The organism is Meridianimarinicoccus sp. MJW13, from assembly GCF_014901205.1.
In the GTDB taxonomy this organism is placed as follows: Bacteria; Pseudomonadota; Alphaproteobacteria; order Rhodobacterales; family Rhodobacteraceae; genus Meridianimarinicoccus.
In genome coordinates this window covers 54205-169547 of record NZ_JACNMU010000006.1, presented here as the reverse complement: position 1 = coordinate 169547, position 115343 = coordinate 54205, and the positions used below count along the sequence as shown (strand labels likewise).

At 63.8% G+C, this 115343-nt stretch carries 104 protein-coding genes, 4 tRNA genes and 1 pseudogene (1 of these 109 running past the window's edge); 58 read left to right on the top strand and 51 right to left on the bottom strand.

Annotated features, from left to right (window positions below; all coding sequences use genetic code 11):
- The 6 genes in view from H8B03_RS12410 to nqrF are tightly spaced (at most 12 nt apart) and all read left to right on the top strand, a layout consistent with a single transcriptional unit that may run on beyond the window.
- Positions 1-451, top strand: partial view of a Na(+)-translocating NADH-quinone reductase subunit A gene (locus H8B03_RS12410; protein WP_193142193.1) — the final stretch only. The gene continues 899 nt to the left of window position 1, outside the view; only the last 451 of its 1350 coding nucleotides appear in the window; its start codon lies off the left edge, out of view; the stop codon is at positions 449-451.
- 2 nt (positions 452-453) lie between these two features.
- Positions 454-1650 carry an NADH:ubiquinone reductase (Na(+)-transporting) subunit B gene (locus H8B03_RS12405; RefSeq protein WP_193142192.1) on the top strand — a complete coding sequence of 399 codons (1197 nt, stop codon included), beginning with the start codon at positions 454-456 and terminating at the stop codon, positions 1648-1650.
- A 1-nt stretch (position 1651) separates the two neighbouring features.
- Positions 1652-2455 carry a Na(+)-translocating NADH-quinone reductase subunit C gene (locus tag H8B03_RS12400; protein WP_226925907.1) on the top strand — a complete coding sequence of 268 codons (804 nt, stop codon included), beginning with the start codon at positions 1652-1654 and terminating at the stop codon, positions 2453-2455.
- Positions 2455-3108 (top strand): NADH:ubiquinone reductase (Na(+)-transporting) subunit D, encoded by a 654-nt coding sequence (locus tag H8B03_RS12395; RefSeq protein WP_193142190.1) that lies wholly within the window; start codon positions 2455-2457, stop codon positions 3106-3108. The genes H8B03_RS12400 and H8B03_RS12395 overlap by 1 nt, the downstream gene beginning before the upstream one ends.
- Complete coding sequence (nqrE, locus tag H8B03_RS12390) at positions 3108-3716, top strand: NADH:ubiquinone reductase (Na(+)-transporting) subunit E (RefSeq protein WP_193142189.1); 609 nt, start codon at positions 3108-3110, stop codon at positions 3714-3716. The genes H8B03_RS12395 and nqrE overlap by 1 nt, the downstream gene beginning before the upstream one ends.
- A gap of 12 nt (positions 3717-3728) precedes the next feature.
- Positions 3729-4949 (top strand): NADH:ubiquinone reductase (Na(+)-transporting) subunit F, encoded by a 1221-nt coding sequence (gene nqrF, locus H8B03_RS12385; RefSeq protein WP_193142188.1) that lies wholly within the window; start codon positions 3729-3731, stop codon positions 4947-4949.
- A gap of 54 nt (positions 4950-5003) precedes the next feature.
- Here the strand turns inward: nqrF and H8B03_RS12380 are convergent, their stop codons facing one another.
- On the bottom strand, positions 5004-5810 hold the full coding sequence (locus H8B03_RS12380; RefSeq protein ID WP_193142187.1) for a VPLPA-CTERM sorting domain-containing protein: 807 nt from the start codon (positions 5808-5810) through the stop codon (positions 5004-5006).
- Between the two features lie 182 nt (positions 5811-5992).
- On the opposite strand from H8B03_RS12380, the gene H8B03_RS12375 reads away from it, so the two are divergent.
- Positions 5993-7846 (top strand): Na/Pi cotransporter family protein, encoded by a 1854-nt coding sequence (locus tag H8B03_RS12375; RefSeq protein ID WP_193142186.1) that lies wholly within the window; start codon positions 5993-5995, stop codon positions 7844-7846.
- Positions 7847-7881: 35 nt separating this feature from the next.
- Positions 7882-8130, top strand: coding sequence for a hypothetical protein (locus H8B03_RS12370; protein WP_193142185.1), 249 nt, complete (start codon positions 7882-7884; stop codon positions 8128-8130).
- A 33-nt stretch (positions 8131-8163) separates the two neighbouring features.
- Here H8B03_RS12370 and H8B03_RS12365 read toward each other — a convergent pair.
- Positions 8164-8240, bottom strand: a tRNA-Ile gene (locus H8B03_RS12365).
- A 131-nt stretch (positions 8241-8371) separates the two neighbouring features.
- Between H8B03_RS12365 and purM the strand changes: the two genes are divergently transcribed.
- The 3 genes from purM (at position 8372) to rnd (ending at position 11276) form a co-directional block, all read left to right on the top strand.
- Entirely contained in the window at positions 8372-9421 is a 1050-nt protein-coding gene (gene purM, locus H8B03_RS12360) for a phosphoribosylformylglycinamidine cyclo-ligase (protein WP_193142184.1), read from the top strand.
- Positions 9418-10023, top strand: coding sequence for a phosphoribosylglycinamide formyltransferase (gene purN / locus H8B03_RS12355; protein ID WP_193142183.1), 606 nt, complete (start codon positions 9418-9420; stop codon positions 10021-10023). Before purM ends, purN begins: the two co-directional genes overlap by 4 nt.
- 95 nt (positions 10024-10118) lie before the next feature.
- Positions 10119-11276, top strand: a complete 1158-nt coding sequence (gene rnd / locus H8B03_RS12350) for a ribonuclease D (RefSeq protein ID WP_193142182.1) — start codon at positions 10119-10121, stop codon at positions 11274-11276.
- Positions 11277-11350: 74 nt separating this feature from the next.
- Here the strand turns inward: rnd and infC are convergent, their stop codons facing one another.
- The 6 genes from infC to H8B03_RS12320 all read right to left on the bottom strand — a co-directional run bounded on the left by infC (position 11351) and on the right by H8B03_RS12320 (position 16240).
- Positions 11351-11896, bottom strand: coding sequence for a translation initiation factor IF-3 (gene infC / locus H8B03_RS12345; RefSeq protein ID WP_193142329.1), 546 nt, complete (start codon positions 11894-11896; stop codon positions 11351-11353).
- Positions 11897-12163: 267 nt separating this feature from the next.
- On the bottom strand, positions 12164-13003 hold the full coding sequence (locus H8B03_RS12340; RefSeq protein ID WP_193142181.1) for a ferredoxin--NADP reductase: 840 nt from the start codon (positions 13001-13003) through the stop codon (positions 12164-12166).
- A gap of 67 nt (positions 13004-13070) precedes the next feature.
- Positions 13071-13490 carry a DUF934 domain-containing protein gene (locus H8B03_RS12335; RefSeq protein ID WP_193142180.1) on the bottom strand — a complete coding sequence of 140 codons (420 nt, stop codon included), beginning with the start codon at positions 13488-13490 and terminating at the stop codon, positions 13071-13073.
- Positions 13481-14242, bottom strand: coding sequence for a phosphoadenylyl-sulfate reductase (locus tag H8B03_RS12330; RefSeq protein WP_193142338.1), 762 nt, complete (start codon positions 14240-14242; stop codon positions 13481-13483). Before H8B03_RS12330 ends, H8B03_RS12335 begins: the two co-directional genes overlap by 10 nt.
- Positions 14232-15908 carry a nitrite/sulfite reductase gene (locus H8B03_RS12325; RefSeq protein ID WP_193142179.1) on the bottom strand — a complete coding sequence of 559 codons (1677 nt, stop codon included), beginning with the start codon at positions 15906-15908 and terminating at the stop codon, positions 14232-14234. Before H8B03_RS12325 ends, H8B03_RS12330 begins: the two co-directional genes overlap by 11 nt.
- Before the next feature lie 23 nt (positions 15909-15931).
- Positions 15932-16240 (bottom strand): DUF2849 domain-containing protein, encoded by a 309-nt coding sequence (locus tag H8B03_RS12320; protein WP_193142178.1) that lies wholly within the window; start codon positions 16238-16240, stop codon positions 15932-15934.
- A gap of 293 nt (positions 16241-16533) precedes the next feature.
- On the opposite strand from H8B03_RS12320, the gene H8B03_RS12315 reads away from it, so the two are divergent.
- A complete protein-coding gene (locus tag H8B03_RS12315; protein ID WP_193142177.1) occupies positions 16534-17028 on the top strand; it encodes an Lrp/AsnC family transcriptional regulator in 495 nt (164 codons plus the stop codon).
- Here H8B03_RS12315 and H8B03_RS12310 read toward each other — a convergent pair.
- The gene (locus tag H8B03_RS12310; protein WP_193142176.1) at positions 17001-18176 is read right to left on the bottom strand and encodes a cytochrome P450; all 1176 of its coding nucleotides are present in this window, start codon (positions 18174-18176) and stop codon (positions 17001-17003) included. The genes H8B03_RS12315 and H8B03_RS12310 overlap by 28 nt on opposite strands.
- A 92-nt stretch (positions 18177-18268) precedes the next feature.
- Here H8B03_RS12310 and H8B03_RS12305 point away from each other — a divergent pair, with 92 nt between their 5' ends.
- The 6 genes from H8B03_RS12305 (at position 18269) to H8B03_RS12280 (ending at position 25951) form a co-directional block, all read left to right on the top strand.
- Positions 18269-20089 carry a sensor histidine kinase gene (locus tag H8B03_RS12305; RefSeq protein WP_226925888.1) on the top strand — a complete coding sequence of 607 codons (1821 nt, stop codon included), beginning with the start codon at positions 18269-18271 and terminating at the stop codon, positions 20087-20089.
- Positions 20086-21309: a sigma-54 dependent transcriptional regulator gene (locus tag H8B03_RS12300; protein WP_193142175.1), complete on the top strand. Its 1224-nt coding sequence runs from the start codon at positions 20086-20088 to the stop codon at positions 21307-21309. The genes H8B03_RS12305 and H8B03_RS12300 overlap by 4 nt, the downstream gene beginning before the upstream one ends.
- Positions 21310-21360: 51 nt before the next feature.
- Complete coding sequence (rarD, locus tag H8B03_RS12295) at positions 21361-22278, top strand: EamA family transporter RarD (protein ID WP_226925887.1); 918 nt, start codon at positions 21361-21363, stop codon at positions 22276-22278.
- A gap of 97 nt (positions 22279-22375) precedes the next feature.
- Complete coding sequence (locus H8B03_RS12290; RefSeq protein WP_193142174.1) at positions 22376-23698, top strand: LysM peptidoglycan-binding domain-containing protein; 1323 nt, start codon at positions 22376-22378, stop codon at positions 23696-23698.
- 52 nt (positions 23699-23750) lie between these two features.
- The gene (locus H8B03_RS12285) at positions 23751-25610 is read left to right on the top strand and encodes an ABC transporter ATP-binding protein/permease (protein WP_193142173.1); all 1860 of its coding nucleotides are present in this window, start codon (positions 23751-23753) and stop codon (positions 25608-25610) included.
- Entirely contained in the window at positions 25607-25951 is a 345-nt protein-coding gene (locus H8B03_RS12280; RefSeq protein WP_193142172.1) for a hypothetical protein, read from the top strand. Before H8B03_RS12285 ends, H8B03_RS12280 begins: the two co-directional genes overlap by 4 nt.
- Positions 25952-26010: 59 nt before the next feature.
- On the opposite strand, the gene H8B03_RS12275 is transcribed toward H8B03_RS12280, so the two are convergent.
- Together H8B03_RS12275 and H8B03_RS12270 are read right to left on the bottom strand one after the other, a co-directional pair.
- Positions 26011-29619, bottom strand: a complete 3609-nt coding sequence (locus tag H8B03_RS12275) for an efflux RND transporter permease subunit (RefSeq protein WP_193142171.1) — start codon at positions 29617-29619, stop codon at positions 26011-26013.
- Complete coding sequence (locus H8B03_RS12270) at positions 29616-30743, bottom strand: efflux RND transporter periplasmic adaptor subunit (RefSeq protein WP_193142170.1); 1128 nt, start codon at positions 30741-30743, stop codon at positions 29616-29618. The genes H8B03_RS12275 and H8B03_RS12270 overlap by 4 nt, the downstream gene beginning before the upstream one ends.
- A 210-nt stretch (positions 30744-30953) precedes the next feature.
- On the opposite strand from H8B03_RS12270, the gene H8B03_RS12265 reads away from it, so the two are divergent.
- From H8B03_RS12265 to der, 3 genes are read left to right on the top strand one after another with little or no spacing between them, the layout of a single operon-like run.
- Positions 30954-31604 carry a hypothetical protein gene (locus H8B03_RS12265; RefSeq protein WP_193142169.1) on the top strand — a complete coding sequence of 217 codons (651 nt, stop codon included), beginning with the start codon at positions 30954-30956 and terminating at the stop codon, positions 31602-31604.
- 2 nt (positions 31605-31606) lie between these two features.
- Positions 31607-33034, top strand: a complete 1428-nt coding sequence (locus H8B03_RS12260; RefSeq protein ID WP_193142168.1) for a PQQ-like beta-propeller repeat protein — start codon at positions 31607-31609, stop codon at positions 33032-33034.
- A gap of 51 nt (positions 33035-33085) precedes the next feature.
- Entirely contained in the window at positions 33086-34528 is a 1443-nt protein-coding gene (gene der, locus H8B03_RS12255) for a ribosome biogenesis GTPase Der (RefSeq protein ID WP_193142167.1), read from the top strand.
- Positions 34529-34565: 37 nt separating this feature from the next.
- Here der and serS read toward each other — a convergent pair whose 3' ends face one another.
- Positions 34566-35858: a serine--tRNA ligase gene (gene serS / locus H8B03_RS12250; RefSeq protein WP_193142166.1), complete on the bottom strand. Its 1293-nt coding sequence runs from the start codon at positions 35856-35858 to the stop codon at positions 34566-34568.
- A gap of 454 nt (positions 35859-36312) precedes the next feature.
- On the opposite strand from serS, the gene yajC reads away from it, so the two are divergent.
- Genes yajC through H8B03_RS12200 form a run of 10 tightly spaced genes read left to right on the top strand, consistent with a single transcriptional unit; the run spans position 36313 to position 43161 of the window.
- Positions 36313-36594: a preprotein translocase subunit YajC gene (gene yajC / locus H8B03_RS12245; RefSeq protein WP_193142326.1), complete on the top strand. Its 282-nt coding sequence runs from the start codon at positions 36313-36315 to the stop codon at positions 36592-36594.
- A 33-nt stretch (positions 36595-36627) separates the two neighbouring features.
- Positions 36628-38295 carry a protein translocase subunit SecD gene (gene secD / locus H8B03_RS12240; RefSeq protein ID WP_193142165.1) on the top strand — a complete coding sequence of 556 codons (1668 nt, stop codon included), beginning with the start codon at positions 36628-36630 and terminating at the stop codon, positions 38293-38295.
- Between the two features lies 1 nt (position 38296).
- Positions 38297-39268 carry a protein translocase subunit SecF gene (gene secF / locus H8B03_RS12235; protein WP_193142164.1) on the top strand — a complete coding sequence of 324 codons (972 nt, stop codon included), beginning with the start codon at positions 38297-38299 and terminating at the stop codon, positions 39266-39268.
- Complete coding sequence (locus H8B03_RS12230) at positions 39261-40013, top strand: sulfite exporter TauE/SafE family protein (RefSeq protein ID WP_193142163.1); 753 nt, start codon at positions 39261-39263, stop codon at positions 40011-40013. Before secF ends, H8B03_RS12230 begins: the two co-directional genes overlap by 8 nt.
- 4 nt (positions 40014-40017) lie before the next feature.
- Positions 40018-40377 carry an Mth938-like domain-containing protein gene (locus H8B03_RS12225; RefSeq protein ID WP_193142162.1) on the top strand — a complete coding sequence of 120 codons (360 nt, stop codon included), beginning with the start codon at positions 40018-40020 and terminating at the stop codon, positions 40375-40377.
- A 49-nt stretch (positions 40378-40426) separates the two neighbouring features.
- Complete coding sequence (ccmA, locus tag H8B03_RS12220) at positions 40427-41041, top strand: heme ABC exporter ATP-binding protein CcmA (protein ID WP_394355471.1); 615 nt, start codon at positions 40427-40429, stop codon at positions 41039-41041.
- Complete coding sequence (gene ccmB, locus H8B03_RS12215; RefSeq protein WP_193142160.1) at positions 41038-41694, top strand: heme exporter protein CcmB; 657 nt, start codon at positions 41038-41040, stop codon at positions 41692-41694. The genes ccmA and ccmB overlap by 4 nt, the downstream gene beginning before the upstream one ends.
- Before the next feature lie 51 nt (positions 41695-41745).
- On the top strand, positions 41746-42474 hold the full coding sequence (locus tag H8B03_RS12210) for a heme ABC transporter permease (RefSeq protein WP_193142159.1): 729 nt from the start codon (positions 41746-41748) through the stop codon (positions 42472-42474).
- Entirely contained in the window at positions 42471-42632 is a 162-nt protein-coding gene (gene ccmD / locus H8B03_RS12205; RefSeq protein WP_193142158.1) for a heme exporter protein CcmD, read from the top strand. The genes H8B03_RS12210 and ccmD overlap by 4 nt, the downstream gene beginning before the upstream one ends.
- Positions 42625-43161, top strand: coding sequence for a DsbE family thiol:disulfide interchange protein (locus tag H8B03_RS12200; RefSeq protein WP_193142157.1), 537 nt, complete (start codon positions 42625-42627; stop codon positions 43159-43161). The genes ccmD and H8B03_RS12200 overlap by 8 nt, the downstream gene beginning before the upstream one ends.
- 319 nt (positions 43162-43480) lie before the next feature.
- Here the strand turns inward: H8B03_RS12200 and acnA are convergent, their stop codons facing one another.
- Positions 43481-46252, bottom strand: coding sequence for an aconitate hydratase AcnA (gene acnA, locus H8B03_RS12195; protein ID WP_193142156.1), 2772 nt, complete (start codon positions 46250-46252; stop codon positions 43481-43483).
- Between the two features lie 219 nt (positions 46253-46471).
- Between acnA and H8B03_RS12190 the strand changes: the two genes are divergently transcribed.
- Positions 46472-47176, top strand: a complete 705-nt coding sequence (locus H8B03_RS12190) for a thioredoxin family protein (RefSeq protein WP_193142155.1) — start codon at positions 46472-46474, stop codon at positions 47174-47176.
- On the opposite strand, the gene H8B03_RS12185 is transcribed toward H8B03_RS12190, so the two are convergent.
- From H8B03_RS12185 to purB, 4 genes are all read right to left on the bottom strand, one after another.
- On the bottom strand, positions 47128-48045 hold the full coding sequence (locus tag H8B03_RS12185) for a lysophospholipid acyltransferase family protein (protein ID WP_193142154.1): 918 nt from the start codon (positions 48043-48045) through the stop codon (positions 47128-47130). The two genes, H8B03_RS12190 and H8B03_RS12185, sit on opposite strands and share 49 nt — an antisense overlap.
- A gap of 73 nt (positions 48046-48118) precedes the next feature.
- Entirely contained in the window at positions 48119-49195 is a 1077-nt protein-coding gene (locus H8B03_RS12180) for a flagellar motor switch protein FliG (protein WP_193142153.1), read from the bottom strand.
- A 74-nt stretch (positions 49196-49269) separates the two neighbouring features.
- A complete protein-coding gene (locus H8B03_RS12175) occupies positions 49270-49434 on the bottom strand; it encodes a chitin-binding domain-containing protein (RefSeq protein WP_193142152.1) in 165 nt (54 codons plus the stop codon).
- Between the two features lie 65 nt (positions 49435-49499).
- Positions 49500-50801, bottom strand: coding sequence for an adenylosuccinate lyase (gene purB / locus H8B03_RS12170; RefSeq protein ID WP_193142151.1), 1302 nt, complete (start codon positions 50799-50801; stop codon positions 49500-49502).
- Between the two features lie 135 nt (positions 50802-50936).
- On the opposite strand from purB, the gene H8B03_RS12165 reads away from it, so the two are divergent.
- A complete protein-coding gene (locus H8B03_RS12165) occupies positions 50937-51494 on the top strand; it encodes a pyridoxamine 5'-phosphate oxidase family protein (protein ID WP_193142150.1) in 558 nt (185 codons plus the stop codon).
- A 63-nt stretch (positions 51495-51557) separates the two neighbouring features.
- On the opposite strand, the gene gltA is transcribed toward H8B03_RS12165, so the two are convergent.
- Both gltA and gltX read right to left on the bottom strand, forming a co-directional pair.
- Entirely contained in the window at positions 51558-52853 is a 1296-nt protein-coding gene (gene gltA, locus H8B03_RS12160; protein ID WP_193142149.1) for a citrate synthase, read from the bottom strand.
- Between the two features lie 79 nt (positions 52854-52932).
- On the bottom strand, positions 52933-54336 hold the full coding sequence (gltX, locus tag H8B03_RS12155) for a glutamate--tRNA ligase (RefSeq protein WP_193142148.1): 1404 nt from the start codon (positions 54334-54336) through the stop codon (positions 52933-52935).
- A 153-nt stretch (positions 54337-54489) separates the two neighbouring features.
- Here gltX and H8B03_RS12150 point away from each other — a divergent pair, with 153 nt between their 5' ends.
- Entirely contained in the window at positions 54490-56583 is a 2094-nt protein-coding gene (locus H8B03_RS12150; protein ID WP_319022478.1) for a ComEC/Rec2 family competence protein, read from the top strand.
- Here H8B03_RS12150 and lexA read toward each other — a convergent pair.
- The 6 genes from lexA to H8B03_RS12120 all read right to left on the bottom strand — a co-directional run bounded on the left by lexA (position 56577) and on the right by H8B03_RS12120 (position 61410).
- Positions 56577-57278 (bottom strand): transcriptional repressor LexA, encoded by a 702-nt coding sequence (gene lexA, locus H8B03_RS12145; RefSeq protein ID WP_193142146.1) that lies wholly within the window; start codon positions 57276-57278, stop codon positions 56577-56579. The two genes, H8B03_RS12150 and lexA, sit on opposite strands and share 7 nt — an antisense overlap.
- Before the next feature lie 77 nt (positions 57279-57355).
- A complete protein-coding gene (gene glp, locus H8B03_RS12140; RefSeq protein WP_193142145.1) occupies positions 57356-58534 on the bottom strand; it encodes a gephyrin-like molybdotransferase Glp in 1179 nt (392 codons plus the stop codon).
- A gap of 2 nt (positions 58535-58536) precedes the next feature.
- A complete protein-coding gene (moaC, locus tag H8B03_RS12135; RefSeq protein ID WP_193142144.1) occupies positions 58537-59013 on the bottom strand; it encodes a cyclic pyranopterin monophosphate synthase MoaC in 477 nt (158 codons plus the stop codon).
- A complete protein-coding gene (trpC, locus tag H8B03_RS12130) occupies positions 59010-59813 on the bottom strand; it encodes an indole-3-glycerol phosphate synthase TrpC (protein ID WP_193142143.1) in 804 nt (267 codons plus the stop codon). Before trpC ends, moaC begins: the two co-directional genes overlap by 4 nt.
- A complete protein-coding gene (gene trpD / locus H8B03_RS12125; RefSeq protein ID WP_193142142.1) occupies positions 59810-60832 on the bottom strand; it encodes an anthranilate phosphoribosyltransferase in 1023 nt (340 codons plus the stop codon). Before trpD ends, trpC begins: the two co-directional genes overlap by 4 nt.
- Positions 60829-61410, bottom strand: coding sequence for an aminodeoxychorismate/anthranilate synthase component II (locus H8B03_RS12120; protein WP_193142141.1), 582 nt, complete (start codon positions 61408-61410; stop codon positions 60829-60831). The genes trpD and H8B03_RS12120 overlap by 4 nt, the downstream gene beginning before the upstream one ends.
- A 110-nt stretch (positions 61411-61520) precedes the next feature.
- Between H8B03_RS12120 and H8B03_RS12115 the strand changes: the two genes are divergently transcribed.
- The gene (locus H8B03_RS12115; protein WP_193142140.1) at positions 61521-62573 is read left to right on the top strand and encodes a hypothetical protein; all 1053 of its coding nucleotides are present in this window, start codon (positions 61521-61523) and stop codon (positions 62571-62573) included.
- 1 nt (position 62574) lies between these two features.
- On the opposite strand, the gene trpE is transcribed toward H8B03_RS12115, so the two are convergent.
- From trpE to fabI, 5 genes are all read right to left on the bottom strand, one after another.
- Complete coding sequence (gene trpE, locus H8B03_RS12110; protein WP_193142139.1) at positions 62575-64083, bottom strand: anthranilate synthase component I; 1509 nt, start codon at positions 64081-64083, stop codon at positions 62575-62577.
- Positions 64080-65924 carry a peptidylprolyl isomerase gene (locus H8B03_RS12105; RefSeq protein WP_193142138.1) on the bottom strand — a complete coding sequence of 615 codons (1845 nt, stop codon included), beginning with the start codon at positions 65922-65924 and terminating at the stop codon, positions 64080-64082. Before H8B03_RS12105 ends, trpE begins: the two co-directional genes overlap by 4 nt.
- Before the next feature lie 102 nt (positions 65925-66026).
- Positions 66027-66530 carry a xanthine phosphoribosyltransferase gene (gene gpt, locus H8B03_RS12100; protein ID WP_193142137.1) on the bottom strand — a complete coding sequence of 168 codons (504 nt, stop codon included), beginning with the start codon at positions 66528-66530 and terminating at the stop codon, positions 66027-66029.
- Between the two features lie 25 nt (positions 66531-66555).
- Positions 66556-67170, bottom strand: a complete 615-nt coding sequence (locus H8B03_RS12095) for a LysE family translocator (protein WP_193142136.1) — start codon at positions 67168-67170, stop codon at positions 66556-66558.
- Positions 67167-67973: an enoyl-ACP reductase FabI gene (fabI, locus tag H8B03_RS12090; protein ID WP_193142135.1), complete on the bottom strand. Its 807-nt coding sequence runs from the start codon at positions 67971-67973 to the stop codon at positions 67167-67169. The genes H8B03_RS12095 and fabI overlap by 4 nt, the downstream gene beginning before the upstream one ends.
- A gap of 158 nt (positions 67974-68131) precedes the next feature.
- Here fabI and pdxH point away from each other — a divergent pair, with 158 nt between their 5' ends.
- The 5 genes from pdxH to H8B03_RS12065 all read left to right on the top strand — a co-directional run bounded on the left by pdxH (position 68132) and on the right by H8B03_RS12065 (position 70152).
- On the top strand, positions 68132-68737 hold the full coding sequence (gene pdxH, locus H8B03_RS12085) for a pyridoxamine 5'-phosphate oxidase (RefSeq protein ID WP_193142134.1): 606 nt from the start codon (positions 68132-68134) through the stop codon (positions 68735-68737).
- 99 nt (positions 68738-68836) lie between these two features.
- Positions 68837-69385, top strand: a complete 549-nt coding sequence (locus H8B03_RS12080; RefSeq protein WP_193142133.1) for a cold-shock protein — start codon at positions 68837-68839, stop codon at positions 69383-69385.
- A gap of 5 nt (positions 69386-69390) precedes the next feature.
- Positions 69391-69861, top strand: coding sequence for a DUF192 domain-containing protein (locus H8B03_RS12075; protein ID WP_193142132.1), 471 nt, complete (start codon positions 69391-69393; stop codon positions 69859-69861).
- A gap of 46 nt (positions 69862-69907) precedes the next feature.
- A tRNA-Pro gene (locus H8B03_RS12070) sits at positions 69908-69984 on the top strand.
- A gap of 84 nt (positions 69985-70068) precedes the next feature.
- A tRNA-Leu gene (locus H8B03_RS12065) sits at positions 70069-70152 on the top strand.
- A 255-nt stretch (positions 70153-70407) separates the two neighbouring features.
- Here H8B03_RS12065 and H8B03_RS12060 read toward each other — a convergent pair.
- From H8B03_RS12060 to tcuA, 3 genes are all read right to left on the bottom strand, one after another.
- Positions 70408-71415: an AbrB family transcriptional regulator gene (locus H8B03_RS12060; protein WP_319022477.1), complete on the bottom strand. Its 1008-nt coding sequence runs from the start codon at positions 71413-71415 to the stop codon at positions 70408-70410.
- Positions 71416-71506: 91 nt separating this feature from the next.
- A complete protein-coding gene (gene tcuB, locus H8B03_RS12055; RefSeq protein ID WP_193142130.1) occupies positions 71507-72619 on the bottom strand; it encodes a tricarballylate utilization 4Fe-4S protein TcuB in 1113 nt (370 codons plus the stop codon).
- A complete protein-coding gene (gene tcuA, locus H8B03_RS12050) occupies positions 72609-73994 on the bottom strand; it encodes an FAD-dependent tricarballylate dehydrogenase TcuA (RefSeq protein WP_193142123.1) in 1386 nt (461 codons plus the stop codon). Before tcuA ends, tcuB begins: the two co-directional genes overlap by 11 nt.
- A 79-nt stretch (positions 73995-74073) precedes the next feature.
- Between tcuA and H8B03_RS12045 the strand changes: the two genes are divergently transcribed.
- Positions 74074-74994 (top strand): LysR family transcriptional regulator, encoded by a 921-nt coding sequence (locus H8B03_RS12045; RefSeq protein WP_193142121.1) that lies wholly within the window; start codon positions 74074-74076, stop codon positions 74992-74994.
- Here the strand turns inward: H8B03_RS12045 and H8B03_RS12040 are convergent.
- From H8B03_RS12040 to H8B03_RS12020, 5 genes and pseudogenes are all read right to left on the bottom strand, one after another.
- Complete coding sequence (locus tag H8B03_RS12040) at positions 74982-75965, bottom strand: D-2-hydroxyacid dehydrogenase family protein (protein ID WP_193142119.1); 984 nt, start codon at positions 75963-75965, stop codon at positions 74982-74984. The two genes, H8B03_RS12045 and H8B03_RS12040, sit on opposite strands and share 13 nt — an antisense overlap.
- 14 nt (positions 75966-75979) lie before the next feature.
- Positions 75980-76288: a hypothetical protein gene (locus H8B03_RS12035; protein WP_193142118.1), complete on the bottom strand. Its 309-nt coding sequence runs from the start codon at positions 76286-76288 to the stop codon at positions 75980-75982.
- Positions 76285-77385 carry a 4-oxalomesaconate tautomerase gene (locus H8B03_RS12030; protein ID WP_193142116.1) on the bottom strand — a complete coding sequence of 367 codons (1101 nt, stop codon included), beginning with the start codon at positions 77383-77385 and terminating at the stop codon, positions 76285-76287. The genes H8B03_RS12035 and H8B03_RS12030 overlap by 4 nt, the downstream gene beginning before the upstream one ends.
- A 3-nt stretch (positions 77386-77388) precedes the next feature.
- Positions 77389-79425 (bottom strand): tripartite tricarboxylate transporter permease, encoded by a 2037-nt coding sequence (locus H8B03_RS12025; RefSeq protein WP_193142114.1) that lies wholly within the window; start codon positions 79423-79425, stop codon positions 77389-77391.
- A gap of 84 nt (positions 79426-79509) precedes the next feature.
- A pseudogene (locus tag H8B03_RS12020) lies at positions 79510-80598 on the bottom strand (tricarboxylate transporter).
- 138 nt (positions 80599-80736) lie between these two features.
- On the opposite strand from H8B03_RS12020, the gene H8B03_RS12015 reads away from it, so the two are divergent.
- From H8B03_RS12015 to H8B03_RS12000, 4 genes are all read left to right on the top strand, one after another.
- Positions 80737-81405, top strand: coding sequence for a response regulator transcription factor (locus H8B03_RS12015; RefSeq protein WP_193142112.1), 669 nt, complete (start codon positions 80737-80739; stop codon positions 81403-81405).
- Complete coding sequence (locus H8B03_RS12010; protein WP_193142109.1) at positions 81405-82784, top strand: sensor histidine kinase; 1380 nt, start codon at positions 81405-81407, stop codon at positions 82782-82784. The genes H8B03_RS12015 and H8B03_RS12010 overlap by 1 nt, the downstream gene beginning before the upstream one ends.
- Before the next feature lie 391 nt (positions 82785-83175).
- Positions 83176-83607, top strand: coding sequence for a hypothetical protein (locus H8B03_RS12005; protein ID WP_193142108.1), 432 nt, complete (start codon positions 83176-83178; stop codon positions 83605-83607).
- A 114-nt stretch (positions 83608-83721) separates the two neighbouring features.
- Positions 83722-84531, top strand: a complete 810-nt coding sequence (locus H8B03_RS12000) for a hypothetical protein (RefSeq protein WP_193142106.1) — start codon at positions 83722-83724, stop codon at positions 84529-84531.
- 66 nt (positions 84532-84597) lie between these two features.
- Here H8B03_RS12000 and H8B03_RS11995 read toward each other — a convergent pair whose 3' ends face one another.
- The 7 genes from H8B03_RS11995 to H8B03_RS11965 form a co-directional block, all read right to left on the bottom strand.
- Positions 84598-85902, bottom strand: a complete 1305-nt coding sequence (locus H8B03_RS11995; RefSeq protein WP_193142104.1) for a branched-chain amino acid ABC transporter permease — start codon at positions 85900-85902, stop codon at positions 84598-84600.
- Entirely contained in the window at positions 85899-86912 is a 1014-nt protein-coding gene (locus tag H8B03_RS11990; protein WP_193142103.1) for a branched-chain amino acid ABC transporter permease, read from the bottom strand. Before H8B03_RS11990 ends, H8B03_RS11995 begins: the two co-directional genes overlap by 4 nt.
- Complete coding sequence (locus H8B03_RS11985; protein ID WP_193142101.1) at positions 86909-87286, bottom strand: hypothetical protein; 378 nt, start codon at positions 87284-87286, stop codon at positions 86909-86911. Before H8B03_RS11985 ends, H8B03_RS11990 begins: the two co-directional genes overlap by 4 nt.
- Positions 87283-87693, bottom strand: coding sequence for a hypothetical protein (locus H8B03_RS11980; protein ID WP_193142099.1), 411 nt, complete (start codon positions 87691-87693; stop codon positions 87283-87285). Before H8B03_RS11980 ends, H8B03_RS11985 begins: the two co-directional genes overlap by 4 nt.
- A 5-nt stretch (positions 87694-87698) precedes the next feature.
- Complete coding sequence (locus H8B03_RS11975) at positions 87699-88409, bottom strand: ABC transporter ATP-binding protein (protein ID WP_193142097.1); 711 nt, start codon at positions 88407-88409, stop codon at positions 87699-87701.
- Entirely contained in the window at positions 88406-89194 is a 789-nt protein-coding gene (locus H8B03_RS11970) for an ABC transporter ATP-binding protein (RefSeq protein WP_193142094.1), read from the bottom strand. The genes H8B03_RS11975 and H8B03_RS11970 overlap by 4 nt, the downstream gene beginning before the upstream one ends.
- A gap of 78 nt (positions 89195-89272) precedes the next feature.
- Positions 89273-90463: an ABC transporter substrate-binding protein gene (locus H8B03_RS11965; protein ID WP_193142092.1), complete on the bottom strand. Its 1191-nt coding sequence runs from the start codon at positions 90461-90463 to the stop codon at positions 89273-89275.
- Positions 90464-90619: 156 nt separating this feature from the next.
- Here H8B03_RS11965 and H8B03_RS11960 point away from each other — a divergent pair, with 156 nt between their 5' ends.
- Positions 90620-91738, top strand: a complete 1119-nt coding sequence (locus H8B03_RS11960; RefSeq protein ID WP_193142091.1) for a PQQ-dependent sugar dehydrogenase — start codon at positions 90620-90622, stop codon at positions 91736-91738.
- A gap of 42 nt (positions 91739-91780) precedes the next feature.
- Here the strand turns inward: H8B03_RS11960 and H8B03_RS11955 are convergent, their stop codons facing one another.
- A complete protein-coding gene (locus H8B03_RS11955) occupies positions 91781-92761 on the bottom strand; it encodes a GlxA family transcriptional regulator (protein WP_193142090.1) in 981 nt (326 codons plus the stop codon).
- A gap of 196 nt (positions 92762-92957) precedes the next feature.
- Between H8B03_RS11955 and H8B03_RS11950 the strand changes: the two genes are divergently transcribed.
- Positions 92958-94328, top strand: a complete 1371-nt coding sequence (locus H8B03_RS11950; RefSeq protein ID WP_193142089.1) for a class II 3-deoxy-7-phosphoheptulonate synthase — start codon at positions 92958-92960, stop codon at positions 94326-94328.
- A 77-nt stretch (positions 94329-94405) separates the two neighbouring features.
- Here the strand turns inward: H8B03_RS11950 and H8B03_RS11945 are convergent, their stop codons facing one another.
- Positions 94406-95074 (bottom strand): PAS domain-containing protein, encoded by a 669-nt coding sequence (locus tag H8B03_RS11945; RefSeq protein WP_226925884.1) that lies wholly within the window; start codon positions 95072-95074, stop codon positions 94406-94408.
- Between the two features lie 343 nt (positions 95075-95417).
- On the opposite strand from H8B03_RS11945, the gene gmk reads away from it, so the two are divergent.
- The 9 genes from gmk to phoB all read left to right on the top strand — a co-directional run bounded on the left by gmk (position 95418) and on the right by phoB (position 103786).
- Positions 95418-96059 carry a guanylate kinase gene (gene gmk, locus H8B03_RS11940; RefSeq protein ID WP_193142088.1) on the top strand — a complete coding sequence of 214 codons (642 nt, stop codon included), beginning with the start codon at positions 95418-95420 and terminating at the stop codon, positions 96057-96059.
- On the top strand, positions 96056-96589 hold the full coding sequence (locus tag H8B03_RS11935; protein ID WP_193142087.1) for a gamma carbonic anhydrase family protein: 534 nt from the start codon (positions 96056-96058) through the stop codon (positions 96587-96589). Before gmk ends, H8B03_RS11935 begins: the two co-directional genes overlap by 4 nt.
- 40 nt (positions 96590-96629) lie before the next feature.
- Positions 96630-97730, top strand: a complete 1101-nt coding sequence (locus tag H8B03_RS11930; protein WP_193142086.1) for a cell wall metabolism sensor histidine kinase WalK — start codon at positions 96630-96632, stop codon at positions 97728-97730.
- A gap of 143 nt (positions 97731-97873) precedes the next feature.
- Positions 97874-98914, top strand: a complete 1041-nt coding sequence (locus H8B03_RS11925; RefSeq protein WP_193142084.1) for a substrate-binding domain-containing protein — start codon at positions 97874-97876, stop codon at positions 98912-98914.
- Positions 98915-98997: 83 nt separating this feature from the next.
- Positions 98998-100203, top strand: a complete 1206-nt coding sequence (pstC, locus tag H8B03_RS11920) for a phosphate ABC transporter permease subunit PstC (RefSeq protein ID WP_193142082.1) — start codon at positions 98998-99000, stop codon at positions 100201-100203.
- Entirely contained in the window at positions 100200-101552 is a 1353-nt protein-coding gene (pstA, locus tag H8B03_RS11915) for a phosphate ABC transporter permease PstA (protein ID WP_193142080.1), read from the top strand. Before pstC ends, pstA begins: the two co-directional genes overlap by 4 nt.
- Before the next feature lie 15 nt (positions 101553-101567).
- A complete protein-coding gene (pstB, locus tag H8B03_RS11910) occupies positions 101568-102365 on the top strand; it encodes a phosphate ABC transporter ATP-binding protein PstB (RefSeq protein ID WP_193142078.1) in 798 nt (265 codons plus the stop codon).
- A gap of 11 nt (positions 102366-102376) precedes the next feature.
- Positions 102377-103093, top strand: a complete 717-nt coding sequence (gene phoU, locus H8B03_RS11905) for a phosphate signaling complex protein PhoU (RefSeq protein WP_193142076.1) — start codon at positions 102377-102379, stop codon at positions 103091-103093.
- A gap of 21 nt (positions 103094-103114) precedes the next feature.
- Positions 103115-103786: a phosphate regulon transcriptional regulator PhoB gene (gene phoB, locus H8B03_RS11900; RefSeq protein WP_193142324.1), complete on the top strand. Its 672-nt coding sequence runs from the start codon at positions 103115-103117 to the stop codon at positions 103784-103786.
- An 87-nt stretch (positions 103787-103873) separates the two neighbouring features.
- Here the strand turns inward: phoB and H8B03_RS11895 are convergent, their stop codons facing one another.
- Entirely contained in the window at positions 103874-107938 is a 4065-nt protein-coding gene (locus H8B03_RS11895) for a translocation/assembly module TamB domain-containing protein (RefSeq protein ID WP_193142074.1), read from the bottom strand.
- Entirely contained in the window at positions 107938-109764 is a 1827-nt protein-coding gene (locus H8B03_RS11890; RefSeq protein ID WP_193142066.1) for an autotransporter assembly complex family protein, read from the bottom strand. Before H8B03_RS11890 ends, H8B03_RS11895 begins: the two co-directional genes overlap by 1 nt.
- Before the next feature lie 189 nt (positions 109765-109953).
- Between H8B03_RS11890 and H8B03_RS11885 the strand changes: the two genes are divergently transcribed.
- Positions 109954-110838 (top strand): NAD(P)-dependent oxidoreductase, encoded by an 885-nt coding sequence (locus tag H8B03_RS11885; protein ID WP_193142064.1) that lies wholly within the window; start codon positions 109954-109956, stop codon positions 110836-110838.
- 198 nt (positions 110839-111036) lie between these two features.
- The gene (locus H8B03_RS11880) at positions 111037-112860 is read left to right on the top strand and encodes a M3 family oligoendopeptidase (RefSeq protein ID WP_193142062.1); all 1824 of its coding nucleotides are present in this window, start codon (positions 111037-111039) and stop codon (positions 112858-112860) included.
- 55 nt (positions 112861-112915) lie between these two features.
- Here the strand turns inward: H8B03_RS11880 and H8B03_RS11875 are convergent, their stop codons facing one another.
- Both H8B03_RS11875 and H8B03_RS11870 read right to left on the bottom strand, forming a co-directional pair.
- Positions 112916-115066 (bottom strand): malate synthase G, encoded by a 2151-nt coding sequence (locus H8B03_RS11875; RefSeq protein WP_193142060.1) that lies wholly within the window; start codon positions 115064-115066, stop codon positions 112916-112918.
- 82 nt (positions 115067-115148) lie between these two features.
- A tRNA-His gene (locus tag H8B03_RS11870) sits at positions 115149-115225 on the bottom strand.
- Positions 115226-115343: the final 118 nt, after the last annotated feature.

Here is a 115343-nt window from a genome sequence, read left to right as displayed (position 1 = left end):
CATTTCCGGATCGATCCTGACCGGACGGCTGGGCGAGGGGGCGTTTGCCTTTCTTGGCCGCTATGCCCGCCAGGTGACGCTGATCACCGAGGACACCAGGAAGATGGTGCTGGGCTGGATCACGCCGCAACCCAGCAAATACGCGGTTCAGCCGGTGCTGGCGTCGGCGCTGGCAGGGGCGGGCAAGCTGTTCGACCTGACTTCGAACATGAACGGTGGCCGCCGCGCCATGGTGCCCACCGGCACCTTCGAGACGCTGATGCCGCAGGACTTCCTGCCGACGCAACTGTTGCGCGCGCTTCTGGTCATGGACACCGACACCGCCCAGCAGCTGGGCGCGCTGGAGCTGGACGAGGAAGACCTCGCGCTGTGCTCCTTTGCCTGCCCGGCCAAATATGAATACGGGCTCGCGCTGCGCGACAGCCTGGTCAAGATCGAGAAGGAGGGCTGAGCATGGGCGTCCGCGCATTCTTCGACCGGATCGAGCCGCTTTTCGAGAAGGGCGGCAAATACGAACGCTACTACCCGGTGTTCGAGGCGATCGAGAGCTTCGCCTTCACCCCCAAGACCGTTACCACCGCCGCGCCGCACGCGCGCAGCTTCGTGGATATGAAGCGGATCATGACCTATGTGGTCATCGCCACGATCCCCTGCATCCTGGTCGGCCTGTGGAACACCGGCTATCAGGCCAACGCGGCCATCGCATCGGGGCTGGAACCCAGCGGCTGGCGCGCTGCCATCGCCGGGATCTTCGGCTATAACCCGGCAAACCCGCTGGCGAATTTCGCTCACGGGCTGATGTATTTCCTGCCAATCTATATCGTCACACTGGCGGTGGGCGGCTTCTGGGAGATTCTGTTCGCCACCGTGCGCCGGCACGAAGTGAATGAAGGTTTCCTCGTCACCTCAATGCTTTACACGCTGATTCTGCCGGCCTCTGCGCCGCTGTGGCAGGTGGCACTTGGCATTTCCTTCGGGGTGGTGATCGGCAAGGAAGTCTTTGGCGGCACCGGCAAGAACTTCCTGAACCCCGCGCTGGTCGGACGCGCCTTCCTGTATTTCGCCTATCCGGCGCAAATGTCGGGCGACTCGGTCTGGACCCCGGTGGACGGCTTCTCGGGCGCCACGGCGCTGGCGGTCTCGGCCTCGGAAGGCTACCAGGCGCTGGTCGGCCACGGCATCACCTGGATGGACGCCTTCATCGGCACGATCCAGGGCAGCCTGGGCGAAACCTCGACCCTGGCGGCGATGCTGGGACTGGCCTTCCTGCTGGCCACGCGGATAGCCAACTGGCGGCTGATCGTCGGCTGTCTGGGCGGCATGATCGCCTTTTCGTTGTTGCTGAACCTGATCGGATCGGACAGCAACCCGATGTTCGCGATGCCGTGGTACTGGCATCTGGTGCTGGGCGGCTATGCCTTCGGTCTGGCCTTCATGGTGACCGAACCGGTCTCGGCCAGCCACACCAATGTGGGCCGCTACATCTATGGCGCGCTGATCGGCTTCATGGTCGTGATGATCCGTGTGGTCAATCCGGCCTTCCCGGAAGGCATGATGCTTGCCATCCTGTTCGCCAACATCTTCGCGCCGCTCATCGATCACTTCGTTGTTCGGGCGAATATCGCAAGAAGGGCCAAACGCCATGTCTGACATGTCCAATGACCCCAAGGGCGGCTTCATCGCCCGGTTCAAGGCTCTGCCGACGGATTCCATTCCCAAGACCATCTTCGTGGCGGTCGCGGTCTGTCTTGTTGCTTCAATGATCGTCTCGGTCGCCGCTGTGTCGCTGCGACCGGTGCAGGAAGCCAACAAGCTGCTCGACAAGCAGAAGAACATCCTGCAGGTCGCCGGGCTGTACGAGGACGGCATGAATGTGGCCGAAGCCTTCAGCCAGTTCGAACCGCGCGTCGTCGAGATCGAAACCGGCACCTACACCGATGTGGTGGATGCCACGACCTTCGACGACATTGGCGCGGCCTCGGACCCGACAATGTCGGTGGAACTGGATGACGATCCGGCGGGCATTGGACGGCAAAGCAAATACGCCACCGTCTATCTGCTGAAGGACGACGCCGGGAACCTCGACAAGGTGATCCTGCCGATTTACGGCTACGGCCTGTGGTCGACGCTGTACGGCTTCATCGCGCTGGAAGAGAACGGCAACGACATCTACGGCCTGCAGTTCTATGACCACGCCGAAACCCCCGGTCTGGGCGGCGAAGTGGACAACCCGCGCTGGAAAACCCAGTGGAGCGGCAAGAAGCTGCGCGACGACCAGGGCGATCTGAAAATCACCGTCTCCAAGACCACGGCCACGGGCCAGGAAGCGCATCATGTCGATGCACTGGCCGGTGCGACACTGACCTCGGTCGGCGTGGACAATCTGGTGCGCTTCTGGATGGGGCAGCAGGGCTTTGCGCCCTACCTTGAAAATCTGGCCGGGGGGAACGTGTAATGGCCCAGAAGACAAAGGAACTCCTTGTCGATCCGCTGGTCGACAACAACCCGATCACCCTGCAGGTTCTGGGCATCTGTTCCGCGCTGGCGGTGACATCCTCGCTGCAGGTGGCCTTCGTGATGACGCTGGCGGTGACGGCTGTGACCGGCTTGTCGAGCTTCTTCATCTCGACCCTGCGCAACCATATCCCCAGTTCGATCCGGATCATCGTGCAGATGGTGATCATCGCCTCGCTGGTGATCCTGGTGGACCAGATCCTGAAGGCCTATGCCTTCCAGATCTCGAAAACCCTGTCGGTCTTCGTGGGCCTGATCATCACCAACTGCATCGTGATGGGCCGGGCCGAGGCCTTTGCCATGAAGAACCCGCCGGTCGCCTCGCTGATCGACGGCATCGGCAACGGTCTGGGGTATGGCCTGATCCTGATGCTGGTCGGCGTGATCCGCGAGTTGTTCGGCTCGGGCAGCCTGTTCGGCGTGACCATCCTGCAGACCGTGAACAACGGCGGCTGGTACGTGCCCAACGGCCTGCTGCTGCTGCCGCCGTCGGCCTTCTTCGTCATCGGTCTTCTGATCTGGGCCTTCCGCAGTTGGAAGCCGGAACAGGTCGAGGCGCGTGAGTACAAGATCCAAAGCGTGGAGGCCCACTGATGGATGGCCTGTTGTCACTCGCCGTAAAGGCGATTTTCGTTGAAAACCTGGCGCTGTCCTTCTTCCTGGGCATGTGTACCTTCATCGCCGTGTCGAAGAAGATCACGACGGCATTGGGGCTTGGCATCTCGGTGATCGTCGTGCAGGCGATCACGGTGCCGGCCAACAACCTGATCCTGACCTATCTGCTGGCCCCCGGTGCCCTTGGCTGGGCCGGGTTTCCGGATGTTGACCTGACATTCCTTGGCCTGATTTCCTATATTGGCGTGATCGCGGCCATGGTGCAGATCCTTGAGATGGTGCTCGATCGTTTCTTCCCGCCGCTCTACAACGCGCTGGGGATCTTCCTGCCGCTGATCACGGTGAACTGCGCCATTCTGGGCGGCTCGCTGTTCATGGTGGAACGGGACTACAACTTCGCGGAATCGACGACCTATGGCATCGCGTCGGGCGTCGGCTGGGCGCTGGCGATCACCGCCATGGCCGGCGTGCGCGAAAAGCTGAAATACTCCGACATTCCGGACGGGCTTCAGGGCCTTGGCATCACCTTCATTACCGCAGGGTTGATGGCCATGGGCTTCATGTCCTTCTCGGGCGTCAAACTGTAAGGAGCGGCGCAGATGGCAACGTTTACTCTCGGCGTTTTCCTGTTCACGATCATCGTGCTGGCCCTGGTCACCGTGATCCTTCTGGCCCGGTCGCGCCTTGTGTCGACCGGGGATGTGAACATCACCATCAACGGCGAAAAGACGATCTCGGTTCCGGCGGGGGGCAAGCTGTTGCAGACCCTTGCGGCGGAAAAGCTGTTCGTCCCCTCGGCCTGCGGCGGCGGCGGCACCTGTGCCCAGTGCCGGGTGCGGGTGCATTCCGGGGGCGGGTCGATCCTGCCCACCGAGGAAGGCCATATCACCAAGCGCGAGGCCGCCTGCGGCGACCGTCTGTCGTGCCAGGTGGCGGTCAAGCAGGACATGGAGATCGAGGTTCCCGAAGAGGTCTTCGGCGTCAAGAAATGGCGCTGCAAGGTGCGGTCCAACGACAACGTCGCGACCTTCATCAAGGAACTGGTGCTGGAACTGCCCAGCGGCGAACATGTCAACTTCCGCGCCGGGGGCTATATCCAGATCGAATGCCCACCATACGAATTGTCGTACAAGGAATTCGACGTCGATGAAGAGTACCACCCTGACTGGGACCGCTTCAAAATCTGGGACGTGAATTCGAAAGTCGATGAAGCGGTCGAGCGCGCCTATTCGATGGCCAACTATCCGGAGGAAGAGGGCATCATCATGCTCAACGTCCGGATCGCTTCGCCGCCGCCGGGCTCCTCCGGCATTCCGGCGGGCAAGATGTCGTCCTACATCTTCAACCTGAAACCCGGCGACGAGGTCACCATTTCGGGTCCGTTCGGCGAATTCTTCGCCCGCGACACCGAAAAGGAAATGATCTTCGTGGGTGGCGGGGCCGGCATGGCGCCGATGCGCAGCCACATCTTCGACCAGCTCAAGCGCCTGAAGACCAAGCGCAAGATCAGCTTCTGGTACGGCGCCCGTTCCAAGCGCGAGATGTTCTATGTGGAGGATTTCGACGGTCTGGCCGCCGAGAACCCGAACTTCGAATGGCACGTTGCCCTGTCGGACGCGCTGCCCGAGGACGAATGGACCGGCTATACCGGCTTCATCCACAACGTTCTGTTCGACGAGTATCTGAAGAACCATCCCGCGCCGGAAGACTGCGAATACTACATGTGTGGTCCGCCCATCATGAACCAGTCGGTCATCAACATGCTGCTGGATCTTGGCGTGGACCGGGAAGACATCATGCTGGACGACTTCGGCGGATAACCGCAGCACAGCCCGAATTGAAAACGCCCCCGGTTTCGGGGGCGTTTTTTTTGCTCAGGCGCGGCGGCGCAAGCGCAGCGCCCCCAGCCCGACAAGGGCCCCCATCATCAATACGACGGGCGCGGGCAGCGGAACCTCCGCAATCCCTAGCTCAAGGCTTTCCCCATCCCCGGTGATCGACAGCGGCGTGTCGAAGGGATAGGCGGCAAGGGTCTGCACCACTCCATATCCCGATGACCCGGTGACCGGTGCCAACCCGATGGCCGCCAGTCCGCTGGCATTCGAGGCAAAATAGCTGTCGAACAAGGCGGTCGCCTGCGCCCCGGTCGTACCCGGTGACAGTTGGATCGAATGGGTCAAAGACCCGAGGAAGCTGGCAAAGCCGACGCTGGCCAGATAGCCGGTGACGACGGTGTCGGTAAAGCGGTAGCTGAGCTTCTTGCGACCGGTTTCAACGTTCATCAGATCATAGGTGATTTCGGTGATCGTGTCGGATTCCTTGAGCTTGATCGTCTTGAATTTCAGGATTTTCGCATGAGGCGCATGCATCTCGACCTTGGTGCCGTTGACCGTTGCAGTAACGCCCGTCGGTTTTTTCCCTGTGAATGTTTCTGCATTGTCGATGGCGTCCTTGACCGCCTTTGCCTTGTCCGCCTTCGTCATGCCCGAATGGATATCCGCCTTCCCGGTGTATCTTTTCTTGTTGTAGCGGAATTCGATCAGGACTTTGCCATTTGCACCTTTCCCGACTTCTGCCGGAATTTCGGCATCTATTTCAAAATTGTGGCTGCTGGCGTGTGCCGTGCCTGCGCCGACACAGGCCAGTGCCACCGCAAACAACATCGGTCCGTGTTTTCTCATCTGGTCCCCCATTTCGCGGAGTATGTGGATCCGCGTTGCGCCTCAGGGTAACACAATCAGGGGGTTATCTCACGAAGTCTGGGTTGCTGCGGCGACACGGCGGGAACAGGGGGATGGTTCGGGTGCGCATCCCGGTGCTAAGCTTGTCGCAAAGCCCCTGTTCAAAAGTCAAAGCATATGACGTGAAACGCCTGTTCCTGCCGGCCGCCCTTCTGATCCTGATCTTCGCCTTCTGGCAAAGCTCCGACGTTCAGACCATCGCCGCTGGTGTGGCGATCTTCCTGTTTGGCATGATGATGCTGGAGGACGGCTTCAAGGCGCTTGGCGGCGGCATGCTGGAACGGATGCTGGCCGGGGCGACCAGGTCCACACCACGGGCGCTGCTGTTCGGCATCGTCTCCACCACCATGCTGCAATCCAGTTCGCTGGTGTCGGTGCTGACGATTTCCTTCCTCAGTGCCGGGCTGATCTCGCTGATCGGCGGGGTGGGGATCATTCTGGGCGCCAATATCGGCACCACCACCGGCGCCTGGCTGGTGGCGGGGCTGGGGCTGAAGGTCAATATCTCGGCCTATGCCATGCCGATGCTGGCATTCAGCATCGTGCTGGTGTTCCAGAAGAACAAGCTGCTGCGCGGGGCGGGTTATGTGCTGGCGGGCATGGGGTTCCTGTTCCTCGGCATCCACTACATGAAGGAAGGCTTCGACGCGGTCAGCGCCCAGATCGACCTGTCGAAATTCGCGCTGGCCGGGGTGCTGGGGCTGGCGGTCTATACACTGGTGGGCACCGCCGCGACGGTGGTGATGCAGTCCAGCCATGCCACGATGGTTCTGATCCTGACGGCCCTGTCAGCGGGGCAGATCACTTATGAAAACGCGCTGGCTCTGGCCATCGGCTCCAACATCGGCACCACGGTGACGGCGGTGCTGGGGGCCCTTGGGGCCAATTACCAGGGGCAGCGACTGGCACTGGCGCATCTGATCTTCAACGTCACCACGGCGGTTGTGGCCTTGGCCCTGATCGTTCCCCTGCGTGAAGTGGTGGATGCCATCGCCGGGCTGGTCGGGATCGCAGAGGATGACTACGCGCTGAAACTCGCGGTGTTCCATACGATCTTCAATGTCATGGGCGTGGCGATGATGCTGCCGATGCTGAACCGCCTCGTGCGGTTCCTGGAGCATCGCATCTCGGACAAGATGCCCGGCGTCAGCCAGCCGCATTTCCTGAACGCCTCGGTGGCCGAGTTCCCGCAGACCCTGGAACCGGCCCTGCGCAACGAGGTCATCCATCTGTACGACAACGCCGTGGCGTTGATCCTGAAAGGGCTGAACCTGCCACGCGACGAAGTGTTCTCGAACAAGGATCTGGAGGCGGTGGTGCGCGACAACCGCACCCAGGTGGATCTGGACCTTGCGCTTGACTACGAACGGCGGATCAAGACCCTGCATTCGGCCATCGTCGACTATGTCTCGCGCGCGGGCGACGACAAGACCAGTTCCGCGATGACCGACAGGATCCAGATGCTGCGCGAGGTCGCCAACAGCATCGTCGCCGCGGTCAAATCGGTCAAACACCTGCACAAGAACATCGATCGCTACACGACGCACCCGCAGGGCACCGTCACCACGATCTACGACGAGTTGCGGGCCGAGATCGCCCGTATCCTGGTCGAGATCGACGCGCTGGCCAAATCTGAACCCGGCGACCGCAGTTCGCTCTGGCTGGATCAGGAGCGCGCCGAGATCGAGGAAGACGCCCGCTCGCGCACCCGCCGCATCGACGCGCTGATCCGCAGCCGCCAACTGGCACCGCTGGCGGCCACGTCCTTCCTGAACGATTCGACCTACGCCTATGATGCCATGCGCGAACTGATCGCCGTTGCGCAAGGACTGTACGCAGAACAGGATGCAGCCTTGGCCGAGGTCGAGGGGCTGCTGGTTCTGGAAGACGATGAACTGGACGAATCCGATACGGACGAAACCTTGTCGCAGGACGATTCCGGCGAGGCCAACAAAACTGTCACAGAACCCGGCTAGACTGTCAGTCGGGAGGTCTGGTCGGGAGGAAGATCATGGGGCTCAAGAAACTAGCCGGACGGGTCGAAGCCTATCGTGACCGCGTCAAACAGGGCAAGGCGGACAAGATCAAGCCGCAACACGTCGAACGCGTTCTGGACCGTTTGCGCCGCAAGGAAGCGGATCTGAAAGACAAGCTGGATCATGCGCATGGCAGCCGCGACAAGGACAGGTTGAAGCGCAAGCTGCGCGTTGCCCGCAAGCATATCGAGCGGGCCGAGTGGCTGTTGAAGGAAGTCGCCTGACATCGGGCACGGCCGCTGGCGGCACGGTGTCGATGGTAGGCCCGGCAGGACTTGAACCCGCAACCAAAGCGTTATGAGCGCTCTGCTCTAACCAATTGAGCTACAGGCCCCCAATGGCGTGGCTATCCCTACCAGATGGCGATGCCGCGTCAAGCGATGCGCAGGGGCGGTCTGTGGCTTTCCTTTTCGGTCCCATTGCGGTACGGGCAGGCGCAGAAAACGCCTTGAAAGGATCACGGATATGAGCGCTGGCAAAGATGCCCTGACCTATGCGCAGGCTGGTGTGGATATTGACGCCGGAAACGCGCTGGTAGAGCGGATCAAGCCCGCCGCCAAGGCCACCAACCGACCCGGCGTGATGGCCGGGCTGGGCGGTTTCGGCGCGCTGTTCGACCTCAAGGCTGCGGGCTATTCTGACCCGGTGCTGGTGGCTGCCACCGATGGCGTGGGCACCAAGCTGCGGATCGCCATCGACACCGGCATGGTCGACACCATCGGCATCGATCTTGTGGCGATGTGCGTCAACGACCTGGTGTGCCAGGGCGCCGAGCCACTGTTCTTCCTGGACTATTTCGCCTCAGGCAAGCTGGACACCGATGCGGCGGCCACGATCATCGAAGGCATCGCGGCGGGCTGCAAGGGCGCGGGCGCGGCACTGATCGGCGGCGAGACCGCCGAGATGCCGGGCATGTATGCGGCGGGCGATTTCGATCTTGCAGGGTTTGCCGTCGGCGCCATGGAGCGCGGCCAGAGCCTGCCCGAGGGTGTGGTCGAAGGCGACGTTCTGCTGGGGCTGGCCTCGGACGGGGTGCATTCCAACGGTTATTCTCTGGTACGTGCCATCGTGGAACGTGCGGGACTGGGCTGGGACGATCCCGCGCCGTTTGACCCGGAACAGTCGTTGGGCGAGGCGCTGCTGGCGCCCACACGCCTGTACGTGCAGCCGGCACTGGCCGCGATCCATTCGGGCGGTGTGCACGGGCTGGCCCATATCACCGGCGGCGGCCTGACCGAGAACCTGCCGCGGGTTCTGCCCGACGGACTGGGGGCCGAAGTCGATCTGTCGGCCTGGACCTTGCCGGACATCTTCGCATGGCTCGCGGCCGAAGGACGGATCGAGATCGCAGAGATCCTGAAGACCTTCAATGCCGGGATCGGCATGGTGCTGGTGGTGGACAAGGATCAGGCAGACACCCTGCAGGCGGTGCTGTCCGAGGCAGGCGAAACCGTTTACCGGCTGGGCCAGGTCGTGCCGGGTGCGGGCGTGCGGTATACCGGAACCCTGGCGTGACGCGAAAGGTTGCCATCCTGATTTCGGGCGGCGGCTCCAACATGGTGTCGTTGGTCCGGTCGATGACCGGCGATCACCCGGCGCGGCCCGTGCTGGTGCTGTCCAACCGCCCCGATGCGGGCGGCTTGCAGAAGGCGGCCGATCTGGGGATCACCACGGCGGTGGTGGATCATAAGCCCTATGGCACCGACCGCGAGGGCTTCGAGGCTGAAGTGACGGCCGCGATCGAGGCCGCCGGGGCCGATCTGGTCTGTCTGGCCGGCTTCATGCGCGTGCTGACGCCTTGTTTCGTCGGGCACTGGGCCGGGCGGATGCTGAATATCCACCCCTCGCTGCTGCCAAAATACAAGGGCCTGCACACCCACGCCCGCGCGCTGGATGCGGGCGATGCCGAACACGGCTGTTCCGTGCACGAGGTCACGGCAGAACTGGACGGTGGCCCGATCCTGGGGCAGGCGCGGCTGCCGGTGTTGCCCGGCGACACGCCCGACACGCTGGCCGCCCGCGTGCTGCCGCTGGAGCATCAACTCTACCCGGTGGTCTTGCGCCGCTATGCCACCGGCGACCGCACCCCGATCCTGCTGTCGGCCGCCAACGCCTGAACGGCCAAAGGTTACCGGCGCAAGCGTGACGCATTGCCATTGACCAATGTCACACTATGCTGGCGGGCCTGTAACCAGGGACCAGACTGCCAGTAATGAGAACACTTCTGACGACGCAAGAGTTGTCCGACTTCTGCAAGGAAGCCGCGCAACATCCATATGTCACGATCGACACCGAGTTCCTTCGCGAACGGACCTACTATTCCCAGCTGTGCCTTGTGCAACTGGCCTATCCGGGCGAGGGCGACGAGAACGCGGTTCTGGTGGATCCGTTGTCGAAGGAACTGTCGCTGGAGCCGCTGTACGATCTGTTCCGCGACACTTCGGTGGTCAAGGTGTTCCACGCCGCGCGGCAGGATCTGGAGATCTTCTGGTTCGATGGCAAGGTGTTTCCCGATCCTCTGTTTGACACCCAGGTCGCGGCCATGGTCTGCGGCTTTGGAGAGCAGGTGGGCTATGAGACGCTGGTCAAGAAGATCGCGCGCGAATCCGTGGACAAGTCCTCACGCTTCACGGATTGGAGCCGCCGGCCCCTGTCGGATGCGCAGAAGACCTATGCCCTGGCCGATGTGACCCATCTGCGGGTGATCTACGAGGAACTTGCGGCGCAACTGAAGAAGAAGGGACGCGAGGCCTGGGTGACCGAAGAGATCACCACGCTGACCCAGCCCGAAACCTATGAAATTCAGCCGTCCGAGGCCTGGCGGCGGGTCAAGACGCGCACCACGTCGGGCCGGTTCATGGCCGTCGTGCAGACGCTGGCCGAATTCCGCGAAAGCTATGCGCAGTCCAACAACGTGCCGCGCAACCGGGTGTTCAAGGATGACGCGCTTGTGGAACTGGCCTCGGCCAAACCGCAGTCGCCCGGCGATCTGTCGAAACTTCGGCTGCTGCTGCGCGACGCCCGCAAGGGGCCGATTTCCGAAGGGATCATGGCGGCGGTGAAAAAGGGGGTCGCGATGGCCCCGGAAGATGCGCCCAAACCCGACCGTTCGCGCGAGAAACTCTTGGTCAACCCTGCGGTGGCCGATCTTCTTCGGGTGCTGCTGAAGGCCAAGTCCGAGGAAGCGGGGGTGGCCCAGAAAATGATCGCAACGACTTCGGACCTGGATCTGATCGCCGCGGGCGAGCGGGACGTGGGTGCCCTGCGCGGCTGGCGCAACGAGGTCTTCGGCAAGGATGCGATGCTGCTATGCGACGAGAAGATCGCGCTGACGGCCAAGGGAACCGCGGTCAAGATCATCGCGCTCTGACGCCGGCGACATCGTCTCTGAAATGAAAAAGCCCGGCAATTGCCGGGCTTTCCTGTCTGGTCAGGGCGCAAGGATCACTTGGGCAGCGGCCCGATCATCATGACCATCTGGCGGCCTTCCATCTTGGGCATGTTTTCGACCTTGCCCAGTTCCTTGACGTCTTCGGCCACGCGATGCAGCAGTTCGCGACCAAGGTTCTGGTGCGCCATCTCGCGGCCCCGGAAGCGCAGGGTGATCTTCACCTTGTCGCCGTTCTCCAGGAACTTGTAGACGTTGCGCATCTTGACTTCATAGTCATGCGTGTCGGTGTTGGGACGGAATTTGACTTCCTTGACCTCGATCACCTTCTGCTTCTTGCGCGCTTCGCTCTCACGTTTCTGCTGTTCATACTTGAACTTGCCGAAATCCATGATCTTGCAGACCGGCGGCGTGGCATTGGGGGAGATCTCGACCAGATCCAGACCGGCACGGGCGGCCAGTTCCATCCCGCGCGTGGGCGTGGTCAGGCCCACGTTCTCACCTTCGGCTCCAATCAGTCGTATCTCGGCCGCTCGGATGCGGTCGTTTACGCGGGGGCCAGTGTCACGTTGCGGCGGGGCGTTGTGGGGTCTGCGGGCTATTTTGTCGTTCCTTCAACAGCTCAAATGCGAGGCCGCAGATTACGTCCCAAGCCCCAATGACGCAAGGACCATTTTCGTCCGAACCCCTTGAGAAACACGGGCTTCGGCCGCTTTCTGGCGTGGCTGTACCGGGAAAGCCCGACAAGGGCGGAATGCAGGTGCCATGACCCGGCGTTCGCGGGGCACGCGAATCGTCATCACCGGCAGCGGGCACAGCAAAAGGGCGCCCCGACGGGACGCCCCTGATGGGATCAAATGCGGCGTGGATCAGCCGACGAAAGCCTTTTCGACCACGTATTCGGCGGGTTCGGAATTGGCACCTTCGCGCAGGCCGTGGCCTTCAAGAATGCGCTTGATGTCCAGGTTCAGCCCCATCGAGCCGCAGACCATGGCCCGGTCGGTCTCTGCCGAAAGACCGTCAATGCCGAGATCCTTGAACAGCGTGCCGTTCTCAAGAAGATCGGTGATCCGGCCCATCTTGGGGCTGTCTTCGCGGGTTGTGGTCGGATAGTAGACCAGCTTTTTCAGACCGTCGCCCAGCAGTTCCTGCATCATCTCGTCTTCGTGCAGATTCTGGATAAGGTTCTTGGAATAGGTCAGCTCAGCCACTTCGCGGCAGGTATGGGTGACGATGATCTGATCATAGTCCTCATAGGTCTGCGGGTCGCGCAGCAGCGAAGCGAAGGGCGCAAAGCCGGTGCCGGTCGAGAAGAACCACAGCCGCTTGCCGGGCAGCAGGGCGTCATGCACCAGCGTGCCCACGGGCTTGGGCCGCAGGATGATCTGATCGCCGGGCTGGATGTGCTGCAGCTTCGAGGTCAGCGGCCCGTCCTGCACCTTGATCGAATAGAACTCCAACTCGTCGTCCCAGGACGGCGAGGCGATGGAGTAGGCGCGCAGCAGCGGCTTCTGGCGGCCGGTCTTGGGATCGGGATCGCCCATCAGGCCGATCATCACGAATTCGCCCGAGCGGAAGCGCAGGGTCTGCGGCCGGGTCACGCGAAAGCGGAACAGACGGTCGGTGTAGTGCTCCACATCCAGAACGGTCTGGGCGTCGGGCAGGGTTTTGATCGGTGTTGCGTCGGTCACTTTGATCTGTTCATTCATTACTGTTGAAGCCGGGCGTTGGCCCGGCTCTCCCATAACCGTTTTGCGATGTGTTTCCTAGGGCAGATCAGGCGCGCAGGCGCGACTGATAGTCGTGGGCGGTCCAGTCGGCGCGGAAAGCCCATTGATCTGCCGGCTGGCGTTTGGCCAGAGTTTCGTCGATCTCGACCTCGTCAAAGCCCGACCGGCGCGCCATGGCGTATTGATCGGCCAGCACATGGCCCTTGGCGCGCAGCCGTCCCGCAAATCCCATGGTGCGCAGGCGCCGGGCCAGGGTGAAGCCCCGGCCATCGGCGAAGCTGGGGAAATCCACGCGGATCAGGTCGATGGTGGCCAGATGCGCACGCAGGTCTTCGGGGTTGGCATCGCTGGACAGGTCCACGGCCAGCGAGGCCGCGGAATGCCGGTCTTCCAGATCGGCGGCGGCAACAAAGCCATGGGTCCAGTCTTCGCCGGCAAAGCCGGTATCGGTGACAATCACGCGCATGCGACGTTTCCTTGCTTCAGGGGGCCCCGGACGATCTTGCCGTCCACGATATGGATCCCGCATTCTTCCTTTTGCTCTCCGCGCCAGCGTCCCGAACGGGGATCTTCGCCGGGCTTGACCGGGCTGGTGCAGGGCGCACAGCCGATCGAGGGATAACCCCGCGCCACCAGCGGATGCCGGGGCAGGCGGTTGTTGATCATGTAGTCCTGCACATCCTGCGGCGCCCAATGGGCCAGCGGATTGATCTTCAGCCGCGTGTCGCCGTCAGCCTCGAAAAAGTCCAGCGCCGCGCGGGTGCCGGACTGGAAGCGCTTGCGTCCGGTGATCCAGGCATCGAACCCGTCCAGCGCGTTTTCCAGCGGCTGGGTCTTGCGCAGGTCGCAGCAGGCGTCGGTATCGCGCGTGTGCAGGGTGTTGTCGCGATCATGGGTGGCCAGGTCGACCGCCCGCGCGCGGATGATGCGCAGATCGGTCAGGCCCAGCTTTTCGGCCACGTCACGCTGGTAGTCCAGCGTTTCGGGAAACAGCATCATCGTGTCGATGAACAACACCGGCGTGGTGCGGTCGATCACCGCCACCAGATGCAGCAGCGCCACCGATTCCGCACCGAAGCTGGAGACCATGGCCACGCTTCCGACCTGTGGGTCGGAGAGCGCGCGCTCCAGTACGGCAGTGGCCGAGTGGTGCTTGTAGCGGCGGTTCAGATGCGCGACGCGCTCTGCCACCGGGGCGAGGGGGGCTTCAAGCGGCACGCGCCCGGCTCCCCTGTTCCTCGCCGTACAGCGCGGTCTTGAAGGGCGCCATGCCAACGCGGCGATAGGTTTCCAGAAAGGTTTCTTCGGCCGAGAGGCGCTCTTCCAGATAGGCCAGCAGCAGGCGCTCGATGGCCGGGACGATCTCGTCATAGGCGAAACCGGGGCCGGTGCGGGTGCCGATGGCGGCGGTCTCGGTGCCATCGCCGCCCAGTGTGATCTGGTAGTTCTCGACACCGGCGCGATCCAGACCAAGGATGCCGATATGGCCCACGTGGTGATGGCCGCAGGCATTGATGCAGCCCGAGATCTTGATCTTCAGCGCGCCCACTTCGTGTTCGATCTTCAGCGCGTCCACACGTTCGGCGATCTTCTGCGCCACGGGGATCGAGCGGGCGGTGGCCAGCGCGCAATAGTCCATGCCGGGGCAGGCGATGATGTCCGACGCCAGCCCGACGTTGGCGGTGCCCAGACCGGCGCTGCGCAGGGCGGCGTGCAGGGCGGGCAGGTCGGACTTGTGCACGTGCGGCAGCACCACGTTCTGCTCGTGGCTGATGCGCAGCTCGTCATGGGCGTATTTGGCCGCCAGATCGGCCAGCAGGCGCATCTGGGCCGAGGTCGCATCGCCAGGCGTTTCGCCGTGGGCTTTCAGCGACACGGTGACGATGGCGTAACCCTCGGCCTTGTGCGCGGTCAGGTTGGTGTCGACCCAGGACCGGAACACCGGGTCGGTGTCATAGGCCTTGTCGAAGGCCTCGGTATCGGCCTGCTTGAACGCGGGGGCCGCGAATTGCGCCTCAATGGCCGCCAGATGTTCCTGATCGATGCCCGAGAAGGCCGGGCGGATCTCGGCGAAGCGTGCCTCGACCAGATCGCGGATCTTGTCCAGACCGTTTTCGTGCACGGTGATCTTGATGCGCGCCTTGTACTTGTTGTCGCGACGACCCAGCAGGTTGTAGACGCTGACGATGGCCTCGCAATAGGGCAGCAGGTCGGCTTGCGGCAGGAAATCCCGGATCACCTTGCCGACCATCGGGGTGCGGCCCAGACCGCCACCGACGATCACTTCGAAGCCCGCTTCCCCGGCGTCGTTGCGCACCATGCGCAGCCCGATGTCATGGGCCTTGGTGACGGCGCGGTCGGTGGGGCTGCCGGTGATGGCGATCTTGAACTTGCGCGGCAGGAACTGGAATTCCGGGTGATCGGTGGACCATTGCCGCAGCAGTTCGGCCACCGGGCGCGGATCAGCGATCTCGTCAGCGGCGGCACCGGCGAAATGATCCGAGGTCACATTGCGGATGGTGTTGCCGCTGGTCTGGATGGCGTGCATTCCCACGTCGGCCAGCGCGTCGAGCATGTCCGGCACGTCGTCCAGTTTGGGCCAGTTGTACTGGATGTTCTGGCGGGTGGTGAAATGGCCATAGCCCTTGTCATAAGTATCGGCCAGATAAGCCAACTGGCGCAGCTTGGCGCTGTCCAGCGTGCCATAGGGAATGGCAACCCGCAGCATGTAGGCGTGCAGTTGCAGGTACAGGCCATTCATCAGGCGCAGAGGGCGGAATTCTTCCTCGGTCAGCGAACCGTCAAGACGGCGTTCCACCTGTCCACGGAACTGGGCCACCCGGGAGCGTACGAAGGCTTCGTCGAACTCGTTGTAGGTATACATCTGGGACTCTCCTGGACGGGGGCTCAGGCGCGGGCTTCGAAAGCCTGCTTGCCGTGGCGATAGTTGGACGGGCCCTTGGCGCGGAACACTTCGCGGAAGTGCACCGGCTCGGGACCATTGGCACCGGAACGGGCGTCGGCCAGATAGGCGCCGACGATGATGTCGCCCTGACGCGAGGCGTCGATCAGGCGGATCTCGGCATGGGCCTCGTCCTCGATCAGCTCGGCCTCGGCGTGGTCGCGGCTCCAGCGGTCGTCTGCGGTCAGATAGACCACGTCGCCGTCGCGCAGATCGTTGGCGGTGATGACCTTGGGGGTGAACTTGCGGCTCATTGGATCATGTCCTTCTGAGAGATCTTTGACTGTCTGGCGCGGCGGCCTGTGCAATTGTCGGGACGGGCTTGGCAACATCGGCACGACCGTACAGCCCAACCGCGCATGGCGCGGCCTGTCTGGGCTGGCATTGGGATCGGGCAACGAGGCATCTGGCGTCCAACTTCATGGTTTCTGCAGTGCAATATAGAATAATGTTCTTGGATTAAGATAGATATCGCGGGTAATAAGAACGTGTGTCCTTTGATTCAGTGATTTGGGGACCATTGGTTCAGAAAATGAAGGTGTGCAGAATGTCGGTCCGTCTGGATGAGCTTGATCGGAAAATTCTTGCGGAACTGCAGGAGGATGCCTCACGCACCCTGGATGAAATCGCCCGCCGGGTGGGCTCTTCCAAGACGCCGGTGTGGAACCGCATCCGCAAGATGCGCGAGGCCGGGGTGATCGGAAAGACCACCGCCATCCTGGATCCCGAAGCGCTGGGGCTTGAGGCCTGCTTCTTCGTGCTGATCCGCACCTCGGAACACGAGGCCGTCTGGCAGCAGAAGTTCCTGGCCACCCTGCGCGCCCGGCCCGAGGTGCTGGAGGCGCATCGGCTGGCCGGGGACATCGACTATATCCTCAAGGTGCAGGTCGCCAATGCCCGCGCCTATGACGTGTTCTACCAGGCGCTGATCGCCGAGGTGAAAATTTTCAACGTCACCGCCTTGCTGTCGATGGAGCGGATCAAGGACACCACGGCTTTGCCCGTCTGGCCGGTTCAGACCGAGACCAGCAGCGACGGGTAGCCATGGAAGTGATAGCTGTCGGCGTAGTGCGGCGGCGCGGTCAGGGTCAGGCCGGGACAGCGGTCAAACAGCACCTCCAATGCGATGCGCATTTCCAGCCGGGCCAGCGGTGCCCCAAGGCAGAAATGCACCCCGGCGCCAAAACTGGTCAGAAGCGGCCCTTTCCGGCCGGGGCGGAACTCGGCCGGGGCGTCATAGGCCACCGGGTCGCGATTGGCCGCGCCCAGCACGCAGGCAACCTCATCCCCCGGTGCCAGCGTCGCGCCCCCGATCTCGACCGGGCGCAGTGCATAGCGGGTGAAGATGTGCAACGGCGGATCGATGCGCAGGCATTCCTCGACCATGCCTTCCGAGGTTTCGGGCCGGGTCCAGACGTCCGGCTGGCCGGTGGCCAACAGCGTAGTCACCGCATTGCCAAGGGCGCTGACCGTGGCCTCATGCCCGGCGTTCAGCAGCAGGATGGACAGGGCGACGATCTCGTCGGCGCTCAGGTGATCGGCGTCCTGCGCAGCGCAAAGCGCGCTCAGCAACCCGCCATCGGGCTGCGCGGATTTCTCGGCCAGCACCTGTTGCAGCCAGGCTGAAAACTCTGCCGTGGCGGTGTTGGCCGCATCCTCGGCCGCGCGGTCGACACGGGCCTGGTACATGGCCACCATCGCATGTGACCAGTCCAGAAGCTGGCCGCGATGGGCCGGATCGACTCCCAGCAGGCGCGCAATCACGATCACCGGCACCTGGCTGCAATAGGCCGCCATCAGGTCAAAGGGCTGGTCCGGGAAGCGGTCGATCAGATCATGACACAGGGTGGTGATCTCGGGCGCCATGCCTCGGATGCGCCCGGTGGTGAAGGCACGCAGCACCAGTTTGCGCAGGCGGGCATGGGCCGGGCCTTCGAGGCTGAGCAGCGAGTGCCGTTCGACCGCCGCGAAATCGTCCAGATGTGGCGCAAAGCCCGGCAGGCCATCCGGCGGCACCCGCGCCAGATCCGGGTGCTTCAGCGCCGCCATGACGCTTTCGTGGCTCAACAACGCCGGCATCTTGTAGTCTTCCCACCAGATCGCCGGTCCGGTGGCGCGGGCCCGGTCATAGAACGCATAGGGGTTCTGCACGAAATCGGGATCGCGGGGAGATTGGGAAAAGCTGCGCATCGGGCCTCCGGTCTGACTGTGATCCTGTTTGCGGGGCCTTGCGGTGCGGCGCAAGTCCTGCTTCCCTTCGGGAACCACACTTGGGGCGGTTCATGAAACCGAAGTCTCTGATGCGCATCGTGATCTTCGTGCTGTTGCTGCTGGGCGGCGCGGCCACGGGGCTGAGCGTCTGGTGGGTGTCCTATGAGGCGGCCCTGCGCGGGGTCGCGGAACGGGGCGAGGCGGATCTGGCGCTGGCCTCGGATCGCTTCATCGGGCAATTGCACCGGTTTCAGGAACTGGCGGTTCTGGCCGCGGATCACCCGACGCTGGCGGCACGACTGCGGGCCGGGGATGCGGCCTCGTCCGAGCTGGCCGCCGACGCCGGGGCGCTGCTGCTGTCGGTGGCCGACAAGACCGGAGTCTACAACATCATCCTGCTGGATCAACTGGGCCGCATCCAGTCCGCCGCCCACCCGCAAGTGGCCGCGCGGATCAATCACGTCGAGCAGAGCTATTTTCACCGCGCCATGAACGGGGCGCTTGGCACTTACCATTCGGTCCTGCCGGGCGAAAGCCGCCGCACCTTTTCGGTCGCGGCCCCGGTGCACGGTGTGGGCGGGCCGCCGCTGGGCGTTGTGGTGGTGGTGGCCGACATCGAAAGCACCGAGGCCGAGTGGCGCGGCGATGCCCCGGTCGTCATGTTCCGCGACGAATTGGGCGTTGTCTTCCTGTCGTCGCGCAGCGAGTTGGTGCTGACCCGCGACATGGCGGTGCCGCTGCCCAGGGCGCTGTCGGCCAGCTATGATCCCGCCCATCTGAAACCCTTTCCGGAATACCGCAGCCGCATGGTCGGAGAGTTCGAGGTCTGGAACATCAACTCTGGCCCCTATATCCCTGAAACAGCGATACATATTTCCAAGGATCTGCCGGTGATCGGTTTTCTGGCCGAGGGTCTGGCCAATGCCGCCCCGGCGCGACGGCTGGCGATCCTGCAGGCCACACTGGCGGTCGGTCTGTATGTCACCGCTTTCGCCGTTGGCCTGTTCCTGCTGAACCGGCGTCGCCGCATCAACAAGCGGCTGTCGGATCAGGCCGCCGCGCAAGAGATGCTGGAGCGCCGCGTTGCCGAACGCACGGTGGAACTGTCGCGGGCCAACAAGGCCCTGCGCAGCGAGGTCGACGATCGCATCAAGGTCGAAGAGGAATTGCGCCGGACACAGGCACGGCTGGTGCAGGCGGGCAAACTGTCGGCGCTGGGGGAAATGTCGGCGGGGATCAGTCATGAGTTGAACCAGCCGCTGATGGCGATCCAGACCTTTGCCGAAAACGGCACCCAGTTCATCGAGATGGGCAAGACCGAAGTGGCCGCCGCCAACCTTGGCAAGATCTCGGAACTGTCGCGCCGCATGGGCCGGATCATCAAGAACCTGCGCGCCTTCGCCCGGCAGGAGGATGCGCCGCTCAGCAATGTCGATCCGGTGGCAGTGGTGGATGCCGCGCTGGAAATCAGCGCCGCGCGCCTGACCCGCGCCGGGGTCGAGGTGCTTTGGCAGCCGCCCGAACAGACCTTCGTGGTGCGGGCGGGCAGCGTGCGGCTTCAGCAGGTGGTGATGAACCTGGTGTCCAACGCCGCCGACGCCATGGACGGCCAGCCCTTCAAACGGCTGGAAATCACCGTCGCGCCCGAGGGCGATGCCCAGGTCGTGGTGTCGGTCCGCGACACCGGGCCGGGTCTGGACCAGCCCGAAAAGATTTTCGATCCCTTCTATTCCACCAAATCGGTGGCACAGGATTCCATGGGGCTGGGGCTGTCGATCTCTTATGGGCTGGTGCAAAGCTTCGGGGGTGATATCGAGGGGGAAAACCATCCCCAAGGCGGCGCCATCTTCACGGTGCGTCTGCCGCGCGTGGCAGAAAGGAGCGCCGCATGAGCCGACGCGTGTTGCTGGTCGAAGACGATGCCCAGGTGCGCGAGGCGCTGGCCCAGACCCTGGAACTGGGCGGCTACTCGGCCATCAGCGCGGGCAGTTTCGTGGTCGCCAAGGATCACATCAGCCGTGGCTTTGACGGGGTGATCCTGTCCGATATCCGGATGCCGGGGCGCGACGGGTTTCACCTGCTGGACTATGCCCAGAAGCAGGACAAGGATCTGCCGGTGATCCTGCTGACCGGCGAGGGCGACATTCCCATGGCGGTGCGGGCGATGTCGGAAGGGGCCTTCGACTTTCTGGAAAAACCCTGTGCGCCCAAGACCCTGATCGCCGTGCTGGAACGCGCCTTGCGGCTGCGGGCACTGGTGCTGGAAAACCGCGCCCTGAAGGCACGCGCGACCGAAGGCGACGCGGCCACGCGGATGATCTTCGGCATTTCGAAGCAGGCCGAGGCGCTGCGCAATGCCGTGCGCCATGTGGCGGCCAAGCCGGTGGATGTTCTGGTGACCGGCGATCCGGGCACCGGCACGCCCAAGGTGGCCGAGGTGACCCACCTGCTGTCGCCGCGCGCGCGCCATCCGTTCGAAAAGCGCGCCTCGGCGGGGCTGGGTCCGGACAGGTTGTTGGCGGCTCTGACCGAAGCCGGGCAGGGCAGCCTGTTTCTGGATGAGGTCGCCGCCCTGCCGCCCGAGTCGCAATATTTCCTGCGCGAGAAGCTGGAGGAATCCGGGCGTGCCCGCGTGCTGGCCGGCACCTATCGCGATCTTGCCGCCGAGGCCGCACAGGGCCGGTTCGATCCGGATCTGGCGCTGAAGCTGGGCGCGGTGCAGGTGCGCATCCCGGCGTTGCGGGACCGGCCCGAGGATATCAGTGTGCTGTTTCGCCATTATGTCGCCAATGCCTGCGAACAGGCCGCGCTGGACGAGCCGCCGATCACGCCGGACCATATCGCCCGCCTGATGGCGCAGGACTGGCCCGGCAATGCCCGCGCGCTGATGAACGCGGCGATGCGATTTGCCCTTGGTCTGACCGATCAGGACGAGGCCGAGGGCGAGGGGCTGGCCGAGCGCATGGCGCGGGTGGAGCGGTCTTTTCTGGTTGATGCCCTGACGCGGGCGCGCGGCAATGCGTCCGAAGCGGCCAAGGATCTGCGCCTGCCGCGAAAAACTTTCTACGACAAGCTCTCGCGCCATGGACTAAAGCCCGAGGATTTCCGATAGCAGAGGCTTGCCGCCCCGGCGCGGACCAGACCCTCGGACAAGGACGCCAGAATGGCACGCTCGCCACAATTGCAGGGCCTCGCGGCGATGATTGCGGCCAGCACCATCTGGGGGCTGTCCAGCCTGTTCTACAAGCTGCTGGCCGATGTGCCGCCGCTGGAGGTGCTGGCGCATCGTACGCTGTGGTCGCTATTGGCGCTGGCCGGGGTGCTGGCGCTGCAGGGCCGGGCGCGGCAGATCCTGGCCTGTCTCGCGACCCCGCGACTGTTCCTGCTGACGGTGCTGGCGTCATTGCTGATCGGCAGCAACTGGTTGGGGTTCATCTATTCGGTGCAGGTGGGCAAGGCGCTTCAGGCCAGCCTGGGCTATTACATCTTCCCGCTGGTCACGGTCATCCTGGGCCGGTTGGTGTTCGGCGACCGGTTGCGCCCGGTACAATGGGTGGCAGTGGCGCTGGCGGCGCTGGCGGTCACGATCCTGACCGCCGGTCTGGGCATCGTGCCGAGGATCGCGTTGATGCTGGCCGTGACCTTCGCCTTGTATGGCGCCTTGAAGCGGATGGTGCCGGGCGGGGCCGGGGCCTCGGTCGCGGCCGAGGTGCTGGTGCTGGCGCCTTTCGCGCTGCTGTGGCTGATTGGCGTGCATCTGTGGGACTGGACCGGGCTAACCGGGCGGACGGGCGGGGTTTTCGGCACGGATCTCGGTGTCTCGCTTCTGCTCATCCTGTCCGGCCCGCTGACCGGGCTGCCCTTGCTGCTGTTTTCCTATGCCGCACGGCGGGTGTCGCTGCCGACAGTCGGGCTGGTGCAGTATCTTAACCCGACGCTGCAGTTCCTCATCGCGGTGCTGATTTTTGGAGAGCCGTTCACGGTCTGGCACATGATTGCCTTCGCGCTGATCTGGAGTGGCCTGACCCTCTATTCCCTCGACAGCCTGAGGTATCGGCACCACAGCCGTCCTCCGGCCTGAGCGAATTTGCGGCCTTCGGGTGTGACCTGTGGTAAACTACAGGATACAGGGCGAAATTTCGCCCTGACCTTGGCTGATCGCAACAGGACCCCGCCCCATGGACCACCGCCCCGCAGAGCAGACCCGGCACCGCTGGCCGTTGTGGCTGGCGGCAGCTGTGGGGCTTGGCGCGGGCGGATTGCTGGTCAGTGGTGTGTTCCCGCAGCTGGAGGCACCGGAAACGGAGGTGGCCGCGATCCCGCCACAATCGGGCGTGGACGCGGTGCCGAATGATCCCGCCAGAACCCTATCGCAGGGCGAACCCAGTTTCGATCTGGTACGGGTCGAGCCTGATGGCACCACGGTGGTGGCCGGGCAAGCCCGTCCCAACGCCCGCGTGGCGGTTGTGCTGGACGGTCAGACCATGGCCGAAACCCGCGCCGATGCCAGCGGCAGTTTCGTGGTCTTCGTGGCGCTGGAGGCCGGGGATGAGCCGCGCGTCATGTGGCTGATGGCTGAAACCGCCGAGGGTGACATGCTGGCCTCGGTGGACACGGTCCTGATCGCGCCTGCCCAGCACAGCCTTGACGCTGGTACGACGCTGGCCGGCACGCTGGCCCAACGACCGGCAGAGGATCTTTCGGTGCAGACAGGGCAGACCGACCCGCGGGTTCGCATCGATCAACCGATGGATCTGGCGTCCTTGCCGAACGGAGATGCGGTGCCAGAGGTCGGGAGCGCGCCGGACGTGGTGCCGCAAGCCGTGAACGAAAACGCACAGCCCGAGACAAGCCCGGAAACTTCCCCGCAGGCGCAGGCGACCTTCGGGGCAGTAGGGGAGTCGTCCCCAGCCGAAACAACGCCCCCACCCGCCACCGAGCGTGCCCCAGCCCCGCCCAAAGCCGCCCCGCGCGTGTTGCTGTCCAGCCGCGAGGGCATTGCGGCGCTGGATGTGCCGCGGCTTGATGCGGCGACGGCGCTGCGCATCGACACCATCGACTATGGCACCGATGACACCGTGGTGCTGAAGGGCCGCGCGGGCGCTTCCGGCCCGGTGCGGGTGCGTCTGAACGGCACCCTGCGCGGCACCGGCACCGTCACCGAAGACGGGCTTTGGTCGCTGGTTATCTCTGACGTCGCGCCGGGGCTTTACGATCTGCGCGTCGAAAGCCTCGACCCGTCGGGGGCCGTTCTGGGGCAGGCCGACGTGCCCTTCCGCCGTGAAGCCCCGGGCATCGTACAGCAGGCGCTGAATGGATCTGGCGCCCGGATCGTCACGGTGCAGCCCGGCGCCACGCTGTGGGCCATCGCGCAGGATCTCTATGGCGCGGGCACTCGTTATGTGCAGGTGTTCGAAGCCAATCGCGACCAGATCCGCGACCCTAACCTGATCTACCCCGGCCAGGTCTTTGATTTGCCCGCGACCTCCGGCCAGCCGTGACATTCCCGGCCCGAGACCCTAGGTCTCTGAGGTAGTCACTGGCGGAGCCCCCATGAGATCCGATGCATATTCCAGCCCCGCGGGTCTGTCGAAATCACCTGACGGCGCCGCCGAGGGACCCACGGCCACCGATCCGGCGGTGATCGCACGCGTGGCACCATACCTTTGGCCGAAGGATGCGCCCGAAATCCGCATCCGCGTGGTGCTGGCCCTGACCGCCCTGATCGTGGCCAAGCTGGTCGCGGTGGGCACGCCGTTCTTTTACAAGGAAGCCGTGGATGCCCTGGCGGGCGATGGCGGCGACGGGCCGCGGATGCTGGCGCTGGGGGCCGTGGGGCTGACCGTGGCTTACGGGGTGGCGCGCATCCTGACCGTCGGGTTCCAGCAGTTGCGCGATGCGGTATTTGCCCGCGTCGGCCAACGCGCCCTGCGGGCCGTGGCATTGCAGACCTTCCAGCACATCCACGCCATGTCGCTGCGCTATCATATCACGCGCAAGACCGGCGGGCTGAGCCGGATCATGGAGCGCGGCGTCAAGGGTGTTTCCTTCCTGCTGCGCTTCATCCTGTTTTCCATCGGCCCGCTGGTGCTGGAACTGGCGCTGGTGGGCGTCGTTCTGGCGACGCTGTTCTCGATCTGGTACCTGGTGGTCGTGGGCGTCACGATCGTCGCCTACGTGGCCTTCACCTTCAAGGTCACCGAATGGCGAGTGACGATCCGGCGCGAGATGAACCGTCAGGACACCGACGCCAACCAGAAGGCCATCGACAGCCTGCTGAACTTCGAGACCGTCAAGTATTTCGGCGCCGAGAACCGCGAGGCCGAGCGTTACGACAGCGCCATGGCGGGCTATGAGGACGCGGCGATCCGCACCTCCTATTCGCTGGCCTTCCTGAACTTCGGGCAGTCGCTGATCATCTCGGCCGGTCTGATCGCGGTGATGGTGATGGCGGCCCTGGGGGTGCAGAAGGGCACGCTGACCGTGGGCGATTTCGTCATGGTCAACGCTTATATGATCCAGATCACCATGCCGCTGAACATGCTGGGCATGGTGTACCGCGAAATCCGGCAAAGCCTCGTGGACATGGGCGAACTGTTTGGCCTGCTGGACCAGCCCGCGGAAATATCGGATGCCCCCGATGCGCGGCCCCTGAAAGTGACCGAAGGGGCGGTCAGCTTTGACAACGTGGCCTTCGGCTATGACCCCGAACGACCGATCCTGAAGGGTGTCAGCTTCAGTATCCAGCCCGGCGAAACGCTGGCCATCGTCGGGCCTTCGGGGGCGGGAAAATCCACCATCGGGCGGCTGTTGTTCCGCTTTTATGACGTGTCGGGCGGGGCGATCCGCATCGACGGGCAGGATCTGCGCAGCGTCACGCAGGACAGCCTGCACGCCGCCATCGGGATCGTGCCGCAGGACACGGTGCTGTTCAACGACACGCTTTACTACAACATCGCCTACGGCCGCCCCGAGGCCACCCGCGAGGAGGTCCATGCCGCCGCCCGCGCCGCACATCTGCACGCCTTCATCGCGGACCTGCCCGACGGCTATGACACCCAGGTCGGCGAACGCGGGCTGAAACTGTCAGGCGGCGAGAAACAGCGCGTCGGCATTGCCCGCACCCTGCTGAAGAATCCGCCCATCGTGCTGCTGGACGAAGCCACCAGCGCGCTGGACACCGCAACCGAACGCGACATTCAGGACAGCCTGCGCGCCATTGGCGAGGGCCGCACGGTCATCACCATCGCGCACCGCCTGTCCACGGTTGTCGAGGCCAAGGAGATCGTGGTTCTGAAGCAAGGGCTGGTGGTCGAGCGCGGCTCGCACGCCGAGTTGCTGGCCCGGCAGGGGCAATACGCGGCCATGTGGCAGGCGCAGGTGGACACCGAACAAGGAGACAAACAGACATGAAGGTTGCGCATTTCATCTGCAAGCGGTCGGACAACGGCCCCGGACTAAAAAACGTCGAAATTCTGGACAAGACGGACGGTACCTGGCGCTCGGGAAAATGGGACATGTCCCTCGACGACGCCCGGTCACTGATCGACGGGCGGATCTATCTGCATGAAACCAAGGCCAGTCCCAGCGCCTTCGGAGGCACGGTGATCGATGTCGAACCGGTGCACGACAGCACCCTGGCCCATCCCGACCGTGTCTGGTTTATTTTCCGGCCGAGCCTTGAAGACAAGGGCGTCGATTGGCGAGGGAAAGATCACGCGATGGCCAGCTATGGCGGCATCGTCGAAGTTTGAACCGCGCATCATTCCCCGGATGAAGAAGGGCGGCCCCGCAAGGCCGCCCTTTTTTGTGTCTATTCCGCCGCGCGCAATGGGGGCGATCCGTGCGGCTCGATCCGCGTGGCCTGGTCCCGCCCGGCCACGTCCCAGATGATCTCCGAGGATTTCATCTTGGCGGCCTTGCGGCGCAGCATCCAATCCTCGGCAGCGCGTGACCCGCGTCCGCCGGTTACCCGCGCCAGCATCCGGAACAGGGCGTTGACATAGGTCCAGAACCACACCCGCAGCGCCAGCAGGGCCGGGGTGACCACCAGCGTCAGCATGGTCGCGACGCCAAGGCCAAAGACCACCGCCGTGGCCAGCTGCTTCCACCACAGCGCCGTAGGGCTGTCGAGTGTCGAGCCGCCGCCAAGGAAGTCCAGCGACAGGCCGAACATCATCGGTGTCAGGCCCGCCATGGTGGTCAGCGTGGTCAGCAGCACCGGGCGAATGCGGGTTTCGGCGGTGCGGATGATCGCCTCGATCCGCGGCATGTAGCGGCTGTATTCCTGATAGGTGTCGATCAGAACGATGTTGTTGTTCACCACGATCCCGGCCAGCGCGACAATCCCGGTGCCGGTCATGATGATCGAGAACGGCTGGTTCATCACCAGCATCCCGATCAGCACGCCGGTGGTGGACAGGATCACCGCCAGCAGCACCAGAACCGAGTTGTAGAAGCTGTTGAACTGCGCCAGCAGGATGATGAACATCAGCCCCAGCGCCCCGGCGAAGGCATTGCCCAGGAAGGCCTGGCTTTCGGCCTGATCCTCCTGATCGCCGGTCCATTCCCAATCCACGCCCGCGGGCAGCGGACGGTCGTTCTGCAGCCACTCGGTCAGCGCCGCGATGCGTTCGTTGGCGGTGATTGGCTGGCCCGCGTCATTGGTCAGCCCCGGCAGCACATCGGCCTTGATGTCATAGTATCGCTTCTGGTCGACGCGATTGATCTCGGCCAGTTTCTTGACCGGGGTGATGGTGATGAAATTGGCCAGCGGCACCAGCCCATCGACGGTGCGCACGCGCAGGGTGTCCAGCGTGGACAGCACGCGGTCCTGTTCAGGCAGGCGCACGCGGATGTCGATTTCCTCGTCCGAGCTGTCGACGCGCATGGTGTCCAGCAGCACGCCGCGTGTCACCAGTTGCACCATGGTGCCGACGGTGGCCACATCGGCCCCGAAACGTCCGGCCTTTTCCACGTCCACGTCGATCTGCCAGTCGATGCCGGGCAGGGGCAGCGTATCCTCGATGGCGGTGATGCCTTCCATCGATTGCAACTTGGTGCGGACGGTTTCGATGGATTGCTCCATCGGCGCCCAATCCGTGCCGGTGACGCGCAGATGCACCGGTTTGCCCGAGGACGGACCGCGCGACAGGTCCAGAACTTCGGTCTGGATGCCGGGGATCTGGTCCAACTGGGCCTGAAGACGCGCCAACACCGCGTCGCCGTCGTAATAGGGATCGACCTCTTCGCGCAGGAACAGCTGTTTGAACCAGCCGCCTTCTGCCGCAACACGGGGGCGGTCGTTCCACGGAGTGATCTCGATCTGGACCTGACCCACGGTGTCATTGGGCGCTTCGCCGCCGCCGGTGTTCTGGTTCAGCCCGCCGTCACCGGCAAAGGCAAAGGCGCTGTCGACACCATCGGTGGCCAGCACCACCTGTTCGACCTCGTTGACCAGCGCGTCGCGCTCGTGCAGCGACAGGTTGCCCCGCGCCTTGACATAGATGATCGCCTGCTCGGGCTCGCTTTCCACGAAGAACTCGACGCCGTTGTTGTTCTCGCCGAAGTAGGAAAACACCGACATGACGATGAAGCCGACACCGACGATGGTGACCACCGGCATGATCGGATTGCCGGCGATGAAGGTGATGAACCGGCCAAACGGCGTGCGGCGATAGCCGGCGCGGATCTTGCGCTCGCTCCGCGATGGTTTGACGGCGGCCATGGCAATAGAGGCAAAGGAGGTGCCCACCGAGAACAGGATCAATCCGGGCAGCACACCCATGATCCCCGACGGTGCCCCGTCCCCCAGCAGATAGGCGGGGTTCAGAAGCTGCATCGCGCCCATAAAGGCCAGGTACAGGCCCACCGGCACAAGCACGATCCGCAGCAGCAGCGGCCAGCGGCGCAGCCCGTCTGAAATGTGGCCATAGGAGCGCGCCAGACGTCCCGACACGCCGCCCATGACCGGAAGGTAGACCAGCGCCACCACCAGCGAGGCCGACAGCACGAAAATCAGCGTTACCGGCAACATGCCCATGAATTCGCCCGGAACGCCGGGCCAGAACAGCATCGGCAGGAAGGCGCACAAAGTCGTCGCGGTCGAGGACACAACCGGCCAGAACATGCGCTTGGCGGCTTCCACATAGGCGTGCATCGGGCCGGTGCCTTCGGAAATGCGCCGGTCGGCGTATTCCACCACCACGATGGCCCCGTCCACCAGCATCCCCACGGCCAGGATCAGGCCGAACATCACGATGTTCGAGATCGAGATCCCCATCACCGCCAGCAGTGCGAAACACAGCAGGAACGAGGTCGGGATGGCAAAGCCCACCAGCAGCGCCGGACGCGCGCCCAGCGAGGCCAGCACCACGATCATCACCAGCGCGATGGCGGTCAGGACCGAACCTTCCAGCTGCTTGACCATGGAATCCACTGTGGTGGACTGGTCGTTTGACGTGGTGACCGACACCGCGTTCTGCAATTCGGGCGGCCAGGTCTCGACCTCGGCGGAGACCTCGGCGCGGACCAGTTCAGCGGTGTCGATCAGGTTGAAGCCCTTGCGCTTGACCACCTGCAACGCCACCGTCTGCTCGCCGTTGAACCGGGCGGTGCCGGCACGGTCTTCAAAGGTCAGGCGGATGTCGGCCACGTCGTTCAGCGTTACCACCCGGTCGCCGTTGGTCTTGACCGGCAGGTTGAACACGTCGCGGCTCTCGTCGAAGGACGAGGGGATCTTGACCGAAAACGCACCGCTTTCCATTTCCAGTTCGCCCGCGGCGATCAGTTGGTTGTTGTTAACCACCGCGTTGACCAGATCGGCGGCGGTGATGTTATAGGCTTCCAGGCGCACCGGATCGATGATGACTTCCAGCATCTCGTCGCGATGCCCGGCCAGCGGCGCCTCGAGGATGGCTTCCAGCCCTTCCAGACGATCCTGAAGATCCTTGGACAGGTGCAGCAACTGACGCTCGGGCACATTGCCGGTCAGGCTGACGATGATGATCGGAAATTCCGAGAAGTTGATCTCGTTGATCGAATACTTGTCCGCCCCCTCGGGGAACTTGCCCTCGGCCGTGTTCATGGAGGCGCGCACGTCGGCCAGGGTCTTGGACTTGTCCCAGCCGAACTCGAACTCCAGCCCGACACCGGCATAGCCTTCAGAGGCGGTCGAGGTCATGGATTTCAGGCCGTCCAGATCGGACAGTTCGGTTTCCATGGTCTTGACCAGCAGTTTTTCGCTGTCCTCGGCGGAAATCCCGCTGAACGGCACCGAGACGAAAATGGCCGGAATTTCGATGTCCGGCTCGCCTTCCTTGGGCAGTTTGGAATAGGCAAAGCCCCCTACGGCAAGCGACAGGACGATGAAGGCCATCACCATCCGGGCGCGGGCGGCAGCCCAGTCGACGATACCGGTCATGCGTTGCTCCCACGCTTGCCGATTTTCACGCGCACGCCCTCGGTCACGTATTCCTGGCCCACGGTGATGATCGCGGCCGTGTCAGGAACGCCGGTGATGATGACGCCCTCCAGCGTGTCGCGTTCAATGCGCACCGGGTAGAATTGCACCACGTCATCGTCACCGACCACGCGCACGCCCATGGTGCCGTGATCGTTCAGGGTCAGGGCCGAGGCGGGGATCAGATGCGCCTTCACGCCGTCCGCGGCGATGGCGATATTGGCGGTCAGCCCGTCGCGGATGCTCAGGTCATCGTTTTCCACCGAGACCTCGACCCGGAAGGTGCGGGTCTGCGGATCGGCCGAGCGGGCGATAAAGGTGACACGCCCCGTGACCTCGCGGCCCGTGGACAGGCGCGCCTGCGCCATCGCGTCCAGCTTGACGGCATCAACCATGGTTTCGGGCAGATAGGCCACGATCTTGATCGGGTTGAGCTGGATCACCGTCGCGCAATGGGCCCCGGCCTGCATCAGGCTGCCCAGTTCGGCGGTGTCGCTTTCCAGCAGGCCAGCGAAAGGCGCGGTGATTTTCAGACGGTCGATCTCGGTGTTCGCTGCCTCGACGGCGGCCTGCGCGGATTGCAGGGTCGCTTTGGCACCCACGGCACGGGTTTCCGAAGCAAAGCCGCCTTCGGCCAGCTTCGACGCGGCGGTGTTGGAGATTTGTGCTTCGGCCAGACGGGCTTCGGCCTCGGCCAGTTGTGCAGGCCGCGTGCCGGGATCGATCTCGCACAACACGGTGCCCGCTTCGACAAAGGTGCCCTTCTGAAGGGGGGGCGAGATCACCAACCCGCTGATTTGCGATTTCACTTCGATCTCGCGGTCGGCCTGGGTCTGGCCGCGCAGCACCACCGAGGTCTCGACCAGATCGGCAACACTGTCCAGAACCACCACAGAAACCAGTTCGGCTTGCGTCATGTCACCGGCAATCGAGGTCGGGGCCTCGGGTGTCGCTTCGGGCATCCCTGCGGCCTGTGCGTCCTCGGGCGGCTTCCCGGCAATGGCCAGAACCCGGTCCCGCTCGAACACGATGGCGTACAGGGCGATACCGACCACAATCGCCGTCAGAATGGAAAGAAACCTCATCGTACAACCTATTTCGTGTTCATATACAGGACAATCAGGGCGCAGCATGGCTGCTGAACCGACCAGTTTAGATTAGGGCGAGTTGCCCCTGTCTTCAAGGTATGTAGCACGCAGAATTCCAAGGAAAGAGGTGTGGCCATGACCCCTTGACCTTGGCAAAGCGGTCAACGACACGTAGAACCCGATCCATCCGCTTGTGGAGGCAGGAAATTGAGCCAGGCAGACAGCTTTATCGAAGAGGTCACGGAAGAGGTCCGTCGCGACCGTCTTTTCGCATTGGCCCGCAAATACGGCTGGATTCCGATCCTTGCTGTGGTTCTGATCGTGGCCGGCGCCAGCTACGTGGAATGGCAAAAGGCCCGCGAACAGGCGGCAGCCGAAGCTTTGGGCGACTCGATCTTCAGCGCGCTGGAGCGGGACACGGCGCTGTCGCGCCTGACTGCGCTGGAAAGCATCGATGTCGAAGGCGACGCCAAGTCGCTGGTGGCGCTGCTGGCGGCCTCTGAAGCCGCGCAGGTGGATGCCCAACGGGCCGGTGCCTTCCTAAAGTCGGTGATCGACACGCCGGAGCAGCCGCAGATCTATCGCGATCTGGCCGCGCTGAAACTGGCGGGACTGACCGACTATCCGCTGATGACCGCCGACCGGATTGCCCTGCTGGAACCGCTGACCGCCCCCGGCGCGCCGCTGCGTCTGCTGGCGCAGGAACAGATTGCCTTGCTGCAGATGGAGCGCGGTGAAACCGATCTTGCCCGCGATCTGCTACAACAGGTGTCCGATGATGCCGGCACCGGCTTTGCCCAACGGCAGCGGATCGAACAGATCCTGATCGTGCTGGGTCCCGCCGACGGAGATTCGTGATCTTGATTCGGACCGAAACGAGTGTTTCGAGACGCCCGCGCGGGCGCTCGCTTGCCCTGCTGGCCTGTGTGCTGGCCGGTGTGACCGCCTGTGGTCCGGATGAAGAACTGTTGCCCGGCGACCGCTTCGACCTGCGCGACGTGGATGAAGCGCAAAGCGCCTATGCCGAATCCGTCAGCGACGGCAGCCTTGCCAACCAGCAGGAACCGGCGCCGCTGCCCAAGGTCATCCCGAACGCCCCCTATACGGTGACCGGCGAAAGCCGCGCCACCGGCTTGCCCGGCGCACGCGCCAACGCAGACTGGCCGACGGTCAACGGCTCCAACACGCATCAGATCACGCAGCCCGCGCTGGGATCGCCGCTGACCCAGGTCTGGCGCACCAAGATCGGGTCGGCCAGCACGCGCCGCGCGCGGATGACCGCCGATCCGGTGGTGGGCGGGGGCCGGGTTTTTACCCTGACCGCCTTTGCCCAATTGCAGGCCACCGCGCCCAGCGGCGCGGTGCTGTGGCAGCGCGACCTGACACCGGAAGGCGAACGTCCGGGCGAGGCCGCGGGCGGCGGTGTCACCTATGCCGACGGGCGGCTTTATGTGAATTCGCCCTACGGGCGCCTTCAGGTCATCGACGCGACCAGCGGCACCCCGATCTGGGAACAACGGCTGGGCTCGGTCCCAAATGGCGCGCCCGTGGTCTCGGGCGGGATCGTCTATTTGACCACCCGCGACAGCCAGGCCTGGGCCATCGACATCAGGAACGGCCGGGTTCTGTGGCAGGTGCTGGCGCAGGAATCGGGCTCGGTCGTGAACTTCGGGGCGACCCCGGCGGTGACCAGCCGGTCGGTGATCTTCCCCTTCGGCTCCAATGACGTGATCTCGGTGCTGCGGCAGGGCGGGGTGCGGCTGTGGTCCACCACCGTGTCGGGGCAGCGCCCGGGGCGCGCCTATACGGCCGTCAGCGACATCAGCGCGTCACCGGTCGTCGTGGGCAATCGCCTGTATGTCGGCACCAACAATGGCCGTCTTGCGGCGCTGGATGCTGCCTCGGGCGAACGCATCTGGACCGCACAGGATGGCGCGGTCAGTGCGGTGTGGCCCGAAGGCAATTCGATCTACTTCCTGTCCGATCAGGCCGAACTGATCCGGATCAACGCGGCAGACGGCAAGAAGATCTGGTCAGCGACGCTGCCGCTGTTCACCAAGGACAAGGTGAAAAAGCGGCGCGGGGTCTTTGCCCATTACGGCCCGGTTCTGGCCGGCGGGCGTCTGATCATTGTGTCCAGCGACGGCTTGCTGCGCGAGGTTGATCCGGCTTCGGGACAACTTCTGCGCACCATTGATCTGGGCGCGCCGGCGGCGGTCAACCCGATCGTGGCGGGCCGGACTCTGTATGTTGTCACCACCGATGGACAGCTACACGCTTTTCGTTGACGCGCGAAGGGTGTAAGGCTGCGCGCCTGAGCGCAGTCAGCGGAGTCGCAGATGTTCACCCTAGCCATCGTGGGCCGCCCCAATGTGGGCAAATCCACCCTGTTCAACCGGCTTGTCGGCCGGAAGCTGGCGTTGGTCGATGATCAGCCCGGTGTGACCCGTGACCTGCGCGAAGGCGAGGGCCGCCTGGCCGACCTGCGCTTTACCGTGATCGACACCGCCGGTCTGGAGGAAGTCACCGACGACAGCCTGCAAGGCCGCATGCGCCGCCTGACCGAACGCGCCGTCGACATGGCCGATGTCTGCCTGTTCATGGTCGACGCGCGCACCGGCATCACGCCGTCGGACGAAGTGTTCGCAGATATCCTGCGCCGCCGCGGCCGCCGCGTGATCCTGGCGGCCAACAAGGCCGAAGGCTCTGCCGCCGACGGTGGCGTCATCGAAGCCTATTCGCTGGGATTGGGAGAGCCGCTGCGGGTGTCCGCCGAACACGGCGAGGGCATGAGCGAGCTGATGTCGATTCTGCGCCCGATCTCGGAGGAGTTCGAAGAACTTGCGGAACGCACCGCCCCCGAGACCGAAGTTGCTGTTGATGAGCACGGGGTTGCCGATCTGGACAAGGGCAAGCCCATGCAGATCGCCGTGGTGGGCCGTCCCAATGCCGGAAAGTCGACGCTGATCAACCGGCTGCTGGGCGAGGATCGCCTGCTGACCGGACCCGAGGCCGGGATCACCCGCGATTCGATTTCCGTGCCGATGATCTGGAAGGGCACCCCGGTGCGGATGTTCGACACCGCCGGGATGCGCAAGCGCGCCAAGATCCAGGACAAGGTCGAGAAACTGTCAGTGTCCGACGGGCTGCGGGCGGTGAAATTCGCGGAAGTCGTGATCGTGCTGCTGGATGCGGATATTCCCTTCGAACAGCAGGATCTGCGCATCGCCGATCTGGCCGAACGCGAAGGCCGGGCCGTGGTGATCGCTGTCAACAAATGGGATGCGGTCGAAGACCGGCAGGCGCGGCTGGCCGAATTGAAAGAGGCGTTCAACCGCCTGCTGCCGCAATTGTCCGGCGCACCGCTGGTCACCGTCTCGGCCCTGACCGGGCGGGGGATGGAGCGGTTGCAGGAGGCGGTGTTCCGCGCGCATGACGTCTGGAACCGCCGGATCCCGACCGCCAAGCTGAACCTGTGGCTGAGTGGAATGCTGGAGGCGCATCCGCCTCCCGCGCCGGGCGGCCGCCGGATCAAGATGCGCTACATGACCCAGGCCAAGACCCGCCCGCCGGGGTTCGTGGTGATGTGTTCGCATCCCGACAAGGTGCCCGAAAGCTACAAACGCTATCTTGTCAACGGGTTGCGCGCCGACTTTGACATGCCCGGCACGCCGATCCGGCTGGTGCTGCGCAGCCAGGCGGACAAGAACCCCTACAAGGACAAGAAGAAAAAGGGGCCCTCGAAGCTGCGCAAGCATCTGGGCCCCAAGCGGGTGGACTGAAATCTGGGCGGCCTTTCGGGGCCGCCCTTTTCTTGGGTCAGACCAGCGTGCCGTCGGCGGCCAGCCGGGTCTTGCCGCCCAGATAGGGATGCAGGCATGCGGGCAGATCGACACTGCCATCGGCTTGCTGACCGTTTTCCAGAACCGCGATCAATGTGCGGCCTACGGCCAGCCCAGAGCCATTCAGCGTGTGTACGAACTCGGGCTTGCCGCCGCCTTCGGGACGGAAGCGGGCGTTCATGCGGCGCGCCTGGAAGGCACCGCAATTGGACACCGACGAGATCTCGCGATAGCTGCCCTGGCCCGGCAGCCAGACCTCGATGTCATGGGTGCGCACCGCGCCGAACCCGGTGTCGCCCGAGCACAGCACCACGGTACGATAGGGCAGGCCCAGCCGTTCCAGAATATCCTCGGCACAGCGGGTCATGCGGTCGTGTTCGTCGGCGGAAGTCTCGGGCCGGGTGATCGACACCATCTCGACCTTCTCGAACTGGTGCTGGCGCAGCATGCCGGCGGTGTCGCGGCCCGCTGATCCGGCTTCTGAGCGGAAGCACTGGGTGTGGGCGACGTAGCGGCGCGGCAGTGAGGCGTCATCGACGATCAACCCGTTGACGATATTGGTCAGCGTCACCTCGGCGGTGGGCACCAGCCACCAGCCTTCGCGGGTCTGGTAGCTGTCCTCGCCGAACTTCGGAAGCTGGCCGGTGCCATAGAGCATCTCTTCGCGCACCAGCACCGGGGTCCAGGTTTCGGTCAGCCCGTTGTCATCCACATGGGTGTTGACCATGAATTGCGCCAGCGCACGATGGATCCGCGCCACGGCGCCGGACAGCACGACAAAGCGCGCGCCTGACAGCTTGGCGGCGGTTTCAAAATCCATGCCGGGTTTCACGCCGTCCAGATCGAAATGCTCTTTCGGGGCGAAATCCAGCGCACGCGGGGTGCCCCAGCGGCGCAACTCGACGTTCTCGGCTTCGTCGGCGCCGTCGGGGACTTCGGCGTTCAGGATGTTGGGCAGGGACATCAGCAGGTCACGCAGGTCTTCGTCCGCGGCCTTTGCGGCGGCATCCAAGTCCGCGATCTCGGTTTTCTTGGCGGCGACCAGGTCGCGGAGGCGGGAAAATTCGTCCTCATCCCCGCGCGCCTTGGCGGCGCCAACCTGTTTGGAGGCGGCGTTGCGCTCGGCCTGGGCGGTTTCCGAGGCGGTGATCTTCTCGCGCCGCGCGCTGTCGAGCGCCAGAACCTGGGCGGAAACGCCGGACAGGCCGCGGCGTTCCATGGCGGCGTCGAAGGCATCGGGGGTGTCGCGGATGAAGCGGATATCGTGCATGGGTCTTTCCGTCTGGCGAGGTCCGGGGGCCTTATGGACGAGATCGACGGGCGGGCCAAGGGTGGTTTGTGGACTGCCCGCTCAGCTGCAGCCCGTTGCGCGGTTGCGAGGTCGCGCCGTGAGTATTTTTGCCAAAAAGAAGTCAGGGGCGCGGGCGCAGCGCGGCCGCAGGACGCGCTGCGCCCGCGCCCAACGGGAGAAAGCGCGCCCTCGGGGCGCTGACGACGGGCGGGAGGGCACCGCTGTCGGGGGCAGGGCGCGGCCAACTGACCCCACCGCAACGGCAGGTCGGGATCGCCTTGCCAATGGCGCGGGCTGTGCCTAGGTTGCGCGCTAATTCCGGGGCCGGGTGCCGGCCTGCTCACATCTAGGAGATCCCATGTCCGCACGTTTTGCCACGGCCGCTCTGGTCGCCATCGCCGCTACGCCCGCTTTCGCGCAGGCGGGCGGGCCGATGGGCGCCATTTCCAGCTTTGTCCCCCTGATCCTGATCTTTGCCATCATGTACTTCCTGCTGATCCGTCCGCAGCAGAAGAAAGTGAAAGAGCATCAGAAGATGGTTCAGGCGCTGCGCCGGGGCGACCTGGTCGTCACCCAGGGCGGCATCATTGGCAAGGTCGTCAAGGTCAAGGACGACGGCGAGCTTGAGGTCGAACTGGCCGAAGGCGTGAAAGTGCGCGTCATCCAGAGCACCATCGCCCAGGTTCTGAGCAAAACCGAACCGGCCAACAACTGAAGCTGAGCCCCCCGGGGGCCGCGGAGCGCGTTCATGTTACAGATTAGCCTCTGGAAGCGGGTGGTCATCTGGGCGGTGGTGGCCGCCGGGTTGATTCTGGCGCTTCCCAACCTGTTCTACGGACGGGTGGAAGTTCACAATGACGCGCTGGCGGCCATCGAGGCGCAGGGTGGGGTGGCAACGCCCGAGCAGGAAGCGGACGCCGGTTTCTGGCCGTCGTTCCTGCCCTCGGGGATTGTCAATCTGGGGCTTGATCTGCGCGGCGGTGCGCATCTGCTGGCCGAGGTCCATGTCGAGGATGTCTATGCCGACCGTCTGGACGGCATGTGGCCCGAGGTGCGCAACGCATTGCGGGCCGAGCGTGCAACCGTCGGCACCATCCGCCGTCAGGACAGCGCCCCGGACGAGTTGCGGGTGCGCATCGGCGAACCTGCCGGCATCGACCGGGCCGTGTCGGTCGCGCGCGATCTGTCCCGGCCCATCGTGTCGCTGACCGGTGTCGGGGCGTCAGACATCGAAGTTTCCGCCGAGGGCAGCGATGTCGTGATCCGTCTGTCGGAGGCGGAGCGCGCAGCCACCGACGCGCGCACCGTTCAGCAAAGCCTTGAAATCATCCGCCGCCGTGTCGACGAAGTTGGCACGCGGGAGCCGACCATCCAGCGCCAGGGCGCGGATCGGATCCTGATCCAGGTGCCGGGTATTGGTTCGGCCGAGGAATTGAAGGGGTTGATCGGCACCACCGCGCGGCTGACCTTCCAGTCGGTCGTGGGCCGCACCACCGATCCCGAAAGCCGTCCCGGTGCCGGCAACGTGCTGATGCCCTCGCTGGACGAGCAGGGCACCTATTACATCGTCGAGGACGCGGTGGTCGTCTCGGGCGAGGAGCTGACCGACGCGCAGCCTGCCTTTGACCAGAACGGGCGCCCGGCGGTGAACTTCCGGTTCAACCCGCAAGGCGCGCGCAAGTTTGGTGAATATACCGCCGAGAACATCGGCAGCCCCTTCGGCATCATCCTGGACGGCGAGGTCATTTCGGCCCCGGTGATCCAGAGCCATATTCCCGGCGGGTCCGGCATCATCACCGGCAACTTCTCGGTCGAGGGGTCCACGGAACTGGCGGTGCTTCTGCGCGCCGGTGCGCTGCCCGCAGGCATGACCTTTCTGGAAGAGCGCACCATCGGTCCCGAACTGGGACAGGACAGCATCGACGCGGGCAAGGTGGCCAGCCTTGTGGCCTTTGCCGGGGTGCTGGTGTTCATGGCGCTCAGCTATGGCCTGTTCGGGTTGATCGCCAACGTTGCGCTCATCATCAACGTCGGGTTGATCTTCGGCCTGCTGTCGCTGATCGGCGCCACACTGACCCTGCCGGGCATTGCCGGGATCGTGCTGACCATCGGCATGGCGGTGGATGCCAACGTGCTGGTGTTCGAGCGGATCAAGGAAGAGCTCAAACGCGCCAAGGGTCCGGCCCGCGCCATCGAACTGGGCTATGAAAAGGCCCTGTCGGCCATTCTGGACGCCAATGTCACCACATTCATCACGGCAGCCATCCTGTTCGTCATGGGCTCGGGCCCGGTGCGCGGCTTTTCCGTGACGCTTGGGCTGGGCATCCTGACCTCGGTCTTCACGGCGATCTTCGTGACCCGTCTGATGATCGTGATCTGGTTCGAACGCCGTCGCCCCAAAGCTCTGGAGGTCTGAGATGCGCCTGAGACTTGTACCCGCCGAGACCAACTGGGATTTCTTCCGCACCTGGAAGATCACCTTCGGCCTGTCGGTGCTGGCCGTTCTGGCGTCCCTCGTCGCCTTCGCGGTGATCGGGCTGAACTATGGCATCGACTTCCGGGGCGGCACCACGATCCGCACCGAAAGCAGCCAGCCCATCGACGTGGCCGCCTATCGGGATGCCATTGCGCCGCTGGGACTGGGCGATGTGTCGATCACCGAGGTCTTTGACGCCGGATTCGGCGAAGACGAACATGTGGCCCAGATCCGGATCGAGGCGCAGGGCGATGGCGATGCCAGCGTCGCCGCCGAAACCGTGCTGGCGGTCGAGGCCGCCTTGCAGGAGTTGGACCCGTCCATCACCTTCCCGTCGGTCGAATCGGTCGGCCCGAAAGTGTCCGGCGAACTGGTGCAATCGGCGGTCCTGGCTGTGGTTCTGGCCATCGGTGCGGTGCTGTTCTACATCTGGTTGCGCTTTGAATGGCAATTCTCGGTCGGCGCCGTGGCCGCGCTGATCCACGATGTGATCGTTACCATCGGCATCTTCTCGGTGCTGCAGATCAAGTTCGACCTGGCGATCATCGCCGCGCTGCTGACCATCGTCGGCTATTCGCTGAACGACACCGTGGTGGTCTTCGACCGGGTGCGCGAGAACCTGATCCGCTTCAAGCAGACAGAGTTGAAGGACGTTCTGAACCTGTCGATCAACGAGACCCTGAGCCGGACGGTGATGACCTCGGTCACCACGCTTCTGGCGCTGATTTCGTTGTTCGTGCTGGGCGGGGATGTGATCCGGGGATTTGTCTTTGCGATGATCTGGGGCGTAGTGATCGGCACCTATTCGTCGATTTTCGTGGCCTCGGCGGTGTTGCTGAAGCTGGGTGTGAAACGCGACTGGTCCAAGCCGGACGCCAAGGCCGGGACGCAGTTCGCCGATATCGATGCCTGATCTGATCTCCCAGGTTCTGGCCTTGCCGGGCTTGGGATGGTTGATCGCGGCTTCCTTCGTTGGGGGAATCGTTCGCGGGTTTTCCGGGTTTGGCACGGCATTGGTGTTCATGCCGGTTGCAGCCCGGTTTCTTGATCCGCTTTGGGCGATCATGGCGTTGATGGTAATGGAAATATTCGGACCCATGCCCAACTTGCCGCGTGCGGCGCGGATCGCCAATCGGCGCGATATCACGCTGATGCTGGGGGCGACGGTGATCACCTTGCCGCTGGGACTGTGGGTTCTGGTGCAGGTGCGGGCCGATGTCTTTGCCTGGGTGGTCTCGGGACTTGCGCTGGTCATGCTGGCCTGCCTGCTGAGCGGGCTGCGTTATCGCGGACCCGTGGGGCCGCGCCTGGTAACCGCCACCGGCGGGATGGCCGGGTTTCTGGGCGGACTGACCGGTATGCCGGGGCCGCCGGTAATCCTGCTGTATCTGGCCGCACCGCATCCGGCGTCGATGGTCCGCGCCTCGATCATGGTTTACCTGTTTCTCTATGATGTGCTGCTGCTCGTGGCGTTGTGGGTGAAAGGGATGCTGGCGCTGGTACCGCTGGGGTTGGGGGTAATCCTGACCGTGCCATCTGTGCTGGGCAACATGCTGGGCGGCTGGATATTCCGACCCGAGCACGAGCGACTGTATCGCGGGGTGGCCTTTTCGGTGATCGGGGCATCGGCCCTGTCCGGGCTGCCGATCTGGAGGTGAGAGCATGCGTCTGAATGAAATCCGCTTTCGCGATGGAATGCCCGTCGAAGGTTATGGCCCCGGCTTTTTCCGGGTTGGTGGCAAGGTGCTGACTGGGGGTCTGCTGCTGTTGCCCGACCATGACCCGGCGATCTGGCAAGGGTATGACGAATTGGACCCGCTGATGGCCGCGGCCGGCGATCTGGATGTGCTGTTCATCGGCACCGGAAGCGAGATGACCTATCTGCCCACCGCCTTTCGCGAGGCCCTTGAAGGGGCAGGGATCGGTCTGGAACCAATGGCCAGCCCGCAAGCCTGCCGCAGCTACAACGTTCTTCTGTCCGAAGGGCGGCGGGTCGGTCTGGCAGCGAGGCCAGTGACGTGACAGGAAGCTGTGTCTACGGATGGTCCATACCGAAACAGGATCTTTGGTCATGCTGAGCGTGCGCGGGGTTTGCGTGGCGCGTGGCGGGGTCCCGGTGCTGGAAGGCGTCGATCTGGATCTTGAGGCGGGACAGGCGCTGGTGCTGCGCGGGCCGAACGGAATCGGCAAGACGACCTTGCTGCGCACCCTGGCGGGCTTGCAGCCGCCGGTCGAGGGCCAGATCGAGATGGCACCGGATCTGGTCGCCTATACCGGCCATTCCGACGGGGTGAAGGCCACCCTGACGGTGGTCGAGAACCTGGAATTCTGGGCACGGGTGTTCGGGCAGGGCGACATTGCCCCGGCACTGGCGGCCTTCGATCTGGAAGGTCTGGTCGAGCGGCAGGCGCAGAATCTGTCCGCCGGTCAACGGCGGCGTCTGGGTCTGGCGCGGCTGATGGTGACGGGACGGCCGATCTGGATGCTGGACGAGCCGACGGTCTCGCTGGATGCGGCCAGCGTGAAGATGTTCGCGGCCTCGGTTCAGGCCCATTGCGCCGCAGGCGGCGCCGCCATCATGGCCACCCACATTGATCTGGGGCTGGACGGGCTGGTGCTGGACCTGTCGCCCTATCGCGCCATTGGCCGGATGTCGGCCGGCGGCTTCGAGGAGGCTTTCGAATGATCGCGCTGCTGCGTCGTGACCTCGTGCTGGCGGTGCGGGCCGGGGGCGGGTTTGGCCTTGGGCTGGCGTTTTTCCTTGTTCTGTCGGTGCTGGTGCCCTTCGGCGTGGGACCAGAGGCCGATGTGCTGGCGCGGATCGCGCCGGGCATCCTGTGGATCGGCGCGCTGCTGTCGTGCCTGCTGTCGCTGGACCGCATTTTCGCGCTGGACTTCGAAGACGGCTCGCTGGATCTGCTGGCCACGGCGCCGGTCCCCCTGGAAGGCGTCTCCGTGGTCAAGGCGCTGGCGCACTGGCTGACCACCGGTCTGCCGCTGACCCTTCTGGCGCCGGGGCTGGGGGTTCTGCTGAACCTGCCGCCCGCGGGCTTTGGCTGGCTGGTGATCTCATTGGCGGTGGGCACCCCGGCGCTGAGCCTGATCGGTGCCTTCGGGGCAGCCCTGACTGTCGGGCTGAAACGGGGCGGCCTGCTGCTGTCACTTCTGGTCCTGCCGCTTTACGTGCCGACACTGATCTTCGGCGCGCAAGTCGCCACGCAGGGGGCCGCGGGCCTTGATGTGGGCACGCCACTGGTGCTTTTGGCCGGGATCAGCGCCGGAACGCTGGCATTGATGCCCTTTGCCGCAGCCGCAGCCCTGCGCATCAATTTGCGCTAACAAGAGGGCTTGCATAGAACAGACCCGTACTCTGTAGCACCGGTTTTTGACATGTCGTTCTGGGAATTCGCGAATCCGAAAAGGTTCATGCAGCTGTCGTCTCGGCTGTTGCCCTGGGTTGCCGGGCTTTCCTTGGCATGTCTGGTCGTCGGGCTGATCTGGGGCTTTTTCTTCACGCCCGAGGATTACCGGCAAGGTTCGACCGTCAAGATCATCTACCTGCATGTGCCGGCCGCCCTGATGGCGATCAACGCCTGGCTGATGATGCTGGTGGCGTCGCTGGTCTGGATCATCCGACGTCACCATGTCAGCGCCCTGGCGGCGCGCGCCGCGGCTCCGGTGGGGCTGACCTTTACCGTGATCGCGCTGATCACCGGGGCGATCTGGGGACAGCCCATGTGGGGCACCTGGTGGGCCTGGGACCCGCGCCTGACATCCTTTCTGATCCTGGCGCTGTTCTACATGGGCTATATTGCCATGTGGGAAGCGGTCGAGAATGGCGACACGGCGGCCGATCTGACCTCGGTCCTGTGCCTTGTGGGGTCGGTCTTTGCCATCCTGTCGCGCTATGCGGTGCTGTTCTGGAACCAGGGGCTGCACCAGGGGGCCTCGCTGTCGCTGGACAAGGAAGAGAACGTGGCCGACGTCTTCTATCTGCCGCTTCTGGTCTGCATCGCCGGGTTTGTCCTGATGTTCCTGGCGCTGGTGCTGCTGCGCACCCGGACCGAGATTCGCGCCCGTCGCCTGAAAGCCCTGCTGAACCGGGAGCGGATGGCATGATGCCCGAACTGGGAAAATACGCCGCCGAGGTCATTTCGGCCTACGCGGTATCGCTGGGCCTTTTGGTCGGATTGGTGGTGCTGAGCCTGCGCCGGAATGCCCGGCTGCGCGACGCCCTTCGGCAAGTGGAAGATCGGCAAAGGAAAACCAATGGCTAGGATGTCTCCCCTGATGGTGGTGCCGCCGGTGGTGTTCGCCGGACTTGCCGCCTTGTTCTTCTTCGGCATGCAGCGGGAAAACCCCGATGCCCTGCCGACAGCGCTGGCCGGCAAGGCCGCGCCTGTGGTGCAGGTCACGCAACTGGGCGACAAGCCGGTGTTTACCGCCGAGATGCTGCAGGAGCCCGGCGTGAAACTGGTGAACTTCTGGGCCAGCTGGTGCGCGCCCTGCCGGGTGGAGCATCCGATCCTTGAAGCGCTGGCCGCCGAGGGCGTGGTGATTCACGGGGTGAACTACAAGGATACCGATGCCAAGGGGTTGGGGTTTCTGGCCGAATTGGGCGATCCCTATACCACGGTCGGGGCTGACGGGTCGGGCCGCATGGGGCTGGAGTGGGGCCTGTATGGCGTGCCGGAGACCTTTGTCATCGACGGCGACGGCCGTATCGTGACCCGTTTTGCCGGTCCGGTGACCGAACGCGCGCTGGAAAGCACCATCCGACCCGCGATGGAGCAGGCGGCGAACTGAGCCTGGTCAAACCGCGCGTCGCAGCCGCGCGCGCTCCCCTTCCAACAGGTCCGTGACATCCGTCTCGGACCGGGCACGCTGCGGGTCAGGGTGCCGCGCGACATGACACAATTCCTTAAATCGGGTGGGCCGCTGGCAAATGACCAGCGTGTTTGCGCGCGATCATGATCGCCGGGCGGGATTCCCGCCCGCCTTGCCGACTGACAATGCCCCAAACGGAAAAGGCACCGTCCAGTGGAACGGTGCCTGATCGACATTTCAGTATCTACTGCGCTGCGTAGGCGGCCCGGAGTTTCAGCTCCGGACCGCCCTTCGTGTCTTAGGCCGACTTGGCGAGGTTGCGCAGCACGTAGTGCAGAACACCGCCGTTCTCGATGTATTCGATCTCGACCGCGGTATCGATCCGGCACTTCAGCGTGATGACCTTCGTGGTGCCATCCGCGTAAGTGATCGTGCAGGGCACGTCCTGCAGCGGCTGGATCGTGTCCAGACCCGAGATCGACACGGTTTCATCACCCTTCAGGCCCAGCGTCTTGCGGGTATCACCGCCGGTGAACTCGAACGGGATGACGCCCATGCCCACCAGGTTGGAGCGGTGGATACGCTCGAAGCTTTCCGCGATCACGGCCTTGACGCCCAGCAGAGCCGTGCCCTTGGCCGCCCAGTCACGCGACGAGCCCGCGCCGTACTGTTCGCCCCCGAAGATCACCAGCGGGGTGCCGGCTTCCTGATGGGCCATCGAGGCGTCGAAGATCGAGGTCTGTTCGCCATCGGGGCCCTTGGTGTAGCCGCCCTCGACGCCGTCCAGCATTTCGTTCTTGATGCGGATGTTGGCGAAGGTGCCGCGCATCATGATCTCGTGGTTGCCGCGGCGCGAGCCGTAGGAGTTGAACTCGCGTACCGGCACCTGACGGTCGATCAGGTATTTCCCGGCCGGGGTGGTGTCCTTGAACGACCCGGCGGGCGAGATGTGGTCGGTGGTGATCATGTCGCCCAGGATCGCCAGAACCTTGGCGTTCTCGATGTTCGAGATCACACCCGGCTCCATGCCCATGCCCTGGAAGTACGGCGGGTTCTGGACGTAGGTCGAGGTCGCGGGCCAGTCGTAGGTCAGGCTGTCGGTGGTTTCGACGCCCTGCCACTTCTCGTCGCCTTTGAACACATCGGCGTATTTCGACTGGAAAGCGTCACGCGTCACGGTTTCTTCGACCAGATCGGCGACTTCCTTCGAGGTCGGCCAGATGTCTTTCAGGTAGACGTCGTTGCCGTTCTTGTCCTGACCCAGCGGCTGGGTGGTCAGGTCGATGTTCATGTCCCCGGCCAGGGCATAGGCGACGACCAGCGGCGGCGAGGCCAGATAGTTGGCGCGCACATCGGGGCTGATCCGGCCTTCGAAGTTCCGGTTGCCCGACAGAACGGAGGTCGCGATGATGTCGCATTCGTTGATCGCTTCGGACAACTCGGCCTGGATCGGACCGGAGTTGCCGATGCAGGTGGTGCAGCCATATCCGACAAGGTTGAAGCCGATCGCATCGAGATCTTCCTGAAGGCCGGCGGCCTCGAGATAGGCCGACACGACCTGCGAACCCGGCGCCAGCGAGGTCTTGACCCAGGGCTTGCGGTTCAGGCCCAGTTCACGCGCCTTGCGAGCAACGAGGCCCGCCCCGATCATGACATAGGGGTTGGAGGTGTTGGTACAGGACGTGATCGAAGCGATGACGATTGTGCCATCGTGGATGGTGTAGTCCTCGCCCTTGACCTTGGCGCGCTTGTGCTTGCCTTTGTCGCCGGGGATGTTGCGCGGTGCGATTGCGCCGCCTTCGTCGGTCCACTCCTTCTTGTCCTCGTCGTCGGCTTTCCAGCCGGGACGCTGACCGGTAATGTATTTGCCAAAGGTCTGCGCAGCGGCGTCGAGGGCCACGTAGTCCTGCGGGCGCTTCGGGCCCGAGATCGCGGGCACGATGGTGCCCATGTCCAGTTCCAGCGTGTCGGTGTAGATCGGGGCATAATCGGCGTCGCGCCAGAAGCCGTTTTCCTTGGCATAGGCTTCAACCAGCGCCACGCGATCTTCGTCGCGGCCGGTGTTGCGCAGGTAGCGCAGGGTTTCGTCGTCGATCGGGAAGAAGCCACAGGTTGCGCCGTATTCCGGCGCCATGTTGGCGATCGTGGCGCGGTCGGCCAGCGGCAGACGATCCAGGCCGTCACCGTAGAATTCGACGAACTTGCCGACAACGCCCTTGGCGCGCAGCAGTTCGACGACCTTGAGAACCAGGTCGGTGCCGGTGGTGCCTTCCATCATGCTTCCGGTCAGCTTGAAGCCGACGACTTCGGGGATCAGCATCGAGATCGGCTGGCCCAGCATCGCCGCCTCGGCCTCGATCCCGCCGACACCCCAGCCCAGAACGGCCAGGCCGTTGACCATTGTGGTGTGGCTGTCGGTGCCGACCAGCGTGTCGGGGTAGGCGACGGTTTCGCCGTTCTGGTCTTCGTCGGTCCAGACGGTCTGGGCCAGGTATTCCAGGTTCACCTGGTGGCAGATGCCGGTTCCCGGCGGCACAACGCGGAAGTTGTTGAAGGCGCTCTGACCCCATTTCAGGAAGGTATAACGCTCCATGTTCCGCTCGTACTCGCGGTCCACGTTCACCTGGAAGGCGCGCGGATTGCCGAATTCGTCGATCATGACCGAGTGGTCGATGACCAGATCGACCGGGTTCAGCGGGTTGATCTTGTTGGCGTCGCCACCCAGGGCAACGATGCCGTCGCGCATGGCGGCCAGGTCAACCACGGCCGGAACGCCGGTGAAGTCCTGCATCAGAACGCGGGCCGGGCGATAGGCGATTTCGCGGGGGTTCTTGCCACCTTTGGCGCCCCATTCGGCGAAAGCCTTGATGTCGTCGACAGAGACGGTGAAACCGTCGTCTTCGAAACGCAGCATGTTCTCAAGCACCACTTTCAGCGCGGCGGGAAGCTTGGAAAAATCCCCGAGGCCTGCGTCTTGCGCGGCGGGGATCGAGTAATATGCGATGGATTTGTCGCCGACGGTAAGGGTCTTACGCGTCTTGGCTGTGTCTTTGCCGACGATGACGGTCATGGAATCTGGCCTCCCAATATCTGACGGGCTCTTGCTGATCGCGGTCCGCCCCGACGAGTCGGAGCGGCGTTGCGCGGGGTCTCGCGCGCTTTGTATACCAATGCACACAATGTGCAACCCCGCCTGAGTGCGACGCTTTTTCTCTCGCGAAACGGTGATTGGCTCACAAGCAAGGGCTGGCCTAATGTGCACCCTTACAGTGTGGGGACGAAACGGGACATGATGATGCGGTTGGCGGTTTTGCTGGTGGTGATTTCGGGATGGCTCAGCCCGGTGGCGGCGCAGCCTCAACCCGGCCCGGTGGTGGTGGAACTGTTCACCTCGCAGGGATGTTCCTCCTGTCCGCCCGCCGACGCCCTGCTGATGGAATTGTCCACGCGCGAGGACGTGCTGCCGTTGGCCCTGCATGTGGATTACTGGGACTATATCGGCTGGCCGGACAAGTTCGCCTCGCCGAAATTCACCAAGCGACAGAAGGCTTACGCGCATCATGCGGGCCGGTCGATGATCTATACACCGCAGATGATCATCGGCGGGCAGACCGATATTGCCGGGTTCAAGCCGGTCGAGACCATGGCCGCGATCAACGCCCACAAGACCCTGGCCAAGCAGGCCGAACTGTCGGTGTCCCGCACCGGGGATCGGCTGGAAGTGTCGATGGCGCCGCATGGCAAGGGGCCGGGCGCCGTGCGCGTGGTCCTGGTGCGCTTCACCCCCCATGCCCGCGTCACGATCCGGGGCGGCGAAAACACGGGGCGCGTGATGGACTATGTCAACATCGTGACCCAATGGACGCCGCTGGCCGAATGGGAAGGCACCGCGCCGGCCCGGCTGGAGGCACCCTATCCGGGTGATGACGAAGGCGCGGTCTTGCTTCAGGCTGACGGCCCGGGGCCGGTTTTCGCGGCGGCCCGCGTGCGCTGAAGCTCGGGCTTCCAGCGCCGGTGAATCCACAACCATTGATCCATATGCGCGCGCACCCGCGCCTCCAGACTGTCGTTGATGGCTTGGGTCATGGTGATTGCATCACTGGGCGGGATTGGTGCCTCGGCAATGATGTCAAACCCGTCCTTTGTGCGGATGCCATAGACCGGGATCAGCAGCGCGCCGTACTTCAGCGCCATCTCGGCCGCAGAGGTTGAGGTCGGGGCGGGCTTGCCGAAGAAATTCACTTCGGCGCCTTCATGGACGAACTGATCCAACAGAATGGCCACGGTGTTGCCCTTGCGCAGGAATCGCAACATCGCGCCCAGACCCTTGCGGCCGCGCGGAAAGACCGGGGCGGCGATGCGGCTGAGCACGGTGTGAAATTCGGTGTCCAGCACCGGATCGTCCACCGGACGATAGAGCGCGCCGATCTGGTGGCCGCGTTGCGCCAATGCGGCGCGGGCGGCGTCGAAATTGCCGAAATGGCCCGAGACCACGATGATCGGCCGGCCCTCGGCGCGGGCCTGGTCCAACGCGGGCAGGCCGGGACCCTGCATCTCGATCTTGGAGATCCGGTCGGTAAATTTTGTCCCCGAGGCAATCTCGATCAACATGCGTCCGGTGTTGGCCGGGACCGCCCGCGACAGGCGCTTGACCTCAGCCGGGTCCATATCCGGCAGAACGTAGTTCAGGTTGTCGATGACCCGTTGATCATAGCGCGCGATGGGGGCCGCGATGCGTGACATCAGCCAGCCCACCACCGGCCCGCGCAGGCCGTAGGGCAGCAGCAGCGGTGCGCGTACCAGCGCCAGAATAGCCCAGCGATGCAAAGGGTTGGGCGCGTCATCCTTGCGGTTCTTCCCCATGGTGTTCCCGTTCCGATCCCAGCCGTTGCCGATGCTATACGCGGGTCGGCAAGGCTGGGCAACGGGGCGGCGCCTATCCCTCGGGGGCGATGAGGGTCAGTTCCCCAGCCTGCTCCATATCGCGGATGGCGCCGACCACCGCAGCCATGGCGGTTTCCCCGTCTTCGGGTTTGACCCGGCCCAGATCCTCGGCATCCTCGCGGATCTGTTCCGACATGCGTTTGGAGATTGAGTTGAGGATGAATTCGGCCGACGCCTGTTCTTTCTCGGACGCCAGCGCGGCGGCAATGGCGATCACCAGTTGTTGCTGATCCACGGCGCGGGTGATCTTGGGAACGTCGCGCGGAGTGATCCGGGTCTCGATGTCGTTGAAGGTGAAGATGGCCTTGCGAACCTGCGTGGCAAAGCTCTCATCCTCCTCCACCAGCCCGTCAAGCACCCGGTCGCGGGTTTCGGCACGCGAGAAGTTCAGCATGGCGCCAACCCGGCTGACAGGTTCTTCCTCGAAGGCTTTCAGTTCTGCCGTGGCGATCTCGGTCGCGATCGCATGGCCGATGGTGCGCACGGTTTCAGGATCGACCGCCCCTGTGGTGGAGACTGCATAGGTGATCCGCCGCGCCAATTCGCCGGGCAGATGGCCAAGGATCGCGGCAGAGGTCGGCACCGGCAGCTTGGCCAGCACCACGGCCGAGGTTTCGATGCTTTCCTTTTGCAGGATCTCGGCCAGTTGCGGCACCTCCAGCCCTTCGATCATCTTCCAGGGATCGCCCTGAACTACGACACCGGTTTGCAACCGAAGACGGCGCAGGGCATCGGGGCTGAGCGCGCCGTTGAGCAACTCAAGCGCGTTTTCGATTCCGCCCGGAAAGGCCGCTCCGACGTCGTTCACATCCTGGATAAATTCCGCGACCACCGCATCGAGGGTGTCCTTGTCGATGCTGCGTAGGGCGCCCATTTCATGGGTCAGTTCGATCTGCAGCGCCTCGGGCAGATCGTCGAGCGAGAATTTCGCGCCCTGTTTCAGAAGCAGCCGGACGATAACGGCGGCCTTCTGCCGTTTGGTCAGGACTTGCCGGGGCCGGCGGGCCGGTATCGGCGGAGCGCCAGCAGGGCTGGAAACAGGTGACTGGGAAACAACAGGTTGAGACATGGACCCTCCGCGTTCTGCAGGTGGGCCGAGCCTAGTCTCAACAGGTTTAATCTGCCGTTACTTGCGGCAGATTATCAGCTTGTGGTGCCGGGGGTGCAGCGTTGCGTCGCGGAATCCCACGTCAAGCCCTGGGCACAGGAGGACGCCCGCTGTTCCTTGCCGTGCTGGCAATAGTCCGCCACGGCAAGCCCGGGCAGGGTGGCCAGCGCCAAGGCCACGATTGCTGTCTTGATCTTCATGATCGACTCCCTTCGTTGTACGACGGAGAATGTAGCACGAAGGGCGCTGGCTTCAAAATTTTCGCCTAACCGAAGACGCGGCTGAAGATCGTATCGACGTGCTTGGTGTGATAGCCAAGGTCGAACTTGTCTTCGATCTCGGCCACGGACATCACCGCGGTCACATCCGGATCGCCCTTCAGTTCTTCCATGAAATCAGCGCCTTGTTCCCAGACCTTCATGGCGTTGCGCTGAACCAGACGATAGCTGTCTTCGCGGCTGACACCTTTCTGGGTCAGGGCCAGCAGCACGCGCTGCGAATGCACCAGACCGCGGAACTTGTTCATGTTGGCGATCATGTTGTCGGGATAGATCACCAGCTTGTCGATCACCATGGTCAGGCGCGCCAATGCGAAATCCAGCGTGATGGTGGTGTCGGGGCCGATGTTGCGTTCCACCGAGCTGTGCGAGATGTCGCGCTCGTGCCAGAGCGCCACGTTCTCCATCGCCGGAACCACGGCCATGCGCACCAGGCGGGCCAGACCGGTCAGGTTCTCGGTCAGCACCGGGTTGCGCTTGTGCGGCATCGCCGAAGAGCCCTTCTGACCTTTCGAGAAGAACTCTTCAGCTTCCAGAACCTCGGTGCGCTGCATGTGGCGGATCTCGGTGGCGACGTTCTCGATGGAACTGGCCACCACGCCAAGGGCGGCGAAGAAGGCGGCGTGCCGGTCGCGTGGGATCACCTGGGTCGAGATCGGCTCGACCTCGAGCCCCAGCTTGGCGCAGACGTGTTCCTCGACCGCCGGGTCGATGTTGGCGAAGGTGCCGACCGCGCCGGAGACGGCACCGGTGGCGATCTCCATCCGGGCTTTCTTCAGGCGGTTCAGGTTGCGATCCATCTCGGCGTAGAAGCGCGCGAAGGTCAGGCCCATGGTGGTCGGCTCGGCATGGATGCCATGGCTGCGGCCGATGCGGATGGTCATCTTGTGTTCCATCGCGCGACGCTTCAGGGCGGCCAGCAGTTTTTCCATGTCGGCGATCAGGATGTCGGCGGCGCGGACCAGCTGCACGTTGAAACAGGTGTCCAGCACGTCGGAACTGGTCATGCCCTGATGCACGAAGCGGGCTTCATCATTGCCGATGATCTCGGCCAGATGGGTCAGGAAGGCGATGACGTCATGTTTGGTGACGGCCTCGATCTCGTCGATGCGGTCGACGTTGAATTCCACGTCCTTGGCTTTCCAGACGGCCTCGGCGTTTTCCTTCGGGATCACCCCCAGTTCGGCCTGGGCGTCGCAGGCGTGGGCCTCGATCTCGTACCAGATCCGAAACTTGGTTTCCGGGGACCAGATGGCGACCATCTCGGGACGGGAATAGCGGGGGATCATGGGCGCGCCTTTCAGGAATGTCGTGGAATCGCGGTCTACCTAGACAAAGCAGGACGCGGCGGCAAGGCGGCAAGGGTTCTGTGCCTGCGGCGAATGCGGTAGGGCTGGTGCTGAACAAGTGTGAAAGGCCCCAAGATGGCAAAGCAGTTTCCCCGCCTGACCGAAGCATTCCGGACATTCATCGCCCGGCAGCACATCTTTTTCGTGGGCACCGCCGCGCGCGAGGGGCGGGTGAACGTCTCGCCCAAGGGCATGGACAGCCTGCGGGTGCTGGATGACAACCGGCTGTTGTGGCTGAACCTGACCGGCAGCGGCAATGAAACCGCAGGCCACCTGCGCGATACCAACCGGATGACGCTGATGTGGTGCGCCTTCGACGGCAAGCCGCTGATCCTGCGGGTCTATGGACAGGCGCGCGCGATCCATGATTTCGATGCGGATTGGGACTGGGCCTATGGCCATTTCCCGGACGTGGCGGGCGCCCGGCAGGTCTTCGATCTGCGGATCGATCTGGTGCAAAGCTCGTGCGGGATGGGGGTGCCGCTGATGGACTTTGTCGAAGATCGCGCGGACGACCAGCTGGTCGCGCATTTCGTTGCACTTGGCCCGGACGGCACTCAGGCCTATCAAGAGCGCAAGAACCGCCAGACAATCGACGGGGCGCCTACCGGGATCAGGCCCGACGCGGGCTGAGCCCGGAAACGAGAAAGCCCCGGCCGATGCCGGGGCTTTCCTGTTGGTCGCGGGGCCGCTGGATCAGCGGTTTTCCACGTCGATGTAGTCACGCTCGGTAGCACCCATGTAAAGCTGACGCGGACGGCCAATGCGCTGCTCGGGATCGCCCAGCATTTCCTTCCACTGCGAGATCCAGCCCACGGTGCGCGACAGCGCGAAGATCGGGGTGAACATCGAGGTCGGGAAGCCCATGGCCTCAAGGATGATGCCGGAATAGAAGTCCACGTTCGGGAACAACTTCTTTTCGGCGAAGTACGGATCGGCAAGGGCGGCCGCTTCCAGCTCCTTGGCCACCTGCAGGGTCGGGTTGTCCTCGATGCCCAGCAGATCCAGCACCTCGTCGGCCGATTGCTTCATCACCTTCGCGCGCGGGTCGAAGTTCTTGTACACGCGGTGACCAAAGCCCATCAGGCGGAACGGATCGTTCTTGTCCTTGGCGCGGGCGATGTATTCCGGAATGCGATCCGGGGTGCCGATTTCCTTCAGCATCTCCAGGCAGGCCTGGTTGGCGCCGCCATGGGCCGGACCCCAGAGGCAGGCGATGCCGGCCGCGATGCAGGCGAACGGGTTGGCGCCCGAGGAAGAGGCCAGACGCACGGTCGAGGTCGAGGCGTTCTGCTCGTGATCGGCGTGCAGGGTAAAGATCCGGTCCATGGCGCGGCTCAGGATCGGGTTCACTTCGTATTCCTGGGCGGGCACGGCAAAGCACATGCGCAGGAAGTTCGAGGCATAGTCCAGATCGTTGCGCGGATACACGAAGGGCTGGCCCACGTGATACTTGAACGCCCAGGCAGCGATGGTCGGCATCTTGGCGATCAGGCGGATCGAGGCGACTTCGCGCTGCCACGGATCGGCAATATCGGTGCTGTCATGGTAGAAGGCCGACATTGCGCCAACGATCCCGACCATGATGGCCATCGGATGCGCGTCGCGGCGGAAGCCCGAGAAGAAGTTGCGCATCTGCTCGTGCAGCATGGTGTGCTGGGTGACACGACGCTCGAAGTCTTCCAGCTGGGTGCCCGTGGGCAGTTCGCCGTACAGCAGCAGATAGCAGACTTCCAGGTAGTGCGACTTGGCCGCAAGTTGGTCGATCGGATAGCCCCGGTGCAGCAGCACGCCTTCTTCGCCGTCAATATAGGTGATGGTCGAACGGCAGGCCGCAGTCGAGGTGAACCCCGGATCGTAGGTGAAGACGTGGCCCTGACCGTAGAGCGAGCTAATGTCAACGGCATCCGGCCCGATGGAGGGCGAGTGAAGCGGCAACTCCAGTGTGGTGTCGCCGAAACTCAGGGTCGCGGTCTTAGTCGTGTCAGCCATGATTGTCCCTTTGTATGACGCGCGGCACGCGCTAGTCGTATCGCTCGTGTCTGTCGGTGACCAAGGCCGGAAATCGGCCTTAGCCAGTCACATCTGCCAGCCGGGCCAGAGTCTCGTCCCGCCCGATGACCAGCATCATGTCAAAAACGCTTGGGGATACAGCGCGACCAGAAAGCGCGGCCCGCAAAGGCTGTGCGATCTTGCCCATCTTGATGTCCCCTGCCTCTGCAAACGCTGTTACAGTTTCCTCCAGCGCATTGCGCGACCAACTAGCATTTTGCAGATGCGGCGTCAATTCTTTCAGTATACCAATGGATACCGGATCGAGCGTCTTGGCCGATTTCGCGTCAAGTTCCAGGGGCCGCTCCGCCAGTACGAAATGCGCTTTTTCAAGAAGTTGCGGTATGGTCTTCGCGCGATCCTTGAGGCAATAGAGCGCAGCCCCCAGACCCTCGACCTGAGTGGGCGTGAGGCGATCTGCCCCGGTCACATTCAAATATGCCTCAATTTCATGCAACAGTGCAGCATCGTCTGTCATGGCCATCTGGTGACCGCAGATGTTTTCCAGCTTCTTGAAGTCGAACCGGGCCGGGGATTTGCCGATTCCATCCAGATCGAACCACTCCAGCGCCTGTGCCGTGGTGAAAACCTCGTCGTCGCCGTGGCTCCAGCCCAGCCGTGACAGATAGTTGCGCATGCCTTCGACGGGATAGCCCATCTTCTGGTATTCATCGACGCCAAGCGCGCCGTGACGCTTGGACAGTTTCTTGCCGTCAGGGCCGTGGATCAGCGGAATATGTGCCCAGACCGGCAGCGGCCAGCCCATGGCCTGATAAACCAGTGTCTGACGCGCCGCATTGGCCAGGTGGTCGTCGCCCCGGATCACATGGGTGACGCCCATGTCGTGATCGTCCACCACCACGGCCAGCATGTAGGTCGGCGTTCCGTCCGAACGCAGGCAGATCATGTCGTCCAGCTCGGAATTGCGGAAGGTGACCTTGCCCTGCACCTGATCGTCGATCACCGTCTCTCCGTCGCGCGGAGCCTTCAGGCGGACCACATAGGGCGCGTCCGGGAAGGTGGCCGGGTCGGCGTCGCGCCACGGCGAGCGGAACAGGGTCGATTTGCCCTCGGCACGGGCGGCATCCCGGAAGGCGGCGATCTCTTCCTGCGGCGAGAAGCACTTGTAGGCATGGCCAGAGGCCAGCATCGCATGGGCAACCTCGGCATGGCGGTCGCCGCGCGCGGCCTGGCTGATGACCTCGCCGTCATGATCCAGCTTCAGCCAGGACATGCCGTCCAGAATGGCCTGCGTCGCCTCGGGGGTCGATCGGGCGCGGTCGGTATCCTCGATCCGCAGCAGGAACTGGCCACCACGGGCGCGCGCGTACAGCCAGTTGAACAGCGCGGTTCTGGCCCCGCCGATGTGCAGATAGCCAGTGGGGGACGGGGCGAAACGGGTCACGACATGCGGGGCGGTCATCTGGGGCTCCTTGGCTGCTGAGATGTCCCTTAAAGCGGATGCCAAGGGGGGTAAACCCGCACGCGCCGAAGCGCCGTTAACCGCATGGCAACCACGACCGGAAACAGTTGCGGAGCAACGGAGGTGCAAGACCATGCCCGGGCGGACCGGCCAGTGACAGGCAATCCGATCGCCATCCAGATCGCGGCGCAACGCGGGCATCTGTTCCTTTGGGTGCCGGTGGCGATGGCCGTGGGCATCGGCGCGTATTTCGCCGTGCCACAGGAGCCTTCGGTAGCGGGTCTGGGGATCGCCGCCGGGCTGGGTCTGCTGGCCGCGATCCTGTCGCGACGCGGGTCCGAGACCACCGGGCCACTCTGGACCGCCCTTGCGCTGATGCTTCTGGCCTTTGGCTGGGCTGGCACCCGCGCACATCTGGTGGCCGCACCGGTGCTGGAATACCGCTTCTACGGCCCGATCCAGGGACGTATCGTACAGATCGATCGGTCGATCAGTGACAAGTTGCGACTGACGCTGGATCAGGTCACGCTGGGCGATCTGTCCCGCCATCGTACACCGGCGCGGGTGCGCATTTCGCTGCACGGGCTGCCGCATGATGTTGAGCCGGAGACGGGATTGCGGGTGATGACCACCGGCCACCTCAGCCCGCCCTCGGCACCGGTCGAGCCGGGGGGCTTCGACTTCCGCCGCCACGCGTGGTTTCAGCAGATCGGCGCGGTGGGCTATACCCGCAACCCGGTTCTGGTCGTCGCGCGGCCCGATGCCCGCAGCCCGGCGGTCTGGCTGGGGCAGGTGCGGCTTTCCCTGTCGGCGCGGCTCCAGGCGCGCATCCCCGGACAGGCCGGGGCCATGGCCGCCGCCATCGTGACCGGCGACCGTTCCGCCCTGTCGCGCGAGACGATGGATGCCATGCGCAACAGCAACCTGGCGCATCTTCTGGCGATCTCGGGGCTGCACGTGGGGTTGTTGACCGGCGTGGTTTTCGGCGCGGTGCGGGCCGCCATCGCGCTGGTCCCGCCGCTGGCCCTGCGATGGCCCGGCAAGAAGATCGCGGCGATTTGTGCGCTGCTGGCCGCCGCCGGATACCTGGCCCTGTCGGGGGGGTCTGTGTCGACCCAGCGGGCTTTCATCATGGTGGCGGTGATGCTGGCCGCCGTGCTGGCGGACAGGCGGGCCATCACCCTGCGCGCCGTGGCGCTGGCGGCCACCATAGTGCTGGTGCTCAGGCCAGAGGCCCTGATGGGGCCGGGGTTCCAGATGTCCTTTGCGGCCACGACCGCGCTGGTCTGGACCTTCGGGTGGCTGCGCGCGGTCGATCTGCCGCGGGTCTGGCGGCCCTTGCGGGTGGTGGGCACGCTGGTGCTGTCTTCCGCCGTGGCCGGGCTGGCGACTGCGCCATTTGCGGCGGCGCATTTCAACCAGATTGCCTCGTACGGGTTGATCGCCAACTTGCTGGCGGTGCCGGTGATGGGCAGTGTCGTGGCGCCGGCGGCAGTGCTGGCCGGGGTGCTGGGGCTGGTCGGGATGGCCCAGCCCGCATTGTGGATCATGGGGCAGGGCATCACCTGGATACTGACGGTGGCCGGGCATGTGGCGGGTCTGCAGAACGCCCTGAAATTCGTGCCCAGCCCACCCGCGATGTTCCTGCCCGTTTTTGCCCTTGGGGCCTTGTGGCTGATGCTGTGGCGCACCCGGTCGGCGGTGCTAGGTCTGGCGGTGATCGCGCTGGCCTTCGGGGTGTGGAGCCGGGTCGAAAGGCCCTTTCTGCTGATCGCCGAGACCGGGGGACTGGTGGGGGTGATGACGCAAGCGGGACGCGCGCTCAACAAGCCGCGCGGCGACGGATATGCTGCCTTGGCGTGGCTGGAAAACGATGGTCAGGATCGGGATCGGATCGCAGCCTATGACCGTGCGCAGGCGGACCTGGACGGCAAGGCGATGGTCGTGCCGGTGAACAGCGCCCAGATGCGATGGGCCTCAGGGCGCTCGGCCGCGTGTGCGAGCGCGCAGATGCTTGTCACCCCGACACGGGAGATTTCCGGCCCGTGCCTGATCCTCGATCCCGATGCACTGCGAAAAAGCGGCGCGCTGGCCATCTGGGGACAGCAAGACGCCTGGCGCGTCGAAGCCGCCAAGGTGCGGGCTGGCAACCGCCTGTGGACCCGTGCCGGTCAGAAGGATCCGGCGCAGGCCTTGAGAATTGTCGAATCCGTGCGGCTGGCGCTGAACGCGCCGCCCGGTCAGTAGCTGCGGATCAAGCCGACAAGGCGGCCCTGCACCTCGACCTGATCGCGTGGCAGGATGCGATCCTCATAGCGCGGATTGGCGGCTTTCAGCGCCACCCGGCTGTCGCGCAGGAAGAACTTTTTCAGCGTCACCACGTATTCGTCGTGATCCTGGAACGCCGCCACGACGATATCGCCGTTCTCGGCCATGGTGCCTTCGCGGATGATAACCACATCGCCGGGATTGATGCCGGCCTCGATCATCGAATCCCCGTCAACCTCCAGCGCATAATGCGGTCCATTTCCGGCCAGCAGGTTGGGCGGCACGGTGATTTCCGCCCTGGCTTCGGAAATCGCGTGGATCGGCCCCCCGGCCGCCACCTTGCCGAGCAGTGGCACGAGGTTCCCCGCGCTGCCCTCGACCGATACGGAACCGCGCGGTCGTGGCCCGTCCGGCCTGTCGCCGTCGATGACCTTGGGCCGGAAGGATTTGTTCTCCAGGCTTTCGGGCAGTTTCACGATCTCGATCGCGCGCGCCTTGTGGGCCAGTCGCCGGATGAACCCACGTTCTTCCAGCGCGGTGATCAACCGATGGATCCCGGATTTTGAGCGCAGATCCAGCGCCTCTTTCATCTCGTCGAAGGAGGGCGGAACGCCCTCCCGCTGCAATCGCGTGTGTATGAATTGCAGAAGATCCAGCTGTTTCTGGGTCAACATGGGGCTGCTCCGCCTAACGCCTTGAGGAAACGTTTCTTTCTGAGATCCGTTCTACAGGTGTTCACGTTTTGTGTCAATCACGGGCGCAGCGGAACGGTCTCGATATATTCCCCGGCTTTGCGGGCCGGATCATGCGGCGGGCGCACGATCAGCGCGTCGGCTTCGGACAGGACCTTTTGCAGGCTGCTGTCCTGGCTGGTGAAGGGCGTGACGCCCTGAGGGCCAAGCCGTGACCGCATGTAGTGTTCGCGACCGCCGTTTTCGGGCAGATCGACGGCCAGCTGCAAGCGATCCCTCCGTGCAGGTTGCGGCGGCAGTCCGGCCAGCGCATGAAGTGCGGGCTGCATGAAAATCATCCCGCAAACCATTGAGGACACGGGATTACCCGGCAGGCCGATCATCGGCGTGCTGCGCAACTTGCCAGCCATCAGCGGCTTGCCCGGCCGCATGGCGACCTTGTAAAAGTTTCGGGTCAGCCCAAGGGCCGACAGGTCCCGCCCCAGCAGGTCATGATCGCCGACCGAGGCACCGCCGCTGGTGACGATCAGGTCGGCGCCGGAACAAAGGTCAAACGCCGCCTCCAGCGCCTCCATCCGATCCCGCACCACCGGCAGAAGCCGCGCCTCGGCCCCGGCCTGTTCGGCCAGCGCGGCCAGCCCAAAGCCGTTCGACGCGATGATCTGATCGGCGCGCGGCGTTTCGCCGGGCAGGACCAGCTCATCCCCGGTCGACAGGATCGCGACGGTGGGGCGGCGGGTCACGCGCACCTCGGCCAGGTTCATCGCGGCCAGCAGCACCACGTCCATCGGCGTCAGGCGGCGCCCGGCCTTCAGGTGATCCCCGGACCGAAAATCGCTGCCCAAGGGGCGGACGAAGATGTTTTCCGGGTCGTCTTCAACAATCGCGACGGTTCCATCTTCGGCACGCGTGTCTTCCTGCATGATGACGCGGCAGGCGTCGGGCGGCATGGGGGCCCCGGTGAAGATCCGCGCGGCTTCGCCCGGACCGATCCGTCGGTCCAGCGCGTGCCCGGCGGCGGCTTCGCCCACCACGCGCAGCGTTTTCCCGACGAGCGATCCTGCCTCCGCCACGGCGTAGCCATCCATCACCGCGGCATCGAAGGGCGGCTGGTCCCGCCCGGCCACGGCGTCTTCGGCCAGAACCCGGCCCGAAGCCGCGCGCAGCGGCACGGTTTCCGCCCGCAAGGGGGTCAGCAGATCGAAGATGCCGGTCAGCGCCTCGGAAACAGAGATCATTTTCAGCCCGCCTCGTAGCGTCCGGACTTGCCGCCGTCCTTCATTTCAAGCCGGATATCGCGGATTTCCATGGATTTCTCGACCGCCTTGACCATGTCATACAGGGTTAGCGCGGCGGTAGAGACCGCCGTCAGCGCTTCCATCTCCACCCCTGTCTGGCCCGAGGTCTTGACGGTGGCCTCGATCCGCACGCCGGGCAGGCTGTCGTCCGGGGTCAGTTCAACAGCGACCTTGGTGATGGGCAGTGGATGGCACAGAGGGATCAACTCGGCGGTTTTTTTCGCGCCCATGATCCCAGCCAGCCGCGCCACCGACAGAACATCGCCCTTTTTCGCTCGGCCTTCCGTAATTATTGCAAGGGTTTCCGGCGTCATCTTCACGCAACCGGACGCCACGGCTGTGCGCGACGTGACCGGCTTTTCAGAAACATCCACCATATGCGCCTGTCCCTGCGCATCGAAATGGGTCAGCCCGCTCATGCGCTCACCGGGTCCGACAACAGCGCGCGCGTGGCGGCGGTGACATCGTCCTGCCGCATCAGACTTTCGCCGATCAGGAAGGTGCGCACGCCGACCTCGGCCATGGATGCCAGATCCGCCTGCGTGAACAGACCCGATTCCCCGATGACCAACCGGTCACGCGGCACGCGTGGCGCCAGATCGCGGGTGGTACCCAGCGAGGTTTCGAAGGTCTTGAGATTGCGGTTGTTGATGCCGATCAGCGGAGATTTCAGCGCCAGCGCGCGCTCCAGTTCCTCGGCATCATGGACTTCGATCAGCACATCCATGCCCCAGCCGAATGCCGCGTTTTCCAGTTCTGCGGCCTGGGCGTCGGTGACACTGGCCATGATGATCAGGATACAATCGGCGCCCAGACCCCGGGCTTCGGCGACCTGATAGGGATCATACATGAAGTCCTTGCGCAGCGCGGGCAGGGAGACCGCATCGCGGGCGGCGGTCAGGAACCCGTTGGCGCCTTGAAAGGACGGGCCGTCGGTCAGCACCGACAGGCAGGTTGCGCCGCCGGCCTCATAGGCGCGGGCCAGCGCGGGAGGATCAAAGTCGGCGCGGATCAACCCTTTGGAGGGGCTGGCTTTCTTGATCTCGGCAATCAGGCCATAGCCGTTGTTCTGTGCCTCTGTCAGCGCCTTGGCGAAGCCGCGCGTGGGGTTGGCGGCGCGGGCGCGGGCCTCCTGCTCGGCCATCGACAGGTCGCGCTTGCATGCGGCCACATGTTCCAGTTTGTAGGCCTTGATCTTGTCCAGAATGGTGGTGGTCATGCGGCAAGCTCCGTGGTGATGCGTGCCAAGTCCTGTATTTTCTTCAGGGCCTTGCCGCTGTCGATACTCTCTTGAGCCAGCCGTGCGCCGTCTTTCAGGTCGGCGGCCTTGTCGGCGATGACCAGGGCCGCGGCGGCATTCAGGCAGACCGCATCGCGGTAGGCCCCCGGCGCGCCGTCCAGCAACGCCCGGAACGCCACGCCGTTTTCCTCGGGCGAACCGCCGAGGATCGACTCGAACGGATGCACGGGCAGGCCGGCGTCTTCGGGGTGCACCGTTCGATCTTCGATGCGGCCGTCTTCCAGCGCGGCAACATAGCTTTCGCCGCAGATCGACAACTCGTCGGTGCCGTCGCTGCCGTGCACCAGCCAGGCGCGCTCTGATCCAAGCGCTGCCAGCGTTTCCGCCATCGGCCGGATCCAGTCGCGGGAAAAGGCGCCGGTCAACTGCCGTTTGACGCCTGCGGGATTGGTCAGCGGGCCGAGCAGATTGAATACCGTGCGGGTGCCAAGTTCCTGCCGGGTGGGCATGACGTGCTTGATCGCCGGGTGATGCATGGGCGCCATCATGAAGCAGATACCAACCTGTTCCAGAGCCTTTTCCGTGGCTTGCGCGTCGATCATCACGTTGATGCCCAACTGGCCCAACGCATCCGCCGCGCCGGACTTTGAACTGAGGTTGCGGTTGCCGTGCTTGGCCACCGCCACACCGGCACCCGCCACGACGAAAGCCGTCGCGGTGGAAATATTCAGCGTGCCCATGCCATCGCCGCCGGTGCCGACGATGTCCATTGCCCCCTCGGGTGCGGCCACCTTGGCGCAGCGGGCGCGCATCACCGCGGCGGCAGCGGCGATTTCGTCCACGGTTTCGCCGCGTGTGCGCAGCGCCATCAGGAAGCCGCCGATCTGGCTGGGCGTGGCGGTGCCGTCGAACAGGGTCTCGAAGGCGGCCAGAGCCTCGTCAGCGGTCAGCGGGCGATCGGCCGCTTGGCCGATCAGCGGTCTCAGAATGTCACTCATACGGGTACCTTGGCACTGTCGAGAAAGGTTTTCAGCATGGCGTGCCCATGCTCGGAGCGGATGCTCTCGGGATGGAACTGCACGCCTTCGACCGGCAGATCGCGGTGGCGCACCCCCATGATGGTGCCATCCTCAAGCCATGCGGTGACTTCCAGACACTCGGGCAGGCTGTCGCGGTCGACGATCAGCGAATGATAGCGGGTGCCGGACAGCGGCGAGGGCAGGCCGGCGAACACGCCCTTGCCCGCGTGCAGGATGGTGCCGGCCTTGCCGTGCACGATCTCGTGGCAGCGCACGACCTTGCCGCCGAACGCCTCGCCAATGGTCTGATGACCAAGGCAGACCCCCAACAAAGGCACCCCGGCCTTGGCGGCGGCACGGGTCAGATCCAGACAGATGCCTGCCTGCGCCGGGTCGCAGGGGCCGGGCGACAGCACGATGGACGACGGGTTCAGGGCCAGGGCATCCTCGACCGTGATCTTGTCGTTGCGATGCACTGTCACATCGGCACCCAGTTCGCCCAGATAATGAACGAGGTTATAGGTGAAACTGTCGTAGTTATCCATGAGAAGCAGCATGTCCCCGGTCCTTCAAAGGTTGGCACATCTGCCCAGTTAAGGCGCGGGTGGTCAAGGGGGGAACAAGGCGCTACCAGTGGGGACAAAGCAGGATCGGAGCACGGGCAGGCGTGGGACGCGGATTTCTGACAGGAGCTTTCTGGGGCGTCATCGTGGGCGGGATCATCCTGTTCACGGCCGCCCTGGTGCTGGAATCGCAGCGCGGCGATGATCCTGTCGCGGCCTTTGAACCGTCCGATCCCGTTGCCGTGGCCTTCGGGGAACTTGAGCCTCCGCTGGATGTGCTGTCTGTGGCTGTGACTGGCACGCCTGCGATCGCCGTGGAACGGGGGCCGCTGGCCGAGGTTGCGGTGCCTGTCGGATCGGTCGTCCAGGCCGTGACACTTTCTGATCAGGTGCCGGAACGCCCCCAAGACCCGCGCGTCTTGGAAGATGGCGTCGGGGCCATTACCGAGGCGCTGCCCGCCGCATTTCCCCCTGCGGACCCGGCACCGGTCACCCTGGATGTTGCCGAACCGTCCCGGCCCGACCTGATACAGCCCGCCGGCCCGGTTCTGGAACCCAGGCCCCATGCATCCCCATCACTTGACGTCGTCACACCCCAAAAGGGGCTGCCTGCGCGCGGGCTGTCTCAGCTTGCGGTGATCGCGCAGGCACCGGACCCTGTCAGGGCGGTGATGGTCGCCTCTTCGGTCGCGGAGGTTCCCACATCGGGCCTGTCGCAAATGCGCCGTGTGTCCCTGGCAACCCCACCGATTGTGGACCTTCCTGCGCCGGCCCCGATCTGGCGGCGGCCCGATGGTCCGCTGGTGGCGTTCATTGTGCAAGGTACCGCGTCGGATTTGCCGGACTGGGTGATGAGCGTCGCGCAAAGCGATGCAATCGGACCCCCCGCGGGGCTGGAACAGGTCCGCCTTGATGGCACCACGCAAGCCTCGGTTCCGAATTATCCGTCCACGCTGGTGCCGCTTTATCGCCGGTTCACCGACGCAGACGCGGTGACGCCCGAGACCCTGCAAGCCCTGCGCCTGCGCGCCCAACGTGATGGCCGGGTGGCGGTGCTGCTGGGCGAGGATCCCGCCGTCTTGCAAGCCGTTGGCGACTGGCTGGCGGAAGAGGGCGCCGGGATGACCCCGGTGCCCCTGTCCTGGCTGACGCGTTAGTCTAGCTGTTGGAGCCGTCGAACCGCGCGGCATCCTCGGCCGCCATGCGGATGGCCTTGGACTTGTTGACGGTTTCCTGCCATTCGGCCTCGGGATCGCTGTCGTAGACCACGCCGCCACCGGCCTGGATGTACAGGTTCTGATCCTTCAGAACGGCGGTGCGCAGGGCGATGCACATGTCCATATCGCCATTGGCCGCGAAGTAACCGACGCCGCCGCCATAGATGCCGCGCTTTTCCGGTTCCAGCTCGTCGATGATCTCCATCGCGCGGACCTTGGGCGCGCCCGACACGGTGCCCGCCGGCAGCCCGGCCAGCAGCGCCGACAGGGCGTCATGATCTTCGCTCAACTCTCCAACCACGTTCGACACGATGTGCATGACGTGGCTGTAGCGTTCGATGATGAATTCCTCGGTCGGCCGCACGGTGCCGATCTTCGAGACCCGTCCGGTGTCGTTGCGGCCCAGGTCCAGCAGCATCAGGTGCTCGGCCAACTCCTTGGGATCCGACAGAAGATCGCGCTCCAGTGCCTTGTCCTCGGCGGGCGTGGCGCCGCGCGGGCGGGTGCCGGCGATGGGGCGGATGGTGACCTCGCGCCCGAAGACCCGCACCAGGATCTCGGGGCTGGCGCCGATCACCTGGAAGCCGCCGAAGTTGAAGAAGAACATGAACGGCGACGGGTTGGTGCGCCGCAAGGACCGATACAGCGCGAAGGGCGGCAGGTCGAATTTCTGGGTCCAGCGCTGAGCCGGGACCACCTGGAAGATATCGCCCGCGCGGATGTAATCCTTGGCCTTCTCGACCGCGGCCAGATAGCCGTCCTTGGTGAAATTCGACACCGGCTCGGCGCTGGGGACGGATGCCCCCAGGTTGCGGCTTTCGCCAGCGACCGGGCGGGACAGGTCGCGCACCGCGTCCATGACGCGTTCGGCGGCCTGGGCATAGGCGGCGCGGGCCGACAGCCCGTCACGGGTCCAGACCGGCGAGACCACCGTGACCTCGCCCTTCACGCCATCCAGCACCACAACGACCGAGGGCCGCATCAGCATCGCGTCGGGCAAGCCCAAAGGGTCGGGATTGACGCCCGGCAGGTGTTCTACCAGCCGGATCATGTCATAGCCCAGATAGCCGAACAGCCCGGCGGCCGAGGCCGGAAGATCGTCGGGCATCTCGATCCGGCTTTCGGCAATCAGCGCGCGCAGGGACTCAAGCGGCGCGGCCGTCTCGGGCACGAAGCCGTCGCGGTCATAGCGGGCGGCGCGGTTCAGCCGGGCTTGGGTGCCGCGGCATTCCCAGATCAGGTCGGGCTTCAGACCGATGATCGAATAGCGTCCCCGAACCTCGCCGCCGGTGACGGATTCCAGCATGAAGGTGTCTGTGCCCGCGTCGCCCAGCTTCAGCATCAGCGACACCGGCGTATCCAGATCGGCGGCCAGCCGGGTATAGACCAGCTGGTTGTGCCCGGCAGCATGGCCTTCGGCGAAAGCCTCGAAAGACGGGGTCAGGCTCATGGCAGTTGCGCATGCACCGCGTTCAGGGCGGCCTGGTTGATGGTGATCCCGACACGGGTTTCCATGGCCCGCGCGATCTCGTTCAGAACGTCCTGTGCCATCTGTTCGCTGGCTTGCTGGCCCAGGGCCTGGCGCAGCATGGCGGCATTGGGATCATCCGCCGAGGGCGGCAGGATCTCGTCGATGCGGATCAGGACCAGTGCGGCACCATCCTCGATCACCTCGATCTCGCCTTCTTCCAGCGTGAAGATGCGTTCTGAGGCTTCCAGCGGAACCCCTTCGGGGACCGAGGTGCGGGTGATGTTGTCCACCACCACCGGCTCCAGCCCCAGATCGGTGGCAGACAGGCCCGAGGCCAAGGCCTCTTCCAACTCGGTTTCACGGGCGCGCAGGGCATCGCGCACGGCGGCATCGCGGGCCGCCAATGTGGCCGCGTCGATCACCTCGTCCAGTGGCTGTACCGTCGGCGGTATGATCTCGTCGACGCGGATCGCGAACAGCGCGCCGTCGTCCAACTGCCGCACTTCGGGGAAGTCGTCGGGGGTCGCCTGCGCGGCCAACTCGTTGAAGGTCGCATAGGCGGCGATCCCCTCCGATGCGGGTCCGAACCATTCCACTGTGCCCAGGTCCATCGCGGTTTCCGACGCCAGTTCTTCCAGCGTGGCACCACCCGCCAGCAGATCTTCCAGCGGCTCCAGTTCGTTGTCCAACTGGCTGAGCGCGGCTTCGACCTGCAATTCGGTTGCAAGCATGTCGCGGGCTTCGTCGAAGGTCGTGTTCTGCGGCGACAGGATGGCCGAGACGCGGAACAGCGCCGGACCAAGGTTGGTGGGCAGGGGGCCGACGACACCGGCTTCCGAGAGGGCGAACACCCCTTCGGCAGCCGCACCCAGATCGTCACGGGAGACGGCGCCCAGATCCACGTCATCCACGGTCAGATCGCGCTCGGCCAGAAAACTGTCGAAATCGGCGGTGCCGGCATCGATCGCGGCCATGGCTTTCTGTGCGGCGGCGTCGTCGGAGAAGGCCAGACGTTCCACCAGACGACGCTCGGGGATGTTGAACTCCTCGGCGCGGGCGTCATAGGCGGCCCGCAGCTCGGCCTCGTCGATCTCGATGGTTTCGGCCAGCATCTCGGGGGTCAGCCAAGCATAGGTGATCGCCTTGCGCTCGGGCAGGGTGTAGGCGTCGATGTTGGCCTCGTAATGCGCCTGGATCGCGGCTGCATCGGGGGCAGGCACCGGGGCGTCCAGATCGTCCTCTGTCAGGCGGATCAGGCTGAGTGTCCGGCGTTCGGCAATAAAGCGATAGATCGCGTCGGCATAGGCAGGCTGCGGCGCAAGACCCGAGACCAGTGCCGCCTGAAACAAGTTGCGGGACAGGTCCTGGCGCACCGAATCCTCGAACTGCTCCACCGACATCTGGTTGCGATCCAGAGCAAATTCATAGGCTTCGCGGTCAAACTTGCCGTCGAGACCCTGAAACGCCGCGATGTCCTGGATCTGGGCGCCGACGCGCGCGTCACCCACGGACAGGCCGGCCAACCGGGTGGCCTCATCCAGCGCGGCGGTGCCAAGAAGCCCTTGCAGCACAGCCACGTCGCGGCCCTGTGCCTGAAGGTCGGCCATCGAGGCGGTCTGTCCCGTGGCGGCCTCCAACGCCTGCATGTCGCGCTGCAATGCACGGCCGTAGGTATCGATGTCCACCTCGGTTTCGCCAACCGTCGCCACATTGGTGATGGTGCCGCCGAAATTGCCCACGCCGAAGCCTGCAAGCCCGACGATTAGCATCGCCATCAGCACCCAGACCACGAGTTGCGAGGCCTTGCCTTTTTTAGCCATGAGATCTGCCCTGTCTCTAGTGTTCAGCCGGGTGTAGGCCCTTTCTGGGGGACCAGCAACCAAGTCGCGGCGCCGTGCAATCCCGCGCGGGTGGGGGCGGCGTCAGGTGCCGCGATACGGCTCGACATATTGCAGGGCCATGTCCCACGGAAAGAAGATCCAGGTGTCCTGGCTGACCCCGGTGATGAAGGTGTCCACCATCGGCTCGCCCTTGGGTTTGGCATAGACGGTAGCGAAATGCGCATTGGGGTACATGGCGCGCACGACCTCCAGCGTCTTGCCGCTGTCCACCAGGTCATCGATGACCAGAATACCGGTGCCGTCGCCCATCAGATCGGCATCGGGGGTGTTCAGCACCTGCGTGTCGCTTTGGGTCTGGTTGTCGTAGCTCTTGATCGAAATCGTATCCACGGTGCGGATATCCAGTTCCCGCGCGATGATCATCGCCGGGGCCATGCCGCCGCGGGTGATCGCCACGATGGCCTTCCAGCCGCCGTCCGGGCCCGGGCCGCGCTTGTCCAGCCGCCAGGCCAAAGCCCGGCTGTCGCGGTGGATCTGGTCCCAGCTGATGTGGAACCCTTTCTCATGTGGCAGACGATCCGTCATCTTCGACCTCCCTTGTCCGGGGTTCCTACCCGGCTGCGAGTTTCACGGCCAGCGCCGCCATCAGCCCGCCGAACAGGCGGTCCAGATGGGCCTTGGCCTTGCGATAAATCGTCTGGGCCGGGCGCCCAGACATCAGGCGTGACACCGCGATGTACCACAGCGCCTCGTTCAGGAAGACCACCGCCAACAGCAGGGCCTTGACCCTCAGCGCGGTATCCCCCGGCACCAGCCCGACAAAAACCGCGCCGAAGAAGACGGCGGGCTTGGGATTGGCCAGTTGCGTCATGATCCCCAGCCGGAAGGCCGAGGCACTTCCGCGCACCGGAACGTCGCGCGTGGCCTGCGGCAGGGGCGTGCGGGCGTGGGTCCACATCATCACCGCCAGCCAGATCAGGAAGGCCGCCCCGGCAAAGCGCAGGACGGTCAGGGCCATGGGCAGTACCTCGAACAGCACCGCCAGTCCGGCCAGTGCCGCGAAGGCCCAGAGGGTCGCGCCCAGACCCATGCCCAGCGACAGGGCCACCGCCGGGCGGAACCCTTCGGCGACCGAGACCCGCAGGCACATCACGAAGGCCGGCCCCGGACTGATGGCCGCCAGCAAATGCAGCGTGGCAACGGTCAGGAAGGCGACCAGCGTCATCCCTTGGTGATATCCGGCGCGTCAACGGCCTTCATGCCGACCACGTGATAGCCCGCGTCTACATGAAGCACCTCGCCAGTGGTGGCCGAGCCCAGGTCGGACAGCAGGTACAGCGCCGATTTCCCGACCTCCTCCTGGGTCACGGTCCGGCGCAGCGGCGCGTTGTATTCGTTCCACTTCATGATGTAGCGGAAATCGCCGATCCCGCTGGCAGCAAGGGTCTTGATGGTGCCGGCCGAGATCGCGTTGACGCGAATGCCGTCCTTGCCCAGATCCTCGGCCAGGTAGCGCACCGAGGCTTCAAGCGCCGCCTTGGCCACGCCCATGACGTTGTAATGCGGCATGACCTTTTCGGCGCCGTAATAGGTCATGGTCAGGCAGGATCCGCCGTCGGTCATCAGCTTTTCAGCCCGCTGGCACACGGCGGTGAAGGAGTAGACCGAGATATCCATCGTGGTCTGGAAGTTCTGCGGGCTGGTGTCGACATAGCGGCCCCGAAGCTCGCTCTTGTCCGAAAAGCCGATGGCGTGGACCACGAAGTCCAGCTTGCCCCATTTCTCTTCCAGCGTCGCGAACAGCGCATCCAGCGAGGCCGGGTCGGCCACGTCGCATTCCAGCACCAGATCCGAGCCAAGCTCAGCCGCCAGCGGCTCGACCCGTTTCTTCAGCGGACCGCCCTGATAGGAGAACGCCAGCTCCGCCCCGTGCTCGGCACAGGTCTTGGCGATACCCCATGCAATCGATTTGTCATTGGCCAGACCCATGATCAGGCCACGCTTTCCTTGCATGAGTTTAGTTGACATTCTTTATTCTCCGCGCACGATAGAGGTTAAGGTCGTTTAGGCGATCAAAGGCGGGGCTTCAAGGCTGTGAAGCGGCAAGGTATTGCCTAGGCAAGTGTGCTAGTATCGTCGAAGTTTCGGCGAAAGGTTTCGTGTATGTTCCGTGGGGGGGGCAGCCGATGAGTGAAAGGTCCGGCATTTTTTCCGGTGAGGATCCGTTCGCGATTTCGCGTCAGTGGCTGGATGAGGCCCGCAAGCACGAGGTCGCCGATCCCGATGCCGCGGCCTTGGCGACGGTCGATGCCGGGGGCCTGCCCAACGTCCGGGTGGTGCTGATGCGCGGGATCGAAGACAACGGCTTTGTCTTCTACACCAATTATCACAGCGCCAAGGGCCAGGAGATTGCGGCGACGGGCAAGGCGGCCTTTGTCATTCACTGGAAGACGCTGAAGCGGCAGATCCGCGTTCGGGGACCGGTGGAACAGGTGTCGCCGGAACAGTCGGATGCCTATTTCGCCTCGCGCGCGCTGCAAAGCCGGATCGGCGCCTGGGCGTCGCAACAGTCGCAGCCGCTGAAAAGTCGGGCCAGCCTGATGGCCGACGTGGCGCGTCTGGGGTTAAAGCTTGGCCCACATCCCGAACGTCCGCCCCATTGGGGCGGCTACAGGATCACCCCTGTCGAGATCGAGTTCTGGGCCGATGGAGAGTTCAGATTGCACAACCGCTTTCAATGGCGGCGCGAGAAGGAGGGAAGCAGTTGGACGGTCAATCGGTTAAGCCCCTAGACTGTTCACCTTGAACACGTACCGGGATAGGTTATTGGACGACGCAGCTTTATAGACCAAAAACAATAGCCTGGCCCAATCTGATAGAAAAAGAACAGTATGCCATTTAGTGATATGAGTTCCGAAGACGAAACCGAAATCCTGATTGGCCAGGTCAAGTGGTTTGACCCGGCCAAGGGGTTTGGTTTTGTCGTCGCGGATGCGGGTGGGGCCGACATCCTGTTGCATGCAAATGTGCTGCGGAACTTCGGGCAAAGCTCTGTTGCCGACGGGGCCGTGGTCGAAATCGCCGTGCATGAAACGCCGCGCGGGCGGCAGGCGGTGGAGGTTCTGCGGATCGATCCGCCGCTGACCACCGAGATCGAGGCGCATGGCACTTTCCATGCCGAGGAATTCGACGATGCCGAGGCCGGACCACTGGAACCGGCGCGCGTGAAATGGTTCGACAAGTCCAAGGGATTCGGCTTTGCCAATGCCTTCGGCAAGGCCGGCGACATTTTCATTCATATCGAGGTTCTGCGCCGATCCGGTCTGGCCGATCTGCAACCGGGCGAGGCGGTTTGCGTGCGCGTGGTCGAAGGCCGGCGGGGGCTGATGGCGGTTCTGGTCACTTCGTGGGAATTCGCCCTGCAACCCGGCGAGGAATGAAGCCGATGCGCCTGCTGCTTGGCCTGCTTCTGGCCAGTGTTGCTGCGGCCCCGGCTCTGGCCGATCCGGGCTGCGCGCCGGACCGGGTCGACCTGCGCGGACCTTGGGGGCAAGCCAGCTTTTCCGTCGAGGTTGCCGACGACCGTCAGGAACGCGCAACAGGGCTGATGCATCGCGAATCCCTGCCGCGGTCGGCCGGGATGCTGTTTGTCTATGAACACCCCCAGCGAGTGTCTTTCTGGATGCGCAACACCCTGATCCCTCTGGACATGATCTTTGTGGGGGACGATGGCCGGGTACGCCGCATCCACCAAAACGCCATCCCGCTGGATGAAACCGGTATTCCCGGCGGCGACGACATTTTTGCCGTGCTTGAAATCAACGGCGGTCTGAGCGGCGTCCTTGGGCTGGCCCCCGGAACCGAGATGCGCCATCCCGCCTTCGATCCTGCCACGGCGGCCTGGCCTTGCCCGTGATTTGGTCTTTTCATTTCTGACAACCGGCGATAAGCACTGCCGGTGTCGGGGCGTAGCGCAGCCTGGTAGCGCGACGGTTTTGGGTACCGTAGGTCGCAAGTTCGAATCTTGCCGTCCCGACCATTTTCCACGGCCCTGGCCGGTTGAGCATCGCGCTTGAACCTGCCAGACCGGGGAGGCACAGACCGCACCCCTTACGCGGTCCGGGCCCGAGTGGCGGAATGGTAGACGCAGGGGATTCAAAATCCCCCGCCGCAAGGCGTGCCGGTTCGAGTCCGGCCTCGGGTACCAAAGGTATCTTTCCCTATTGGCAAATCCTTTGAAGTTATCGCCTCCAGACGCCTACATTCCTTGTGTCGTGGGATTTCTCGAAAGCTCGCAATCTTCGGTTTGATCGACTATTGGCGCGCATTGTTCGAAATTTCGGGGGTCCGCACGCCGAGTCGGATGCTGCATCGCGGCACCACGCTTTGCCGGTGATGCAGGCCCTTGCGGGGCGCCGCTGTGGATCGTGGAAGAGACGCCGAAGGATCGGGCCAGAGGGTTCTATGGTTGCCGAAACAGCTTGATCGCGACCGGCGCGCAGGTGATCACAAGCACGAGGCGGAAGACATGGTGGAGGACGACATAGGTCAGGTCGGCACCGGCGATAATTGACAGCACAACCATTTCGCCCTGGCCGCCCGGCAGGAATGCCAGAAAGGCATCCAGTCCCGGGGCGATGCCAAGTATTGCGACGCCAGCGATGAAGACGCCGCTGACGGCGGCCAGAAGCAAACCGTTTGTGATGGCGGCAAGGAGCGTATGGCGCAGTTCCAGTAGCGACACACCCGCATAGCGCGCGCCCACACCAAGCCCGATGAAGAACTGCGCCGCCCAGACCATCTCGGCTGGCGGGCGATGCGTGATGAGCCCCAGAAGAGACAGGCACGCCGTAACAACAAGCGGGCCGATGATCGAGGCACCGAAGATGCCGAGGCGTTTTGCGATCAGCCAACCACCAAGTCCCGCAGCGACCATCAAGGCGATTTCCCGGGCCGGGATGGCACTGGCCGGTACGCCGGGGAGGGCGGACAGGTCCACGCCCCAGATCTGGCTGAGCGCGAACGGCGCAAGACTCACCAGCAGCAGAACCCGCGTCGCGTGAATAAGTGAAAGCACCCGCATGTTGGCCCCGGCCTCTTCACCGTAGACCACCATATCCTGAAAGCCGCCGGGCATGGCGCCGTAGTAGCTCGTCACCCGGTCGTAGCCGAAGACGGAATGCAGCAATGGGTAGGCGGTCAGCGCGATGATTCCGACGAAGAACGGAACCAGCGCAAGCGACCGCAACATGTCCGGAACCTGAGACACGACATCGGGTGAAATCGCCGATCCGGCGGCGACCCCCAGCACTGTCCGGAACATGGTGCCGATGACACCGGGCCCCTGCAACCGGGCGCCGAGCAGGGCGAAGCCAAGGCACGCGAACATCGGACCAAGCAGGAAGGGCAGCGGCAGGCCGGCCAGGGAAAAGACGGTGACGCCCAGGCCCGCAATCGCGAGCGTCGCCACCAGCGGGCGAAGGCGCGCCCCCCCAACCCTCAACTTGGACCGCCGCACGTTGCAGCACGCACCACTCGGCCGCGATCCGGTTCCACCCTCGTCATGACCGCGCGCTGGCCTGCTGGGCCCGCGTCGGGGCAGTTGCGCCACGCGCCTGCACCCGCTGTGCATCCCGGACCAGAGCGGCGAGGCGATAGAAGCCGTGGGCCATCTTGGTAAAAGGCGTCAGCAGGAAGAAGGTCAGCACAGCACCAAGGTGAAGGGCAAGCAGGAGTGGCATCATTCCGGTACCGCCCAGGACGTAGAGCGCAAGCCCGCTGACCGCGACCACGAACAGCAGCAGGACGAAACCCATCTCTCCACCCCATGCGGATGGGTCCCCTACATCGCGGTCGGCCGCAAGCTTGAGCCTTGCCATCCAGGCGGTGCCCCAGGCCAGCATCAGGCCACCGGGAATCCCAAGGAGCTTCGGCAGTGAAAAGATGCCGTAGGGTGCAGGCAGGTCGAAGACATAGTGCAGGGCAGTGCCCGCACTCGTGGCCGCGAAACAGAGCAGGAATCCGTACATCACCAACTGGTGGGCATAGCGTCGAGACTGAGAGAAACGGTCCTCTTCCTCGAAATTGCAGCCGTCGCCATGTCCAGCGGCAAGGTCTTTCATCTTTGCGACCATGCCGACTGCAGCGGTCACATGCGACAGGCGGACAGGTTCGCCGCCGACCGTGTTCCAGTAGCGGCGCAGGCTCAGGACAAGGCTAACCAGCGGAAACAGGAAGGCCGGGGCAAAGATGGCCACCATCGCATTGTGCGAGAGCGCGGCGTAGAAGCCGTCGCCCCCGGCCGAGCCGATCGCCCGCATCGCCAGGAACAGCAGCGCAAAGCCAAGAACGCAAGCGGCGGCAATCAATGTGCCGTTGGCCTGGAACACGCGCGCGACCGGGGCGGGCCAGGCATGGTTTTCCCAGCTTTCCCGACGGACCTCGGCCAGGGCCTTGGGGAGGTTCAGGTCAAATTCGTGCGGCGCGGTGTATTGGCAGGCGTAATAGCAGCCGCGGCAATTGTGGCAGAGATTGGCGAGCTGGGTAAGGTTCCCGTCGGAAAAGAAACGCTCCTGATGCAACGCCGGGAAAACCGAGCAATAGCCCTCGCAATAGCGACACGCGTTGCAGATTTCCGCCTGGCGGCGGGCTTCCTGAATAAGATCAAGCGACATGGTTCGAAGCTTCCCGTCCTGCGATGCGTCCGAAGACGGTTCCGATGGTCATGCCGAATCCTGCAAGATAGCCTTGGCCCAGGATCGAACCGGCCATTGTCTCTCCAGCCGCCCAAAGATTTCGGATCGGGCCATTGGCAGTAGAGCACTGGGCATTTTCGTCGACCTTCAGCCCGAGATAGGTGAAGGTCACGCCGGTCCGCAGCGAATAACCATAGAAGGGTGGCTCGGTGATCGGACGGGCCCAGTTGGTTTTCGGCGGCGCAATGCCGTGCGTCGCCACGCCGTCCAGTTCCGTCGGATGGAAAGACGAGGTATCGCCGCAGGCGCTGTTGAAGTCCTCGACCGTCGCACGCAGCTTGTCCGGCGGCAGGTCCATCTGGACGGCCAGATCTTCCAGCGTGTCCGCCTTGAGCGGCGGAAACACCGAAGGCATGAAGAGTTCCAGCGACTTCGCGTCGATGATCACATATCCCACCTGGTCGGGCTGATTGGCGACCAACCGGCCCCAGATCGCATAGCGCTTCGGCCAGACATCCTCGCCCTCGTCATAGAACCGTTCGGCGTGCTTGTTGACGACGATGGAGAAGGGCACGCAGTCAAGCCGGGTGACGATGCCGCCGTCGAATTTCGGCGCCCGGCCGTCGATGGCGACGGCGTGGCACTGGGTCGGATCGCCGACCTGGCTTACCCCCTGGGCCAGCAGGTCTGCCAATACGACGCCCCGGTTGTAGGGCGTCCCGCGGATCAGGAAATTCTTGGCCGGTTTGCCCCATGCCCGGGTGAGCCAATCGGTGTCAGCCTGGAACCCGCCAGATGCCACGATCACCGCCTTGGGCTCGATCCGGTGATCCTGCCCGTCATGGGTGTATTCGACGCGTGTGACCCGGTCCCCTTTAAGTTCCAGATGGGTGACATGGGCCTCGTAGATCACGTCGACGCCGAGGCCTTCCGCGGTGCGGTAGTAGGCATTCACAAGGCCTTTTCCGCCGCCCATGAAGAAGGCATTGGTGCGCGCCAGGGACAGCGTGCCGGAAAGCGACGGCTGGAACCGCACTCCGTGCGCCTCCATCCATGGAAGGCATTCCTGGGACGTTTGGATGGCGAGGCGCGCGAGGTGTTCATCGGTCTTGCCCCCGGTCACCTTGAGCAGATCGGCGAAATACTCTTCCTCGCTGTAGTCCTCCACCAAGGGCCCGAGGGGTCCGGAATGCATGCAGCGGAAGTTACGCGTGTGGCGCGAGTTGCCGCCCCGGTAGGCCTTGGGCGCGGTTTCAAGGATCAGCACCCGCGCGCCGGCCTCTGCCGCTGTCATGGCGGCGCAAAGCGCTGCGTTGCCGCCGCCGATCACCGCGATGTCATATTGGCTGGTCATGGTCTTTTCCCTTGCTGCGATCTGAGTAGCAGGCGCGCTTTAATTTGACCAATGACGGTTTTCGGTTGATTATTGCGTTATGCACATCAATTTCGATTTTGGCGATCTGGAGGCTTTTCTCGCGGTTCTGGAGAGCGGCTCTTTCCATACCGCGAGCAGCGACCTTGGCCTGTCCCAGTCGGCCATCACGCGACGGATCCAGAAGCTTGAGACAGCGCTCGGGTCCGAGTTGTTCGAAAGGACAACCCGGGCGGTCAAACCGACGCTGGCGGCCAAGCGGCTGAAGGCGCGGGCGCAAGCCATCCTCGACGACGCGCGCGAGACCACGCTGGCGTTGCGCGATGAAAGCGTGATGCTGGAATACCAACGCAATGCGGTCGTGACCGTCGCCATCATTCCCACGGTCGTTGAGCGGTTGTTGCCCAAAGCACTGCGCTGTTTTCGGGACGCGGGGAATGCCGCCCGGATCCGGTTTCTCGACATGGCCGCCACCGAAGTCGCCCAGGCCGTTGCGCAGGGGGACGCGGATTTCGGGATCTGCTCGGTTCCGGTCGGAGAGCCGGGTTCCGCCTTCGAGCCGCTGTTCGACGAACCGATGGTGCTGGCCCTTCCGGCGGGACACGTCCTGGGGGAGGCCGAAAAGATCGGCTGGAAGGATCTTGCGCACCAGTCGCTGATCGTGCCGGCGCGGGGTACCGGCAACCGGATGCTCATTGACGACGCCATGGCACGGGCACGGTTGGGCCACTTCTGGACCTATGAGGTCCAGCGCACCAGCACGATGCTGGAACTGGTCTCGGCCGGGAGCGGGATCGGCATCCTTCCGCAATCAGCCATGACCGAAGGATACGTGGATCGCATCGTCATTCGTCATTTGCCAGCGCCGGGGATCGTACGGCCGGTCGGGCTGCTGACCCGCATCGGGCAGGCCGACAGGCCGGCCGTGGTTGCATTCCGACATGCGGTGCGGATTGCCGAGGGTCTGGATCAGCCGCGCTGAGCATCCCAGACCTCGGGGTTGACCATGTGGATCGGCGCTTTTTCAGCATAGGCGTTGATCTGGTCGAAGATGTCGGCAAACTGCAGATCGAATTCGTCCTCGGTCACAAAGCCGATATGCGGCGTCGCAATCAGGCGGGGATGGGCAAGGAGCGGATCCTTGGGATCGGTCAGCGGTTCGCTGTCGAACACATCGATCGCAGCCGTGCCCGGGTGCCCCTTGTCGAGCGCCGCCTTCAGCGCACCCGGTGCGATCAGCCCGGCGCGCGAGGTGTTGACGAAGACCGCATCGGAACGCATTGCCGCGAAATCCGCAGCCGTGAGGATGCCCCGTGTTTCGGGCTTCAGCCGGACATGCACCGAGACCACGTCGCAGGACCCAAAAAAGGCCTCGCGGCTGTCTGCAATCATCTCGCCATCGGCGCGCGCCCTGGCACGCCCCGCGTCCGAAGACCACCAGACAACATCCATCCCGAAGGCCCGCGCATATCCTGCCACCGCCCGCGCGATACGACCGTAACCATAGAGCCCGATCCGCCGCCCGCGCAGCGTCTTCCCCACGCCCATCTGCCATGTCCCGGCCTTGACCGAAGCCACCTGTGCCGGGATTTGACGCATCGCCGCCAGGATCAAGGCCCAGGTCAACTCAGCAGCTGCATAAGAGGGTGTGCCCGCATGCATGTTGGAACAGAGCAGCACGTTGTTGTCGGTGCAGGCCGGGACATCCACGTGCGGGTAGACGCTGCGCTGGCTGATCAGCCGCAGATGGGGCAGGCGCTCCAACAGCGCGCGGGTGATCTTGGTACGCTCGCGAAACAGCACCAAAGCCTCGGCCCCGGACAGCCTTGAAGCCAAGGTGTCGATATCCTCGACATGATCTGTCCAGACGGTGACATCATGGCCATCCAGTTTGCGGAAACAGGGCAGGGCCCGCAGCGTATCGAACCAATCGTCGAGAATATGAACTTTCATCGATCCCTTGCCCTTCAATGCAGCGACGAAAGCGCGCCGGTGACATCGGTATAGTGCAGCCGATCGTCCAGCCCGAGGTCGCCAGACAGCACATCGAACTTCCCACGAATGTCGTCAATGATCTCGGCCTTGGCCGCCGCAATGATCTCGCACGCTTTTGCCGGCATCCAGGCGGCATGGCTGTCGTCTGTTTCATGGCCGGAATGGGCGACAAGGGCGGTCATATGCGCGCCTTTGGCCCTGGTAGTGTGAGCGGAATAGCGCAACGCGGTCTCGGCACTGGACAAGCCATTGAAGGCAAAGAGGATATTCCGGGTGTTCATGCGTCAACCTCCGGTCCCGCCCAGACCGCGCGGGGAACATAGACCTGGCCGTCGGCCAGCTTGCGGGCGGTCCGGACAAGACCGGCCGCGTTCAGGGTGAACCCGCCGTCGCTTGAAAAATCGACCAGTACCTCGATCGTGCCGGAAGGATGTTCGATGACCACATCTGCAGGGCCGTCGGTGGGGCGGTCCAGCATCCCGTCAGCCACGGTACCGGGCGTCAGCGCGCTTGAGGCGATACATTGCGCCCCGGTCACCGCCATGGTCGGGTGGGTCTTCCAGGGCATGAAATACCGGGCTGCAATGGTGCCGCCTTTACGGGCCGGGGCCAGAATGGCGAATTTCGGCGTGACGGATTGCGACACGTCGCCCATGCCCATCGCAGAGCCGGCCTTCCGCCGGATTGCCTCCATCCGGTCAAAGAACGCGCGGTTTTCGTCAAGCTCCTCGGCGCTCTCGTATCCCGTCAGCCCGAAATCGGCCGCACGGGCCAGGACCACGGGCATGGCGACATCCATGCAAGTCACCGTGAGACCGTCAAATGCGTCGCGCAGGTTTCCGGTCGGCAGAAAGGCCCCGGTCGCCGAGCCGACGACGCCCATGAAGGTCAGTTGCACAGGGGAGGAGACACCGGGCACGCCCGCAATCTCGGTATCGCCTTCATAGGAGAGGCGCCCACCCGGCGTGCGCACCCTTGCCACCACGCGCGCGCCCGTGTTGGTTGCGCGAATGCGGATCTCGGTCACGTCCTCGGCCGGATCGACAAGTCCCATCTCGATGGCGGCCGGACCTACCCCCGAGAGGATATTGCCGCAGGTGGGTTTGAAATCGACCATCTGATCCTCGACCGACACCTGAGCAAAGAAATAGTCGATATCGGCCCAGTCATCCTTGGATTGCGACAGCATGGCGACCTTGGTGGTCACCGCCGCACCGCCCCCGATTCCGTCGATGTTGAGCGCATGACCCGAACCGACCGCAGCAATCAGCACCTTTGCGAGCATCTCGCGATCTTCGGGAAGATCCTCGCGGCGGAAGTAGGGTCCACGGGACGTGCCACCACGCATGAAGATATAGGGTATACCTGTCTGGGTCATGGGTCACTCCCCTCCCAGCGGCCAGGGAAGCGGGACATAGTGCTGCAACAGCCCCGGCGGGAAATCGCGGTTCAGGACGCCGGCCATCAGGCACATGAAGGCAATGCCACAGGCGGTCAGGATCAGGGTCTTGCCCCAACCGGCACCCGCGCGGACCCGCAAAAAGGTGATCAGGAACCCAAGCAGCGCGATGATGAAGCCAACGAAGAAGGTGCCGACGATCAGCGAACCAAACCAGGCCAGCGTGGACCAAAGGCCATAGGGTGCGTCCGCATCTTCTCCGGCCACTTCCTTATCCGCAAAGATGGCGTCTCTTTCCGGGCGGCGGATCATCTGGACCAGCAGGATCAGGCAGCAACCCAGCGCGAAGGATCCGATGACCATCGGGATGATCTTGTCGGTCATGTTGTAGTCCGGGATCATGTTGGCGTTGATCAACGCCACCAGCAGGTAGCCTGCAATGATCAGAAGGAAGACCATCGGAGCCCGCTTGGTTCCAGACTGAACATCGCCTTCCGCCATGATGTTTTTCGCCTGACGCAGGCCCAGAACGACCGACACCACGGTGATGATGATCAGGATGATCACGATCGGGCTGAAGATATAGTCGATGCCCTCTTCAAAGCTTTTACGGAACCGGAAGGATGCGATCTGGAACGCCTGGTTGGTAAACTGTTCCACCGGGTTCGACAGCACGAAGCCGATCAGGAAGGCCGGACGCGACCAGTCGAACCGGCGCAGGAAAATCCCGATCAGACCAATGACGAACAGGGCGAGCAAATCCTCGAAATTCTGACCGGACTGGAATGCCGCGAAGCTGATCAGCATGAACAGGAACGGCGCGAGGTAGGTGAAGCGGATTGTCGTCATCCGGGCGATCCCACCCGAAAGCGCGATGCAGAGGATCGTCCCCACCACATTTGCCAGAGCCAGCAGCCAAACGATGGAATAGGTGATGTCAAGGTTGTCCTTGAGCATCGCCGGACCAACCTCGATCTCGCCCGATCCGAGCAGCGCGACGACGCCAATGAAGATCGCCATGGACCCGGATCCGGGAATGCCGAAAAGCAGCGTCGGAACAAGACCGCCGCCTTCCTTGGCGTTGTTCGAGCTTTCCGGCCCGATCACGCCGCGCACTTCGCCCTTGCCGAAATTGGATTTGTCTTTCGTGGTCTGGACGGAGTGGCCATAGGCGATCCAGTCGACCACGGACCCTCCGAGACCGGGGATGATGCCGACAACGACACCGATGATGGAACAGCGGACCGAGAGCCAGATGTTGGCGAACCAGTCGCGCACACCGTCCAGCCAGCCCCCGCCCAGTTCCGCACCCTTGGCGATGGAACGGTCCTGACGCAGCAAGGAAACGATTTCGGGGATGGCAAAGATGCCCAGGCCGACGATCACAAGCTTCAGGCCGTCCGTCAGATACGGAATGTCGTAGCTTGCCATGCGCAGGCTGCCTCCGGCGTCAGCCTCGCCGATTGTGCCGATCATCAGGCCAAGCCCTGCGGCCGCAAGCCCCTTGAGCGCGAAACGCCCTGCAAGCACCGCGACCATGGACAGGCCAAGGATGGTGACCATCAGCATTTCCGGCAGACCGAACTCAAGCACGATGGGCCGCGCAACCAGAATGAAGACCGTCAGGAACGCCGCCCCGACGAGGCCACCGAACAGCGAGGATGCGAAAGCGGCCGACAGCGCGCGGGCGGCCTGGCCGTTCTTGGCCATCGGGAATCCGTCAAGCACCGTGGCTTGTGAGGCTGAAGAGCCCGGGATTCCCATGAGCACCGAGGCAAACGTGTCGGAGGTGGGAACAACGGCCACCATTCCGATCATCAGCGCCAGCCCCAGGATGGGGTCCATGCCGAACATGAAAGGCAGCAGCAGCGAGAGCCCGGCAATGCCACCAAGTCCGGGGAATACGCCGACCGCAAGGCCCATGACGACACCAAGCACAAGATAGCCCAGGACCATGGGTTGCAGGATGAGCCCCCACGCTTCACCGAGCGCAGGAAGGGCGTTCGCGAAAATCTCCATGGAGCCGCTTTCTGTATGTGGAATGGAAATGGGGAAGCCAACGCCGGTCGGACAGGTCCGGCCGGCGTCGCGCAGCAGAGGGTCTTACTTGAGCGTCACGCCGTAGTCTTCGGCGAGCCAGTTGACGATGTAGGCCTTCGCATCGTCGGATACCGAAATCGCGGTTTCCAACGCCTTTTGTGCATCAGGGCCCACGAAGACGGGGTATTCGCCGACCCGCTTGGCCGAGATTTCGGCGAAGTCGGCGCGCGCGATGACCTCGTTGAAGGCGGCGGTGTACGTGTCAACGACATCCTGCGGCGTGTCACCGGGCAGGAAGGCAAGCTTCTGGACGGGGAAGCCCGAGATGAAGAAGGCCTTCCAGGCGTCCCATGTCTCGCCGGACGTTTCGCATCCGTCGGTCGCCTCACAGACTTCCTTGAAAGTGGCGATGTCCGGGAAAGTCGGGTCGCGGACGATATTGCCATCTGCATCCAGCGCGCCCCAGGTCATCATCGGGACGGCCTTGCCATCGTTGACCATCGCCATCGATCCGCCGATATAGCTTGACGAGGTCTGGTAGTCGATGTTGGCTTCGCCACGTTCGAACATCAGCCGGCCGTCGCCGCGCCCCTTGATGCCGAACACAGGTTCGACGTTCATGCCAAGCATCTTCCAGGCCAGCAGCGGCACGATATCCAGGCGTGTCGCCCCCTGCGATCCGAAGATGAAGTTGGTGTCCTTCAGGGCGTTTGCGGATCCATCGAAATTGGCGCCATCTTCCGGATTCAGGTAGGCCACGCCGCCCGTGCCCGAGGCCATGACCGGGATCCAGTCCTTGTATTCTTAACGCACGCGCGGATCGTTCAGCAGGTAGGGAAACTGGGTTGAACCGGACGTGCCAAAGAGCAGCGTTCCGTCCTTGTGCTTTTCGTTCTGAAACCAGTTGGCGCCCTTGGTGGACCCTGCGCCGGGCATGAATTTCACCACAACGGTCGGGTTGCCCGGCAGCGCCTCGGAGAGGAGCGGGCCGAAGAAATTCGCCCATTTGGCCGATCCGCCGGTTTCCGAGAAGGGGATGACCCATTCGATGGTCTTGCCGGAAAAGTCCACTTCGGCGGCAGCCGGAGCGGAGAGTGCAGCGGCTGCAACCATTCCAAGAACGACGCGGCGAGTGAAAGCAAATTGGGTCATTGGTGTCCTCCGATGTGACCAGTCAACCGCGGTGGTGTTCCTCTCACCACCGGGCTCATTAGAGATTCGGGATTTGATTCCCGCTTCAATGGGGTCAAAATGAGGGGCCAAGCTTGCGCGAAGCTTGTGGGAGGGAAAATGCGTATCGTGATCGTGGAAGACAACGAGGCGTTGGCGAATGCCATCGCCTACCGGCTGCGCGACCGCGGCCATTCCGCGGACGTGATCCACAATGGAAACGACGCAGACACATTTCTGGCACAACAAGGGGCCGACCTTGTCGTGCTTGACATCAATTTGCCGGGCCGGAGTGGGCTGGAGGTTCTCAGGGGCCTGCGCGCGCGGGGCGAAGGGGTTCCGGTGATCCTGCTGACCGCCCGCACCGAAACCTCCGACCGGGTGGCCGGGCTTGACCTGGGCGCTGACGACTACCTGGTGAAACCGTTCGAAATGGACGAACTGGAGGCCCGGATCCGCGCCCTGTCGCGACGCCGGAACCTGGACTATGGCGCCCGTGAAAGCATTGGCGGGTTGGAGTTTGACCGCACGGCCCGGCAAGTGATGGCAGATAGCGAGGTCCTGGAGATCCCGCGCCGGGAACTGGCGACATTCGAATGCCTGCTGGAGCGCCGTGGCCGTCTGGTTTCGAAGGCGCATTTGACAGACCATGTCTACGGGGTTGGCGCCGACGTGGACGACCGGGCAATCGAACCGCATGTTTCCCGCCTGCGCCGTCGGCTGGCCGGGCGCGGCGTGTCCATCAAGACCGCGCGCGGGTTGGGCTACATGCTTGACGTTGAAGGCTGATGCGCGGCACGCTCTCCTTGCGGCAACGGCTTTTTGCGCTGATCCTGACGCCGCTCGTGCTCATGGCCGTGCTGCTGGTGTTTTGGCGCTACACGGTAGCCCATGACACTGCCTCGGAACTGTTCGACCGGACGCTGCTGTCGACCGGCCTTGCGATTTCCCGCGATGTAGCGATCTCCCAGGGCGACGCGTTGCTGCCCTCGACCCGGGATCTGATCACGGATGTTTCGGGCGGAGAGGTCTTCTATCACGCCACTGGCCCGGACGGAATCTACGTCGCGGGGTACGCCTATCCGCCAACCGGCGGGTCCGTGGACGGGAACAACTATCGCCCGGTCTTCTTTGCGGCGACCTATCGCGGCGAGCCCGTTCGCGTCCTTCGTCTGACCGAGCGCCAGACAATAGGCAATCTTGAAGGTGATGCCACAGTGACGGTCTGGCAGCGCATTGCCGATCGCAATGCTTTTGCCTACCAACTGGCACTGCGGGCCGTTGCGCTGATTGTCGCGCTTCTGGCGACGCTTGCGCTTGTGGTCTGGTTCGGGGTCAGGGTCGGGTTGCGGCCTCTGGTCGATCTTGAGGATGCCATTGCCGCCCGCTCTCCAAACGATCTCAGCACGATCAAGCGCGCTGTTCCTGACGAAACCCGTGGAATCGTGGAGACGCTGAACCGATTGTTTCAGAAGGTCGAGGCAAACATCTCGGAACACCAGGTCTTCATTTCCAATGCAGCGCATCAGTTGCGAAACCCGACCGCCGCAGTGCAGTCGATGGCCGAGGCCGCCCGCGATGCGATGAGTGATGACGAGCGGCGGCAACGGCTGGATGAGCTTGTGCTTGCAGCGCATTCCGCGGCGCGGGTGACCGAACAGCTCCTGTCGCTGGACCGGTTGCAGAACGGCGATGGGGAAGATGCCTTGGAGATTTTCGACCTCGGCGCCCTTGTTGAACAGACCTGCGCGGATCTGGCGCCGGCGATTCTCGGTTCGGGTCTCGAGTTCGAATTGAAACCGGCCGGCACGCCGCTTCCGGTTTTTGCCGACCGGTTCTTTGTGTCGGAAGCATTGAAGAACCTGATCGACAACGCCCAGAAACACGGCGGGGTCAGCCTTTCCCGGATTGCCGTCCAGACCGGGCGTGAAGGCGCATTGGCAACCGTCAAGGTTGAGGACGATGGTCGTGGCCTGTCGCCGGAAGCGGCACAATCCGTCTTTGACCGCTTTTCGCAGATCGAGCCTTCGAACGGCAGCGGCTTGGGACTGGCAATCGCATTGTCTATTGCTGTTCGCCACGGTGGAACGCTGGGCATCAATCCGTCGCAGACCGGCGCTAGCCTGACGTTCGCGCTGCCGATTGCCAATGCCGAAGCGCCGGGATGACTTCGGTTGAATTCAGGCCAGAGCGCGGTCTCGCGCATCGGCTGCCGGTTCCATCATGCCGCCATTGTCGGTGTTGCCTGGCAAGCGGTGTCGCGGATCGGGGGGCGGCCTTCTGTCTGACTGGCCAGTACGGTCCGGGACAATCTTCTTGAAGTTGCAGAATGGCGGGACTGGAAACGGACCTGCACCACCAAGACGTGCAATCTGTTGTCCATGTACCACTTCCCCCTGGGGCCGACGGTTGACGGTATCGAATTGCAATGCGTCGCGGACAGGTCCATCTCACCATTGAGACAGAAACGGGCGCACAAGAGGCGCCATGACGCGGGCAAAGGGCTGGACTTTGACGCCTGTGCGGGGGAACCTCGCGCAAGTCTTCGTGGAGTGTTCTATGACCAACAGCAAAGCCCCCTGGCACCATTGGCCTGTCGCCATCGCGGCCCTGATTTTCTATGGTCTTGCCGTCCTCGACTATGTCGCGGTCAAGCTTGGGATCGCGGCTTATCTCAACTTCTACAGCGCCGAGTTGCTGCAATTCGTTCGCGATTTGCCCCTGTGGCTGAGCGTGCTTTGGGCCGTCACGGTCTGGAGCGGCCTTGCCGGTGCCTGGCTGCTCTATCGCCGCAATCGCTGGTCGGTGCTGCTGCTGTTCACGGGCTTTGCCTGCATGACCTTCCTGACCGTGTGGTGGAGCCTGTTTACCCGGCCCACGCTCATGGGTCTGGCCGGATTTACCGGACTGTACCTGATGGCAGGCTCCAGTGCCCTGGCGTTCCTGTTCTATGTTTACGGACGTTGGGAACGGACCGTGAAAAAGCTCTGATCAACACGAAATGGGTTTGCGGAGGGGCCGGCATTTCACACAATGCCGGCCCTTTCGTTTTGGCGCGGCTTTGGCCTAGTCTGGGACCACGGCGCGACGGGGAGGGGATGACGCATGGTCTATGAAGAGGAATACTTCGGCACCCCCGCGCAGGTCGGTTTGATGCGGCGCAGTGCCGATCTTTGGCGTCTGTTGTCATCGGATCCCCGCTTTGCAAGCTATGGCCGACTGGTGGCGTTAAGTACGCCTGTCGCGGACACGGCCGAATTGCTGATCAGCCTGGCACGGTTGCAGGGCGCCGGGGTGTGCTACTACTTACCCAAGACGGAGTGCGATGCGTTGTTTTCCCAGGTGCAAGCCCTGGGTTTCGGCACCGACCGTCACGAGCATTTCCGCGGTGGCAAGAGGGCCTATGCGGCCAGCCGTGCCGTACTGGCCAAGCACGAGATGCCTGCCGATCTGAGCCTGTGCCGGCTGGACCGGGCAAGCGACACGAAGGTGGTGGCGGATGTCGCGGCACTTTGCCAAGACTGCGGTCTCATGCCGGTTCCGGGCAGCGTGATGCGCGGGGTAGCACGGCGCGGCTTGACGCTGGCCGCACTGGACCCGACGGGCGCGCCGGTGGCCACGGCTTCGGCTTTCGGCCTGCATCATCCCGACGCGCTGCACGCGGGGGACGTGTTCTGGGGGATGTTGGCCACACGGCCAGACCGGCGCGGCCAGAAGATCGCCTTGCTGCTGGGGGCGATGGCCCTATGCCACATGTGGGAAGTCGAGGGCGCGCGCGGGTTCATCACCGGGGTACGCGCCGATAACGCGTCATCAAAGCGCCTCTGCAACCGGCTGGGGGTCGAGGAGACGGCATGGGTCTACGCGCAATGCCTTGACCGGGCGTTGCTGGGCACCGGGCGCGTGACCAAATAGCGTCCCAGCACCCCACCGCCCGGCAAGGCAAAGGCAAAGGCAGGCCTGCAGATGGCCGGGGCAGGCTCAGCGTTCCGGCAGCAACCCGCGCGGGCTGAACCGCAGCACCACCAGCAGCAGCAGCCCCATGGTCAGAAGCCGCATGTAGGCCGCGCCATCAAGCAGATGCTCTTTCAGCGGGCTGCCATCGGTCAGCGGGCTGGTGACCACCTGCAGGAACACCTGTCCCAGCGGCTCGACCTGCACCCACAGGAACCAGACAAGGAACCCGCCCAGAACTGCGCCGAAATTGTTGCCCGAGCCGCCGATGATCACCATCACCCAGATCAGGAAGGTATAGCGCAGCGGCTGATAGGTGGCCGGGGTCAACTGGCCGTCCAGCGTGGTCATCATCGCCCCCGCCAGACCGCAAACCGCCGAACCCAGAACGAAGATCTGCAGGTGCCGCTTCTTGATGTTCTTGCCCATGGCCGCCGCCGCCACCTCGTTGTCGCGGATGGCGCGCATCATCCGGCCCCAGGGCGACCGCAGGGCCAATTGCGCCAGCACCAGCAGCAGGATCAGGACGACGGTGAAATACAGGCTGTAGCCCGCCTTGACGTACAGGGTCGAGGCGGTCACCGGATCCAGACCATAGCCCGTGGCGGCCTCGACAAAGCCGGGATCGTTTTGCAGATCGACCTCATAAGGCATCGGGCGGGGCAAGCCATTGACGTTCTTGACGCCGCGGCTCAGCCAGTCCTCGTTCTTCATCACAGCGATGATGATTTCCGAGATCCCCAGCGTGGCAATGGCGAGATAGTCAGAGCGCAGCCCCAGCGCCGTCTTGCCGATCAGCCAGGCCGCCCCGGCCGCCAGCGCCATGCCCACGGGCCAGGAGAACACCACCGGCAGACCGGCGCCGCCAAGGTAGCCTTCTAGGGTCGGGTTCACCGCCTCGATCGCGGCGCGGGCCGGATCGAACAACTGCCGGTACACGATGTAACCAACGACCAGAACCGCCGTCATGACCAGCGCCCGCTTGCGGCCGGGCGTGACGGACTTCCAAGCGAAGATGGCCGCGACGATGGCCCCGGCGCCCACGGCCAGCGCCAGCAGCATCCGCGCCCCGCCCGCCGCCCAGGCAGCCCCCACGGGAGGCATCGAGGTCAGCACCACGGCCAGACCGCCCAGGGCGACAAAGCCCATGATGCCGACGTTGAAGAGACCGGCGAACCCCCATTGCAGGTTCACCCCCAGCGCCATGATCGCCGAAATCAACCCCATGTTCAGGATCAGAAGGGCCGAGTTCCAGCTTTGCAAAAACCCGGTGGCCAGGATGAGGCCTGCCACCAGCAGGAACAGGAGCGTGCCACGCATTGTCTGGCTCATGTGTTTTTCCCCGCAAACAGCCCCGTGGGCTTGAACAACAGCACGATCACAAGGATCGCGAAGCTGACCGCGAATTTGTAATCGGTGGCCAGAAGCTGGACGAGACCCGAGGGCTCCATCCCTTCCGGCACCAGGTATCCGATCACCCGCTTGAAGGCATAGGTCAGCGTCACCTCGGAAAAGGCGATGACGAAGCCGCCGGCGATCGCGCCCAGCGGATTGCCCAGACCACCGACGATGGCCGCGGCGAAGACCGGCAGCAGCAGGTGGAAATAGGTGAAGGGCTTGAAGCTTTTATCAAGGCCGTAAAGCACGCCCGCGATGGTCGCCAGCGCCGCCACGATCACCCAGGTTACCGCCACCACCCGTTCGGGGTTGATGCCGGACAGCAGCGCCAGATCCTCATTGTCGGAATAGGCGCGCATGGATTTGCCCATGCGGGTGCGGTTCAGGAACCAGAACAGCGCCGCCACGGTCAGGATCGCCGTGACCACGGTGATGCCCTGCGTGGTCTTGATCGCCAGCCCTTCGGCCAGGCCGGTCATTTCCTTGAAGGTGCGGGACGAGATGATGAAGCGTTCGCCATCGGTGAAACGCTGATCGTCGGGGCCGATGATGAAGCGCACCAGCCCGTTCATCACGAACATCACGCCGACCGATACGATCAGCAGCATCACCGGTTCCACCTTTTGCTTGCGGTAGAACTGGTAAACAAACCGATCGGTGGCAAGCACCAGCACGGCGGTGGCGGCAATGCCCACGGGCAGGGCCAGCAAGGCCGTCGGCAGCGGATCGATCGACACCCCGGCAGCCTGGAGCGCCCAGGTCACGAAGATGGTGATCATCGCCCCGAAAGCCATGGTGTCACCATGGGCGATATTGGTGAACCGCAGTATCGCGAAGATCAGCGTCACGCCAAGCGCTCCAAGCGCCAGCTGGCTGCCATAGGCGATGCCCGGCACCAGCACGAAGTTGGCCAGAACGATAAAGGCGTTGAGGAAGTCGGTCATTTTGCCTCGCAATGCCCGTGATAAGAGACCACGGCCGGGCCGTCTGTCAGATGCAGGGTATAGCGGGCGCTGCCGTCTGCGCCCCAACTGAGGATCTGGGCGGTGGTGGCGGTCCGGGTGGTCCAGACCAGCGAGGTGCTGTCATGCCCCTCGACATTGCCCGAAAAGGTTTCCGCCGGCGTGCGCACCACGGCTTCGGTTGGGCTGTCGCCCTTGCCGACGCGCAGGTTGAAGTTGGCCTCGTTGCAGGCCTCGGCCTCATAGCACTCCAGGGTAAAGACACATTCGACCTCGACGCTTTGTGCGGCGGCCAGACCGGGAGCCAGGGCAAGGCTTGCAGCGACAAGGGCAGGGCGGAAAGGAAAGACTGTCATGGGGTGGTCTCCTCTGACGCGGGCAGGCGGATGCAGGTGCCGGTGCGGCTCAGCATACCCACGGCCTCGCCGGGGCTGGAGACGACCAGCGATGCACGCCCGTCTTCGGCCATGTCCAGGATCTGGGTGCGCAACCCGTGGTCGCGATCCGGTTCGGTTTGATAGCTGGTCCAGACACCTTCGCGCAGGATGCGGGCCGGCCGCAGCTGACCTTCGCCCAGATCCAGCAGGGCCAGCGCGTCGTCCACCACCTGAATCGCAACCTGCGCCCGGCTGTCGAAACAAGGGCGGCGGTCGATGCAGGCCTCGGTGAAGGTGCAGGTCATGCGGGTGCCGACAGGCGGAAACTCCGCCCCCGACACCGATGGCGTGCCCGCAAGCGCGCCTGCTGCAATGACAACTCCCATGCCGGTCATCCGCCCAGAAAGCTCTTGCGGACATCCGGGTCAGCCAGCAAGGCGGCCCCGGTATCGGTGTAGCGGTTGCGCCCCTGCACCAGAACATAGCCCTTGTCGGCAATCTCCAGCGCCTGGCGCGCGTTCTGTTCGACCATCAGGATCGAAATGCCGGTGCGCGCCACTTCGATGATCCGGTCGAACAATTCATCCATCACGATCGGGCTGACCCCGGCCGTGGGTTCGTCCAGCATCAGTACGGTGGGTTTGGTCATCAGCGCGCGACCGACCGCCACCTGCTGACGCTGCCCGCCGGACAATTCCCCGGCGGCCTGATTGCGTTTTTCGTGCAGGATCGGAAACAGTTCGAACACCTGGTCCATGGTGCCGCGGAAATCATCGGTGCGGATGAACGCCCCCATTTCCAGGTTTTCCTGCACCGTCATCGACGTGAAGATGTTGTGGGTCTGCGGCACGAACCCCATGCCCAGATGTACCCGCTGCTGCGGGCTGAGATGGGTGATATCCTGTCCACCAAGGGTTACCTTGCCCTCGCGCAGGTTCAGCATCCCGAACACGGCCTTCATGGCAGTCGACTTGCCCGCGCCGTTGGGCCCGACGATCACCGCGATCTGGCCCTTGTCCACGGACAACGTGCACCCATGCAGAATATCGGCGGCCCCATAGCCGCCGGTCATGCTGTCGGCATTCAGGAAAGGTGTGCTCATGTGCTGGCCTCCGCCTGAACCTTGTTCTTCAGGCCGGTGCCCAGATAGGCCTCGATCACCTGTTCGTTGGCCTTGATCTCATCCAACGTCCCCTCGGCCAGCACCTTGCCCTCGGCCATGCAGATCACCGGGTCGCAAAGGCGGCCGATGAAGTCCATGTCGTGCTCGATCACGCAGAAGGTATAGCCGCGTTCCTTGTTCAGGCGAATGATGGCGTCGCCGATGGTGTTCAGCAGGGTGCGGTTCACCCCGGCGCCAACCTCGTCCAGAAAGACGATGCGCGCATCCACCATCATGGTGCGGCCCAGCTCCAGCAGCTTTTTCTGCCCGCCCGACAGGTTGCCGGCCTTTTCCTCGGCCAGATGGTCGATGGTCAGGAATTCCAGCACCTCGTCGGCCTGCTTGCGCAGCGTGGCTTCTTCCTGCGCGATTGCGGCGCGCCGGAACCAGGCGTTCCAAAGGGTCTCACCGGCTTGGGCGCCGGGCACCACCATCAGGTTTTCACGCACGGTCATCGAACTGAACTCATGCGCGATCTGGAAGGTGCGCAGCACCCCCTTGTGAAACAATTCGTGCGGCGGCAGGCCGGTGATATCCGCGCCCGCCATGGTCACACGGCCCGACGTCGGTGGAAGAACACCGGCGATCACATTGAAAAGCGTGGATTTACCGGCGCCGTTTGGCCCGATCAATCCGGTGATCGACTTGTCCTGGATACGCAGGGACGCGCCGTCAACGGCCCGAAACCCTCCGAAATGCCTGTGCAGATTTTCGACTGCTATCATGGCGCGCCCTTGTTGGTTCTAGCTCTTTGGGGGCGGCGTATGGCATGGCGTCGCGTCGGACGCCATGCCAAATTTCCCTCAGCGGAAGCCGACCTCCGTGACCTTGCCGTCCTTGATCTCGATTTCACGGTAGACGCCAGCGGCTTCGCCCGGTTCGATCAGTTCCACGGCAGAGGCGCCGACATAGTCGATGTCGCCGCCATTCTTCAGGATTTCCAGACCCTTGGCCAGTTCACCCGGCAGGATCGGCTCGCCCGGAGCGTTGGCAACTTCCATGATCTTGGACTTGAAGTCCGCGCCTGCGGTCGAGCCCGCGGCCTGCATGGACAACAAGATCAAGGCCGCCGCATCATAGGCTTCCTTGGAATAAACCGAGGCACCGTCGACACCGGCGGCTGTCGCCATCTCTTCGTAAAGCGCGCCGCCGTCCGAGTTCGATCCCGGCGCCTGGCCGAAGGATCCTTCGATGGCATCGCCGAAGTTCTCTTCCAGCTTGTCGCTGACCATGCCGTCGGGCAGCACGAAGAGGTCAAAGGCACCGGTGTCGAGCGAGGCCTGGATCATGCCCGATCCGCCCTCGTCCACATAGCCGGCCACGACCAGCGCTTCACCGCCGGCGGAGGCCAGCGTGGCAACCTCGGCCGAATAGTCCGGCTTGCCGTCGTCATGCGGTGCGACGATGGTCACGGTGCCGCCTGCGGCTTCAAAGGCCTGGGCAAAGCTGTCGGCCAGCCCCTTGCCATAGTCGTTGTTGGTATAGGTCACGGCGACTTCCGAAATGCCGCGTTCAGTGATGATGTCGGCCATCACCACACCCTGGCGGGCATCGGAGGGCGCGGTGCGGAAGAACAATCCGTTGTCCTCTGCGGCACTCAGGCCGGGCGAAGACGCGGAGGGCGAGATCATCACCGTGCCATTGGGCATGGCCACGTTGCTGAGCACTGCGCCGGTCGCGCCCGAACACATCGCGCCCATGATCGCAGCCACCCCATCCGAGGTGATCAGCCGTTCGCCAGCCGCCGTGGCCGCAGCCGCGTCCACGCAGGTGGAATCGCCGCGCACCGGCGTGACCTTGGCGCCATCCATCAGCATGCCGCTCTCGCTCACTTCGGCAATCGCCAGTTCCGCGCCACCGGCCATCGGCCCGGCAAGCGATTCCAGCGGACCCGAGAAGCCCAGAAGAACACCGATCTTGATTTCTTCGCCGGCTGCAAAAGCGGACCCGGCAGTCAATGCCGTTACGGCGGTGGCCGTCAGCAGTTTTTTCATGTTTTTCTCCCGTGTTGGAGTCTTCGAACGTGAAGCCTACGACTCAGACGCTAGTCCGACCTTGCGGAAATGGGAAGTCTCCGCAACGGAAGCTTCCGTTGGGTCCTCACGGGAATGTTTGCGGTCATGCACCGCCAGGGGGGCTAGATTCCGGGTATGATCGCGCTTCGACATTCCTTCCGCCTTCTCGCCATCGTGACTTTGGGTCTCGGGCTGTCCCTCTCTGCGACCGCCCAAACGGTGGACAGTTCCGCCGGTCGCCTGACGCTCACACCGATGGTCACTGGTCTCGACATGCCCTGGGCGCTTGGGTTCCTGCCCGGAGGCGGCCTGCTGATCACCGAACGCGACGGGCGCTTGTTGCACGTTCGCGAGGGCCGCGCGACGTCGGTGACGGGCCTTCCAAAGATCGCGACACCGGGGCAGGGCGGCCTTCTGGACATCCTCGTGCCGCGCGATTTCGCCACCCGACGCGAGGTATTCTTTACCTATGCCAAGCCCCAGCCGGGCGGCAGTGGCACGGCCCTGGGACGCGGGCGTCTGACGAAGGACGGCACGCGCCTGACGGAAGTGCAGCAGCTGTTCCAGATCGCGAAGGGAAGCTCCGGCGGCCGCCATTTCGGCGCGCGTCTGGTCGAGGCCCCCGATGGCACCCTTTTCATGACCATTGGCGATCGCGGCGACCGCGCCGCCGCACAGGATCTGTCGCGCCACAACGGCACCGTCCTGCGCCTGACCCGCGACGGGCAGGCCCCGGCGGACAATCCATTCACCGCCACCCCCGGCGCCCGGCCTGAAATCTGGTCCTATGGCCATCGCAACCCGCAGGGTGCGGCCCTGGATGCGCGCGGCCAGCTTTGGATCACCGAACATGGCGCCCGCGGCGGGGATGAGCTGAACCGCATTCGCAAGGGCGCCAACTATGGCTGGCCGGTGATCGCCTATGGCCGCCACTACTCGGGCGCAAGGATCGGCGAAGGCACCGTGAAACCGGGGATGGCGCAGCCCGCCCACTACTGGGATCCCTCCATCGCGCCGTCCGGGCTGGTGATCTATTCCGGCAAGCTCTGGCCGCAATGGCGTGGCGACATCTTCGCGGGCTCGCTGAAATTCGACATGATCAGCCGTATCGACGGCGAGACCCGGACCGAGGCCGAACGCCTATCGGCGCCGCAGACTGGCCGAGTCCGCGACATTCGCGAAGCGCCGGACGGCAGCCTCTGGTTCCTGTCGGAAAACGACGGCACCGCCTACCGCATTACTCCGGCGGAGTGACCCTTGTTTCTTTTTGGCACAAATACTCCCGCCGGAGGCGGATCAGTCTTCCTGCGCCGCCTGCGCCCCGCGTTCACGGTAGGGCGTGGTCTCGTATTGCGCGCGGTAGCATTTGGAAAAATGCGACGGCGAGGTGAACCCGCAGGCCAGCGCCACATTGATGACGCTCATATCGGTCTGCATCAGCAGGTTGCGCGCTTTCTGTAGCCGCAACTCCATGTAGTATCGCTTGGGCGAGCGGTTCAGATAACGCCGGAACAACCGTTCCAGTTGCCGCGTCGACAGGCCCACGTCACGGGCCAGGATCGACGGGCTGATCGGCTCTTCGATGTTCTGTTCCATCTCTTGGATCACCGCCGCCAGCTTGGGATGCCGCACCCCGATCCGGGTCGGGATCGACAGCCTCTGGGTGTCCTGATCGGTGCGGATCGAGGAATAGATCAGCATGTCCGCCACGTTCGAGGCGATATCGTTGCCGGCGGTATTGGCCACCAGTTTCAGCATCAGGTCGATGGCCGCGGTGCCCCCGGCACAGGTATAGCGGTTGCCATCCATCACGAAGACCGACTTGGTCAGATCCACATCCAGGAAATCCTCGGCGAAACTGTCGTAGTTTTCCCAGTGTATCGTGGCCTTGCGCCCGTCCAGCAACCCGGCCCGGGCCATGACATGCGCGCCGGTGCACAGGCCGGCCACTGTACAGCCGCGCCGCGACTCGCGTCGCAACCAGTTCAGCAGGCGCTTGGTGCTGGCGTCCTGAATATCCAGACCGCCGCACAGCACGATGACATCTTCCCGCCGCAACTCCTCCAGCCCGCCATCAAGGGCAAAGCTGGTGCCCGCCGAACAGGTGGCGGTCCCCGCATCCTCGCCCACCAGGCTCCAGGAAAACACCTCGCGGGTCGCCGTCCGGTTGGCCAGGCGCAGCGCCTCGATTGCCGCGGCAAAGGCCAGCAGGCTGAATTTCGGCAATAGAACAAAGACGAAGCGCCGCGTCTCGGTGGGCGGTAGGGGTGAGGTCATGGGACGCTCCTGGCCGGTCTTGGTGCCGTATAGAAGCCTGACTTGGAAGGCCGGGTCCAGAGGAAGCTTGAATATTCCGCCCAGACGCCCCGCGCCCGCAGCAATCAGCCGCTGCAAGCGTGTTTTCATTTCCAATGTTAGCGGCTATAGGCAGAGCCGGCTCAAACAACTCGGGCCAGATATAGCGGAGGCTCCCATGACCAACTCATGGATGAAATCAGACTGGAGAACGAAGCCCCGGGTGCAGATGCCGGATTATACCGATGCAGATGCGCTTGCAGCCGTTGAAAGCCAGCTTTCAAGCTATCCGCCGCTGGTCTTTGCCGGCGAAGTGCGCACGCTGAAGTCCGAACTGGCCAAGGTCGCACGCGGCGAGGCCTTCCTGTTGCAGGGCGGCGACTGCGCCGAAAGCTTTGGCGAGTTCAGCGCGGATTCGATCCGTGACACCTTCAAGGTGATGCTGCAGATGGCGATGGTGCTGACCTGGGGCGCCAAGGTGCCGGTGGTCAAGATCGGCCGTATGGCCGGGCAGTTCGCCAAGCCGCGCTCGGCGGCGACGGAAACCATCGGTGGTGTGGAACTGCCATCCTACCGTGGCGACATCATCAACGACATCGACTTCACCCCGGAAGCGCGCATTCCCGATCCGCGGCGGATGTTGCAGGCCTACACCCAGGCCGCGGCCTCGCTGAACCTGCTGCGCGCCTTCAGCCAGGGCGGCTATGCGGACATGCACCAGGTGCACGCCTGGACGCTGGGTTTCACCGACAAGGCCGAGATCGACCGCTACAGCGAGATGGCCAACGGCATCTCGGATGCGCTGGACTTCATCAACGCCGCCGGCGTGTCATCGGAAGTGGCGCCGACCCTGCACACGGTGGATTTCTACACCAGCCATGAAGCGCTGCTGCTGGAATACGAAGAAGCCTTGTGCCGGATCGATTCCACCTCCGGCAAGCCGGTGGCGGGTTCGGGACATCTGCTGTGGATCGGCGACCGCACCCGTCAGCCCGATGGCGCGCATGTGGAATTCTGCCGCGGCGTACAAAACCCCATCGGTCTGAAATGCGGGCCCACCACCACCGTTGAAGATCTCAAGGTGCTGATGGAGAAGCTGAACCCCAATAACGAAGCCGGACGTCTGACCCTGATCGCCCGCTTCGGCGCGGGCAGCGTGGGCGAGCATCTGCCGCGACTGATCAAGACCGTGCAGGAGGAAGGCGCCAACGTGGTCTGGTCGTGCGACCCGATGCACGGCAACACCATCAAGTCGGCGACCGGTTACAAGACCCGGCCCTTCGACAGCGTGCTGCGCGAAGTGCGCGAATTCTTCGCCATCCACAAGGCCGAGGGCACCCATCCCGGCGGCGTGCATTTCGAAATGACCGGCAAGGACGTGACCGAATGCACCGGCGGCGTGCGCGACGTGACCGAGGATGACCTGTCCTCGCGCTATCACACCGCTTGCGATCCGCGCCTGAATGCCTCGCAATCGCTGGAACTGGCGTTCCTTGTGGCCGAAGAACTCTCGACCTCTGGCGGGTCCGGAGCGGCTGCCGCGCTCTGACCCTTAGCCATCGTGACACAAGAAAGGCGGGCCCCTCGGGTCCGCCTTTTTTCGGTGTCGGGCGTGGTCAGATCGGATCAATCGTCCCGATTGTGCACAAGCCGCAGATGCCGGGCGCCGTCCGGTCCGTCGCCCGCCGTGTCCTTTGCCGCGTCGTTTTTCGCGGGGTGCGGTGATGCGAAGGGCGCCTGACGTTCCTGCATCGCCGGGGCTGGTTCGTCGCTGGCAGCCTGGCGGTATTCCGGCACCTCAACATCGCTGTCCGACAGACGCTCCAGGTCGACCGAGGCGATGCCGAACCGATGTGGCGGTTTTCCGGTAATCCTCTGTGACACCAGACATCCCAGCGCACGACTGATGTCGCCCAGATCACTGCGCAGGGGCAGAAGCACCATCTCGGCCTCGGCCTTCGAGGCGCCGACAGGGGCGCTGCCGGTCAGCCGGATACGGGCGCGGGCCGGGGCTTCGAACACATGCTCCAGCGCATCGCTGATCTGGTCGCGGGCTTTCGGGGCGATGAAGGCGGTGACGGGCATGCCGCGCACTTCCATGCCCATCAGATCGTTCAGATGCATCCCGGCCAGCCGGAACCGGGCCACGCCGGGGGCAATACGCTCAAGGATGAAGGCATGTTCCAGCGCGCGATCAATGCCGCGCGGGTCAACCTCGGACCGCAACGGGGTCAGACGATCACCGCGAAGGGCTTCCCAATAGGCTTCGATCTGTGCCAGCGCCGGATGTTTCATGTCAGCGGTGCCTATTCCAAACGGCACGACATTTGTCATGTTTGTGCCGAAGTCGCTTTCCCCATGCATATCACAGTCCCCTGACCTTGCAGACTCGTTTTGCCCACCCCGCTGCGAGGTCGATTTCCTGCCGGGGGCGGGGGATATTTGACACAGATTTCACTCAATGTGTTGTTCAATTTGACGCGCTGGTTAATTTATTGGGATTACCGTCCGGCGCGGGGGCCAACTCCGTTTGCCTGTGTCACCCGGCACCGGGACGTGCAGGGCGCTTGCGCGGGCTTGACCCCACAGGCTATTCCGCGTCATTTGCCGCACGACTTGTCCAGCCAGAAGGGTTCCCATGTCCCAGCGTCGCGGTTTGCTGATCATCCTGTCATCGCCTTCGGGCGCGGGGAAATCCACCCTGGCAAAGCGCCTGCGCGCCTGGGATCCCGAGATCGGCTTTTCGGTCTCGGCCACCACCCGCGCCCCACGTCCGGGCGAGGCACACGGGCGGGAATATTTCTTCCACAGCCACGACCAGTTCCGCGGCATGGTGGCCGAGGGCGAGCTTCTGGAACATGCCGAGGTGTTCGGAAATTTCTATGGCACCCCGAAATCGCCGGTTGTGGCCGCGCTGGAAACGGGCCGGGACATCCTTCTCGACATCGACTGGCAGGGCGGACAGCAGGTGCGCAATTCGCTGCGGGCCGAGGACGTGGTGTCGATCTTCGTGCTGCCGCCCTCCATCGCCGAGCTGGAGCGCCGGTTGAACAGCCGCGGTCAGGACAGTGACGAGGTGATCGCGGGCCGCATGAAGCGGTCGCGTGACGAAATCAGCCATTGGGCCGAATACGACTATGTGCTGGTGAACGAGGATATCGACATCGCCGAAGCCGAAGTGCAGGCCATCGTGACGGCCGAACGGCTGAAGCGCATCCGGCGGCCTGGCCTGACAGCCTTCGTGCGCGGGCTCAACACGGAATTCGAGGAGCGGCTATGACCCTGTATGCATTGAACGGTGAAACCCCGGTGCTGCCCGAGGATGGCGATGTCTGGGTCGCCCCGACGGCCAATGTGATCGGAAAGGTGCGGCTGGACAGCGGCAGTTCGGTCTGGTTCGGCTGCACCCTGCGCGGCGACAACGAGTTGATCCACGTCGGACCGGGCAGCAACATCCAGGAAAACTGCGTGCTGCACACCGACATGGGCTATCCCCTGACCATCGGGCGCAATTGCACGGTGGCCCACAAGGCGATGCTGCATGGCTGCACCATCGGCGACAACAGCCTGATCGGCATGGGCGCCACGGTGCTGAATGGTGCGAAAATCGGGCGCAACTGCCTGATCGGCGCCGGGGCACTGGTGACCGAGGGCAAGGATATTCCCGACGGATCGCTGGTAATGGGGGTGCCGGCCAAGGTCGTGCGCGACCTGACGGAGGACGCCATTGCCGGACTGACCCGCTCGGCCGAAGGCTACCAGGCCAACATGCGCCGCTTCCGCGACGGGCTGGACCCGCTGGCCGAGTGACCCGCCCCTGACGGCAGGCAACACCACGCAGGAGACGGCCATGGCGCGATCCCCGCAGGATGCAGAGACGTTTCGGCCCAAACAGGCCGGCAACCTTGCGGTGACCGATGTATCGGCGCTGCTCAACGGCGTGCCGCTGCCGCTGATCCTTGTGGGGCAGGACGAACGCATCGTCGCCCTGAACCCGCGCGCCGAAAAGCTGCTGGGACGCAACATGGTCGGGCGGCACTTTCTGACGGTGCTGCGGCATCCGGATGTGACCGACGCCATCGCCGGCACGTTTCAGGATGCCCGCCCACATCACGCGCGCTTCGTGCACAAGGATCTGGCCACCGAAACGGTCTATCGCGTCACCTGCACGCCGATCGAAAGCACCCCGGTGTCGGCAGTGCTGACCAGCCTTGAGGACGTGACCTCGATCGAAACCGCCAGCCAGATGCGCCGCGACTTCGTTGCCAATGTCAGCCATGAATTGCGCACGCCGCTGACCGCCCTTGTGGGGTTTATCGAAACCCTGCGCGGTCCGGCCCGGGACGATGCCGCCGCACGCGACCGGTTTCTGGAAATCATGGCGCGCGAGGCGGAGCGCATGAACCGGCTGGTGGACGACCTGCTGTCGCTGTCGCGGGTGGAATCCGAGGAACGGGTGCGGCCCACCGAATTGCAGTCGCTGCCGGACATTGTGGATTCGGTCTGCCTGAGCCTGCGCCCCCTGGCCGAAGCCGCCGGGGTGGTCTTCGATATCGGCGCGGCACCAGACCTGCCACAGGTGCGCGGCGATGCGGACCAGTTGCGGCAGGTGTTCACCAACCTGATCGAGAACGCCATCAAGTACGGCGGCGCGGGCGGGGTGATTCATATCCAGTACGAACTGGTGGCCCGCGATCCGAATCTCGGCTCGGCCGCGGTGGCTGTGACCGTGGCCGACGAGGGGCCGGGGATCGACACCATCCACCTGCACCGACTGACCGAGCGGTTCTACCGCGCCGACGATCACCGGGCGCAATCGGCGGGCGGCACCGGGCTGGGGCTGGCCATCGTCAAGCACATCATGAACCGCCATCGCGGTCACCTGAAGATCGACAGCACCCCGGGCAAGGGCAGCCGGTTTCGGATCAGCCTGCCGGTTCGGGGCAAATGACCCAAGGTCACGGATAAGCCCCGGCGTTTGTCATAAAACAGTTACCGAACCGTCACAAAAGCTCGACCCGGATGGCATACGCCCCGCGTCAGGGAGATCCTTGTGGAAGGGTCGCCTGGCGAATATTCAATCAGGAGCAATCCATGACCTTCGTGAAACTGACCGCCTCGGCGCTGGCGATCGCTGCCGTTTCCGCCACCGCCGCAGCCGCCCGTGACCAGATCCAGGTTGCCGGGTCGTCCACCGTTCTGCCCTATGCCTCGATCGTGGCGGAGGCCTTTGGTGAAAACTTCGACTTCCCGACCCCGGTCGTGGAATCGGGCGGCTCCTCGGCCGGTCTGAAGAAATTCTGCGAAGGCATCGGCGACAACACAATCGACATCGCCAATTCGTCGCGCAAGATCCGTGAAAACGAAGTCAAGGCCTGCGCCGATGCCGGTGTGACCGAGATCATGGAAATCCGTTTCGGCTATGACGGCATTGTCTTTGCCTCGGCCATCGACGGCAATGCCTTCGCGTTCACCCCGGTTGACTGGTACAAGGCGCTGTCTGCCGAGATCGTGGTTGACGGCGCGGTCGTCGCCAACCCCTACACCATGTGGAACGAGGTGAACCCGGATCTGCCGGCCCAGAAGATCGCGGCCTTCATTCCCGGCACCAAGCACGGGACCCGCGAAGTCTTTGAAGACAAGGTGATCCTGGCGGGCTGCGAGGAAACCGGCGACTTCGAGGCGTTCAAGGCGGCCGCCGGCGGCGACAAGAAAGCCGCCGAGAAATCCTGCATCGCGATCCGCACCGACGGCGTGTCGGTCGATATCGACGGCGACTACACCGAGACGCTGGCGCGCATCGATTCGAACCCCGAAGGCATCGGCGTGTTCGGCCTGTCGTTCTACGAGAACAACACCGCCAAGCTGCAGGTTGCCACCATGTCCGGCGTCGTCCCCTCGACCGAATCCATCGCCTCGGGCGACTACCCGGTGTCGCGCCCGCTGTATTTCTACGTGAAGAAACAGCACATCGGCACGATCCCCGGCCTGAAGGAATATGCCGAATTCTTCCTGATGGACGACGTGGCCGGCCCCGATGGCCCGCTGGCGGAATACGGTCTGGTGTCCGATCCGGACCTGGCCGACACCCAGACCGCCATCGCTGCGGAAGAGACCATCGCAACCGGCTCGTAACCGGACGCAAACCCGAACACCGGGGGGATCGGTTCGCGCCAGCGCCGCTCCCCTTGTTGATCCTGACAGTTTTGGTGGAATGAATGCCCGGAACCTGGCTTTTTCTGATCCTCGTCACCCTGTCGGTGCTGGGATACATCATGGGTCACCGAAAGGCGGTTTCCGTCTCGGGTGGCAGCAACCGGGTGATGCATTCGCTGCTGCCCTATCATGGCTGGAACGTCGGGCTTGCGACCTTTCTGGCCGGGCTGTTCGTCATGGTCGTCGCCGCCCTGGGCCGCGCGCTGATGGGCGTCGCGGATGGCAACAACATCGCGCTGTCGGTGCTGACCCTGGCCGGCGCCTGCGCTGCCTTCTATGTGACCCATGCCCGGATCGAGCGCGGCTACCGCGCCCGCGACGGGGTCGAAAAGATGATCCGCGTCATCCTGATCCTGGCTTCTTCCATCGCCATCCTGACCACCATCGGCCTGGTGTTGTCGATGCTGTTCGAGGCCCGCAATTTCTTTGGTCAGTACCCCTGGACACGGTTCTTCTTCGGTACCAACTGGGCCCCGAATTTTCGCGGTGACAGCGATCTGGGGATGCTGCCGCTGCTCTGGGGCACGCTCTATGTCTCGTTCATCGCGCTGATGGTGGCAGTACCCGTGGGCTTGTTCGCGGCCATCTACCTGGCGGAATACGCCGGACCGAAACTGCGCGCCGTGGCCAAGCCGCTGCTGGAGGTTCTGGCCGGCATCCCGACCATCGTCTACGGACTGTTTGCCCTGATCACCGTCGGCCCGATCCTGCGCGATGTTTTCGCGATCCCGATGGGACTGGGCGAAAGCGCCTCGTCGGTGGCCACCGCCGGGCTTGTCATGGGCATCATGTTGATCCCCTTCGTATCATCGCTGTCCGACGACATCATCAACGCGGTGCCGCAGGCGATGCGCGACGGCTCGTTCGGGCTGGGCGCCACCAAGTCGGAAACCATCAAGAAGGTGGTGATTCCGGCGGCCCTGCCGGGCATCGTCGGGGCGATCCTGCTGGCAGCCTCGCGCGCCATCGGAGAGACCATGATCGTGGTGATGGGGGCAGGGGCCGCCGCCCGGCTGTCGCTGAACCCGTTCGAGGCCATGACCACGGTCACCGTAAAGATCGTCAGCCAGTTGACCGGGGATACCGATTTCGCTTCGCCCGAAACGCTGGTGGCCTTTGCCCTGGGGATCACGCTTTTCGTCATCACGCTCGGGCTGAACGTGCTCGCGCTCATTATCGTCCGCACCTATCGGGAACAGTACGAATGACCGATGTGACCGCAGCGCCCGCATCTCCGGCGCGCAAGACGACCTCGCTGTATGAGGTCAGCGCCCGCACCCGCCGCCGCAATGCCGCCGAGAAACGCTTTCGCTTCTACGGTCTCAGCGCCGTGCTTCTGGGGCTGATGGCGCTGATCGTGCTGCTAAGTTCGATCCTCAGCCAGGGGATGCCGGCCTTCCGCCAGACCTATGTGGTCATGGATGTGGAATTGCGCGCCGACAAGCTGGACAAGAACGGCAACCGCGATCCGGCAGATATGGCCAAATTGACCACCTTTGCCGTGGCACCGCTGATCAAGCAGGCCACCCAGACCGTCGCCACCGAACTGGGAAGCGACATTGAAGGGCTGACCGACAAGATGGTCGGCGCGATGATCTCGAAAGAGGCGCCGGGACAGCTTCTGCGCTTCGTGCGCGCCAACCCCGAGCTGATCGGCACCACCCAAAGCTTCGAGTTTCTCGCCAATGGCCGCATCGACGGCTATTTCAAGGGCCGCGTCACCCACGAATCTGCCGAAATGGACAACAACATTTCGGTTCAGCAGCTGGATCTGGCCGACGCCATGGTGGCCGAAGGCATGATGGAAACCCGCTTCAACTGGGCCTTCCTGACCGCGCCGGATGCCTCGGACCAGCGGCCCGAAGCGGCGGGGCTGGGCGTTGCGATCCTCGGCTCGCTCTACATGATGATGGTGGTGCTGTGCCTGGCCTTGCCCATCGGCGTGGCGTCGTCGATCTATCTTGAAGAATTCGCGCCACAGAACTGGCTGACCGACATCATCGAGGTCAACATCTCGAACCTGGCTGCCGTGCCGTCCATCGTCTTCGGCATCCTCGGGCTGGCGATCTTCATCAACTTCGCGCATCTGCCGCAATCGGCGCCCATCGTGGGCGGGTTGGTGCTGACACTGATGACCCTGCCGACGATCATCATCTCGACCCGCGCCGCGCTGAAATCGGTGCCGCCGTCGATTGCCGATGCCGCCCTTGGCCTGGGTGCCTCGAAAATGCAGACGGTGTTTCACCACATCCTGCCGCTGGCGATGCCGGGCATCCTGACCGGCGCCATCATCGGGCTGGCGCAGGCCCTGGGCGAAACCGCGCCGCTGCTGCTGATCGGCATGGTGGCTTTCGTGCGCGAATATCCCGCGGCCCCGCCCGAAGGTCTGTTCGATCCCGCCACGGCCCTGCCGGTCCAGGTGTACAACTGGACCCAAAGGTCCGACCCCGCCTTCTTTGAACGCGCGTCTGGCGCCATCATCGTGCTGCTGGTGTTCCTCGTGCTCATGAACACTTTGGCCATCATCCTGCGCCGCCGGTTTGAACGCCGCTGGTAATTGGAGTACCGACAAATGAACGACATGAGAATTGTGGAGCGCGACGTGGACACGCAAGCGATCAAGTTCGACTGCGAGAACGTGCAGGTCTATTACGGCGACAATCACGCGATCAAGGATGTGAACGTGCGAATCGAATCCAACACGGTCACTGCCTTCATCGGCCCGTCGGGCTGTGGCAAATCCACCTTCCTGCGCTGCCTGAACCGGATGAACGACACCATCGACATCTGCCGGGTCGAGGGCAAGCTGTCGCTGGATGGCGAGAACATCTACGACCGCAAGGTCGACCCGGTGCAACTGCGCGCCAAGGTCGGCATGGTGTTTCAGAAACCCAACCCGTTCCCCAAGTCGATCTATGACAACATCGCCTATGGCCCGCGCATCCACGGCCTGGTGGACAGCAAGGCCGATCTGGACATGGTGGTCGAGAGATCCCTGCGACGAGGCGCCATCTGGGACGAGGTCAAGGATCGTCTGCATGCGCCGGGCACCGGCCTGTCGGGCGGCCAGCAGCAGCGCCTGTGCATCGCGCGCGCCGTGGCGACCGAGCCCGAGGTTCTGTTGATGGACGAACCCTGTTCGGCGCTGGACCCGATTGCCACCGCACAGGTGGAGGAACTGATCGAAGAGTTGCGCACCAATTTCTCGGTGATCATCGTTACCCACTCGATGCAGCAGGCCGCGCGTGTCAGCCAGCGCACCGCGTTTTTCCACTTGGGCGAACTTGTGGAATTCGGCAAGACAGGGGACATTTTCACCAACCCGAAAGACCCGCGCACCGAAAGTTACATCACCGGCCGTATCGGATAAGGACAACTGTCGTGATCGAAGAACATATCAGCTCGGTCTATGACCGGGAACTCGAAGCCGTTCAGGCCCATATCATGAAAATGGGCGGACTGGTGGAAACCGCCATCCTGGACGCCGCCACCTCGCTGGAAAATCGCGACGAGGAGCTGGCCGCCGCGGTGCGCCGGCAGGACCTGCAGATTGACGAGTTGGAACAGCGCATCAACACCGAAGCGGCCCGGCTGATCGCCCTGCGCGCCCCGGCGGCGGGCGATCTGCGCACGGTGCTGACCGTGATGAAGATCAGCGGCAATCTGGAACGCATGGGCGACTATGCCAAGAACATCGCCAAGCGGACCTCGGTGCTGGCGCAGATGACGCCGATCGAGGGCGCGACCTCGGACCTGCGGCGCATGGCACAGGCGGTGGAACTGATGCTGAAGGATGCGCTGGACAGCTATATCCATCGTGATGTGGATCTGGCGCAGGACGTGCGCGTGCGCGACGGCGACGTGGATCAGATGTACAATGCCATGTTCCGCCAGTTCCTGACTTACATGATGGAAGATCCGCGCCACATCACCGGCTGCATGCATCTGCATTTCATCGCCAAGAACATCGAACGCATGGGTGACCATGTGACCTCGATCGCCGATCAGGTCATCTATCTTGTGTCCGGCGAAGTGCCGACAGAGGTGCGCCCCAAGGCCGATCACACCGCCTTTATCACTACGCCGACGGAGGGATAGGTGGTTGCCTCTGTCAAACCCATGGTGCTGATCGTCGAGGACGAACCGGCGCAGCGGGAAATCCTCGCCTACAATCTCGAATCCGAAGGCTATGCCGTGGCACGGGCCGAGAACGGGGAAGAGGCGCTGATGCTGGTGAAAGAGCAGGCGCCGGATCTGATCGTGCTGGACTGGATGCTGCCCAATGTCTCGGGCATCGAGGTCTGCCGCCAGCTCAAGACCCGGCCCGAAACCCGAGGCGTGCCGATCATCATGCTGTCGGCGCGGTCCGAAGAGGTGGATCGCGTGCGCGGTCTGGAAACCGGGGCCGATGACTATGTGGTCAAACCCTATTCGGTGATCGAGTTGATGGCGCGCGTCCGTTCGCAACTGCGGCGCACCCGGCCCGCGACCGTGGGCGAGGTGCTGGAGTTCGAGGACATCACGCTGGACGCGGAAAGCCACAAGGTGTTTCGCGATGGCCATCCGCTGAAGCTGGGACCGACCGAATTTCGCCTGCTATCCACCTTCATGGAAAAACCTGGCCGGGTCTGGAGCCGCGAACAGCTTCTGGATCGTGTCTGGGGGCGGGATATCTATGTCGACACCCGCACGGTGGATGTACACATCGGCCGCCTGCGTAAGGCGCTGTGCCAGTTCGGCGGCGGCGATCCGGTGCGCACGGTGCGCGGCGCGGGCTACGCCTTGGGCTGAGACGCCCCACACCGCGACAGGAAAAAGCCCTCCGGCGCACAACGCGCCGGAGGGCTTTTTGATGGGATACCCCCGAAGGGGGTGACCTTAGTAGTCAAGCTCGAAGCGGAATCCCAGGGCGGTGTTGCCCTTGCGGTCAAAGCCGCCGCGGGCCGTCAGCTTGTCGTTGATTTCATAGTTCAACTCCAGCTCGGTATTGCCATCGGAGCCTACGGTGACGTCGGTGTAGATCTTGTCGGTAAGGTACTTGCCCGCCGTCACCTCGGTCCTGCCTTCTTCGTCCGTCGACACGTTCAGATCATCGACCCCGATGCCATCGCGAATGCGGCCAAAGACGCCGCCGCTGCCACCTGTCAGCGTATTGATGGCACCGATCAGCTGGGCCAGTTCCAGCGGTGTCAGGTCCTGCACCGGCTTGCCGAAGAACAGTTGCGCCAGCACCTCGTCCTCGGGCAGTTCCGGCTCGGAGGTGAAGGACAGTTCGGGATCCGAAGCCGGCCCCACGATCTGGATCTTGGCGTTGATGTCGCCGTTGTCCGAAGTTGCGATCATGCGGATGTCTGGGTCGAGATCGCCTTGCAGCGAGATATCGACCGCTTCAAAATCCAGTTGCTGGGCCAGAAGCGACATGCGCCCGCGGATCAGTTTCAGGCTGCCGTTGGGTTCGACCGACGCAGTGGTGCCGCCGATCTGAATCTCTCCGCCCACTTCGGCATCGATGCCCCGCCCGCGCACGAAGATCTGGTTCGGCGCCGAGATGCGGATATCGAGCGGGTAGGCGACGCCACCGCCGCCGTTGCCGTCGTCCTCTTCCTCGACCAGACCGGCCCGGATGCGGGTTTGCAGCGACTTGGCGCCTTCGCCGACGTGCTGGATGTCCGGGATCGACCCGGCGCCGCTCAGACCGCCGGGAATGCGCAGCACACTGCGCCCGACATTGATCACGCCGCTGATCGCCGCGCCCCCGGCCAGCGGACCGTTGACGTCGATCTCGCCGTTCAGGTTGAGATCATACAGCGTCGGATCTTCCAGATGGATCTGGCTGAGCCGCGCGGTGATCTCGGCGGGCAGGCCATCGCCCAGCCCGATGGGCCCGGTCACCGTGATGCGGCCCCCCGACGACAGGTTGGTGCCCACATCCAGATTGGCGGTGCTGTTGGCCAGACCAAGCTGGACGGCAATGTCGTTCAGCGTCAGGCGCGTGGCCGGATCGGTCAGACGTGCGCCGGCCACCGTGACGGTCCCGTTGACCGCATCCAGTCCGGGTTGGCCTTGGACCTTCAGGTCAAAGCGGGCCAGCCCGTCGATGGTGCGCGGCAGCAGGAACACGTTGGCCAGCCCCAGCGGGATCGCACCCACGGCTTCCAGATCCATGGTGCCATCGGCGCGGATCACATCGCCCGTGACCGTCGCGGTCGATCCGCCCGGACCATCCATCTTGCCGTCCACGCCCCAGCCGCCGCCAGCCCCGGTTGCGGTGGCCACGATGTTGAGCGGACCGTTGAAGCTGGGCGTCAGAACACCCACGTCCTTCAATCCGGCGGTCAGGTTGATGGTGGTGATATCGTTCACCATGTTGCCGTCGGCATTCAGGTTCAGTTGCGCCGCGTCCAGCTTGACCGTGTCCAGTACCAGCCCGTCCTCGTCGCGGCGGGCGCGGGCAATCAGGGTGGTTTCACCGGCAACCAGTTGGTCGACCTGCGGCTGTCCGATGCCCAGGTTCTGCGCGCGCGCATTGGCGTCGACGTTGAAGAACCCGGTGTCCAGCGCATAGGCCGCGGTGCCGCGTGCAGAGACGCTGCCGGTCAGGTCCTGCCCCGACAGGGCCGCGAAGCGGCTGAGCGGGCCCGAGACCAGATCGAAGGTGCTGTCCACCGTCATCGCCTCGCCGGCCAGATCGGTGACCTTGACCTCGGCCGTGGCATTGACCTCGCCCGAGCGCAACGCGAAGCCCGACAGGTTCAGCAGGCCGCCGTCGGCGACCCAGTCGACCTTGGCTTTCAGATCCGCGCCGTCGGCCAGAACTTTCGAGATTTCGGGATCCTGCGCGCTGACCCCCTTCAGGGCCGCCACCAGATCCGAGGTCGCGCCGGTCACCGTGCTGCCGTCGCGCGACAGGGCGCCATCGGCGGTCAGGGACAGATCCTGCAATTCCATGACACCGGCCTGGGCGAAGTCCTCGACCGCGAGGGTCACGGCATACTGGTCACCGGTGTCCGCGTCATAGCTGACATCCAGATCGGCCCGGCCCAGCGAGATTTCCTGCCCCGGCACCGGCAGGTCCACCGGAACGCCGTTGCCCGAGCCGACCCGGCCGGTCAATTTCACATGCTGCGGCCAGAAATCCGGTGCGATATGGGCGGTGCCGGCCAGATCCAGACGCTCGCCGCTGATCGACAGGTTGTCCAGCGAGATGCCGTCGGCACCGCGCGCGGCCTCCACCTTCAGATCCACCAGTCCGGCCAGCAGGTCGTTGCTGTCATAGGTGCCCACAACGATATCGCGGGTCTGGCCGTCCAGCGTGACAGTGCCTTCGCCGGTCACGGTGTTGAACTCGGCCGTCAGCCCGGTGTCGATGGCGCCGGACAGATCCTCGCCCACAAGGGCCGAGAACCGGTCCAGATCGCCGACCGCGGCGTCGAGCTGTGCCGAAATTTGCGGGCGGCTTTCCGACAGACCGGCCACATCGGCCTGACCCTGCGCGGTGATGTCGCCGGCGGAGACAAGGAAGTCGCGCAGCGTCAGAAGCCCGTCGATATCCCAGTCGATCAGCGCGCCGAGGGTGAAGTCATCGCCCGTCGCCTGCCACAGCGCATGATCGGTGGTCGAGAACCCCGACACTTCCGCGTCAACCCGCGCCTGCACCTCGTCCACTGTGGTCGGCGCGGATTTCGTCAACTGGCCCGCGGCCTGCAGCGCCACGCGATCCAGCAGATAGCCCTGCGCCTGCATGAAGCCAGTGCCGACCAGATCCAGCGAAAAGGTATCGCCAGCGGCCTCGTCATAGGTGATCTCAAGATCGGCGTTGTCGACCAGAACCGGCGGGCCGGGCAGGGGCAGCACCACCGGCAGGCCGATCTCGGTGCCCAGATTGGCCTTCAGATCGGCGGTCACCGGCAGGTATTCGGGCGACAGGTCAACCTCGCCGGTCAGGCGCAGGCCGCGCGTGTTCAGGTCCAGATCCTCGATATCCAGCCCGACGGCTTCGCCCTGACGGGCGGAGAGTTTCAGCGTGATCTCATCGCCAAAGAAGTCGCGATATTCGGGCAGGAACAAGTCGGCGACATCACCGCCCACATCCGCCGTGATCAGCCGGTCGGGCGTGGGGCTGTCGCCTGCAACTTCGCGCAGACCGATGTCGCCGGCCAGGCGCACGATGTCATCGGTGCGCAATTCCAGTACCGCCTGAAAGTCGCTGATCGGGGCATCGCCCTTCAGCGTCAGTTCCAACGGCGGCGTGCCGGGAATACCGGCCAGCGTGGTGATCAGACCGTCGTCAGCCTCGGACACGTCGAGATCGACATAGAGACGCCGGGATTCGTTCTCGAAACCGCCGGCGACGCGGATCGAGGCCTCTTGCCCGTCGATCCGGAAGATCGCCAGTTCAAGCGCGCCTTCGCCTTCCTGCAACCGGGCATTGCCGGTGACCGACAGATCGACCTGCTGGCCCAGCACCGGCTCGCCGATGCGCACACCGCCGACCGACAGTTGTTTCACATCGACCGACACCGGCAGCTCGGGCAGAGCGAACGGCTCGGGCTGGGCATCGGGATCGGCGGCCAGTTCGGGCGGCTGTTCGGGGCCAGGCAGGGGCGGACGCACGAAATCGACGGTGCCGATGGTCAGCGCGTTGACTTCAAGCCGCCGCCGCACCAGCGCCAGGCGGCGCCAGTCCAGCACGATGTCGCGCACGGTCAGGAACACGCCGTCATCGTCGGACATCTCGATCAGGCCGATGCGGGCTTCGGAACTGAGCAGCCCCTCAAGCCCGCGCACCTGCACCGTGCGGCCTTCGCCGCCAAGCGCGTTCTGGATCAGGTTTTCCAGAAAGCTGGCATCGTCGTTGGTGCCGTCGTCCTGTGCCAGCGCCATGGGCGCGGTGGACGCTACGGCTGCCAGAATGATCGGGGGAAGTATGCGCCGAGTTGTCATCAGAATGCCTGTCCCACGCCGATATAAAGAGCGACCGAAGAGAATTCCTTCACCTGACCAGTATAGGGCGTGGCCAGATCGACCCGCAACGGACCGATCGGCGTGGCATAGCGCACGCCGATGCCCACACCCGACTGGCTGTCCCCGGCGTCGGTGGGGTAGCTGTCCGGTCCGACAAAGCCATAGTCGATGAAGCCCACAACGCCGATGGACGCGGTGACCTTGACGCGCGCCTCGGCCGAGAGACCCACGAAGCTGCGGCCACCCGATTGTTCGCTGGCGCCCACATCGACCCCGAGGCTTTTGTATTTCTGACCGCGCACCGTATCGGCGCCGCCCGAGAAGAACAGGAAATCCGGCGGCGTCTGATCCAGGTCCGAGCCAACGACCGTGCCTAGCAACAGCCGCCCGGCCATGACGAACGAATTGGATTCTCCGAAGCCATGGTAGGTGCGCGCGTCAAGCGAAGCGACCATGCCGCTTTGGCTGTCACTCAGGCCCAGGTACGGTGTGGCCAGCGTATCCAGATAGAAGCCCCTTGTCGCATCGCCGGGATCATCGCGTTTGTCCCATTCAAGGCGCGCGGGCAGGATCGCGTGGTAGAATTCGCGATCCCCGAACACATCCACCGAATGCGAATAGCGCAGACCGCCGGCAACCTGGCCAAAGAGATCTTCGTTGAAATAACGCGTGACACCGACGCCGAAGCTGAAGGCTTTTTCGGAGTAATCCGGATCGTTGGTGTCTTCATAGGTCGCAAAGGCGAAGGCGTCGTTGTCGTGACCGAAAGAGCCGGGCCGTGTCAGGCGGAACGACGCGGTGTAGTCGATCCCCCCCGCGTCGCTGAGCTTGTCACTGCCGATATTGGCCGCCTCGGCATCGATCCGCAGACGTTCGGCCCCGCCGAACAGATTGCGGTGGATCCAGTAGCCGCCGACCGTGAACCCATCAAGTGTATCGTATTCGGCCAACAGCCCGAACCTGCGTGGTTTTTCCTCGATCAGCGTCATCTGGTAGTCCAGCGTGCCATCGGGATTGGGCGTTTCGGCCTCGCGGACCGACACCGTGCTGAAGGTGCCGGTGCGGCGGACACGGTTGACCGCGTCGCGCAATTCGTCCGGGTTGTAAACTTCGCCCTCTGGAAAGCCCATGATCTGGCGCACGCGCTTGTTGCTGACGTTCCGTTCGCCGGTGATGCTCAGCGTGCCGAAGTGAAGAAGCGGGCCGGGGGCCAGAACGACCTCGGCATTCAACTGGCGCTTGGGGTGATTGGCGATGATCGTCTGATCCTTGACGGTGGCCTTGGCGTGGCCATCCACCTTCCATTCCTGAACCCCGGCCCGGGCGGCAGACACCACCAGATCGGCCTGAGCGACAGCCCCCGGCACAAAGCCCTCGACGATCGGATTGGCGGTTGCGGTGGAAGGGCGGGGTCCGACCTTGGTCTTGCCGAAGGTGAACTGCGGACCGGCCTCGACCGCGATGGTCACATTATCGATGGACTGGGGCAGCGTGAAAGGATCGATATCCGCCGCTTCGCGTCCGTCGATCTTCACCGACACCGAAGGCCCAAAGTAGCCTTCGCCGTACATGACACTGACCATGCGGGAGTAATCCGACCGCGCGCTGCCGAAAATCACCGCGGCGTCGCTTTCTTCCTGTTCCAGCGCCTGCGAGGTCAATGCCACCGACTTGAGCCGCTCTTCGATGGCCTCGCGCTTGTCCTCGTCGGCAATTCCGCTGACGGTCACCGTGACACTGTCGAACGCAAGGGCAGGGACGGCCACAATGGCCATTGTCAAGGTGTTCACAACAAGTCGGCGCATGACAATTCCTTGGTCAACAGGCGGTATTCCCCCGTTAGTGAAGTGGATTCGTAGGGCTGTAAACCGCCGACTTGGACCCCGTACGATTTCCCTTGAAAAAGATGTATCCCGGTCTCACCCGGAAAAAACATTTTGACCTTTCCATGGGCTGGCGCGATGTCAGGGATCAGTCAGGCAAGGAGAACCAGCATGTCACGCGTCGCGTTTCTAGGTCTTGGAGTCATGGGGTTTCCCATGGCCGGACATCTTCAGCAAGCAGGCCATCAGGTCACCGTCTATAACCGCACCGCCGCCAAGGCCGCAGCCTGGGCAGAGCAGTACGGAGGCACCGCTGCCGACACACCCCGGGCTGCCGCCGCGGAAGCCGAAATCGTGTTCTGTTGCGTGGGCAACGACGACGATCTCAGATCGGTGGTTCTGGGCGACGACGGCGCCTATGCGGGGATGCGCGAAGGCAGCCTGTTCGTGGATCACACCACGGCGTCGGCCGCCGTCGCCCGCGAACTGGCAGCCGTTGGCGCGGACAAGGGCATCGGCTTTGTCGACGCGCCGGTGTCGGGTGGCCAGGCTGGTGCCGAAGGCGGCCAACTGGCGATCATGTGCGGCGGCAGCCAATCGGATTTCGACCGCGCGCAGGCCGTGATGTCGGCCTACGCGAAAGCCACCGAACTGTTTGGCGAGGTCGGCGCCGGTCAACTGACAAAGATGGTCAACCAGGTCTGCATCGCCGGGATCGTCCAGGGCATCTCGGAGGGGCTGTTCATGGCGAGCGAGGCCGGTCTGGATGCCAAGAAAGTCGCCAAGCTGGTGGCGCAAGGCGCCGGTGGCTCGTGGCAGTTGGCCAACCGCGCGGACACCATGGTCGACGGAGCGTTCGACTTCGGCTTCGCGGTGGACTGGATGCGCAAGGATCTAGGGATTGCTTTGGCACAGGCCAAGGACATGGGCGTCAGCCTGCCGGTTGCGGCGCTGGTGGACCAGTTCTACGGCGATGTGCAATCGCTGGGCGGCGGTCGCTGGGACACGTCGAGCCTGATCCAGCGGTTGCGCGTTCTGAAGGGCCAGGACATCTGACAGCCATCACGGCTGTGCGGGATACGGAAACGGGTCTCGCAGGGCGCCATCGTCGGCCCCCAAGACCCCAGGCCCTATATCTATAACCTGAGTTATGTAATTGTTTTAGGTGTCCCGGACTTGCGCCTGCACGCAGATGACCTTGTGATCCGGCCGCCGCCGCTCATATGTAGGATCGACACAATCTTCGAGGATCCAATGCCGACACTTCCCACTCGCCAATTCGATGCGCACGCCGATCAAGGGGCTTCGCCGCTTGGACAGCTTCCGGAATGGGACCTTCGGGATCTCTACGAGTCGCCCGATTGCGACGCGTTGAGCGAGGATCTGGAATGGCTGGAGACCGCCTGCGCGGAATTCGCGGCCGACTATGACGGCAAGCTCGACACACTGGACGCCGACGGCATGCTGGCCTGCGTGAAGCGTGACGAGCAGATCAGCCAAGTTGCTGGCCGGGTCATGTCCTATGCCGGGCTGCGCTATTACCAGAACACCGTGGATGCCGACCGCGCCAAGTTCATGGCCGACATGCAGGACCGCATCACCACGATGACGACGCAACTGGTGTTCTACACGCTGGAACTGAACCGGCTGGATGACGACAAGCTGGCGGCGATGTTTGACGAGAACGAGGATCTGGCCCGCTACAAGCCGATCTTCGACCGGGTGCGCGCCATGAAGCCGTACCAGTTGTCGGACGAGTTGGAGAAATTCCTGCACGATCAAAGTGCCGTGGGTGCGGCGGCGTGGAACCGGCTGTTCGACGAAACCATCGCGGATCTGGACTTTGTCATCGATGGCGAGACGCTGAACCTTGAGGCCACGCTGAACTTTCTGACCGAACAGGATCGCGCCAAACGCGAGGCCGCGGCGCGGGAACTGGCGCGGGTGTTTGGCGAGAACGTCAAGATTTTTGCGCGTGTTCACAACACTTTGGCCAAGGAAAAGGAAATCGAGGATCGCTGGCGCAAGATGCCGACGCCGCAGACCGGCCGGCATCTGGCCAACCATGTGGAACCCGAGGTTGTCGAGGCCCTGCGAAATGCGGTCGTGGCCGCCTACCCCAAACTGTCGCATCGCTATTACGAGTTGAAGCGCAAGTGGCTGGGTCTGGACGTGCTGGAGGTCTGGGACCGCAACGCGCCGCTGCCCATGGAAGACCCCACCTTGGTGGACTGGGACACCGCGAAAGCCACCGTGACCGAAGCCTATGCCGCTTTCGATCCGCGCATGGCCGAGATTGCCGAACCGTTCTTTGCGAAGGGCTGGATCGATGCCGAGGTAAAACCGGGCAAGGCCCCCGGTGCCTTCGCCCATCCCACCGTTACCAATGTGCATCCCTACGTGATGCTGAACTACCTGGGAAAACCGCGCGATGTCATGACACTGGCGCATGAACTGGGCCATGGCGTGCATCAGGTTCTGGCTGCCGATCAGGGTGAATTGCTGTCCTCGACACCGCTGACACTGGCCGAAACCGCCTCGGTGTTCGGCGAGATGCTGACCTTCCGCAAGCTGCTGGACGAAGCCGACAGCCCCGAACAGAAGAAGGTTCTGCTGGCCGGCAAGGTCGAGGACATGATCAATACGGTGGTCCGGCAGATCGCCTTCTATGACTTCGAGTGCAAGCTGCACGCAGCCCGGCGCGAGGGCGAATTGACGCCTGACGACATCAACGCGCTGTGGATGAGCGTTCAGGCGGAAAGCCTTGGTGAAGCGTTCAATTTCATGGAGGGCTACGAGACCTTCTGGGCCTATGTCCCGCACTTCGTGCATTCACCGTTCTACGTCTACGCCTATGCGTTCGGCGATGGGTTGGTGAATGCGCTGTATGCGGTCTATGCCAGCGGTGCCGAGGGCTTCCAGGACAAGTATTTCGACATGCTCAAGGCGGGCGGATCGAAGCATCACACCGAATTGCTGGCGCCCTTCGGTCTGGATGCCACGGATCCTGCCTTCTGGGACAAGGGGCTGCAGATGATCTCGGACCTGATCGACGAGTTGGAAGCGATGGAGGCGTAGCGCCTCCATCATCCACCCTGCCCTTGGCAGAGATATTTACAATCGGAAGAAAGCCTTACAGGGCTTTCCTCACCGCCCGGAACTTGTGCAGCAAGGGTTCGGTATAGCCCGAGGGCTGGCTTGTGCCTTCAAAGATCAGCGCCGCAGCGGCCTGGAACGCCGGGCCATCAAAAGCGGGCGCCATCGGCAGATAGGCCGGGTCGCCCGCGTTTTGCTGATCCACCACATTGGCCATTTTCCGCAGGGCCGTCTCGACCTGTGCGCGGGTGACAATGCCGTGGTGCAGCCAGTTTGTCAGCGCCTGGCTGGAGATCCGGCAGGTGGCGCGATCTTCCATCAGGCCCACGTCGTGGATGTCGGGCACCTTCGAGCAGCCGACCCCCTGATCAACCCAGCGCACCACATAGCCAAGGATGCCCTGACAGTTGTTTTCCACCTCGGCGATGATGTCGGCCTCGGACCAGTTCTGACCATCGCGGATGGGCACGGTCAGCAGGCCGTCAAGGGTGCCTTGCGGCGGGCGCTTGGCGATCTCATCCTGAACGGCCGCGACATTCACCCTGTGGTAATGGGTGGCATGCAGCGTGGCGGCGGTGGGCGATGGCACCCAGGCGCAGTTGGCACCCGCTTTCGGATGGCCAATCTTGGCCTCCAGCATGTCAGCCATCATGTCGGGCATGGCCCACATGCCCTTGCCGATCTGCGCTTTGCCGCGCAAACCGCAGGCCAGACCGATCTCGACGTTGCGCGCTTCATAGTGCTGCAGCCACGGCGCGGTTTTCATCTCGGCCTTGCGCAGGAACGGCCCGGCCTCCATGCCGCTGTGGATCTCGTCGCCGGTGCGATCGAGGAACCCGGTGTTGATGAAAGCGACCCGGTTGCGGGCGGCGCGGATGCATTCCTTGAGGTTGACGCTGGTGCGGCGTTCCTCATCCATGATGCCGATTTTCACGGTATATTGCGGCAGGCCGAGGATTTTTTCGACGGCGGTGAACATGGCATCGGTCAGCGCCACTTCGGCAGAACCGTGCATCTTGGGTTTGACCACATAGACCGAACCGGCAGCAGAGTTGCGGCGCGCGCCGTTCAGGTCATGCATCGCGATCAGAACGGTGATCAGCGCATCCATGAGCCCTTCGGACACTTCCTGCCCCTCGGCATCCAATACCGCAGGGGTGGTCATCAGGTGACCCACGTTGCGCACCAGCAGCAGCGCCCTGCCCTTCAGCGCCACCTCGGACCCGTCCGGCGAGATAAAGCTCAGGTCATCGGACAGACTGCGGGTGACCTCCTTGCCGCCCTTGGAAAAACTGGCGGTCAGCGCACCGTTCATCAACCCCAGCCAATTGCCATAGGCCTGCGCCTTGTCCGGGCCATCGACGACGGCCACGGAATCTTCACAGTCGATGATGGCAGACATGGCGGATTCAAGCCGCAGGTCGCTGATGCCCGCACTGTCCAGCTGGCCGACCGAATGGTCGCGATTTACATCCAGAATGATGTGCAAGCCATTGCTCAGCAACAAGATAGAGGTCGGGTTCTCGGCCGATCCCTGATAGCCCACGAAACGCGCCGGATCTGCCAGGGCCGGCTGCAACTGGCCATCTTTCACGAAATAACCGTCACAGTCGCTGTGGCTGCCTTGGGCCAGCGGAACGGCGTCATCCAGAAAGGCCTTGGACCAGGCAATCACCTTCTTGCCGCGCGCCGCGTCGAAACCGCCGCCCTTCGGCAGATCGCCCATGGCGTCGGTGCCGTAGAGCGCGTCGTAAAGCGAGCCCCATCGCGCGTTGGCCGCGTTCAGCACAAAACGGGCATTGGTCACCGGAACCACCAGTTGCGGACCTGCGATCGCGGCGATTTCGGGATCGGTGTTCTCGGTGCCGATGGTAAAATCCGGGCCTTCGGGCTCGATATACCCGATCTCGGTCAGGAAAGTACGATAGGCTTCCGCATCATGCGCCGTGCCGCGATGATCGCGATGCCAGGCGTCCAGCTTTTCCTGAACCACCGCGCGATGCGCCAATGCGCTGCGGATCTGCGGCCCGAATTCCGCCACCAGATCCGCAAACCCCGACCAGAATGCTTCGGCGCTGATACCCGTTCCCGGCAAGGCCTGCTCTTCCAGGAAGGCAGTCAGGGTCGGATCGACTTTCAGGTGGCCTCGGTCAAGATAGCGCGGGGTAGATTGGGAACCGGTCGTCATGGGCATGTCCTTGAGCTTGCTTTACCACAGGGATAGCGTTTGCTGCGGCGACGGCAACCGGGAAGTGATGGATATAGGGGGATGGTACCGCCTCCCTGGCTTGAACAGGGGACCTCTGGATCCACAATCCAGCGCTCTAACCAACTGAGCTAAGGCGGCACGTTGCGAGGGTTTATCGCCGCGTCTGGGCGATTGCAAGCGGGCGCCGCGCGGTTTTTCGCATTTTGCGGGGAAAACATCATCCCCTTGCCTCGCCCCGGAAACGCAGGTAGCGAAC

Coding starts and splice junctions, on each gene's coding strand:
- H8B03_RS12225 (WP_193142162.1), top strand. CDS start 40,018: ATGCGTCTGAATGAAATCCGCTTTCGCGATGGAATGCCCGTCGAAGGT.
- H8B03_RS12405 (WP_193142192.1), top strand. CDS start 454: ATGGGCGTCCGCGCATTCTTCGACCGGATCGAGCCGCTTTTCGAGAAG.
- H8B03_RS11885 (WP_193142064.1), top strand. CDS start 109,954: ATGTCACGCGTCGCGTTTCTAGGTCTTGGAGTCATGGGGTTTCCCATG.
- H8B03_RS12275 (WP_193142171.1), bottom strand. CDS start 29,619: ATGACCGGTATCGTCGACTGGGCTGCCGCCCGCGCCCGGATGGTGATG.
- H8B03_RS11930 (WP_193142086.1), top strand. CDS start 96,630: ATGGCGCGATCCCCGCAGGATGCAGAGACGTTTCGGCCCAAACAGGCC.
- H8B03_RS12270 (WP_193142170.1), bottom strand. CDS start 30,743: ATGAGGTTTCTTTCCATTCTGACGGCGATTGTGGTCGGTATCGCCCTG.
- H8B03_RS12400 (WP_226925907.1), top strand. CDS start 1,652: ATGTCCAATGACCCCAAGGGCGGCTTCATCGCCCGGTTCAAGGCTCTG.
- nqrE (WP_193142189.1), top strand. CDS start 3,108: ATGGATGGCCTGTTGTCACTCGCCGTAAAGGCGATTTTCGTTGAAAAC.
- secF (WP_193142164.1), top strand. CDS start 38,297: ATGCGCCTGAGACTTGTACCCGCCGAGACCAACTGGGATTTCTTCCGC.
- H8B03_RS12305 (WP_226925888.1), top strand. CDS start 18,269: ATGAAACCGAAGTCTCTGATGCGCATCGTGATCTTCGTGCTGTTGCTG.
- H8B03_RS12035 (WP_193142118.1), bottom strand. CDS start 76,288: ATGAACACCCGGAATATCCTCTTTGCCTTCAATGGCTTGTCCAGTGCC.
- H8B03_RS12080 (WP_193142133.1), top strand. CDS start 68,837: ATGCCATTTAGTGATATGAGTTCCGAAGACGAAACCGAAATCCTGATT.
- H8B03_RS11950 (WP_193142089.1), top strand. CDS start 92,958: ATGACCAACTCATGGATGAAATCAGACTGGAGAACGAAGCCCCGGGTG.
- H8B03_RS11960 (WP_193142091.1), top strand. CDS start 90,620: ATGATCGCGCTTCGACATTCCTTCCGCCTTCTCGCCATCGTGACTTTG.
- der (WP_193142167.1), top strand. CDS start 33,086: ATGTTCACCCTAGCCATCGTGGGCCGCCCCAATGTGGGCAAATCCACC.
- gltX (WP_193142148.1), bottom strand. CDS start 54,336: ATGACCGCCCCGCATGTCGTGACCCGTTTCGCCCCGTCCCCCACTGGC.
- H8B03_RS11975 (WP_193142097.1), bottom strand. CDS start 88,409: ATGAGCACACCTTTCCTGAATGCCGACAGCATGACCGGCGGCTATGGG.
- ccmD (WP_193142158.1), top strand. CDS start 42,471: ATGATGCCCGAACTGGGAAAATACGCCGCCGAGGTCATTTCGGCCTAC.
- H8B03_RS11880 (WP_193142062.1), top strand. CDS start 111,037: ATGCCGACACTTCCCACTCGCCAATTCGATGCGCACGCCGATCAAGGG.
- H8B03_RS12030 (WP_193142116.1), bottom strand. CDS start 77,385: ATGACCCAGACAGGTATACCCTATATCTTCATGCGTGGTGGCACGTCC.
- pstC (WP_193142082.1), top strand. CDS start 98,998: ATGCCCGGAACCTGGCTTTTTCTGATCCTCGTCACCCTGTCGGTGCTG.
- H8B03_RS12095 (WP_193142136.1), bottom strand. CDS start 67,170: ATGACGCTGGTCGCCTTCCTGACCGTTGCCACGCTGCATTTGCTGGCG.
- H8B03_RS12370 (WP_193142185.1), top strand. CDS start 7,882: ATGGGGCTCAAGAAACTAGCCGGACGGGTCGAAGCCTATCGTGACCGC.
- acnA (WP_193142156.1), bottom strand. CDS start 46,252: ATGACCGTCATCGTCGGCAAAGACACAGCCAAGACGCGTAAGACCCTT.
- H8B03_RS11945 (WP_226925884.1), bottom strand. CDS start 95,074: ATGAAACATCCGGCGCTGGCACAGATCGAAGCCTATTGGGAAGCCCTT.
- H8B03_RS12120 (WP_193142141.1), bottom strand. CDS start 61,410: ATGCTGCTTCTCATGGATAACTACGACAGTTTCACCTATAACCTCGTT.
- H8B03_RS11895 (WP_193142074.1), bottom strand. CDS start 107,938: ATGACAACTCGGCGCATACTTCCCCCGATCATTCTGGCAGCCGTAGCG.
- pdxH (WP_193142134.1), top strand. CDS start 68,132: ATGAGTGAAAGGTCCGGCATTTTTTCCGGTGAGGATCCGTTCGCGATT.
- H8B03_RS11985 (WP_193142101.1), bottom strand. CDS start 87,286: ATGACAGTCTTTCCTTTCCGCCCTGCCCTTGTCGCTGCAAGCCTTGCC.
- yajC (WP_193142326.1), top strand. CDS start 36,313: ATGGGCGCCATTTCCAGCTTTGTCCCCCTGATCCTGATCTTTGCCATC.
- H8B03_RS12015 (WP_193142112.1), top strand. CDS start 80,737: ATGCGTATCGTGATCGTGGAAGACAACGAGGCGTTGGCGAATGCCATC.
- rarD (WP_226925887.1), top strand. CDS start 21,361: ATGGCACGCTCGCCACAATTGCAGGGCCTCGCGGCGATGATTGCGGCC.
- H8B03_RS12290 (WP_193142174.1), top strand. CDS start 22,376: ATGGACCACCGCCCCGCAGAGCAGACCCGGCACCGCTGGCCGTTGTGG.
- glp (WP_193142145.1), bottom strand. CDS start 58,534: ATGATCTCTGTTTCCGAGGCGCTGACCGGCATCTTCGATCTGCTGACC.
- H8B03_RS12280 (WP_193142172.1), top strand. CDS start 25,607: ATGAAGGTTGCGCATTTCATCTGCAAGCGGTCGGACAACGGCCCCGGA.
- H8B03_RS11935 (WP_193142087.1), top strand. CDS start 96,056: ATGACCCTGTATGCATTGAACGGTGAAACCCCGGTGCTGCCCGAGGAT.
- pstB (WP_193142078.1), top strand. CDS start 101,568: ATGAACGACATGAGAATTGTGGAGCGCGACGTGGACACGCAAGCGATC.
- H8B03_RS11925 (WP_193142084.1), top strand. CDS start 97,874: ATGACCTTCGTGAAACTGACCGCCTCGGCGCTGGCGATCGCTGCCGTT.
- H8B03_RS12045 (WP_193142121.1), top strand. CDS start 74,074: ATGCACATCAATTTCGATTTTGGCGATCTGGAGGCTTTTCTCGCGGTT.
- lexA (WP_193142146.1), bottom strand. CDS start 57,278: ATGTTGACCCAGAAACAGCTGGATCTTCTGCAATTCATACACACGCGA.
- nqrF (WP_193142188.1), top strand. CDS start 3,729: ATGGCAACGTTTACTCTCGGCGTTTTCCTGTTCACGATCATCGTGCTG.
- trpD (WP_193142142.1), bottom strand. CDS start 60,832: ATGAGTGACATTCTGAGACCGCTGATCGGCCAAGCGGCCGATCGCCCG.
- H8B03_RS12315 (WP_193142177.1), top strand. CDS start 16,534: ATGTCGGTCCGTCTGGATGAGCTTGATCGGAAAATTCTTGCGGAACTG.
- rnd (WP_193142182.1), top strand. CDS start 10,119: ATGAGAACACTTCTGACGACGCAAGAGTTGTCCGACTTCTGCAAGGAA.
- H8B03_RS12380 (WP_193142187.1), bottom strand. CDS start 5,810: ATGAGAAAACACGGACCGATGTTGTTTGCGGTGGCACTGGCCTGTGTC.
- ccmB (WP_193142160.1), top strand. CDS start 41,038: ATGATCGCGCTGCTGCGTCGTGACCTCGTGCTGGCGGTGCGGGCCGGG.
- trpE (WP_193142139.1), bottom strand. CDS start 64,083: ATGAGCCTGACCCCGTCTTTCGAGGCTTTCGCCGAAGGCCATGCTGCC.
- H8B03_RS11990 (WP_193142103.1), bottom strand. CDS start 86,912: ATGACCGACTTCCTCAACGCCTTTATCGTTCTGGCCAACTTCGTGCTG.
- H8B03_RS11890 (WP_193142066.1), bottom strand. CDS start 109,764: ATGCGCCGACTTGTTGTGAACACCTTGACAATGGCCATTGTGGCCGTC.
- fabI (WP_193142135.1), bottom strand. CDS start 67,973: ATGTCAACTAAACTCATGCAAGGAAAGCGTGGCCTGATCATGGGTCTG.
- gpt (WP_193142137.1), bottom strand. CDS start 66,530: ATGACGGATCGTCTGCCACATGAGAAAGGGTTCCACATCAGCTGGGAC.
- serS (WP_193142166.1), bottom strand. CDS start 35,858: ATGCACGATATCCGCTTCATCCGCGACACCCCCGATGCCTTCGACGCC.
- H8B03_RS12285 (WP_193142173.1), top strand. CDS start 23,751: ATGAGATCCGATGCATATTCCAGCCCCGCGGGTCTGTCGAAATCACCT.
- H8B03_RS12230 (WP_193142163.1), top strand. CDS start 39,261: ATGCCTGATCTGATCTCCCAGGTTCTGGCCTTGCCGGGCTTGGGATGG.
- purM (WP_193142184.1), top strand. CDS start 8,372: ATGAGCGCTGGCAAAGATGCCCTGACCTATGCGCAGGCTGGTGTGGAT.
- H8B03_RS12320 (WP_193142178.1), bottom strand. CDS start 16,240: ATGAGCCGCAAGTTCACCCCCAAGGTCATCACCGCCAACGATCTGCGC.
- ccmA (WP_394355471.1), top strand. CDS start 40,427: ATGCTGAGCGTGCGCGGGGTTTGCGTGGCGCGTGGCGGGGTCCCGGTG.
- H8B03_RS12300 (WP_193142175.1), top strand. CDS start 20,086: ATGAGCCGACGCGTGTTGCTGGTCGAAGACGATGCCCAGGTGCGCGAG.
- H8B03_RS11875 (WP_193142060.1), bottom strand. CDS start 115,066: ATGACGACCGGTTCCCAATCTACCCCGCGCTATCTTGACCGAGGCCAC.
- phoB (WP_193142324.1), top strand. CDS start 103,115: ATGGTGCTGATCGTCGAGGACGAACCGGCGCAGCGGGAAATCCTCGCC.
- H8B03_RS12335 (WP_193142180.1), bottom strand. CDS start 13,490: ATGCGCGTGATTGTCACCGATACCGGCTTTGCCGGCGAAGACTGGACC.
- H8B03_RS12325 (WP_193142179.1), bottom strand. CDS start 15,908: ATGTATACCTACAACGAGTTCGACGAAGCCTTCGTACGCTCCCGGGTG.
- H8B03_RS11980 (WP_193142099.1), bottom strand. CDS start 87,693: ATGGGAGTTGTCATTGCAGCAGGCGCGCTTGCGGGCACGCCATCGGTG.
- pstA (WP_193142080.1), top strand. CDS start 100,200: ATGACCGATGTGACCGCAGCGCCCGCATCTCCGGCGCGCAAGACGACC.
- H8B03_RS11970 (WP_193142094.1), bottom strand. CDS start 89,194: ATGATAGCAGTCGAAAATCTGCACAGGCATTTCGGAGGGTTTCGGGCC.
- H8B03_RS12105 (WP_193142138.1), bottom strand. CDS start 65,924: ATGGCTAAAAAAGGCAAGGCCTCGCAACTCGTGGTCTGGGTGCTGATG.
- H8B03_RS12175 (WP_193142152.1), bottom strand. CDS start 49,434: ATGAAGATCAAGACAGCAATCGTGGCCTTGGCGCTGGCCACCCTGCCC.
- H8B03_RS12310 (WP_193142176.1), bottom strand. CDS start 18,176: ATGCGCAGCTTTTCCCAATCTCCCCGCGATCCCGATTTCGTGCAGAAC.
- H8B03_RS12005 (WP_193142108.1), top strand. CDS start 83,176: ATGACCAACAGCAAAGCCCCCTGGCACCATTGGCCTGTCGCCATCGCG.
- H8B03_RS12190 (WP_193142155.1), top strand. CDS start 46,472: ATGATGATGCGGTTGGCGGTTTTGCTGGTGGTGATTTCGGGATGGCTC.
- purB (WP_193142151.1), bottom strand. CDS start 50,801: ATGATCCCCCGCTATTCCCGTCCCGAGATGGTCGCCATCTGGTCCCCG.
- H8B03_RS11995 (WP_193142104.1), bottom strand. CDS start 85,902: ATGAGCCAGACAATGCGTGGCACGCTCCTGTTCCTGCTGGTGGCAGGC.
- H8B03_RS12185 (WP_193142154.1), bottom strand. CDS start 48,045: ATGGGGAAGAACCGCAAGGATGACGCGCCCAACCCTTTGCATCGCTGG.
- H8B03_RS12210 (WP_193142159.1), top strand. CDS start 41,746: ATGTCGTTCTGGGAATTCGCGAATCCGAAAAGGTTCATGCAGCTGTCG.
- H8B03_RS11965 (WP_193142092.1), bottom strand. CDS start 90,463: ATGAAAAAACTGCTGACGGCCACCGCCGTAACGGCATTGACTGCCGGG.
- gmk (WP_193142088.1), top strand. CDS start 95,418: ATGTCCCAGCGTCGCGGTTTGCTGATCATCCTGTCATCGCCTTCGGGC.
- H8B03_RS12040 (WP_193142119.1), bottom strand. CDS start 75,965: ATGAAAGTTCATATTCTCGACGATTGGTTCGATACGCTGCGGGCCCTG.
- moaC (WP_193142144.1), bottom strand. CDS start 59,013: ATGAGCGGGCTGACCCATTTCGATGCGCAGGGACAGGCGCATATGGTG.
- trpC (WP_193142143.1), bottom strand. CDS start 59,813: ATGACCACCACCATTCTGGACAAGATCAAGGCCTACAAACTGGAACAT.
- H8B03_RS12025 (WP_193142114.1), bottom strand. CDS start 79,425: ATGGAGATTTTCGCGAACGCCCTTCCTGCGCTCGGTGAAGCGTGGGGG.
- H8B03_RS12180 (WP_193142153.1), bottom strand. CDS start 49,195: ATGTCTCAACCTGTTGTTTCCCAGTCACCTGTTTCCAGCCCTGCTGGC.
- tcuB (WP_193142130.1), bottom strand. CDS start 72,619: ATGTCGCTTGATCTTATTCAGGAAGCCCGCCGCCAGGCGGAAATCTGC.
- H8B03_RS11955 (WP_193142090.1), bottom strand. CDS start 92,761: ATGACCTCACCCCTACCGCCCACCGAGACGCGGCGCTTCGTCTTTGTT.
- H8B03_RS12165 (WP_193142150.1), top strand. CDS start 50,937: ATGGCAAAGCAGTTTCCCCGCCTGACCGAAGCATTCCGGACATTCATC.
- gltA (WP_193142149.1), bottom strand. CDS start 52,853: ATGGCTGACACGACTAAGACCGCGACCCTGAGTTTCGGCGACACCACA.
- H8B03_RS12010 (WP_193142109.1), top strand. CDS start 81,405: ATGCGCGGCACGCTCTCCTTGCGGCAACGGCTTTTTGCGCTGATCCTG.
- secD (WP_193142165.1), top strand. CDS start 36,628: ATGTTACAGATTAGCCTCTGGAAGCGGGTGGTCATCTGGGCGGTGGTG.
- H8B03_RS12075 (WP_193142132.1), top strand. CDS start 69,391: ATGCGCCTGCTGCTTGGCCTGCTTCTGGCCAGTGTTGCTGCGGCCCCG.
- H8B03_RS12395 (WP_193142190.1), top strand. CDS start 2,455: ATGGCCCAGAAGACAAAGGAACTCCTTGTCGATCCGCTGGTCGACAAC.
- H8B03_RS12340 (WP_193142181.1), bottom strand. CDS start 13,003: ATGAATGAACAGATCAAAGTGACCGACGCAACACCGATCAAAACCCTG.
- H8B03_RS12200 (WP_193142157.1), top strand. CDS start 42,625: ATGGCTAGGATGTCTCCCCTGATGGTGGTGCCGCCGGTGGTGTTCGCC.
- tcuA (WP_193142123.1), bottom strand. CDS start 73,994: ATGACCAGCCAATATGACATCGCGGTGATCGGCGGCGGCAACGCAGCG.
- H8B03_RS12000 (WP_193142106.1), top strand. CDS start 83,722: ATGGTCTATGAAGAGGAATACTTCGGCACCCCCGCGCAGGTCGGTTTG.